A 115,343-nucleotide genomic window follows, 5' to 3' on the forward strand; every position below is an offset into this window, starting at 1 on the left:
TTGGAAACGTAGGATTTCCCGCTGTCCTTTCTTTTTATTTATTACTGCGTGTAGAAAACAATATAAAGCGACTTGAAGAAAAAGTGGAAGAATTAACAACTGACTTAAGAAAGAAGTGAAGAAATGGAAACTCTATATGAGCTTGTAAATAAAGTGAAAGCTGGAGATGAAGAGGCGTCAAGGCGTTTATTAAAAAAGCTGGAACCAAAACTAAATAAAGCTGTTCAAAGCTTTTCGCTGCATGAGAGAGAAGACGTAAAGCAAGATTTAAAGATTAAAATTCTTTCCGCTGTTAAGACGTTTGATTTTTCCAAAACGCCAGGACTTTGGGAATTTTTACGCCATAAATAAAAAAGAGCGCTCGTTGTATCGACGCTCTTTTTTTATTTTTGCTGCAGTTTCACTACTTACCTTACAGTGAAAAATCCAAAAAATAGAAAATGGATAAATATTAAAAAAAAGGTAAAAAGTGATGTGTGCAAATAGAGTTTAGTAGTATACTAACAAGTAGAATTTCTTGTATAAAAGGAAGATAATCACTCTTCATATAGAGAGGATTGTCGGCAACGAATAGAGGATAGAAGAGTTTTATTTAATGAAGGAAAAAATCGTGCTGTTCGATAAATCAAACAGCACGATTTATAAAAAAGCGGCAGTAAATAATATGTAAGCTAAGAAGCCTATTGTTTTTTGTTTTAGCTTTTGGAAAGAGGTGAAGAATAAAGTGAGTCAACTTCTCTTTAATATCACGTTAATTATTTCTTTCATGTTTGCTGCGAGTATAGTTCGAGAGCAAATCATTTATAGAGTAGAAGGAATAAACCGGTACAAAATGTATCGCTTAATTTATTACGGATGTTCTTACGGCCTATTAGGCAGCATTTTAATGATATATACAATTAAAATAGATTCTACTATTATTCTTGACCTTCGCTTTTTAGCGGTGACAATTGTTTGTCTTTATGCAGGAATGGTACCGGCTATCATTGCGGCTTGTATTATAGGGGTAATGCGTCTGCTTTTGTTTGGAATTACGGCAAGCGGAATAATAGGCGCTGCTACAATTATCGTAATGGCTTTACTGTCTGGGTGGACGGTTCGCTTACCTTATCGTCCATTTATTCGTTTTCAATTAATGAATTCTATTAGCTTGCTTTGCGTATTCTTCTCATTGTCCTTTCTTTTTAAAGATATCAAGCACGCTGCTACAATTATCATTTATTTACTGCCTGCTTCTTTTATAGGTGGGTGTTTGGTGTATCTGGTAGGTAGATATATATATGTATCTCGAGTAACGACAAGTCAGCATAAAAAGCTGTCTAAAATGTTTTCGGTTATGGTTCAAAATGCAAAGACAGGTACCATGATTGAAACGCCAGAGCGCGAAGTAGCCGTTATTAATCAAACTTTTTGTGACATGTTTGATATACCCGGACCTCCTAATCAATACGTTGGATTGAAAAGTAATCAGCTGTTTTTATCTCACGCTCCTATGTTGAAAGATCCTGCTAGGTTTTTAAAAACGGTAGAAAGCACCGTTTATTCAAAAGAGTCAATAGTAGATGAAGAAATTACGTTTATTAACGGTAAAATTTATGCGCGGGACTACATTCCAATCTATGAAGGTCATGTGTATATTGGTCACTATTGGGAATATCGAGATATTACGGAGAAAAAGAAGGCTGAGTGTGATCTTCGCAAAGCCAATAAAAAGCTTGAAATGCTGTCTATGAAAGATGGCTTAACAGGTCTGAACAACCGCCGATCTCTTGATAAACAGCTGGAAATTGAGTGGGAATACGCACAGAAAGAAAAAGAGCCGCTTTCTTTTCTCTTATTTGATATTGATTATTTTAAAGCGTATAACGATACCTATGGCCATATTCAAGGAGACGAATGTTTAAAAGAAGTAGCGAATATTGCTAAAAGCGTTGTTTTTGATGAACCGGCTTTTGTCGCAAGATACGGAGGAGAAGAGTTTGGTATATTGCTTCCTAGAGCTAATCAATATGAAGCGATAAAAATGGCAGAAGCTATTAGACAGCAAGTGGAGCAGCGTGGAATTATCCATCAAGCTTCTGACGTGTTTAAGTGTGTCACAATCAGTGTTGGAATAATGACAGTCGTCCCATCCGAAAACATACCCCCGATTTCAATTGTCCATCAAGCAGATCAGGCTTTATATGAAGCAAAGCGTACGGGGCGAAATCGAATTTCAGTATATTCTTACCACAAAGAAGCTGACTCAAACGTTTGAGTCAGCTTTTAAAAGAGATATAAGCCTCTTATTTAGGAGGAGCTTTTTCTTTTTCGTCTTCTTCCATAATTCCTTTTGTAGCGTTTTTAAACTCTTTTAACGTTTTTCCGGCAGCTTTCCCTAATTCCGGAAGTTTCTTTGGGCCAAAAAGCAATAGAGCGACAAATACAATTAAGGCAATTTCTCCAAACCCAAGGTTCATTGTCATCGTCTCCTATTTTTTGAAAGTGTTTACAAGTTTAGTATAGCATGAAAAGAAAGGAAGTAGTACATCATTATCCAGTGATTTTAAGGCCGATTACACCTGCTACAATACAAAAAATAAATAAAATTCGACGCATATCTTTTGCTTCATGAAAGAAAAGCATGCCAATAAGTACGCTTCCGGCAGCTCCTACCCCCGTCCATATACCGTAAGCTGTTCCAAGAGGTATTTCCTTTAATGCTAAGGAGAGAAGATAAAAACTTCCTGCACTGAAAAGGATAAATCCAATCGAAGGAAACAGCCGCTTAAACCCATCTGAAAGTTTTAAAAAAATCACAAATCCCACTTCGCAAAAACCGGCAGCTATTAATGCAATCCAAGCCATGTTACGATTCCTCTCTTTCTGTTTCTTCAGTAGAAATTAACTTTAAACCAACGATTCCAAAGATCATTAATCCTAAAAATAAAATCTTTCCAATATTTGCTCCTTCGTCTAAAACGGTCATTCCAAGGATCGCTGTGCCAGCAGCTCCTATACCAGTGAATACTGCATAAGCTGTTCCGACAGCAATTTTTTTTAAGGCATTTGAAAAGAAATAAAAGCTGATGACAATTGTGACGATTGTAATGATTGTTGGAGTTACTTCAGTAAATCCGTGTGAATATTTTAAGCCGATTGCCCATACAATCTCGAGCAAACCAGCGATAATAAGGTAAATCCAAGCCATTTTAATTCCTCCTTACATAAAATAATAAGCCCTTTTTACAGGGCCTATTTAGCACGTATGCCTTCCCAAAATATCGTCCAAGCATCGTGGATTTTTTGGTCATAATACTCTGGTTCATAATAAAAGCGCTGAATGAACAGTCCGTCGGTTAAACAATAAAAGCTATTGATATACAAATCAATCGGACGTTCAATTATTTCGCCTTCAGCCATTCCCTGTGTAAAAATAGCATGCAGAATTTGATCAGACAATCGTTCGCTTCTTAAGAAAATAGCTTTTACTTCCGACTGTAAATGTTCAGGTGGAAACAAAATAAGACGACGGTACATCTGGCCAAAAGAATCTTTTTCAATCATTGTGCAGAAATCTACAACAAAGCAGTAAAGCTGTTCTTTAGCAGACTTTGTTTTATGCTGTTCGTATATAACAGATAACTTTGTCAAAAATAAATTCATTAAATCATGCACGGTTAGTAAAAATAAGTCGTCTTTGTTCTTAAAATGAGCGTACAGGGAAGGTTTTTTTATGCCTACTTTTGATGAGATATCAGCAAGCGATGTTTCTGTATAGCCTTTTTCTCCAAAGAGCTCCATTGCTGCAGCTCTAATTTTTTCTACAGTTGATAATTCACTCAAGAAAAGCTCCTCCTCAATCTAACTAACGGTCGTTAGGTAAAAGATATCAAATATAAAAAAAAGAAGCAAGGGAATCGCTTCTTTTTAATGTATTTTCACTAAATGACGCTGAGTTAAAAATAAAGAGAAGATAAAAATAAGCTCAAACGTATTTGTTACAGCTGTGCTTGGTATAGGAATTGACACGGCACTTCCTACAATCATCACGGCTACTCCAATCATCATACTGCTCCATCGCGTCTTGCGAAATAAGGAAATTCCAACAAAAAGCAAAATAATCGCCACAATGAGAACCATAAGGGGTGGACCGGATGATCCCACTAATGTATAGCGAACAATGCCATATTCACGTACAACTTCCATACGCTGACTAATCGTCTCGAGTGTTTCATAGCTAATTAAGGCAAACGTAGTTAGCAAAAAAAGAATGCCGGCAACGGGTTTTTTAGCCCATGTAATCGTCGAATATTTCGCTACGCCATACGCAAAGAGCACCAAAGTAGGGGTAAATAAAGCGTGAAACCAAAAGCGAAGCATGCTAAGTGAACGTAAAGTATCGCCTTCACCGATAAATGAACCAATCCCAATCATTATATTATCGTAAATTAGTCCAGCTATTACTAAAGGAAGAAAAAGCATGTAAAACGGCGAAGTGTTTTTTTGCACTACATATATGCTAAAGAAAAACAGGACAATATAGCAAAAAGAAAATAGAAAATAAAGGATTGTATCAACCATTGTTTTCCTCCTTTTGATGATACTTCTTCTTTTTATGATAGCATCATATGCCAAAAAAGTGAGAAATCATGCATTTTTCTAGGAAATCTTAACGGACGAAAGACGCCTTTATCGGTAGAAAGATTCAGAAAATATTGAAATAAAAATAGGAAAAGAGGCCATAGTTAAGAGATTTAGATTTACTGAATTGATTATTAAATAAAGGAAATCTATAAAATAACAACAAAAGAACTAGGAACACATGGAGTCTAAATGCTTATATAATTAGAAAAAAATATTTAATGTCCTTTCTATTTAAGTAAGTTAAATGTAAGCATAAAATGATAAATAAATGTATTTTTCTTACTTTTATATCTATCTATCATCCTTACAGGTACGGTTGTTAGACAAATTCAATTGGTATATCCATAAAAAGGAATTAATGGAATAAATTATTTTTTATCCCACCTTTATATTACAAAACGTTTTCTAAAGTTAAGAAATTTTTAATTACGTAATAATTCCGTGTGTTAATTGTAAGAGTGGTGTATAAAATATTCCTGTTATTATGGTAAAAAAAGGTATCGATGGAATTTTTCTAGGTAAATAAACTTTAGACCTATTCTGTAAATTTCAAATAAAACGATGAGTTTTTAATTCGGTGAATAGACAATCGGAATTGTAAGAATATATAACATTTGAGCTATTGACCACTAATGAGCGCAGATGATAGTTTTAGAGCTGTTGAAATTGGTACTCGAGTCCATTTTTCAAAGCAGGTGTTTTAGCAGCATGCTAGCGCTGTTAATTGATTTAGCTCCCATACATATATATAGGGAGTGAAACTATGAAATCGTATATCTATCATTATGAATCAAAAGCATTCATAACGTATCCAACAGGAGAAGTTTGGAAGGAGAAGAATGAAACATGATCTTAATTATCCTATGCTGCCTATTTTTAGTAGGGTATGGCGTTTGGGAGTATCGCAGACATTTACGCAAGCTGCATTCAATTCCTGTACGAGTGAATGTTAATGGTATTCGCGGAAAATCCACCGTTACACGATTGATTACAGGTATTGTAAAGGAAGCAGGTTACAAAACAGTAGGGAAAACGACAGGAACACAAGCGCGTATGATCTACTGGCATACAAGTGAAGAAGAACCAATTATTCGTCGTAAAGAAGGTCCGAACATTGGAGAACAGCGACGAGTGGTAAATGAAGTTGCCGATATTGGCGCGGAAGCTCTTATTTGTGAATGTATGGCGGTACAGCCTGATTATCAAATCACATTCCAAAATCAGCTGATTCAAGCCAAGGTAGGCGTAATTGTAAACGTACTAGAAGATCACATGGATGTAATGGGTCCAACTCTAGATGAAGTTGCTCAAGCGTTCACTGCTACTATTCCTTACGATGGCCACCTTGTTACAATTGAAGGTCCATATTTGGAATACTATAAAAAAATAGCCGCAGAGCGCAACACAAAAGTTATTGTAGCTGACAATGATAAAGTATCTGAAGAGTATTTACGTGAATTTGATTATATGGTTTTCCCTGATAATGCTTCCATCGGTTTAGCAGTAGCAGAAGCACTTGGTATCGATGCTGAAACAGCGATGAGAGGAATGTTAAATGCTCAGCCTGACCCAGGAGCTATGAGAATTACAACGTTTGGCGATGAAAAAAATCCAGCATTTTTAGTAAATGGATTTGCTGCCAACGACGCTTCTTCCACGCTTCGTATTTGGGAACGTGTAGATTCAATGAACTATAGTGAAAAGCTTCCTATTGTCATTATGAACTGCCGTCCGGACCGTGTAGATCGCACGGAGCAATTTGCTGAAGATGTAATGCCATACATTGAAGCGGACGTAATGATTGCAATTGGTCAGACGACCTCACCAATCGCTGCAGCATATCAAAGAGGCGAATTGCCAACAAAAGAATTCTGGGATATGGAAGGCGCTTCTACAGAAGAAATTTTAGAGCGCATGAAGCCTTATTTAAAAGATCGTATCGTATACGGTGTCGGAAATATCCACGGTTCAGCCGAGCCGCTTGTTGAAGCTATTATTGAAATGAAAAAGATGAGAAAAGCAGTTTAATCTAGGAGGCCATTTCATGTTCGGATCAGATTTATATATCGCCCTTGTGTTAGGGGTTACACTAAGCTTAATTTTTACAGAAAAAACGGGCGTATTGCCAGCCGGTCTTATCGTACCGGGGTATTTAGCTCTTGTATTTGATCAGCCAATTACCATTTTAATGATTTTCTTAATTAGTATTTTAACGTATGTTATCGTCGTGTACGGAATCTCAAAAGTAGTTATTTTATATGGACGTCGCAAATTTACAGCGATGTTAATTACGGGTATTGTGATTAAAGTTGCATTTGATTATTTCTTCCCGATCTTGCCGTTTGAAGTGTTTGAATTACGCGGAATTGGTATCATTGTACCGGGCTTAATTGCAAATACAATGCAAAAGCAAGGTCTTCCTTTAACAGTTGGAACAACGGTTTTATTAAGTGGTGTAACATTTGGAATTATGCAAGTTTATTATTTATTTTAATACACAAACAAACCGCAGCTGGTAAAGGAAGGTGAAAGCGTTGAAAGAGAAAAAATTAAACTTTCAAGAAAAAGTATTGATGTTTATAAAGAAAACAAAGCCTACAACGGGCAAGCAAGCTCTTATCTTAACGCCAATTTTAATCGTAATTTTAGCTCTTTCAGGATGGATGGAGCGTTCGGATGCTCTTGAAAACCCTGAGACGGCTAATCCAGAGGCCAATAATGATTTAACGATGACTATGGTCGGAGACATTATGATGGGTCGCCATGTAAGAGAAGTAACTGAACGCTACGGAGAAGATTTTGTATTCCGCAACGTGGAGCCGTTCTTTAAAAATTCGGATTACGTAAGCGGGAACTACGAAACGCCGATTTTAACAAATGACGTAGATTCATATAAAGCAATGGAAAAAGGTATTCATTTATATAGTAAGCCTGCTGATCTAGCGACTGTTAAAAATGCAGGTTTCGACGTATTAAACTTAGCGAACAACCATTCAATGGACTACAGTGCAAAAGGGTTAGAAGATACGATCTCTACTTTTGAAGCAAACAAATTAGATTTTGTTGGTGCTGGCCGTAACTCTGAAGAAGCAAAGCATATTTCGTATAAAGATGCTGACGGTATCCGCATTGCAACAGTAGGTTTTACAGATGTACATTCAGACGGAATGTCGGCTGGAAAAAACAACCCAGGTATTTTAAAAGCAGATCCGGATCTTATTTTCAGCACGATTCAGCAAGCGAAAGCAAATGCTGATTTAGTTGTAGTAAATGCCCACTGGGGTGAAGAATACGATGCACAGCCAAGTCCTCGTCAAGAAGGACTAGCAAAAGCGATGGTAGACGCTGGTGCGGACATTATCATTGGTCACCATCCGCATGTTTTACAGTCATATGACGTATATAAAGGTTCGGTTATTTTCTATAGCTTAGGAAACTTTATTTTTGACCAAGGGTGGTCAAGTACAAAAAATACAGCAATGGTTCAATATCATTTAAACAAGCAGGGACAAGCTAAAATTGATGTTATTCCAATGGTTATTAAAGCAGGTACACCAACTCCAACAGATAACCCTTGGCGCATGAAGCGTATTTATAACGATTTAAACAAGTTTTCTTCAAACCCTGAACTGTTAGAAAAAGAACGAAACAAGTTTGAATTAAACTTAGATCATTCTCGCATTATAAAACATGCAGAGGAGCGCAAAAAGAACGAAGCGCAAGCTAACTAATAGCCCGTCATACACAGAGGAGGTAAAAGATGATAAATAAACGTAATACAATTATTGTTTCCATTGTCATCTTTTCACTCATAGTAGGTGTATGTGTTTATCAATTTATGTTTCCAAAACAAGAATATGCAGTAAGTACTTCAGATCCTCGCGCCACAAAAGTAGGTATGGAAATTCTTAAACAAGGCGGTACAGCAGTTGATGCAGCTATTGCCATTTCCTACACGCTTGGTGTTGTGGAACCGTACGGATCAGGACTTGGGGGAGGCGGCGGAATGCTGATTGATCCAGCAGATGCCTCTCCAACATTTATTGACTACCGAGAAATTGCACCTAAGAATGATAAAGAAGATGAGATTGGCGTACCAGGGTTCGTCGCTGGTATGGATTATATTCAGCACCACTACGGATCTATGTCGATGAGCAAACTAATCGACCCGGCCATTAACTATGCCGAGAATGGGTACAAAGTGGACAAAGATTTGCACGATAGGCTGGTTTCATACAAAAGTAATGTGAATGAAGATGAAATTCCTAGCTTTTATCCAGATAAGGACGCCATTAACACAGGTGAAATTGTCAAACAGCATGAATTAGCGAACACGCTGCAAAAGATTAAGGAAGAAGGGCCAAATGCTTTTTATAGAGGAAAAATTGCAGACGATATTACAGAAGAAACAAAAGTAAGTCACAAAGACTTGCGAAAGTATGCGCCTGTTGAACGCAAACCTCTATCGACAAATTATAAAGGTCATCAAATTATTTCAGCACCTCCGCCTTTTGCTGGTGCTACGCTTATTCAAATGTTAAAAATGACGGATCAAGAAGATATTTGGAAGCTGAAGGAATCGCATCCTAGTCTTTATTATCATTTTCTTGGTCAAATTTCAAAAGTAGCTTATCAAGACCGCTTGAAAAAAATTGCTGATCCGGCTTTTATAAAAGAAACGCCAAATGATTGGATCGACGATCATTACGTGCATTTACTTCGTAATAAATTAAATAATACTGAAACAGATCATACCAAAGTAAGCGATGTCGAAGAACATGAAAGTACCACTCATTTTGTTGTCATGGACGGTGAAGGAACCGTTGTATCAACAACGAATACGCTGAGTAATTTCTTCGGCAGCGGTGAATATGTAGATGGATTCTTTTTAAATAATACGCTCAATACGTTTGGGGAAGGAATTAATAAGCGTCAACCTGGTAAGCGTCCAAGAACATTTACAGCCCCTACCATTATTCGTGAAGGTGATGAATGGGTAATGTCCATTGGCACACCGGGAGGAAATCGCATTCCTCAAGTGTTAACGCAAGTAATTGGGGATTATTTTGAAGACAAAGATTCCATTAAAAACGCAGTAGAAAACAAGCGTGTCATTTTTGATTCTCATAAGTTTTATTCAGAAGCTAAGCTTAAACAGTCAACTAAAGATGGTTTAAAAACGTACGGCTATGACTTAAAAAACAATGATAACGCGATGTTTTACGGAGGCGTTCAAGCACTTGTGAAAGACTTAAAGAAAAATAAGATTCAAGGTGACGCTGATCCGCGCCGCCACGGTTTATGGGAAAAAAGTACAGACTAACTTAATTGGAGGAATAGAAAATGATCGCAAAACGAATCGTAGGGATTGTAGGACCAATTGCTATTGTAGCAGGAGTAGTAGCAGGACTTGGAGCTTTAAAACATCCGGCTACTCTTTCAACAGATGAACAGCAAAAAATTGAAAATAACGTAAAAATGATTGAACAAACAAAATCTGCTGCTGCAGATGCAGTAAATGATGCTGCAGCAGCGTCTGGGAAATAAAACATATATAGTGATAAAAAGGCATCGTCCGGGGCGATGTCTTTTTTGTGTCCAATGTATTTTATGGATAAAAATGAAAGCGCTTCACAAAATATACATATGAGTAAAAATGGAGGGGAATGTGTGAATAAAAAATTACTGTTATTTAATATTGTTGCTGTTTTGTTGTTAATCGGCGTTATAGCCGTTTTCTTTATGACTCAATCAAGTACAGAATTTAATCCTAAAAAGCTCCTAAAAAAAAATAATGATCATTCTTATGGTGTGAGCTCTTCTAATTCTCTGGCAGCAAATGTAGGGATGGACGTATTAAAAGAAGGGGGGAATGCAGTAGATGCGGCCATTGCTATTTCGTATGCCCTCAATGTAGTCGAACCTTTTGGATCCGGAATTGGTGGAGGTGGAGGTATGCTGATTGCCAAAAAAGATCAGCCTGCTACCTTTATCGATTACCGGGAAACCGCTCCAGCTTCTATGAACGGTAAAAACGGCGTGCCGGGATTTGTCGCTGGTATGGAATATATTCAGCAGAAGTATGGTACAAAATCAATGAATGATTTAATTCAGCCGGCTGTTGAATACGCTGAAAAAGGGTTTGAAGTAGACTCTCTTTTATCTTCTCGATTGTATTACTCTAGAGGAAGGATGGATGTAGACGATCTATCCGCTTTTTATCCGAAGGGAGAAGCAATCGAAGAAGGGGAAACGCTGTCGCAGCCCGTGTTAGCTAAAACGCTAATCAAGATTCAGCGGGAAGGTGCATCTGCATTTTATAAAGGAGACGTGGCACAAGATCTTGCTGATGCAACGCCTATTTCTAAAAAAGACTTATCTTCCTATCAAGTGACAGAAACCAAGCCTGTCGTTTCTGCTTACAATGGAACGGAAGTGATTTCAGCGCCTCCGCCTTTTTCCGGAATTACGCTGATTCAAATGTTAAAAATGGCAGAGAAAGAAAATCTTGAAACAATGCCTGACAAAGAATATTACGAAACGATGAACAGAATTAAAAAAGCAGCTTACTCCGACCGGTTAAAACAAATCGGCGATCCAGATTTTCATAATCAAAACTCAAGTGAATTAGTTAGTGATGATTATATAACAAACTTGGTCAATCACCCGACACGTTCTTCAGGTGAAGGCGGTGAAGAACACGAAAGTACAACACATTTTGTGGTTATTGATTCAGAAGGAACCGTCGTATCTACAACCAATACGTTGAGTAACTTCTTTGGTACAGGCGAACAAGTTGACGGCTTTTTTCTTAATAACAATGCTGATACCTTTGGAAGCAAAGAACCGAATAATCGCGAGCCGGGAAAAAGAGCAAGAACTTTTACGGCTCCAACTATTATAAGAGAAAAAGGTGAGTGGGCGATGGGAATAGGTTCTCCGGGCGGAACGCGGATTCCTCAAATTTTAACTCAGGTACTTTCTAAAAACCTTGAAGGAAATGAACCGCTTCAAGAAGCTGTAAACGAACCGCGATTTATTTTTGACGATTCGATTATTTATGTAGAGCCCGATTTAAATACAAAAAATATTCCTTCTGCGTTTCGAATAGAAACAAAGGAAAGCGACGTCTTTTATGGAGGTATCCAAGCGTTAACCATTAATTTTCAAGATAAACAAATGGAAGGAGCCGGAGACCCTAGAAGAAATGGAGTTTGGAAAACAGGAGATTAACGAAGTAAAGATTCCTTCTCATATGCTTAGGCATAGTGAGAAGGCGTTTGAAAATATCGAATGGAATGAAAATCTTTGTCGCTGGAATGAAAATGTACGTAAATAGGGGAACGATCTAAAGCAGGGTGAGCGTTGAAAAACGTGGCATCACCGTAGCGCAAAGCTTTTAGCAAGTAAGGCATTTCCTGTTTGAAAATAGCATATCGTATGGCTTGAACGGATTTTTCCGTTTGTTCATTTCCAATAAATACGTATACATACAGCGTATCAACACCGTCTTTGTGGAGCCATTCGGCAAAAAGCTCATTTCGCTGCTCATTTAATTGATCAACAGCAAACTTTTCGTCGATCCAAAGAAATAAATCGTCTGTTTGTTCAGAATGTGTGAGCGTATAGCGTCGCCCAATAAAAGGAAAGGTAGGCGTGCTTCCTTGCCGGTATGTGACGCTAAATTGCTGAGGATTAAAAGCAGACAAAGGGCATCTTCCTTTCACGCTTTTAAGTAGTTTATGCATAAAAAAGAGAAATTTCACACATTCGTCAAGAATTTTAAGCTGTTTTTCTTACATGCATACTTATGAAAAAGTTGTTACACTGAAGAAAAGAAATAGTGGGTGATAAAAGATGGAGCCGCTGTATATTGTCTTATCAATTTTTTTAGCAGCGATGCTATCGTATGATATTGCTAAATTTGTTCGAGGGGACCGGCCAGATTGGAAAGAGGGTTTCGTGACGGGCCTTGTGTTCGTGGGCTTTTTAGCAGCCATGCAAATGGCTTTTCACATTGTATAGCGACGAAAGAGGCTGGGACAAACGTAGTTTAGTTGAAGGAAGATCCGAACAATGAATTGTTCGGATCTTTTATGGTTAGGGTGAACGTAGATTCCATTGATTTCGTTATGTCTCAATCTCTTTTTTAAAGATATGCCGGATAAGTTTAGTCCGGCAATACTAAAAAGCCCCGATATCGAATAAGCTGTTGTATACTGCATTTTTGATAAAGGGGCTTTTTACTTGTATCGAAAAAAAACACTGCTTTTGAAGCGAAGTTTAGGAGTAGCTGTGTTTCTTTCTGTTATTGCGCTGGGAGTTTGGATGTTTCAATTTACATTTTTTTCTCCGAGTCATCAAGCCAAATCTGCTGTAAAAGAATTTTATACGCTAGAACAGGAAGGGAACTTTTCGGAATCATGGGATCTTTTTCATTCATCCATGAAAAAGAAGTGGACAAAAGGTGCATACATACAAGATCGAGCACACGTATTTCTCAATCATTTCGGGGTAGACACTTTTACGTATTCCATTGAAGATGTTGAAAAAAGAAAGAGCTGGAAGATGGAAAATGATCGTAAAGCGTTTCCTGTGGTTTACGAAATGACCGTTATCCAAACGTATAAAGGGAAATATGGAAACTTTGATTTGGTGCAGAAAGTGTATGCTGTTCGTGAAAAAGGAGAATGGAAAGTCGTGTGGGATTATAAACAGTAGGAGAGCCTGCTGTTTTTTTATCTTCATAAGAAATGAGCATACCTCAGCTGTTAATAGGCCTCTTTTTTAACAGAAAAAACGTTATGTTTTTTTGCGAGTGGGTAAAATGAAAGAAGGAGGCGAACACAGATGAAATTTAAAACGATTTTATTTGATGCATATGGAACACTGTTTGATGTACATACCGTTATTGAAACGTGTGATAAGCTGTATCCGGAACGAGGAGAAAGTATTAGCCATTTATGGCGTTTGAAGCAAATTGAATATGCAATGCAATATCAGCTGATGGGACGATACGTTGACTTTTATACATTAACAAATCAATCGCTGAAATATGCAGCAGAAGCAAATGATATTGATTTAACGGAACACGAAGAAAAAATGCTGATGAGTGCTTACATGAAGCTGAATGTCTACGATGAGGTCAAAGAGGTGCTCGCCTATTTAAAAGAAAAAGGATATCGTCTGGCTATTTTTACGAATGGTCCTAAGCACATGATTGATCCGCTTGTTTCTTATCACAACATGAATCATTTATTTGAAGACGTTATTTCCGTAGACGAAATCAAACAGTACAAGCCTACGATGGCAAGCTATCACTATGCAAAAAATAAAATGAACGCAAAAAGAGAAGAAGTATTATTTTTGTCATCGAATACATGGGACATTGCCGGTGCTAAAAACTACGGGTTCGCAACGGCTTGGGTCAACCGAAAAGGAAATGTAGCTGAACATAAAGAATTGCAGCCAAACGTAATCATTAAGAGCTTAAATCAGCTTACTAAATAAAAAAAGAACGAGCATTAAGCTCGTCCTTTTTTATTTATTGCTAAATGTATCTTTTGTTTCACCTACTGCTTTTTGAGCATTTCCTTTTGTTTTCTCAGCTTTTCCTTCACGCTGAAGGTCGCGGTTATTCGTTGCATTTCCCACTTGATCTTTTACTTCACCTTTAGCTTTTGATACATTTCCTTTAATTTTATCTCCTAAACCTTTACTCATTTTAATCTTCCTTTCTATTAGTAATTAAGTAGTGTTACTTGTCTGTTCCACCATTAGAAAGAAATTAAACATATTTTCTGATTTTAACTTAAACAGAAGCTAAGCGTACGGTATTCAGGAGTAATGTTTAGGCACTATCATTACTATTGTTCGGAGGGTTTAAGCTCCCAATCATCATAAATCTGAGATTCATAAGGCCATGATAATAAGCTCAAAGATTCCACTGCTTTTAGAACAAGAGGTGAAGCATTATTGATGTTGAGATCTTGCGGTGCAATCCACAATGCTTCCAAAGAATCCTGTCCTTCAAACTGTACGGGGTTGGAAAGAAGCTCACCGCCGGCAATGTCTACGTAATAAAATACGGCAATGTGATGCACGTGAGTAAATTCTTTCCACTTACAGGGATACTGAAAATCTGTTGTACCCGCTTGAGAAACAATGTTAATCTCAAAGCCTGTTTCTTCACTAAACTCTCTTTTCATCGCATTTGTTAAAGTTTCACCGTGCTCTAGCTGTCCGCCTGGCAAATCAAAACGATGAATATACGGACCTCTATTTTTTCGAATAACAAGCATCTTGTTATCTCGCATACAAATTCCATATACGCCAAAGGCGCGATCATAGTTTGGTTCCATCTTTTTTTCACTACTTTCTATAACAGAATGGCTTGATAAAGCATAGTTTGATTTCTTTATCCTACCATACATTTTGCTATAGAACCTTTTTTAATGAGATGCTTTTACAGTAAGCGTGCGGGAAACGGCACTTTCGTTATGCAAACGGTCAACAGAGGTTACAACATATGTGTATGTTTGATTTTTGAGTGCATTTGGATCTACAAACAATTGTTTTTCTCCTGTTTTTCGAACGGTTGTCAGCAGGTTTTCTGCGTCGTTAATGTCGCCTTTTTTATTGCCTTGAGAGCGATAAATGGCATAATAAGCGGAATCATTCTGCTGGTGATCTCGAATTTCAAATGCTGCTTCTTTTGTATGAGGGCCCGCATTTTTTAATTTTGGTGCTTTTGGTGCCGTATTATCAAGCCAAGGCATTGCTGGAATAAGCGCAGGGTGTTTATAAATATCGTTTTGCAGCTTGTCTTTTATTCCTAGCGGGTTTCGGTTCAAATCTTTCAGGCTAAAATGCATGCTTCCCTGTACTTCTGGAAACTGGTGATTTAGAGCAATTTGCCTTGGATACTCATCGGGATCGGACCATGCTTCCACCGCGTTGTTATTAATTTTGTAAGCAGCTTGTCCAATATAAAGGTGGACTGGGTTTCCGCGCACTTCATCTCTCCACCAGTTGAGCAGCGTATCGTAAGCAGCGGGTTCAAATCCGATATTCCAATAAATTTGCGGAGTGATGTAATCAATGTATCCATTTTGAATCCACGTACGCGTATCGGCATACAAATCATCGTAGTTTGTTTGTCCGGCAGTCGTCTCAGAGCCGGTTGGATCATTAGCGATATTTCGCCATACGCCGAACGGACTGATTCCAAACTTCACGTATGATTTTGTTTTTTTAATAGACTTATTTAAATCCTGAACAAGCTGATTCACATTGTCACGCCGCCAGTCTTCAATATTTGAAAACATTTGAGCACCGTAGGTTTGATACGTTTTTTGATCTGGGAACGTTTGACCTGCAATTTTGTAAGGATAAAAATAGTCGTCCATATGAACAGCATCAATATCATAGTTTCTTACGACTTCGAGCACTTCTTCAATAATAAAGTTTTTTACTTCTGGAATACCTGGGTTGTAGTAGAGTTGTTTTCCGTAGGAGACGACCCAATCAGGATGTTGTTTGGCAGGATGATTATCGGCTAGTTTGTTTAAATCAGTATGATTCATTGTAATGCGGTAAGGGTTAAACCATGCGTGGAATTCTAAGTTGCGCTTGTGTGCTTCGTCTACCATAAAGGCCAGAGGATCATAGCCGGGATCTTTTCCTTGTGTACCGGTTAAATATTCTGACCACGGGCCATATTTTGACGGATAAAAGGAATCGGCGGTCGGTTTAATTTGAACGACAACAGCATTCATCCCCATCTTTTTGACTTCATCTAGCAAATAGGTAAACTCTTTTTTCTGCTGTTCAACCGGAAGACCAGGCTGAGAAGGCCAGTCAATATTGTATACGCTTGCAATCCAAGCGGCTCGGAGCTCCCGTTTTTGATATGTGGTAGGTACGTCTGCTTTAGCAGGCAATGTGCTCGAACAAAACAGCAGCAAAAACAAGATGCCTCCAACCCATTTTTTAATATGCATGTTCGTTCCTCCTTCTTTTTTGGTTGAGATAAAATTTCTTTCATAATATAGCATGCGGTCGTTATATTCACAATAGATTTTAATGAAATATTCTGAAAAATAAAATAAAGTTTTAAAAATATCAGAAAAATATTGAAATTAAACTTCAGAAAAAATATAATAATGGTAATTTAAAGAATATTTTAGAAATACGTTACTTAACGATGGAGGAATTCATGCGCCAATTTTCCGTACTTACTTTAATCGATGCACAAATGAATCATTACAGTCCCGCTGAAGGAAGAGTAGCTGATTACGTGCTAGAAAATCCCACGACCACGTTGAACTTAACGACCAAACAGCTAGCTAAGCAGTGTCAGTGCAGCGAAGCTACGATTATTCGCTTTTGTCAGCGTGTAGGCATTAATAGTTTTAAAGAATTAAAGATTGAATTAGCAAAAGATGCTCATAAGGTGAATACCGAACAGCTGCCGAATCTTCCAGTTAATTTTGAAGATGAGACCGATGCTGTGCTTGAAAAAGTCATAAGCAAAAGTATGAGCGCACTGATGAATACAAGTCGATTAGTGAGCACTTCTGCAATTGATGCAGCTGCGGAAGCTATTCATGGAGCGAAACGAGTGTTTTTATACGGAGCAGGAGGATCATCTGTAGTTGCACTAGATGCTCAGTATAAACTGCTTCGAATTGATATTTCGGCTCTGTTTTCATTAGATAGTCATGTTCAAATGGTGATGGCTACGAATATGACAAAAGATGATGTGCTGTTTGTGGTATCCACTTCGGGTCAAACAAAAGAAGTGGTAGAGCTGATGCAAATAGCCAAAGACAAAGGAGCAGCCGTCATTTTGCTAACGCAGCACGGATCATCGCCAGCTTCTAGATTAGCTGATATTTTGCTGACTATTTCGGTAGAAGAACAGCATATTCGAATTGGAACGATGAGCGCTCGTATTGCTCAGTTAGCCATTGTAGATGCGATGTTTATACGGTTATGTATTCAAAAAGGCAATCAAGTGTTTGAACGCATAATCGATACACATAATGTAATTCAAAAAATAAAGAGGTAGGGGGAAACGAGAAAATGAAGGTATTGTTTGTATGTTCTGGAGGAATGTCAAGTGCGATTGTGGTAAAAGCATTAAAAACGGAAGCACAAAAGCACGGAACGGATATGGAAGTGCTGGCAATTGGAACAAATGAAGTGGCAGAGGAAATTCAAAAGGGCTGGGACGTTGTAATGGTTGCACCGCAGATTCGTCACCGGTTTAACGCAGTTAAAGCAGAAGCGGATAAAGCTTCCGTTCCATGCGGACCTATTCCGCCGCAGGCTTATACGCCGCTTGGAGGTCCAACGCTTTTTAAAACGGTTCAACAGCTCGTTAGCTAAGAAAAGCAGGTGTATTCCTGCTTTTTAAATAGATAAGGGGTTTTATTTACACAAGGGGAGAATATAGAGGGGGAAAGGGTATATGAGCAAATTTGTGTCGTTTTTAGAGAACAATTTATCAGGACCTATGGCCAGGTTATCGGAACAGCGGCATCTTCAAGCCATTCGCGATGGTGTAATTTCCGCTTTACCGTTTATCATTATCGGAAGTTTTTTCTTGATTCTAGCATTTCCGCCTGTGCCGCAAGATAGCACAATCGCGAAATGGGCAGCTGATAACAGCGCGAATATTTTAATACCGTATCGCGTAACGATGTTTATTATGTCTTTATATATAGCCTTTGGGATAGGATACAACTTGTCTAAAAGCTATAATCTCGATCCGCTGTCAGGAGCGCAAATTGCAGTAGCTGCACTACTTCTTACGGTGACTCCAAAGCTGATTGAAGAAGAAGGGTTTATGCTGCCAATGACAAACCTTGGAGGTCACGGTTTATTTGTGACGATGATTGTATCGATTTTATCGGTCGAGATTCTCAGGTTTTGTAAAGCAAAAAATGTCACCATTAAAATGCCGGAACAAGTGCCTCCTTCAGTATCACGGTCTTTTGAAGCGCTGATTCCAGTGGCTATTGTTGTTGTACTTATGACAATTATTACGATTGTTTTAGGTATCGACCTTCATCATTTAGTTGATAAACTAGTTGCTCCGCTTGTGGAAGCTGGAGATAGTTTAGCAGGAGTGTTAATACCGGTTTTCTTAATCACGTTTTTCTGGTCATTCGGAATCCACGGCGTCTCTGTTGTTGGAACAGTGGCACGGCCTGTATGGGAAGTGTACTTAGCAAAAAATGCTGAAGCGGTAGCGGACGGAGCTTCCACACTTCCTTATATTGCACCTGAAACGTTCTTTCAGTGGTTTGTTTGGATCGGAGGATCTGGAGCGACGCTAGGTCTTGCCTTAGCGATGCTGTTTTTCTCAAAATCTAAATATTCGAAAGCGCTTTCTAGGACATCTTTTATTCCAGCGGTTTTTAATATTAACGAACCAATTATTTTCGGTTTGCCAATTGTCTTAAATCCTATTTTAATTATTCCATTTATCATTATCCCGATTATTACAACGATCATTTCATACGCAGCAACGGCGACAGGTCTTATTACGCCAACCTACGTAATGGTTCCATGGACGCTCCCGGCGCCGATCGGAGCTTATCTATCAACCGGAGGAGACTGGCGGGCGGTTGTGCTAGTCATTATCAATATTGCTATTTCTGTTGTCATTTATCTTCCGTTCTTTAAAATGTACGACCGAAAGATGGTCGAAATGGAAAAAAGCGATGAAGCAACGGTTGCACCATCCGATAGTTCAGTTCAAATGTAAAGAAAGAGAAGCCAACTTGTTTGGCTTCTATCTCTTTAGTAGGAGTGAGGGTCAATGTTTGTTCGGTTTCGATATAAAACTGTGTTTTTATTTCTGCTAACCATGGTTCTTTGCAACGTTATTTTTACACCTCTGCTGCAGTATGCTGGTTTATCAGCGCAGCATAGTTTATTTGCCATTACAAGTCTATCAGCAGCGCTGCTTACAACATTTATTTCCATTCGGCTTTCAAACGCAGCTTTATCTAAAACCGCCGTTTGTATACGCTTTGTTTTGCTTGGAATAGGGTGCACAGCCGTTACATATTTAGCCGTTTTTTAACAAGGAGGGACAAAAAATGAAAGTAGTGACAATAGGGGGAGGATCAAGCTACACACCGGAATTGGTCGAAGGGTTTATTAAACGATATGATGAGCTTCCAATTCGAGAGCTATGGCTTGTAGATATTGAAGAAGGAAAAGAGAAACTTGAAATTGTAGGAGCACTTGCGAGAAGAATGGTCAAAAAAGCAGGTGTTGATATGGAAATTTGTTTAACGCTTGATCGACAAAAAGCGTTGATAAATGCTGATTTTGTAACGACACAGCTTAGAGTAGGTCAGCTTGATGCGCGTATTCAAGATGAACGCATCCCTCTTAAGTACGGAATGATTGGTCAAGAGACAAACGGGGCGGGAGGATTATTTAAGGGCTTGCGAACGATACCCGTTTTGTTGAAAATTGCCGAGGAAATACACGAAGTTTGTCCAAACGCCTGGCTTATTAATTTTACAAATCCTGCAGGTATGGTAACGGAGGCGCTGCTTCGCTACGGAAAGCATTCTAAAGTAGTAGGAGTCTGTAACCTGCCTGTACATATGACAAACTCCATCGCCAGCTTGCTTCAAATAGAAAAAGAAGATGTTCACATTGAATTTGCAGGGTTAAATCACTTGGTATATGGACTGCATGTGTATGCAAAAGGAAAGGAAGTAACGCAAGAAGTCATTCGGCGATTAAGTGATCCAAAGTCCCAAGTAACAATGAGAAACATAGCTCCTATTCCGTGGCAACCGGACTTTTTGGAAGCTCTTGGCGTGATTTTATGTCCTTATCACCGCTACTACTACAAAACAAACGAAATATTAGCAGAAGAGCTTCTAGCCTTTCAGTCAGGTACTACGCGTGCTGAAGTGGTCAAAGTACTGGAAGGAGAGCTTTTTGAACTCTATAAAAATCCAAATCTAGAAAGTAAGCCTCCGCAGCTGGAAAAACGAGGAGGCGCTTATTACAGCGATGCCGCATGCAATTTAATTTCATCCATTCATAACGATAAAGGCGATATTCAAACATTAAATGTAAAAAACAATGGCGCTATTTCCTCACTCCCAAACGAATCTGCGGTTGAAGTAAACTGTGTAGTAACAAAGCAAGGGCCAGTACCACTCGCTGTCGGTGAACTTCCGGTAGAAGTGAATGGACTTGTGCAGCAAATTAAATCGTTTGAACGAGTAGGGGCAGAAGCTGCGGTTACAGGATCTTATGAAAAAGCACTGGTTGCGCTGAGTATTAATCCGCTTGTTCCAAGTGACGAGCTGGCTAAGTCGGTCTTAGATGAACTGCTTCAAGCTCATCGCGAGTATTTACCTGCTTTTTTTAAGGAAGTGAACGCATAGTATGTATGCTGTTGGACTTATGTCAGGAACGTCGCTTGATGGAATTGATGCAGCTCTTGTTCAAATTGAAGGAAGCGGCTATGAAAGTAAAGTTAAGCTTCTTCATTTCATTACCATGCCTTTTTCACCTCAGTTAAAAAAGGAAATTGAGCAGGCGCTTTCTTTTGAACATTCAAATGTACAGCTGATCTGCAGCTTGAATTTTAAACTTGGCTATGCGTTTGCAGATGCAGTGAAAAAAGTGTGCCAAGAAGCCCGCTTTTCTCTTGAACAAATAGATGTTATTGGATCGCATGGGCAAACCATTTACCATCAGCCTTATGCTTCGGGAAGTACAGCGATGTCTACACTCCAAATTGGAGAGCCGGCTGTTATTGCCTATGAAACCAAAACGAAGGTAGTAGCAAACTTCAGAGTGATGGACATGGCAGCAGGCGGGCAAGGTGCTCCGTTAGTTCCTCACACGGAACGGATTTTGTACAGCCACAATAATTATACAAGGCTGCTTCAAAACATTGGAGGTATTGGAAATGTAACGTTGATTCCTCCAAAACACTCTCCTATACCGGTAGTAGCTTTTGATACGGGGCCGGGAAATATGATGATAGATGAAGCGTGTCAGCAGCTTTTTAATGTTTCATTTGATGAAAATGGGCGTTTAGCAGCTGGAGGAAAGATTATTTCAGAGCTTTTAGAAGACTGTATGAATCATGATTACATGAAGCTTTCTCCTCCTAAATCGACGGGAAGAGAGCTGTTCGGTACACAGTACACAAAGAGACTGCTAGAGAAATATAGCAAACATAAAAAGGAAGATCTGCTAGCTACGATTACTATGTTCACGGCATCATCCATTGTACATCACTATGAAACATGTATTTTTCCTGCCTATTCTATTGACGAAGTGATTATTGGAGGAGGCGGAAGTTATAATAATACGCTGATGAATATGATTAAAGCGCAGCTCGGGAAGCGCTGCAGGGTGTATACACAAGAAGAAATAGGAATGTCTTCAGAAGCAAAAGAAGCCGTAGCATTTGCGGTGCTCGCAAATGAAACACTTTCAGGTTATCCAAGCAATGTACCAAGCGCAACCGGCGCCTTGTCTCCTGTAATATTAGGAAACATTACGCCTGCACCACTATAAAAAAGGGGATGGAAGAAATGACAGAAGCAGCAAATATGGAAAATGAAATTTTTGAACTTATTGCATATGGAGGAAATGCTAGGTCACTTGCATATGAAGCGTTAGAAGCAGCTGAAGACTATGATTTTAATAAAGCTGACGAGCTTTTAAAGCAGTCTCAAGAAGAGCTCAGTCATGCTCATAAAACGCAAACTGCGCTTATTCAACGTGAATTGAACGGAAAAACAATTGAAAAGTCACTGCTTTTAATTCACGCACAAGATCATTTAATGACGGCCATTTCAGAGCAAAAATTAATTGAACATATGATTAAGCTTATTAAAAAATTTAAAAAAGAAGGCGAAAATCAATGAAAAAGCTAGGTATTGCGATTTACCCGGAACATTCGACTGTCGAAAAAGATAAAGCGTATATAGCACTTGCGCATCAATACGGATTTACCCGCATTTTTACATGCTTGCTTTCTGTTGAAGGCGATCAGAAAAAAGTAATGGCAAATTTTAAAGAAATCATTGAGTTTGCCAATGAGCTAGAGATGGAAGTAGTAGTGGATATTGCTCCTCGCGTATTTGGAGCGCTTGGCATTTCTTATGATGACTTATCTTTTTTTCACGAATTAGGGGCTTATGCTATTCGCCTTGATCTAGGGTATACGGGAAATGAAGAGTCCATTATGACTTTTAATCCATACGGCTTAAAAATTGAAATTAATATGAGCAATGCGACGAAGTATGTGGATAATATTTTAAGTTACCAGCCAAACCGAAAACAGCTATTGGGGTCGCATAATTTTTATCCTCATCGATACGCAGGATTGTCGTATGATCACTTTGTAAAGTGTTCAGCATTGTTTAAAGAACATAACCTTGAAACAGCAGCCTTTATTAATTCACCAAGCGCTACGTTTGGACCGTGGCCTGTTACTGAAGGGCTTTGTACGCTTGAAATGCATCGCACGCTTCCGATCGACGTGCAGGCTAAGCATCTTTTTAAAACGGAGTTGATTGATTGTGCAATCATTGCGAATGCTTATGCATCGGAAGAAGAAATGAAGGCGCTGCGTGATGTTGTTCAGCAAGAGCGCTTTACTTTTAATGTGACGCTGTATGATACAATTACCGAGCTTGAGAAAAAAATTGTGCTGGAAGAGTTTCATTTTTACCGCGGAGACGTATCCGATTATTTAATTCGCTCTACGCAAAGCCGAGTAAAATATAAAAAAGAAGAATTCAAGCCTACGCATACTCCTTCCATTCGAAGAGGCGATATTTTAATAGAAAATGAACTCTACGGACAGTACAAAGGAGAGCTGCAAATTGCGCTGTTAGACATGGAGAACTCAGGTAAAACAAACGTAGTAGGACGCATTGTAGAAGAGGAAATATTCTTACTAAATGAACTGCAGCCATGGGACAAATTTGCTTTTTGTGAACGGTGATAAAATGGACTATATTATTGGTATCGACGGGGGCGGAACAAAAACAGAAGCCGTTGCTTACAGCTTAAACGGTCAAGAGCTCGCTGCTTCAAAAAGCGGCTATGGAAATTTGCTCATTAATTACAATACGGCTATTACTCATATTGATGAATGTATTACAGCGTGCAAAACTGCGCTTACTGGTTATACATGTAAAGGCATTTCACTAGGACTTGCTGGAAGTAAAGCATTATCTAAGGAAGAAATAAAAAGATATTTTTATGATCGGTATCAGGTAGAAGTAGGTTTATATGATGACGCCATGATTGCACACGAAGCACTACTGCATGGAAAAGACGGGATTTTAACCATTGCAGGAACTGGAGCCGTCAGCATTGGGAAAAAAGACGGGGTGTACGAATACGGAGGAGGGTGGGGACACCTTCTTGGAGATGAAGGAAGCGGATATTGGATTGGTCTTCAAGCACTGATATTGCTGACGAAAGAGCATGATCAAAGCTGTCCTTACAGCAGCCTTAGTCAGACAATCTTGCAACATGTAAAAGCAGATACCATACACGATATAAAAAAGTTTGTCTATTCATCTCCTAAATCAGAAGTTGCTTCACTCACTCCGCTTGTTGTAAATCAAGCAAGAAATCATAAACAAGAAGCAAGTGACATTCTTCAACAAGCTGGAAAGCACCTTGCAAACATGACTCTTCATTTATATAAGAAACAGCGGTTTGAAGGGAGCTGCTTGCTGGCATGCAAAGGCAGCATTTTAACGGAAGTTCCAGAAGTGTTTGATGTTTATAAAAAAGCATGTGAAAAAGAAATAAAGCATATCCAGTGGGCAACACAGCGAGTATCATCTGCTAAAGGAGCTTATCAGCTGTTCATGAACGAGTATAAATAGAGAAAAAATGATGGTGGAAAAGGCAGGGGATCACAGTGAACTTAAATCATATCTTAACTGAAAAACGCAATCCGCAAACCTTAAACATTGATGAATTATCAAGTCTGGAAATTGTAAAAAAAATTAATGAAGAAGATCATCAAGTGCCTCATGCAATCAATAAGGTGCTGCCTGTTATTGCTTTGTTAGTAGATGAAATTGTCAGTGCTTTTAAACAAGGCGGACGTCTTATTTATATCGGAGCAGGTACAAGCGGGCGGCTAGGTGTGTTAGATGCATCTGAATGTGTACCAACATTCGGTACACCTGCCGAACAAGTAATTGGGATCATAGCCGGGGGAGACAAAGCGCTCCGTCATGCGTTAGAAGGAGCAGAAGATAACAAGAAACAAGCGATAGAAGATTTGAAAGCGATTAATTTATCAAATAAAGATATTCTTGTAGGTATAGCTGCAAGTGGAAGAACTCCTTATACACTCTCAGCGCTTGCGTATGCAAACAGCCTGGGGACAGTAACGGGCTGTGTTGTAAATTCTCCTCAATCACCTATGGAACAAGAAGCAAAATATGCAATAGTAGCAGAATCAGGGCCGGAAGTTGTAACAGGTTCAACAAGAATGAAAGCCGGAACTGCTCAAAAGCTTGTTCTTAATATGCTGACGACCGCTTCTATGGTTCAAATCGGTAAAGTCTACAGCAATCTAATGGTAGACGTACAGCCGACTAACGATAAACTCGTACAGCGTGCTAAAAATATTATTGCGGAACTAACAGGCGTCTCACCAGAGGAGGCAGCGGAAAGTTTACAAACATACAAAACGCCAAAAGCCGCCATTCTTGCGCTTCTTACTTCTATAGAAGCTGATGAGGTGCATCGGTTGCTTGATAAACATGACGGACATTTAAAAAAAGCCATTGGAGAAGCAATGGAACAGCAGATTAAAGATTAACCCTTAAAAGAAGTGCATACAGCACTTCTTTTTTTTGTTGAGCACATTTTTTGCACAATGTATGTGGGTGAATTCGGTCTAATCATTTTGCAAGACCCGTAGTATAGTAAAAGCATAAAACATAGTAAGTATTTCAATTTGTGCACGAATTGGACTGAAGGTGATTCATTTGTTAGACAAACGCAGTACGGCCGTATTGCAAGTTTTGCTTCAAGCCGCAACATTTATATCAGTACAAGAGTTAATGAAGCAGTTTCAAGTGTCAAGACGTACCATCTATTATGATATTGAGAAAATTAACGATTGGCTGTGTCAGCAAGAATTAGAGTTTGTTCAGTACACATATGGAAAAGGCTTTTTTCTAAACGATCAAGCAAAGGACCAAGTTGCTAAACAATTTTCTCATGTTATGCCATCTGCTTACTTATCAGTTGAGGACCGTCAAATATACGTTGCTTTGATGTGTATACTTCGAGGCGGAAAAATTGGAACTCAGCAGCTCATGGATGAAACAGAAGTTAGTCGCAACACTGTATTACAAGATATTAAAGACTTAAAAAACAAGTGGGCAAAGAAAGGCATATCTTTGACATACAGCTATAAAGATGGGTACGAAGTAAAAGGATCTGAAAGCGACATTCGAAATTTGCTTTATATACACATCACAGAATTATTAAGTCAACATCAAGAAGAGTTGTTGAAAAGGGTTATGAAAGCAGATTACGAATATTCACTGATTTATAACTGGCTTGTAGAGTGTGAAGATAAACTGGGAATGGCGTTTACAGACAAGATGCTGACGCAATTAGCCTATATGCTCACGTGCTGTATTCAGCGTATTGGAGGCAAGCGCTATGTAGACGCCTTGATTACTAGAAAAGAAGAATTAGAAAAAACCAGGCAGTACAAAGCGCTGCAAGAAATTGAAAGCGTTTTAAGATTTGATTTTCCACCTCATGAAAAACATTATCTGGCCACGGTTTTACTAAGTGCAAAAGTAAATGTAGTAAATCAAGCAGATAGTGATGATTGGATGAGAACCATTGTAAAAGAAATGGTATCACGGTTTCAAGCATATGCTTGTGTGGTATTTGAAGATCGAAATCGTCTTGAACAAAATTTATATATTCATTTGAAGACGGCTTATTACAGGCTTCTCTATAATATTCACCTCCCTAACCCTATGCTTTCGGCTATTCAAACAAAGTATCAGGATATAGTGGAACTGACAAAAAAAGCGTTGCTTCCTTTGGAAAACAGCCTTCAAACACGTATTAATGAAGACGAAATTTCTTATTTTGCTCTTCATTTCGGAGGGTGGATGAAAAAACAAGAGGGAAGGCAAAAACAAAAGCGTATTGTTATTGTTTGTGCCAATGGAATTGGAACGTCCCGTATGCTTCAGTATCAGCTTGAACAACTGTTAACAGATGCTGAATTGATAGGGCCAATGACGGTAAGAGATTATGAGCAGTTTAAAGAAACCTATGATTTAGTTATTACAACTACGCCATTAAAAAAGCGAATGAACGTGATGCTTGTGAATCCTATTTTAACGGATGATGAAAAGCAGCGGTTAATCGACTTAGTTGAACCAGCTTCTTCTCAGCTAACCACTCAAGCCATCATGGGTATTATTAAGCAGCATGCAAATATTCAAGATGAACCAGCTCTATTAGCTAATTTAAAACTAGTGATACAGCAATCTAAAAAAATGGTAAGGGAGGATAAAAAGCCAATGTTGCATGAAGTATTGCAAGAGCCATTCTTGCAGCTTACAGATTCAGCAGATGATTGGAAATCAGCTGTTAGGCTGGCTGCCAAGCCTTTGTTGAACTATGAATATATTGAACCTTCTTATGTAGAAGCAATGATCAAAAGTGTAGAGCAGTTAGGCCCTTATATTGTTATTGCGCCAAAAGTTGCGCTCCCTCACGCAAGGCCGGAACAAGGTGTAAATCGTGTGGGTATGAGCATGCTTCGTTTGAAGGAGCCGGTCTATTTTTCTACTGAAAAACAGCACGGAGCGCAGCTTATTATCGTACTTGCTGCTACTGATAATGAAACCCACTTAAAAGCACTGTCACAGCTTTCAATGATGCTATCTGAAAACGATAATATTGACAAGCTTATTGCTATGAATACAAAACAAGAAATGCTTGCGTTAATTGAAGCTTACTCAAATTAAAAGGAGAGATAAAAAATGAAAAAGATTTTAGTTGTATGCGGAAACGGTTTAGGAAGCAGTTTTATTGTGGAAATGAATGTAAAGAAAATTTTAGTAGAGCTTGGTGTTGAAGCACAGGTATCTCATACGGATTTAACAACTAGTAAAACGGAGCAGGCAGATATCTATTTAGGATCTGCAGATATTGTAAATCAATTGGATGATGGCACTCGCACGGTCGTGGCACTGCAGAACATTTTAAATCAAGCGGAAATTAAAGGAGCACTGCAAAAATACTTCGTGGAGGCGTAAGCCATGTTTGATTTAATTATGAAAGATATATTAGGAACACCGGCTATTCTAGTAGGGTTGTTTGCGCTCATCGGTTTGTTGCTTCAAAAGAAAAAAAGTGCAGATATTGTATCAGGCACGTTAAAAACAATTATGGGTTTTCTTATATTAGGAGCAGGAGCTAACATATTAATTGCTTCACTTGAAGCGTTTGGGAAAATGTTTAATAAAGCGTTTTCTGTTGAAGGCATCATTCCTAATAATGAAGCAATTGTAGCTGTAGCTCAACAAACGTTTGGTACAGAAACAGCGATGATTATGCTTTTAGGTATGATTGTAAATATCATTATCGCGCGCATCACAAAATTTAAGTATATCTTTTTAACTGGGCATCATACCATGTTTATGGCTTGTTTGATTGCAGCAATTTTATCTACCGGCGGGTTAACGGGAGCACCTTTGGTTTTGATCGGTGCACTATTATTAGGTATTTTAATGGTTTTATTTCCTGCACTGCTTCAACCGTATGTGCGTGAAATTACAGGGTCAAACGATATTGCCGTTGGTCATTTTGGTTCCTTAGGCTATTTAGTAGCAGGGTTTATTGGCAAGCGAGTAGGAAATCGCGAAAAAACAACAGAAGAAATTAAAGTTCCTCAATCCTTAGGATTTCTTCGGGATACATCCGTTTCTGTCTCACTGACCATGACCGTTTTATTTATTGTTGTTGCACTTTTTGCAGGTCCTGCATTTATCGAAACAAAATTAAGCGGGGGTCAAAACTTTATTGTGTACTCGCTAATTCAAGCAATCACCTTTGCAGCAGGAGTATATGTCGTGCTGGCGGGTGTTCGTATGCTTTTAGCAGAAATTGTACCAGCATTTAAAGGAATTGCTGACAAAGCGGTACCAAATGCCATTCCAGCTCTAGATTGTCCAACGGTGTTTCCGTTTGCTCCTAACGCAGTGGTGATTGGATTCTTTTCAAGCTTTATCGCAGGTCTCATTTCAATGTTCTTTTTGCCTCTATTTGGTCTAAGTATTATCGTGCCAGGCCTCGTTCCGCACTTTTTTACGGGAGCAGCTGCTGGAGTATTTGGAAATGCGACGGGGGGAAGAAGAGGAGCAGTGGTCGGGTCATTTGCCAATGGAATCTTAATTAGTTTTTTACCGGCTATTTTACTGCCTGTTCTCGCGTCGTTAGGTTTTAAAGGCACAACATTTGGAGATTCGGACTTTAGTGCGGTAGGTATTCTTCTTAGCATGCTAATTAAATTATTTACGTAAAGATAAAAAACTCATGTTACGCTAGTAGCATGAGTTTTTTTATGATATTGGAAGTGGAGGAGCAATGAATGAAAATTGGGTTAGCGCAAGTGAGATTTCCAAAGTCAGCCGCAGAGGGTGTAGAAACGGTAGAAAATTGTATGAAACAAGCAGCAGAAGAAGGATGTAACCTTGTATGTTTTCCAGAATCAATTGTGCCGGGACTTAGAGGAGTTGGTTTTGAAGTTGAGACATACAATCACGAAATTCAACAAAATACGCTTTATAAAGTTAAGTTGTGTGCCAAACAGTTAAAGCTCAACGTAATTTTACCACTGGAGTGGCGCGACGAACTTGGTATGCATTTAACTGCTTTTGTAATTGATGAAAATGGAAAAGAATTAGGGTATCAAACTAAAAATCAAATTGATCCAGCAGAAGATCAATTTGGTTACAAGCCTGGAAATGGCCGCCAGTTGTTTGAAATAAACGGCGTGAAATTCGGTATTGTTATTTGCCATGAGGGATGGCGCTATCCTGAAACTGTCCGATGGGCTGCTGTAAGAGGAGCAAGCATTGTGTTTCATCCACAGTTTACTGGTGAAGTACCAGATCCGCAATTTTATGATTATGCAATGATTGCAAGAAGTACGGAGAATGGTATTTACTTTGCAAGCGTGAATTATGCCTTAGAGAACCAAAAAAGCACGACTTCTCTTCTTTCTCCAAAGGGTGAATGTTTGATAAAAGCGAAAGCTGAAAAGCAAGAACTGCTAACGTATACGATAGAGCCCGGTGAGGCTAACCGCCTGTTAGCTCAGCGTCTGTTATCAAATTTACTATTGTAAAAAAGTTTATTTTTCTAGTTAAATTAGCATGTGCGCTCTGATAATCCTTTGGTTATTTCTCCTTATGACGATATAAACATCAATATGGTATTATCGAAAGTTAAAGGGGTATTAAAAGGTGTGTGGAAACAATGGATCGAAAAAAAGCCGCATCAGTAGCTGGAGCATTGGTCATTGCCGTAGGAATTTGGCTGTTTCAAAGCGGGAAATTTAAAAGTGAAGCGCAGGCAGATAAGTTTACGAGTACATTTTTGGTCGATCATGAACAAACAGACAATGGATTTGAATTATTTACTTCGGATACCAATCAATATAGGATGTGGTTTCCGCTTCAGTATGTTATTCATAAATCTTCTTATAAAAGCAGTGAAGATGAAAGTGAAGTATGGACAGCATCAACGAAGGAAAATGATTCATACAATGCTGGGAAAATAACGGCTTTATTTTCTAAGAAAAAAAGCAAAGCAGCTCAAAATAAATTGGATGCATTTCAGCCTGATTACATGTTAAAAGGTAAAAATGCAACGATTTATGTGAAAAAACAAACAAGAGATGGAAAGTATAGCATTTATCATGCTTATGTGAATGATGATTATTCAGACAAGTATATTTACTATACGTTTGAACTAAAAAGCAGCGAACAGACAAACAGTACAAAACAGCAGTATTGGGTAGAAAAAATTCTTCTAAATACACAGTTTCAAAAAAACTCAGCTCAATAGTCAGCTGAGTTTTTTCGTAAGAGTTCATAATACTTTTGCTTTTTTATGTAAACGGGTACAATATGAGTAAGGAGGCCTTTGTATGATTGAAAAACAAGCAGTTGGTGAAAAAGCAGCACAATTTGTGGAAGATGGAATGATTGTAGGGCTAGGGACAGGTTCAACAGCTTATTATACAATTGTAAAACTAGGTGAACGAGTAAAAAATGGATTAAACATCAAAGCGGTTCCTACTTCTCAAAAAACAGAAGAGCTGGCAAGGAAACTAGGTATTCCCATTGTTACCTTAGCGGATGTTGAATATATTGATATAGCAATTGACGGAGCGGATGAAGTGGATAGCGAACTTTCTTTAATTAAAGGAGGGGGAGGCGCGCTGCTTCGAGAAAAAATGATTGCGTACGCAGCAAAGCGGTTTATCGTAATTGCGGATTCTAAGAAAATAGTGAAGACGCTAGGAGCTTTTCCTCTTCCTGTTGAAGTTATACGTTTTGGCTGGGAAATGACGGCGAAGCACATTCGCAGTGCAGGTTGTGTACCGCAGCTTAGGCTTTTAGATGATCATACGCCGTTTATCACCGATAACGGAAATTACATTCTAGACTGCCATTTTTCGGAAATTGAAAATCCTGCTGAGTTGGAAAAACAGCTGATAAGGATCCCGGGCGTAGTAGAGAGCGGTTTGTTTGTAGGAATGACGGAGGAAGTCATTACCGTACAAAACCAAGATGTTCATATCATAAAAAAATAGAAGCTTTGGCGTCGGGCCTAGGCTTCTATTTTTTAATTGGAAAGAACGTTCCAATTTTTCTCTAATTGATATATGTATTGAGACGCGTTCAGTACATTTGGATGAACGAAAGTATCAATTGTTTTTTGCGGACAAGCAGATCCGTATAATGAAAAAATGACAAGCTTGCTATGCTCGATTGGTGATACAACGTGAGATAAACAGCGATAAGAAGGATTTATCAAGCTTTTTACCATCTCATGGATATCTTCTTTGTCGTAAAAATCGACTTCAATTTCCGTCTTTACTAAATAACGGCTTTCAATGGCGCTGCTTCGATAATAATTGTAGCGTGCTCCTATGAAGTAGGACGGATCTGATGTTGAAACGTCCAAATTCGTATATGTTTGATCCTGCTTGCTTTTATAAAAAATAGAATCATGAGTATGCTTCATGAATTCTTGATAAGTTGTTCCATCTTCCCACAGAGCTAGAATACAAGCATCTGTTTCATCTTCCACGTTCCAACCCCCTAATTGGCCAATGAAACCATTCACGTGTGCAAGAGCAGCCCAATGCTGTTGCGTATATGAAAAAGATGCTTTTTTATCAGTCGGTATGCTGCATTTCACAATTTTTGTCAACATTCTCCCATCACCTCAATTAATTACTTCGATAAATGAAGAAAAAATCCTTCTAAAAAGAGGAAAATCATAGACATATCCCCCCTTTAAAAGCCATACATTTCAAATAGGACAATGTTAGGGAAAGAAGGGGAAATGAATGAAAGTTTTTCGTGCAAAAGCCTGTCAATCTCCTATGCGAAAAGGCTGGTCAATTATGTTTCAGCATCCGTTTAAAAAAGATGAAAGAGGAAGATCGCACCCGTTTGTTAAACGGTTTATGTATACAGAGCAACACGATGAAATTGACATTCTGGTTGAAGAGATGAATGAACTGCTGAGAGTGCAGGATTTTTGGACAAGTACTGCAAAAGGAAGAGCAAAAGCAAGATATGATGAACGAGTAGTGAATGCTTTTTATAACGATATTGAAAAAAGGACGAGCGAACAAATTGACAGCAAGTATGAGTACATTCATGTAATCGGAGAACAAGGAAGCGGAAAAACAGCCTTAATCCGCCAGCTTCTTGGTATAAAAAAGGAATGTGGCTTTCTAGGAATAGGCAGTAAAGGCGCTTATTCTGCTACGTATAAGGTGAAGGATTCCCAACACTATGAAGCTGCCGTCTCTTTTTTTACGCGAAGTGAAGTGCAAAGGAAATTGGAGAATATCCTACTAAGAAGCGCTGAAGTGTATGCTGAAGGAGGCACGGATTATGACTTGGTCTTTGAGTTGTTACACGGAGATTCCTCTTTCAATCTGCGCGCTCTTTTGGGAGATATCCCATACAAAGCCCGTTATTTTAATGACGATGTTCCTTTAAGAATGAGTGATGAAAATAGTTCATTCAAACAATTTGTAGATGCAATTAAACGAGAAAGTGAAATAGTAAAAGACGCTGTTGATCAAGAAGGAAGAGATTTTGCAGAGGGATGGCACAAGCGGCTTGAATGTAGGGAAATCACCGAGCAAATGCTTCTGGCCATTGAATCCCGGTTGAAAGAATACAAGGAAGGAACATGGGAAATAGGAGAAGACGACTGGCCAATATCCTGCCGTCACACAGCAAAAGAGCTATCTTCCCTTGCTCCGCTAACAAATGAAGAAGAAGAAAATAACGGACGTCTTATTTATCCATTGTTTCGTAGAATTGAAGTTTGCGGCCCTTTTTCTTTTAAAAAAGGAGTAGCGATTTGCGAGCATCCGTGTTTTGAATATACGAGCACCATCCACCATTCTTTTAAAAAAGCAGCTTCTATTTTATACGTACATCATGGGCTTAAAGAATTAGATATTCAATTTCTTCAACAGCTTATCGTACATGGTCACGGCGCTAAAGTAAACGTTTGTGTTACACACGGAGATTTGCTTACCTCTCCAAGCTGCCGTACGGATTATGCTAAAAAACATGCCATGGCTAAAATGATAGATGGTGCGCTTAAAAGCGTTTCACCTCTTATGAAAAAGCAGCTTCACTACTATTTAACAGTAGGGAATACGACTATTTTAGAATGTGTACACGAGGAATTCAAAGAGAGTCATCTTCTGTATAAAGACTTAAAGGCAGCTTTAGTATCAGAAACGAGAAAAAAGCAGCAAGAGCTGCATCCTATTTATTTAAACTTGACTGTCTCTCAGGCTTTTTATGAAGCGATGGAGTCGCTGAACATTCCTTATATGGACAGAGAAACGTGTTTGAACATTTCCTTAGGAGAGCATGAAGGGCCGGTGCCAGTCATTACGTCCGCTTTTATTTTATCTGTCTACGAGCATTTTCTAAGCCAGCCGTCTGGGTGGTCAAGTACCTATCATTCGGTCACCGACCGACAGCAGGTTATTCAAGAATTGGCAGGTGAGTTTGCAACCGTCGTTTATTCCTATTTCAACGAACAGTTGCTTGAAAAATCCCGTAATGACTGGCTCGCTCTTTATAAACAAAAAGAAGACGATCAAGCCTACAAATATAGCAGACTAATAGAAAACGTAATTCCTGCCAAAAATGATATCTATCAGCAGCAAATTCTTATGAGAACGGTTTATCAGCTGATTAAGTATGTCGTAGAAAAGAAAGACGGCGTACTGGTTCATTAAGGGGTCAAGGCGCGATGTAAAAAAGAGGTTTATCAATAAAAAAACAGAGCCTGAAATCAGGCTCTGTTAGCGTTTGGAAATAGCAGTTAAAGTATTAGGTCCGGCAATGCCGTCAGCTGCTAGCTTATTGTCTTTTTGAAAATTACGTACAGCAGCTTCTGTATTGGCACCGAAGATACCGTCCGTACCTTTTGTATTATAGCCAATCGCTGTTAATTTCTTTTGAAGAGCTTGAACATTGCTGCCTTTGCTTCCTTTTTTAAGCGTTTGTTTTGTGTTAATTGTTGTATCTGCTGGTGGATTTGTTGGCTTTGGATTTGTTGGGTTTGTTGGTGTCGTCGGGTTCGTTCCTGAACTTCCTAAAGCTTTATATGTTGATGGGCCAACAATGCCGTCAGCCGTTAAGCCGTGGTCTTTTTGGAACTTACGAACAGCTGAATCTGTATTGGCACCGAACACACCGTCCGTACCTTGTGTATTATAGCCAAGTGAAGTTAGTTTCTGCTGAAGCTCTTTAACTGCATTTCCTTTGCTGCCTTTCTTTAAAACAGTTCCTGTAGAAGGAGCTGGAGTAGAACCTGAGTTTCCAGAAACGTTGTATCCGTTTGCTGCTGCAATGTCGTTAAATGATTTAGAAGAAGTTGTAATCACAACCGGTGTACCGACGGTCACTTTACTAAATAACCATTCTACTTCTTCATCGTACATACGAACGCATCCGCTGCTTACATATTTGCCGATGGAAGCAGGATTATTATTTCCGTGAATAGCATACGTCGTGCCGTATGTACCTCTCGCATTTAGGCCTAGCCAGCGATTGCCAAGGGGATTTCTAGGATCTCCACCAGGAATGTTCCCTTTGTAATAAGGGCGATTGACGATTTTATTTACTACTTTGAAATGGCCTTCTGGTGTAAGAGACTGCGTGCGTCCTGTTCCTACTGAAAACGTTCGGACAAGTGAACCATTTTGGTAATAAGCGAGTTTATTCGTCGCTTTGTTAATGATAATTAAATGAGATGGTGTTGAAGCAGCTTCTGTTTTTGGAACTCCTACAAACAAGCAGGCTAGAGCTAAAATAGCTGCTATGAGTACGATTGCTGTTCTTGATATTCTATTTGCCATGTGCTGCGCCTCCTTAGGCTGCATTAATGAAAAACGTATGATGCTTTGGGCTGTGCTATAAATTCTTCACTAATAAAATAAAAGACGAATAGCTGCATTTTCTATCCCTGTATGTATGCGCTTAATAAGGAAATCATTAAGTAGAAAGACTTTACTAGCGGGAATTTATAATAATAAGAATAACTAAGTTTTTCTTAATTCTTTGTACAACTTTAGGAATATAAGTTTACTAATCTAGCGGATTCACATTTACATAAGCATCACATCCTTTCCAGTTCTTCATTTTTGTGTAAAGAAATGAAAGCGTTATATAGATTGTTTTGTAATCATATTGTAACATATTTGTATTTTTTGTACCATAAAAAGACATAAAATAGTATAAAAATACTTTATATGGGTTTTATGTACAAAAAATCAAAAGTTCAGGAGAACGAAGCTATTATTAGATATACGAAACTGGAAAAGAAGTATGCGTAGTTTTGTGGAAATAGATAAATATTCTTATTCGAATATAGGGAGGGAAAGAGTAAAAAAACTACTTGCAAAGAGACAAGTAGTTTTTAAACCGTTATTTTTGAGCATACATTACAACAAAATTAAAAAATTTATAGATGCAATCCACCGTGCTGAACCCGCTTGCTGTTAACCAATTTAACTGATCGTGCAAAGTTGCCATTTTATCTAACTTCGTACGTTCATGAGCAGCCTCAATTTGCTCATGAGTTAATCCGCTTGCGGCAATTCTTTCGCTCCAGTCTTTTTTATATAACTCTTCAATAATAGAAGAAGGGCCTAATACTTGATCGGCATTAATAAATATTCCTCCTGTATGCAGCAAATCATAAATTTGTTCATACAGCTTTTGTTTTTGTTCGTCTTCTAAATGATGAATAGCAAGTGAGGAAATCACAATGTCAAATGAGTGCTCAAATTTGTAGCTTGTTATATCTGATACGATAAATTCTATATGCTGTTCATTTTTAAAGCGTTCCTTTGCTTTTTCAAGCATTTGATCTGAGACGTCAATCAACGTGAAATGCGCATCTGGGTATTTTTCTTTAACAAAAGAAGAAAACAAGCCTGTACCTGCTCCCATATCAAGTATGCGAAGCGTCTTTTTTGGAAAGTGAAGAAGCGAAACGGGAATAGAATAAAAATCAAAAAAACAAGGAATGAGTTTGCGGCGCTGCTCATCATACTGAGAAGCATGAGCATTAAATTTTTCTTTAACGTTATTTTTCATTTTTACAGCTCCTTTATTTGGTAATATTGAGATACATATATCGTATAGAAGTTTAATAGAAAAGAAAATAAACAAAAATAAGCAGTATTGATTCCAGTTTGTTATGAATAGAAAGAGATGGAGAGAAGAGAATGGAGATCAAATGGTTAAAAACATTCATCATAGCGGCTTCTTATGAAAATTTCAGGCAAGCGTCTGAAGATTTATTTTTAACACAGCCTGCTGTATCAAAGCATATTCAGCGACTGCAGCAAGAATTAGGAGATGAGCTTTTTGAAAAAAAAGGTAAATATATCGTGCTGACTGAGGCAGGACGCTTTTTTTTGCCTCATGCTCAAAAAATGGTGAGAGCATATGAAGAAGGAGTAGGGAATTTTAGGTTATGGAAGCAAGGATATAACCGAAAACTGACTATATCCGCTGCTCCTCAAATAGCAGCATCTGTTTTGCCGAGTCTAATCAAACAATTTGTAGAGAGATATCCCCATATTGAAGTAACGGTTAATATCACAAATTCGTTTCAAGTGGGAAAAGACATCAGCGACAGAAGGTCAGATATTGGATTAACAAGGATGCTTCCGGGTCAGGCAGACGTTTCTTATGAGTTAATTCATAAAGAAAAAGCAGTCTTAGTTGCCCCGTTTTCTGCAGGAGCACGTACGGAACAGGAGCTGTTATCTTCCTACCGCCTCCTTACGAATAATCATCCTGTTTATTGGGAAGATTTACTCCTTCAAATCAAGGCTTGTTATCCTCACATTCAGCTGCTTCCTGTGACGCAAGTAGAAATTACAAAGCGCTTTATTGAAGAAGGCCTAGGCGTATCTTATTTGCCATTTTCTATGGTGAAAAAGGAAGTTGAAAATCAAACGTTAAGCGTAATTTCACAGCAAAAAATTATCCGGCCTTCTTCACATACGTATATCGTAACAAAAGGCGAAACAGAAGAAACAAAGCAGTTTAAGCACTTTGTGGCTGAGACCTTAACAGAAACGAGTTGAAATGATACCATAAAAAGGAAGGAGAGATGACGATGTATATATTGATCATGCTAGTAGCAGCAGCAGTCTTAGTAGATTTTATTTTAAGAAAAGTGCTTGATATACCTCGCAGCAAATTTTGGGGTAAATATGAGTATGAAAGTCTAGCTTTAGGACGATGGGATAAATATGTGACGATAGCTTTTGTTCTTTTTCTAGTACTCGATATGATCTTTATGTTTGTCGAGCCTTATATCGTGTCTTGCCTATTTTTAGTTGCGGCTATTTTGCTGAAAGGTATAGATGAATGGAAATATAAACAAGAAACCAAAGAGTACATAACAAGCTTTGTACAGATGGGATTCTTCCTTACGGCTTTTGTTCTATTAACCAGCGGAATTGTATAGAAAAAAGAGCTTTACCTATGGCAAAGCTCTTTTTATATTATTTAAAAATATGATCAATGTCTTTAATTTCCGAAGAAGTGAGCTGAACATCTAATGTTTTTAAGTTATCAAGTACTTGATCAGCGCGTTTTGCCCCCGGAATTAATACATCAATTGAATCGCGCGTTAAGTACCAAGCCAGAACAAGATGAGCTACTTCTACGCCTTTTGCGCTAGAGATTTGACGAAGACGCTCTACTTTTTCTAGATTTTGCTGAAATGCTTCCCCGATAAAATGAGGCATATCTTCGCGCAAGTCATTAAACTTTGTGTTTTTATCGTATTTCCCAGCAAGTAAACCAGCAGCTAGCGGGAAGTACGGAATAAATGAAATGCGGTTTGCAGCCGTATAAGGTAAAATATCGTTTTCTGCTTCTCTTTGAATTAAGTTATATTGGCCTTGTACCACGTCTACATAACCATCTTTATTTGCTTCTTTTAACTGATCTAACGAGAAGTTTGATACGCCAATAGAACGGATTTTTCCTTCATCTTTTAATTCTTTTAACGCACCGACCGCTTCGTCTTTTGGTGTGTTTTTATCAGGGAAATGAATATAATATAAATCAATATAATCTGTTTGAAGGCGTTTTAAGCTATCTTCAACCGACTGTTTTAAAAACGCAGGAGAGTTGTCTAGCAGTACCTCATCTCCAACAATTTTATGTGCTCCTTTTGTGGCGATAACCGCTTCTTCACGATTTCCACGTTCTTTTAGCACTTCACCAATTAGTTCTTCAGAACGTTTTGGACCATAAATGAACGCTGTATCAAGTAGGTTTATGCCATTATCTAGCGCCTTATGAACAAGGTCCTTGCCGACTTCTTCGTTTAGGTTAGGATATAAGTTATGTCCTCCTACAGCGTTTGTTCCAAGTCCAATAGGATTAACATATAATTCGGATTTTCCAATCTGCACTTTTTCTGCCATGTCTAACGTCCATCTCCTTTTTTATATCTTCTTTTTTACTATAGCAAAATATACCATGAATCAAAAATAGTACGCTCATATCAAAAGCAGCCTTAAAAAAGTATTGGAACTAGAGCTTCATATAAATGACGCTTATATTCTATAGGGCTTCGTCTTCAGCGGCAAAAATAAAAAAAGAACCTCTTTTAAATAAGAGACTCTCTTTTGGTCAGGGTAATATGATAACTTTTTGACAGCTGAAATGTTTCAGCGAGCTGCCTGCGTCCTTGCGCTCCTTGTTCGCGCACATAGTCTAATTCGCTTGGTGTAAGCAGCTTCATGCTAATCAGTTTAATAGATTCATAAGGTAAAGAAAGGCTAGCTGAAACAGAAGGAGACTGAACGCCTAGCAATACACCAATTTCTCCATTTTCATTTACAAAATGAGACGGTACGTCCAAATCAGTAAATTCAATTGAAAGAATATCGTGCTTCATGAATAGTTCTAGCATATTAGGATGAGCGGCAGCATTTTGACTCATTTGATAAAGAAGGTCAAATGCCCAGTGATCCTGGATATCAGATAAAGGTCCGCGCAGAGATTCATCATCGCATTCGATATAGAATTCTAATCCTTTTCCTTGCGTTCGGCTCTTTTCTTCGGGGGATTCAAACGGATCGGACAAGCCGTTGCTTGCGAGAATAACCGTCTCTGTTTTTTGAACACGAATAAATGTTTGACGTCCAGATGGCCAAGCAGGCCCGCCAAAAAACATGGGATTTAACAAATGAGTTAATACGTCTCCGTCTACATGTCCAATTGTGTTCCAGTAGTCTTTTCTTTTTGAGATTGATTCCTCAAGAACACGCTCTGCTTCTTTTTCCTGCTTCTTTTGCTTCCACTTTAAAAATAATGACAAGTATTCCACACCTCTTCACGACTTCATAGTACCCAATATATACCTCATTAAGGGAACTAGTAAACCACTATTTAACAATAGTGTATAAATTATTATATATTTTCTTTCAACTAACCAGCTTAGAACCTTTTAGTCCTTAATTGTTTTAAGTGTACTTATGTCTACTAGAAGGGGTGTTTTGTTATACATAATAAGCGTAACCAACTAGGTTGAAAATTTATATCTTTTTTGTTCTTAATAAAGGTTTACTATTTGTGTTTTGTTCTTTATAATAGAAAAAACTAGTTATTAAGTATTGTGAGCCCGGGTTTAATAGGTTTAAATGACTAGTCAGGGATATCTGTTGAAATTTCGTTCTTTATAATGAACATTATTACGAAGTATGAAAGGAAAGCGAGTAGTGTCACAACTATCTTTTATCCCCTTGTCTAAAGGACATATAAAAATTTAAAAAAGAATGTGTAGAAGCGTGAAATTCATGTGAAACAAATTACTTTTTGTGAAGTGTTTTTCTAGTTACTAGGTTAATAGTTGAGGGGGAAACCTTATCACTTTGCTTCTGAGAGTTGAGGTATAGTAACTTCTTTAATTATCGAGGTCAAGGAGTTAAAAAAGAACCCTCAAATTATTATATATAATCTGAATAATACGACGAATTGAAAGGAGGACTACATTATGAAAATGACAAAAAAACAACCAGGCGTATCACCTAAGCGCCCAATGGTTATGGATCATCAGCCTATTAGATTTGAAACTGCTCAAAGCTGGAATCCTGGACAAGGTAACCAAGACCACCCTGGACATGGTAATGGAGGTGTTAATTTTCCACCAAACAATCCAAATAGACCGTAAAAACGAATATAAAAAGAGACTTTAAACCCATTTGTTAGGCATCTTAACAAGATCTATTATTTTCAAATCAGTGTTAAAGGCTACATATAGATAATTGTAGAGATGCCTAACATTTAATTATTTTTCTCCATTAAAAAGATTGAAGGAGCCTATCATGGAAAAAGTTACAATAAGAATTGGAGAGCATCAAGCTTTAATTGTTTGTCATTCATTTCAGATTTTAAGTTTAATTCAAAAAAACTACGAGCCTTTTTTTGCTGAAATTGAACGTCCAGATATGGTTATAAGAATAGAAGATGGATACGGAGTTCCTTTTGTTGACTATCAAGTAGACGTTGAACAAAAAGCAGATACTATATCTTTTCAAAGAGCTGATTATAGAATTCAAGCAAATTTGAGCAAGGGAGAAGCTCACATTCAAATTTATGATGAATTAGCTTTAAAACATGCGCTTATGAACTTTTATAGTTCTTATATTGTTTATCACAACTGGGGACTACTTATTCATTCCTCATGTGCAACTGAAAAAGGAAAGGCTCATTTATTTGCTGGCCAATCTGGCGCAGGAAAATCAACTTGCGCAAAATTGTCTGCTCCAAGACCCATCCTTTCTGATGAAGCCACACTTCTGAAGGTTGAAAAAAATCAAATTACTGTGTTTAATTCTCCGTTTCGGAGTGAGCTCTCAGCTCCATCTATTAAAGGAACTATTCCATTAGCAAGTATACAGCTGCTGCATCAATCTTTGAACAACGAGAGAACAAAGCTGGGTAAAGCGAGTGCTTTACTTCAAATAATGGATAAAGTCTTTTATTGGAATAAAGACCGCGAAGAAACAAAGAAAATTGTTCAAATGATAAAAGAGGTATTAGATTATGTACCTGTATATGATCTTTATTTTCAAAAAAATAATACGTTTTGGGAGTTGATATCCTAATGAAACAGTTTATTCGAAATCAAGATATGGAGGCCGTTCAACTTGACAGTGAATGGGTAATTTTAAACACGGAAGCATATACGGTAACAAAAATTAACGAATTGGGAGGTTGCTGCTGGTCTTTACTCGAAAACCCTTGTACTATTTCTTCACTTATTAGATCTTTGCAAACGGATTATCGAATAGAGGACGAGCTTTCGTTTGAAGATATGGAAAGCTTTCTCTCTGAGTTGATAAAATATGGATTGATTGATTATGCCAATTAACCAAGAAAGCGTAGTATTGTTGAAGAATGTTATAGAAAAAAAAGGGTATGTCCATTTTCCTTCTGAGGGGTTCAGCATGTACCCTTGCATTCGTCAAAATGACCTTTGCACCTTTGAAAAAGCACCTGTTTTAAAAAAAGGTGATATTGGTCTCTTTCATACGAAAAGCGGGCAATTGATTGCTCATCGATTAATTAAAACAAGATACAAGAACGAGCAGCTGCATTATATATTTAAAGGAGATACTAACCTTTACTGCGATGAGCCTGTAACGAGAGAACAAGTTATTGGGAAATTGACGGCAATCTCCCGAAAAAAACAAAAAAAAGTTTATATGGCTGCTCCTTTTGACTATATATGGTGCTGGTTAATGCTTTTTTTTCCTTTTAGCTCCCGTTTCTTAAAAAAATATATTAATCAAAAAATAGTTAATTAAGCTAATCGCTTATTTTTGGAGTGTTATGATGAAATTAAATCGAGCTGATATAAAGCGGTATTTTGACAAAGAGGAAATGATAAGCGCTTTTTCAATTGTATACCCTTTGCTTAGAAAACATTGGAAAGCTTACGCAGGGCTAATGCTTTTTTTATTGACGGACATTTTAATTACTCTTGCCTCCGCATGGTTTCTTGGAGATCTTTCAGATGCTGCCGTTCAAGGAGACTTTACCCGCGTTAAGCACTTGCTGCCATTTGCTTTTGGTCTAATACTTATAAGCTTTCTTACAATCTATTACGATACATATATTGAAGCGGTTGCAACATCTTCTATTAAACGAGATTTAAAAGAGCAGCTTCTAAGGCAACTGTTACTTTCTCCCGTTCATAAAATTCATACAACCCACTCTGGAGAATTTATTTCTCATTTTACTAATGATATTAATAGTATAGATGGAATGATTGGGCGAAATCTTATTAACCTTATAAAATTGCCGTTATTATTTATTGCGATCTTTCTTTATCTAGCCCATATTAGTCTATTGCTTTCATTTGTGGGCTTATTTATTATACCTATTGCTGTCATTGCAGGTGGTGTTTTTGGCTTTTTATTACGCAACAGCAGCAGGGAAATTCTAAAGTTAAACAGTGAAATGACCAGTAGTTTATCTGAAATCTTTCAAGGGTTTATTGTCATTCGATCTTTTTTATTAGAAAGATCTTTCTTTAGTAAATACCGTCAGCAAAATCAGCAAGCTTTAGCATTGGATTTGTATAATGGAAAAATGAAGGGATTATTTTATGCAGGAGGCGAAGCTATTGCATTAATAGCCTTTCTAGTCACTCTCTGCTTCGGCGCTTTAATCGTTTCAAAAGGGATGTTAACAGTGGGTTCCCTTCTAGCGTTTGTAAGTCTCAGCAACCGGCTGATTTATCCATTGAATGGACTCGCAGGACAGTGGGCTGCATTTCAACGGTCTATATCAGCAGTTGAACGAATAGCTCCTATATTAAAAGCGCAATATGAAACTACTGATTTTCCTGAGTTTTCTCAAAATAAGCCAAAACAAAAAGCTATTTGTTTTCAGAATATGACCTTTAGCTATGACGGAGAAAGGTATATCTTTGAAAATTTTAATTTACAAATACCTGCAGGAAAAAGCATAGCTATCGTAGGAGCGAGCGGTGCAGGAAAATCTACTCTATTCAACTTGTTACAAGGTTTTTATAAGCCTCAAGCAGGAAAAATTTATGTAGATCAAACACCGCTTGATGGTCTTACTGCATCCGAACTGCAGAACTTAATTGCATATGTCCCACAGGAAACTTTTCTTTTTACCGGTACTATAAGAGAAAATCTGCTTTTAGCCAATCCTCAGACAACTGAAGAAGAGCTAGTCACGGCTGCAAGGGCTGCTCATATTCATGATTTTATTTTGTCACTTCCTCATGGGTATGAGACCAAAATAGGCGAAAAAGGGATAACGTTATCGGGAGGACAAAAGCAGAGGATTGCAATTGCTCGAGCTATCTTAAAGGATGCACCTATTTTACTGCTTGATGAAGCAACATCTGCACTAGACAATGAAACAGAATACTTGGTTAAAGAAGCGCTGCGAGGAATTATGAAAAATCGGACAACTATTGTAATTGCTCATCGGTTATCTACCATTCAAAATGTTGATTCTATTGTTGTCATTGATAACGGGAAACTAATTCAATCAGGAAAGCATGAAGAGCTGATTCATCAGCCAGGCTTATATCGAGACCTTGCTCATGTCAACACATCACAGCTTTCTAATAACGAAGAAAGAGCAATCATGCTGTAAAGACAAATAAACTAGGAGGATTTCCATAATGCTCATTGAATTTATTCAATCATTATATGATCAAAGCCGTCCATTGCCAGAAAATCCGGATGATTACACCTCTATATTAGAAGATATCGAATATTTTCACTTATCAGCAACCGTATATTCTCTGTTAAAACAGCAAGGGAGAATCGAGCACACACCGATATACTTTCAAAACCAGCTGCAGAAAGAGTACCAAACTATTTTATACAATAATCTTTATATTAAAAATCAGCTAAAGCTTATTTTAGATACGTTCGAAACTAACGGTATCTCTGCCATTCCATTAAAAGGAATTATGTTTGCTGAAACATATTTCGGTCATTTCAGTGCAAGAAGGACAACGGACATTGATATATTAATCTGCAAAGAGGATATGGAAAGAGCGAAAGTGTGTATTCAGAAGTTAGAGTATAATGTTGAGGGCGATTGGCCATCTTATCACTTTCATCGTACGTTCAGTAAAATGATGCCTCATTCATCTGTTCCATTGACTATTGAGCTTCACAGGGACATTCTCAGAGAGAACAGTTCCTCATTAGAAATTGAGCAATTTTGGAAGCACTCTACTCCGTCAGAAGGTTACAAACATATAAAACAACTGTCTGAAGTACATACCTTTTATATGATTTGTCTTCATGGCTGGAAGCATGGAATGGATTCTTTGAAATATTTTATCGATATTATACAAGCTATACATGTCTTGACTCACAAAATTGATTACGATGCGCTATTTAAAATGGCAAAAAATGATCAAACTTTAAAACGCCTAACAAGTACATTAACAATCGTGTATAATCAATTTCCACATCTCAATCAAATTAATAGCCTTCCTTTTAACAAAAAATCAAAAATATGGTGGGATTATCAAGAAATACGTTATGGAGACAGGCAAAGCGTAAAAGGATTTAAAAATCTTATTCGTGTACATTTGTCTGAATATGACCAGTTTAAGCATTCTATAGTCTTTTTTAAAAGATGGCTTTTTCCAGATAAGTTTGAGATAACTAACCTTTATCCACCTTCAACAAAACATAAAAAGTATAAAATCTTTAGAGGGTATATTAAATTTTATCAAAAAAAGTTTCATACATTATTTCGTGCTTTATTTTATTCGAAAGTTAAAAGTTAGCAAAAATATTAAAAGATTAATATAGTTAAACGTGTTTTTTGGTAATTTTACAAGACATTCAATGATCGTTGATTAAAACTTTAAAGAGGTAGCTATAATAAAGCGTCTTTCTACTTAGAAGGTGCTTTTTTGGTTTAGACAAAAACATCAAAAAGGTCAGGTTACTTTTATGAAGGTGCTTTTAGGTAAAAATTCATTGCAAGGAAAACGTAAATAAAGAATGCTATCTCACAAAACGAGAAGCATTCTTTGTATAAATATATACGGTTGTGAAGCAATAATTATATTGTTTCTTCTGCGTCCTTCCTTAATAAATCAGTTGAAAAATCAAATAAGCCACGTACACGGCCTGTGCGAAAAATAAAAAACCCCAAAAGCGTGCTGAAAGATGGGTCAGCTGCTTTAAACTCGTAGCGTCACCTGCATCGTTTGGATATTTAATGCTTAATACAAAGATAATAAATGCAGAAAATAGAGATTCTACAAGCAACAGTGCACCAACAAACATCATACTGTAGCGCATAAGCTGTGGATCTTGCAGATAATAGATGCCTCCGAGGATCAAACCGATAGAAAAAAGCCACACAATTCCGTATCCGTTACGTACCCAAAGCAGTAAATTAATAACAACAACACTTCCTAACCCGTAAAAAAGCCAGTCGTAGTGATGGTGAACGAGCAGGTAGAAAAACAAATAAGCCATTGCTGAGCTGAACGGGTAGCCGGCTAAAGCAATAATGACGCGCGGCAACCATCCACGGGATCCCGCGTAGGTGGCAGTCACAGCTACACCTTCATTATTGGTATAAAGCTCAATGCGATTGACGCCTTTTCCGACAATAAGCCCCATTAACGCGTGGCCATCTTCATGAAACATCGTATTTAAATTTGAAAAATAACGTCCAATATGCCGAAGCAGTGTATTAATGCTAGGAGCAAGTGAACCTATAAATGGAATACCTCTTGTTAGCACAAAAGCTAATAAAATAAATAAAAAAAGCGTAGTAGATTGTTCCATCGCGATAGTCCTTTTCGTAAAATGATATGTTTCTACTTTACTCGCAAACGTGCTAAAAGGGAAATAAAACGGCTAGTTTCTCTAGGGAAAGGGAAGCTGGGAGATCTACATAATATTAATGTTAACAGACCTGACACATTCATTGACCAGCTTATTCCAAATTTTATATTCTAAACAGATATAAGAAATGAGGAGATGGTTGAATGAAAGATACGTGGAACGCATTTGTAGACAGTGATCTTTACGTACCTCCAACGGGAACGGGAATGTTAAATAACTTGAGTTTTGCGTTAAAAGACGTATTTGATGTACAAGGACATATATCAAGTGCAGGAAATCCGGATTGGCTCGCCACGCACCAGCCTGCAAGCGAACATGCAGACGTAGTAGCTGCTCTTTTAAAAGAAGGAGCTGTACTGAAGGGAGTTACGCACACCGACGAGCTTATGTACGGACTAAATGGTGAAAATGCACATTACGGAACACCTATAAATCCAAAAAGCGCAGATCGAATTCCGGGAGGATCTTCGAGCGGATCAGCGGTTGCTGTGGCAGCGGGAATAACTGATTTTGCAATTGGAACAGATACGGGAGGATCGGTTCGAATTCCTTCAAGCTACTGCGGTATTTTTGGGTATCGTCCTTCTCACGGACGCATTTCTACAAACGGTCTGATTCCACTTGCTCCAAGCTTTGATACAGTTGGTGTAATGGCTAGAGACGGCCAAACTCTGCAAAAAGTAGGAGCGGTTTTATTGAATTCAACGTCGCGTGCTAGTGGATTTACACGGCTGTATGTACCAACAGATGTGATGGAACTTGTGGATGAACAAAGCATGCGAGCTCTTGCGCCGTCTATCAACCACGTAATGGAGTCTTTCTCTACTATAGAAGAGATAGCGATTGCTCCTCAGGGTTTTTCTACATATATGGAAACCTTCCGTCTGCTGCAAGGAAAAGAAATCTGGCAAACGCACGGAGAGTGGATTCAAAAAGAAAATCCAACGTTTGGAGAAGACATCGGAAGCCGCTTTCAATGGGCCAGCACTCTTACATTATTAAATATGAATTATATAGAAGAAAAGCGTCGTGAACTTCGCTATTTTATGTACTCACAGCTTGGGGAAGAAGGAATATTAGTACTTCCTACAGCTCCAGGACCAGCGCCTGTAAAAGATGCAAAAGGGCTGGAGTTAGAAAACAGAAGATTGCGAACACTTCAAATGACGTGTATTGCCGGCCTAAGCGGTCTTCCTCAAGTTACGATACCTGCAGGAGAACTAGACGGTTTGCCAATCGGTTTATCTTTTATTGCAGGATACAACCAAGATGAAAAATTATTAAATTGGGTAAAAGAAAACAGCGATCGTATCATTCAAGCATCGGTAAGGAGCGTATCATGAAGTTAGTAAATATAATAGAGCAAGGGAAAGAACAAGCAGCCATTTTAGACAATGACAGCATTCTGCTTATAGAAGATATCAATACTAAATATTTAACAAACTGGTCTACAACAATTTGGGATCTTATTCAATATAAAGAACTTCGCCACCTTGAAACATGGTATGCCCATAATAAATTTGGTATGAACAGCTCTTTTCCCTTACTGCACTTGCAGGGCAGAAAAACAGCTCCTATCATTAGTAATCCGTCGAAATTATTAGGCATTGGGTTTAATTATGCGGCTTCTGAAGAAAAACTAAAAGACTACGACCGTGCCATTGATCCAGTTAGTTTTTTAAAACCCGCGACCGCCATTATTGGACCAGATGACAGCATTCGTATTCCAAAGCAGTCCTACAAAACAACGGCTGAAGCAGAACTAGCGGTGGTAATCGGCGAAACGTGTAAGGATATAGAGCCAGATGAAGCCATAAACGTAATTGCTGGTTATACGTCAGCAATTGACGTAACCGCAGCTGATATTCATGCGGCGAATCATCGCTACTTAATGCGAGCGAAAAGCTTTGATACATTTTGCAGTATAGGCTCAGAATTTATCACAAAAGAAAGTATATCAAACGTGAAATCACTTCAAGTGCGCACATTGCTAAACGGAAACGTACAGCATGAAAATAAAGTGTCTAATATGATTTACGACATCGCATACTGTGTTTCATTTTTCTCAAAAGTCATGACGCTGCATCCAGGTGATATCATCCTCACCGGAACGCCGGGACCGGCTGTTATTGAAGACGGGGACTGTATTGAATGTCAGATTGAAGGGATGCTTCCATTAAAAAATAAAGTAAAAGATATGAAGAAAGTGCCTCAGCAAATCTAAGAAGAAAACCCGTTGCTTACACGCGCGGGTTTTTAAGTAGAAACGAATATCTTCACACTCAGTTCACAATTAGTAGATATACTAATTAAAAGATAGCATTTGCGTTATCATATACTGAAAAATGAAATATTTACAAATGGAAAAGAAACGGGTACGATATCTGTAGCGACACTTAATAAAAAGGAGCTGACTGACAGTATGATTTTAGTCATCGGAGGAGCAGGCTATATCGGAAGCCACCTAGTAAAAGAATTAGTGAAAACAAATGAAGTTGTGGTACTTGATAATCTATCAACGGGTCATCGCTGGGCAATCGATGAGAAAGCGGTATTCGTAGAAGGAAATCTAGGTAATGAGAAAGATTTAGAAAGCGTATTCACAAATCATAAAATTGATGCTGTCATGCATTTTGCTGCTAATAGTTTAGTAGGGGAGTCAGTAACAGATCCTCTTAAATATTATCAAAACAACGTAGCTGCGACGTTAACCCTTTTACAAACGATGATGAAGCACAATGTGAAAAAGTTTATTTTTTCATCTACTGCTGCTACATATGGGATTCCTTCTGTAGATATCATTACAGAAGATACGGCAACAAATCCAATTAATCCGTACGGACGTTCAAAGTTAATGATTGAACAGATTTTAGCTGACTTTGCAAGTGCTTACGATATGGAATATGTGGTGCTTCGTTACTTCAACGCAGCGGGTGCTTACGAAACAGCAGAAATTGGCGAGTGCCATGATCCTGAAACGCACTTAATTCCAATCATTCTTCAGCACCTGCTTGGTGAACGTGAAAACATCTCTGTATTCGGCTCAGACTACGATACTGAAGACGGAACGTGCATCCGTGACTACATTCACGTAACGGACCTAGCAAATGCTCATATCTCAGCGCTTCAAGCCCTGTTAGATGGCACGAAGAAAACAGCAACGTACAATCTTGGAAACGGCCTTGGCTACTCTGTAAAAGAAGTGATCGAAACGTGTGAAAAAGTAACGGGTAAAAAAGCGAATGTCGTTATGGCAGACCGTCGCGCTGGAGATCCGGCACGCCTAGTTGCATCTTCTGATAAAATTCACGCAGAATTAGGCTGGAAAGCGCAAATTTCATTAGAAAAAATCATCGCATCAGCTTGGAACTGGCATCAAAACAGCGCAAAAGTAACAAAGTAACAAAAAAGCCTCTTTTTTCTTTGAAAGAGGCTTTTTTGTTACGATTAAACTGATTTATGTTCTAAATAATCATTTTGAAAAGCCAGCGGTTTAGCCCATGGACAAGGCTTCTCCTTTTCGGACATTTTCCCTAAACAAGCACGACTTTTGTTCTTTTCCATATGATGTAGGTAAATATACCATTCACAACTATCCCCGTTTATAAAATAGTCCGCAAGGAGGTTATGATATGTATTACTGTGTAAGATGCTCCAAATTTCATGACGAACAGGAAAAAGAAAACATCTTTCAAAATGGTTTTTACATTGATCCCTATTTGCTTCAAAAAGTTCATCTGGGCATGTGCGTACACAAATCCCCGTCAATCAAACAAATGAGAGCCGTAGAACGATTCGAAACGAAAAAGGTGTAGAATTCACATTCACCAATAAGAAGCTAGATCTAATCAGGTCTAGTTTTTTCAGTAAATAACAGCTTTCTTCAGCTATCTTTCATGTAATATTAAGAGAAATTTAAGACAAGCCCGCTATACTAGTTAGTAGACGTATACATAGGATATGGTACGTTAAGAAATTGAAACAGCAGTCCGTTTTATAAACTAGAAAGGATGGCGTCAAATGATTTCTGAAAAACGATCTCTTTTGTTGAAAGAACAAGCAAAGCTTCTCGCATTAAAAGAATATAAAGGCATTGTCAAATCCATATCGCTGAGTAAAATACTCACTCTTCCTATTTATATAGTAGACATCCTTACGTTAAACGGAGAAGAGCATAAAGTAAAAATTAACGCCCAAACCGGCAGTATTTTGAAAGAAAAAACGATTCCTTTAACCAAAAGCCGTGCAAAAGCATACGCGTTAAGACAGCATAAAGGCATTATTGAATCGGTTGTTCTTGCTAACAAACAATACGAAATTGTGATTCTTGGACTTGATGGAAAAACCCACAGCGTGAAGATTGACGCTGAAATTGATGTGCTGGCGCAAGAAGAGCGAACCGTTCAGTAAACGTCTTATATTATGTAATCAACCTCACTTTTTTGAAAGTGGGGTTTTCTTTAGGGGAGAAACCACTAATAATAGAGATTATTAATTAATCATTCGAATTTTTTTGTTGTTATGGTAAACGTAAATTTCATGTATATAAATGCTTCTAGCTATTAATTGGAGGGCAAGGCGAAGACTCCTGGGGGAAAAGCGGAACAGGTGAGACCCCGCAGGAGCATAAGCGACGAGGAGGCTCAGCGGCCGCCCGCGGAAAGCGAAGCCATGCACGGAAATCAACCGCGGTGTCGTCACAAGCAATCTATACTAGTTCCTTTATCCAATTTGTTCGTCTTTAGATGGGGTTGAGTTACTTATGTCTCAATCTCTTTTTTGAAACATCCTTTACAGCCTATCTATCCAAAAGCATAAAAGTCTCTAAAACACTTCTTTGTTGCTATCATAAGCCCCCGGCAAGTCTCAAAATACCTAAATTGTCTAATGGAATATCTTCCTTTTAATGGACAACTAGCTGTTTTTAGGATATATTTTTATAAGTTTAGGTTATGGAAGAAATAGTATATTGAAAACGAAAGGTGATTAAACGAAAGAATGGATGCTCATGTTTTAAAGGAACTGACGTATGAAGACTTTCAGTTTGTATATCAGCCTATTTATGCGTTGAATTCGTGGGAGACGCTGGGCTTTGAGGCTTTGCTGCGCACGGCTTTCGCAAAAGGGCAAATTGAAGAGTTGTTTTCACTGGCAAGACGCCATAATTATTTGTACAAGCTTGATACGATGGCAATTGAAGGAGCGATCAAGCACTTTCCGTTTGATGTGTTGAAATCAGAGGATGTATTTATCAATGTGTTTCCATCTACTCTTCTCCATCCCCATTTTCAACTGTTTTTAACGTATCTGTTGAACACCTATAAAAACGCCAAGCATCGCATTGTATGGGAGTTAAATGAAACGCTTCATGAAAAGATTTTATGGGAATCGCCTGCTCTTTTTGCCCGAGTAATGAGTTTGAAAGAGGCCGGTTTCAAAATTGCGATTGATGATTTTGGAGCAGGGGCTGCAGCGATGAGACAAGTGAGCATGTACGAACCTCACTATATGAAGCTGGATCGAAGCTATGCTGAAGGGCTAGCTGACTGCAAGCAAAAGAAAGATCTGATTGATTTGCTTGTTAACTATTATCCGCATACGAATCTCATTTTAGAAGGCGTTGAACGAGATAAAGATTTAGCCGCAGCGATTTCGTTAAACCTACATGCTGCTCAGGGCTATTTGCTGGGCATGCCGCAGTCGATCTCTTCCTACTTAACTTATAATAAGTACCGCAGTTTATTCAGACGAGAAAGGCTGCTGAACTCTTAAACCATACACTTCACTAAATAGATAATTTATCGTAATATAGGAATAAGTAATTAGACCTATATGCAACGCAGATGTCTTGAATTTTTATAAAATTATGTGATTTTATGCGATTGTTAAAATATTTTAAGGGATAAAGAAGACATGTTGGTTTGGAGTAATGAGTGAATTGCATATCAAAACAAGACGTTTAGTGAAATTCCAAAGGCAGATGGAGGATATTTAGTATGTATAGTGAAGGGGTATTCCAATTTTATTTTATGAATATGCCGCAGCCTGTGATTTTAATTCAGCAAGAAAAACATCAGCTATATTATAAAGAAAGTAACAAAGCAGCTCAGCAATTCTTTGACAAAATGGAAGACAAGATAATCAATAAAGAAGAAAATCTGCTTTTTTACACACTTTGTGAAAAAGCTATTGCCACGAAAGAACCAATTCAATATCAATACATACAGCTTTTCCAGCCCGACCGGCATGCATATGAAGTAACATTTACCCCTCTTTTTAATCAAGCGACAACCCCTTCACATGTCCTTGTCATGGCTCAAGAAATTCATTGTAAAAAAACGCAGGAAGAGAGCACGCGTTTACTCGATGCGTTTCTAGAAAACACGGTAGATGCCATTCTAATTGCTGATTGTGATGAGAAGGTCTTAACAGTCAATGGAGCATTTGAAAAGCTATTTCAGTGGAGAAAAGAAGAAGTTATAGGAAAAAGCCGTCAAGAGATGAACATCGTGTCAAAGAAAGAGGAAAAAGAAAACCTTAAATTAATAGAAGAATTAAAAAGTGGTAAGACGCTGCCTCCTTATGAAACAGTCAGGTACACAAAAAGCGGCGAAAGCGTGTGTGTATCTGTCAGCTGTTCACCGATTTATGACTATCAAAATCAACTGGTCGCCTATTCGGTGATTTACCGAGATATCACAGCTATTAAAAAATTAGAATGGGAGCTCATAAAAAGCAAACAGTGGTACAAATCGCTATTTACAAACCACCACCACGCGGTTTGTATGCTGAATTTGGAAGGCACGATTTTAAATGTCAACAGTGCATTCTTAGAAACGCTGCAGCTTTCTGCAAGCGATGTGCTGCATCAAAATTACCGAGATATTGCTAAAAGACTGGGAGCCTGTAATTACAAACGCTGGAATGTATATGAAGAAATCAGCTATAGCACAGAGCTAACGCTCAGCAGAAATCAAGATTCCACCCAGCACGTGTATATTACAACGATTCCTGTTAAAGTAAATAATCAAACGGTTGGCGTCTATGCCATCTTACACGATATTACGCCTCAAAAAGAAGCAGAAGAACAGCTGGCTTATACGCTGAAAGAACTTGAAAATATAAAATATGCGCTCGATGAATCAGCTAGCGTTATGATTATAAATGCAAGTGGAACTATTACCTATGTAAATGATATGTATGTACAGTATTCAGGTTATGAAAAAGAAGATTTATTGGGGAAGTATTATCGAGATGCAGGGCTTCATCATAACCACGATGAGCTGCTTGAAACAATAAAAAGCGGAAAGGTATGGCGAGGGCAGCTTGAAATGGGGACGAAGCATCATCAGTCATACTGGGTATCGAAAACCATTGTGCCCCTAAAAGATATAGACGGAAATATTACTCATTATGTATCTATTCATAATGATATTACTGAACAAAAAGCGCTAGAAAATAAACTTCATTTTGAAGCCACTCACGATAGTTTAACAGGTCTTCCCAATCGGGCGATGCTGTTAAAAGAGTTAAACAAAGTAATTGAAAAAGGGCAGCGGAAAAGCGATGAGTTTTTTGCGCTTTTGTTTCTCGACTGTGATAATTTTAAACAGATTAACGATGAATATGGCCATCATATAGGCGACGAATTTCTAAAAGCATACACGAAGAGATTAAAAAGCTGTGTACGGAAAGGCGATCGCATTTATCGTTTGGGCGGAGACGAGTTTATCATTATTTTAAACGTAACAAATGGGAGGGAAATTGAACAAATTGCTAGGCGGATTCATGTATCTCTTCAGCAAAGCTGGAATGTACGGGGCTATTGTTTGCGCACAACAACTACCATTGGCGTATCTATTTATCCAGAGGACGGGGAATCGGCTGCTTTATTATTAAAAAATGCAGATGATGCGTTATACAAAGGGAAAAGAGAAGGGAAAAATAATTATATCCTCTATCAAACGTAAAAAAGCCTCACTGGAGGCTTTTTTATTTTATCCATGTTTTTGCCCACTTACTGACGGGCCCTAAGATCATACCAAGCTCTGATCCTTTTTTGGTTAAGATATATTCAATGCGAACGGGACGTTCAGGAATAACGTGCCGGATCACAATTCCTTCTTCTTCTAACTCTTTCATTCGTTCGGTTAACATTCGTTTACTTAAAGAGGGAATGCTGCTGTGAATTTCACTAAAGCGTTTAGGACCGCTCATCAGGACATAAATAATTAACCCGTTCCATCTTTTTCCTATTATATCAAACGTTTTCCACACTTTTGGACATAACTCATCAAATTCATTCATTGATGTCACCTACTTTATCGTATATAGGATATTAAAAGTAACTCTTATAATGTTATTATATACTAGCATTTGGATAATGAAAAGGCTATCTTTTTTTATTTTCAAAACTTTCAGTAGCTTGGAAACGCTGTATTGTAAAGTTTTTAAAAAAAGTCACAGAATCGACATATTATTATTGACGTATCAAGAAAAAAGGTCTAAGATTGGTTACATAAAGTTACCTAGTTAAATAAAAGGTACTTTAAATTTACAATTACATCAAGAGTTTGAGAAAGAAGGTTAGTATCAAATGGATATCCTTTTGGCTATTCTTCCTGCGATTTTCTGGGGAAGTATTGTCCTGTTCAACGTTAAATTGGGCGGAGGTCCTTACAGTCAAACGCTTGGGACTACAATTGGTGCGCTGATCTTTTCAGCCGTTATTTACTTCGTAGTTCATCCAGTGTTGACGCCGCTTATTTTTATTGTCGGAATCGTTTCAGGATTATTTTGGGCAGTTGGGCAAAGTAATCAGTTGAAAACGATTGATTATATTGGTGTTTCAAAAACCATGCCAATTTCAACTGGTATGCAGCTTGTGACGACATCATTGTTTGGTGTTATCGTATTTCACGAGTGGTCAACAACAACAACCGTTATTTTAGGCGTGTTAGCTCTTATCTTTATTGTTATTGGTATTGTGTTAACATCACTAGAAAGCGAAAAAAACCCAGAGCAATCTGGACAATTCAAAAAAGGGATTATTACCCTTATTATTTCAACAATTGGATACTTAGTGTATGTAGTTGTCGCTCGTTTATTTAATGTAGACGGATGGTCGGCGCTATTCCCACAAGCTATTGGTATGTTAATTGGGGGACTTATACTTACTTATAAACACAAACCGTTTAATAAATACGCAATTCGCAACATTATTCCAGGGCTGATTTGGGCAGCTGGCAATATGTTCTTATTTATTTCTCAACCTAAAGTAGGGGTTGCAACAAGCTTCTCATTATCACAAATGGGAATTGTTATTTCAACGCTTGGCGGTATCTTCTTATTAGGAGAAAAGAAAACAAAGCGTCAGCTTATTTCGATTACGATTGGTATTGTGCTCATCATTTTAGGTGGCGTATTCCTCGGAATGGCTAAAAGTTAACGTTTACGTAAAAGTTAATGATAGTATGTATGAATAAATGAAAACACTAGGAGGATTTTATTATGTATACAGATTTAAAAGATAAAGTAGTTGTAATTACAGGTGGATCAACAGGTTTAGGACGCGCTATGGCTGTTCGTTTCGGTCAAGAAGAAGCAAAAGTTGTTATTAACTATTACAACAATGAAGAAGAAGCTTTAGATGCGAAAAAAGAAGTAGAAGAAGCAGGCGGACAAGCAATCATCGTTCAAGGCGACGTAACAAAAGAAGAAGACGTTGTAAATCTTGTTCAAACAGCTATTAAAGAATTCGGTACATTAGACGTTATGATTAACAACGCTGGTGTTGAAAACCCAGTTCCTTCTCATGAGCTATCTTTAGACAACTGGAACAAAGTTATTGATACAAACTTAACAGGTGCATTCTTAGGAAGCCGTGAAGCAATTAAATATTTCGTTGAAAACGACATTAAAGGAAACGTTATTAACATGTCTAGCGTTCACGAAATGATTCCTTGGCCATTATTTGTTCACTACGCAGCAAGTAAAGGCGGTATGAAACTAATGACGGAAACATTAGCTCTTGAATATGCGCCAAAAGGTATCCGCGTAAATAACATTGGACCAGGTGCGATGAACACACCAATTAACGCAGAGAAATTTGCAGATCCTGTACAACGTGCAGACGTAGAAAGCATGATTCCAATGGGTTACATCGGTAAACCAGAAGAAGTAGCAGCAGTTGCAGCATTCTTAGCATCATCACAAGCAAGCTATGTAACAGGTATTACATTATTTGCGGATGGCGGTATGACAAAATATCCTTCTTTCCAAGCAGGAAGAGGCTAATAGTTTTTAATCGATGTAGAAAAAAGAGACATGGCAAAATTGCCATGTCTTTTTTCTATACCTAAGAGAATTTCACCCCCCCTTTCTGGGGTGGTGAAATTCTCCTAGGTAAAACCTTTTAAAAGCTTTTTGTACTTCCCTTATAAGTTTTATTGTATTAGCCAGCCATTTTTTTGTTAGAAGAAGGCTGGTTTTTGTCTTTTAGTTTGCTAAAGATAAAGGCTAGCACTGAGCCTGAGATGTTGTGCCAGACGCTGAAGATGGCGCTTGGGACAGCGGCTAGTGGCGAAAAGTGAGTGGAAGCGATAGTGACGCCGAGCCCTGAGTTTTGCATGCCAACTTCCATTGCCACTGCTTTTTGTTTGGCTAGATCCATTCCGCATAAGCGGGCAAAGAAGAAGCCGATTGTGAAACCAAGAATGTTGTGAAGAACAACTACGGCAAAAATGATACCGCCTGTTTTAGCAAGCTGTGCTTGGCTTCCTGCCACAACGGCGGATACAATCAAGACAATCGCGACTACTGAAACAAGGGGAAGGGCTTTGGAACTTGCTTCTGCAGCTTTTCCAAAAAACTTTTTGATCGTAAATCCAAGAGCAAGCGGAATGATGACAACTTGTATAATGGAAATAATAAGAGACATGATATCAATATCGACCCACTTGCTTGCAAATAATAAAATAAGAAGCGGTGTAACAATCGGTGCTAAAATGGTTGAAACAGAAGCGATAGCAACTGCGAGCGCAACGTTTCCTCGAGCCAAAAAGACCATTACGTTTGATGATGTGCCGCTTGGACAGCAGCCTACTAAAATAACGCCCACTGCTATTTCTTTTGGTAAATCTAAGCCAATCGCCAAACCGAATGCAAGAAGCGGCATAATGATAAAATGTCCCACCACGCCTAGTGCTACTTCTTTCGGTCTTCGAAATACTTCACTGAAATCAGACGCTGACAGCGTTAATCCCATTCCAAACATGACAATTCCTAAGAGCGGAACGATGTACTTTCCAATCCATACAAAGTGCTCTGGGAATGAGTAGGCAATAACGGAAATTAAAATAACCCAAAGCGTAAACGTTTTTCCTGCAAATGTACTGATTTTCTCTATTGTTTTCATCTGTACGATACCTCCTGCGAACTATAAGAAGAAATTATACTATTTATTCAGAAAAATGAAAACAGTATTTTTGTAAAATAGTACAGAATATTTTATCTTTTGGAGATTATTTCAGTTTAAATGCAAGCATTCCTTCATTGAATACACAGAATATGTGGTAATATAAAGAAGTTAGTTTTAGAAAGTCGGAGGAGTTTAGTCATGAAATTTATCTATATTTTGTCTGTCCTTCCGTTCGTAGGCATATTAGGTTTTCTCCCTTTTGTTAATCGAGTGACTCCATTTGTTCTCGGTATGCCGTTCAATATGTTTTGGATGGTGATATGGGTGGTGCTTACGTCCATTATTTTAGGGGTTATGTACAAGCTTGATCCCAGAAATCGGGAAGGGGAAGAAGAATGAATAGTGCACTTATTATTATTTTACTATTTTTAGTGGCAGCTATTTTTCTTGGCATACGATCAACCAAAGGCAAGGATATGAACTTGGAGCAGTGGACGGTAGGCGGACGCGGTTTCGGGGCTGTTTTAGTGTTTGTGCTGATGGCCGGAGAAATCTATACAACGTTTTCGTTTCTAGGCGGAAGCGGATGGGCTTATGGAAAAGGAGCTCCTGCACTTTATGTCTTAATTTATATTAGCTTATCATATGTCTTATCATACTGGCTTCTTCCTGTTATTTGGAAGTATGCAAGAGATCATAAGCTCGTTTCGCAGCCTGATTTTTTTGTAAGCAAATATAAAAGCCCTTATCTTGGTGTGCTTGTAGCTGCTGTAGGAGTGATTGCTGTCATTCCTGTTATTGTTGTGCAGTTAAAAGGATTGGGGATTATTGTATCACAGGCATCATACGGCGCCATTTCAATGCCGGCAGCCATTTGGATGGGAGCTATCAGTTTAACGCTGTATGTTATGATATCCGGTATCCATGGTTCTGCGTGGACGGCCGTTATTAAAGACATTATGATGCTTGCTGTGATTGGATTTTTAGGCATTTATTTACCTTTTCATTATTACGGAGGATACGGTCCGATGTTTGAAGCGGTGAATACAGCGAAGCCAGGGTTTTTAAAGTTTCCTGAGCAAGGATTAAGCGTCACGTGGTTTATTTCGACCGTTATTTTACTAGTACTTGGTTTTTATATGTGGCCGCAGGTGTTTAGTTCAAGCTATACAGCGAAAAATGCAAAGGTATTTCGTAAAAATGCAATCATTAGTCCTCTTTATACGCTGATGCTGCTCTTTGTATTTTTTGTTGGATTTGCAGCTATTTTAAAAGTTCCTGGTTTAAGCGGAGGAGACGTGGATCTTGCGCTATTACGGATCTCAATCCAAACCTTTGATCCTTGGTTTATTGGAATTATAGGAGGAGCGGGTTTACTGACAGCGCTTGTGCCGGGGTCGATGCTGTTAATGAGTGCGTCAACGCTGCTGGCTAAAAACATATACAAACCGTTTGCGCCTCAAGCAAGCGAAGCGCGTATTGCTCGTTTAGCGAAAAGTTTTGTACCGGTTGTGGCTCTCATTTCCGTTTACTTTACGCTAAACGGAGGAACGACGCTGTCAACAATTATTTTAATGGGCTATAGTCTAATGACACAGCTGTTTCCATCTCTGCTTTTCAGCTTGAAGAAAAATAACTTTGTAACGAAACAAGGAGCAGCGTGGGGGATTGTTGCTGGAATTATTGTAGTAGCCTATATTACAATCAGCGGATCTACTATTGGTACGTTATTTCCATCACTGCCTCAGCAAATGAAAGATATCAACGTCGGATTTATTGCGCTGCTTGTCAACTTTATAGTAATGTGGGCAGTCAGTATGCTCACGAAGAAAAACAGCGTTTCTGCATAAGAAGCGCTGTTTTTTTGATCAAACAGCAAAGAGCCAAAGGAATATAATTATCCTTGGGCTCTTTATGTGGCTTTTAACCGATAATTTGCAAAATGTCCTACATCAACTGATTTACGCTAAAGCGGGAACTCGGTCGTTATAGTAAATAACTTCCGATAGGATCTTACACCCTTTAATCTCCTGAAATGTCTTTTTCGCCTCTACCTCTGATTCAAATTCAAACATAGTCGGACTTTGGTTTTTCGAGTAAACGGTAATGATCCACATTGTAAAATAAGCTCCCCCTATAAAATAATAGTTTTCCTTTTTAGTGTAGCTATCAGGTGATGTAATAATAATTGAATAGTTGTGATACAGCCTCACATTTTAAAAGGTACTTCTACTATACAACAAAAATTACAAAATAAAACAAGAAAATCTAAAAAACTACAGAGAATAATGAAAGAGAATAAATAACCGTTTATATATGGGCTATATTTATAAATGGAAGTAGGAATGCAAAAAAATATGGGGAAGAGCGATTGTCTTTTAGATTGCTAAACTATATACTTATGTTCAAAAAGTGCAGGAAGTGAACGATGAAAGTTGATACGGTAGTAAAAAAAGATGTTTTACTCATTCTGGTGATGATAGTCGTTGTGCCGCTAGCAGGAGAGCTTAAATATTATCCTTTTCATGATACGTATAGAGTTAGCTTTGCTGTGCCCATTTTTTTCTTTTCACTGCTGCTTTTAAGAAGAGTTTCTCCTGTTATACCAGGTATTTTAGTTGCTGGTGCTATAGTGGGTTTTCGGATGTGGCTTGATTGGTATAGCTACGAATCATTTGATTTTATTCATTCGTTGCAGATCAGGTGTTCAGCAGGGGTCTATTATCTCGTTTATGCAATTTCTTTTTCGTGGTTTAAAATTAACGATTTTCATTCAAAGCCGTGGATTATTGGCATATGGAGTATCATCATCGAAACGGTTTCAGGCGGAATGGAATTGTTTTTTATGTATGTGATGGTTCATCATCACATTGTGTTTCCGGAGTTCATGCAAATTTTTATTGTAGGCGTCTTTCGAAGTTTCTTTGTTTTATGTCTGTTTAGCATGATCAAACTTTACGAAGGGCAGCTGAGAGAACGACAAATCTCTCAAAAAAATGATCAGCTGCTTGTTGTGCTTTCAAATTTATATGAGGAATCCATTCATTTGAAAAAAACGCTGCAGGACGCTGAGAGAATTACGAAAAAGTCGTATGATTTATATGAAGAATTACACGAAGCGAATATAGAGCAGCTTACTTCGCTGCACGAATTTAGCCAAAAAGCATTACAAATTGCAGGAGAAGTACATGATATTAAAAAAGACAATCAGCGGATATCAGCAGGACTGTCCAAGGTCATTACAAAAGAAGAATTTTCTGAGTATATGGAAATCGAAAGTCTGCTTCAAATCGTCATGCGCAGCAATGAAAAATATGCGGCAATGTTAGCAAAAGATATTCATTTTTCATATTCCATTCTAGGAGAACACTCTCGCTATCACGTGTACTTATTTTTGTCATTAATTAACAACTTAGTAACGAATGCAGTTGAAGCAATTGAAAAAGAAGGGACGATTATTATCGACGTATGCCGAGAAGAAGACCGAATCTTACTGTATGTGAGAGACAGCGGTCCCGGCGTGAAAAAAAGGCATGAACATCTCATTTTTAAAGCGGGATTTACATCCAAATACGCAAAGGACGGGACACCTTCTACGGGTCTTGGGCTTGTCTACGTTAAGCAAATGACCGAGCAGCTGGGAGGGAATATTCAGTTTATTAATCTGTCTCCAAGCCCCGGTGTTCAATTTGCTATAGATTTACCTATTTCTACGTTAATGGGGGATAAGGACTAATATGCGATTTTATATTATAGATGATGACGAAGTCTTTCGTTCAATGTTAGCTGAAATCATTGAAGATAATGATCTAGGGGAGGTTATAGGAGAAGCAGAAGACGGGATTGTGTTAAACGATCAGTTTTCTCTATTGCAACAGATCGATATTTTATTTATCGATTTGTTAATGCCCATTCAAGATGGAATCGAAACCGTGCGCAAAATAAAGGATAGTTTTAAAGGGAAAATTATTATGATGTCACAAGTAGAAACGAAAGATTTGATTGGAAAAGCCTACTCTCTTGGCATTGAATACTATATTACAAAACCGCTCAATCGTATGGAAGTGCTCATGGTCATTCAAAAAGTAATTGAACGAATTCATGTTCAACAATCAATGGAGAAAATTCAAGAATCGTTAAATACCGTACTTAATGTAGGAAATCAGCAAAAAACGCCTTCTTTTGGTAAAAAAGAAAGCGATCCGGCAGAAGCGTGCAGGTTTCTTTTAAGAGAACTTGGTATTTTAGGAGAAAGCGGAAGTAAAGATTTGATTGAAATCATCAATTACTTGCATCAAACGGAAAAAAGCACGATGTATGAACAGCATTTTCCGTCTCTCAAAGAAATATTTGAGAAAATTACTGTGAGAAAGCTTGGTTCATCTTTTTCAGAAGACGTGTTGCAAAAAGAAATGAAAGCAGCCGAGCAGCGAGTAAGAAGAGCCATTTATCAGTCTTTAAATCATTTGACCTCTCTTGGTATGGTTGACTTCTTTAATCCTAAATTTGAAAATTATGCTTCTAAGTTTTTCGATTTTTCAATGGTGCATCAGCGCATGAGAGATATAGAAAAAGGGACGGGAAAAAGCAGTACTCCGAGTCGTATAAACGTAAAAAAATTTATCCAAATGCTCTATTATGAAGTCAAACAAACGCTGTAGTAAAAAAACTACAGCGTTTTCATTTTGTAATTTTCTAAAAACTTTTTGTTAGTTTCAGTAGGTTTTTGTTAGATTTTGTGATGCCTGTGATAATGTAATCTTATGAATAAAAGAACTACTTAATAAACAGTTCTTAATGGAATTGTATCTGTTGAATACATTAAGTGCAAATAAACAGCTTCAAGCTGTTAGAAAAAAGAAGGAAGGTGCAAAGATATGTTCAAAAAGCTTGGATTAGCAGGACAAATTCTAATTGGTTTGATTGCAGGTATTATTGTAGGGGCTATTTTTTACGGAAATCCTAAAGCAGTTGAGGTGCTCCAGCCAATTGGAGACGTATTCATTCATTTAATTAAAATGATCGTGGTGCCGATTGTTATATCTAGTATCATTGTGGGCGTTGCGGGTGTTGGTGATATTAAGAAGCTTGGTAAATTAGGCGGAAAAACAATTCTTTACTTTGAAATCATTACAACGGTTGCCATTGTTGTAGGCTTATTAGCAGCTAACTTGCTTCACCCTGGTACTGGTGTGGACCGCAGCGGTCTTGAAAAATCAGATATCAGCAGCTACACATCAACGGCAGAAGCTACAGAGCAAAAAGGATTTGTAGAAACATTTGTTCACATCGTTCCAACGAATGTATTTGAGTCAATTGCTGCAGGCGATATGCTGCCAATTATTTTCTTCTCGGTCCTATTTGGACTTGGAATTGCATCAATCGGCGAAAAAGGCAAGCCGGTTTTAAGATTCTTTGAAGGCACGGCAGAAGCGATGTTTTGGGTAACGAATTTAGTTATGAAGTTTGCACCGTTTGGCGTATTTGCATTAATCGGTGTAACCGTATCAAAATTTGGACTAGCGTCTCTGATTCCGCTTAGTAAGCTTGTAATTGTTGCTTACGGCACAATGATTTTCTTTGTATTAGTTGTACTAGGACTTGTAGCTAAATGGGCAGGCGTTAACATCTTCCACTTATTAAAAGTGCTAAAAGATGAACTGCTACTGGCATTTTCAACTGCAAGTTCAGAAACAGTATTGCCGCGTATTATTGCGAAAATGGAAAAGTTCGGATGTCCTAAAGCCATTACATCTTTTGTTATTCCGACGGGATATTCGTTTAACTTAGACGGATCTACTCTTTATCAAGCGCTTGCTGCGATTTTTATCGCGCAAATGTACGGTATTGATATGAGCATCACACAGCAAATTTCACTGATATTAATTTTAATGGTTACATCTAAAGGAATTGCAGGAGTTCCGGGCGTATCGTTTGTTGTACTGCTTGCAACGCTTGGATCTGTAGGACTTCCGGTAGAAGGGCTTGCTTTTATCGCTGGAATCGACCGTTTGTTAGATATGGGACGTACAGCGGTAAACGTAATTGGAAACTCACTTGGTGCGATTGTCATTTCGAAGTGGGAAGGTCAATTTAATGATAAAGACAAGGAAGCTTATATTAACGAAGTAACAAAAAAAGTATCGTAACAACAAAGAGTCTGGGACAAAAGCATTGTAGTTGAAGAAAGATCCGAACGATTATTCGTTCGGATTTTTTTCATGGTGATGTAGATTTTATTTGTGCAGTTGCTTCTAGTTGTTGATTGGAGAACAAGGCAAAGACTCCTGCGGAAAGCGAAATCTTGTATGGAAATCAACGGCCGTGCAACAAGTGATCCATACCAGCTCATTTATCCAATTTATTCGGCTTTAGATGGAATTTATTTAGTTATGTCTCAATCTTTTTTCGTTTGAATTTGCTTTGAAAAATTGGGAATAGTAACTAAAGATAAAAAACAAATGATTGATACAAGGAGGTCTCAACATGGGAAGAGCAAATAATCACAAATCATCACATAATAACAAAGGGTCACTGCCTCAAACACCAAAAGAGTTAAAAATTGCTCCGGATCAAGCAAATGAAGAATTTTCACGTGAGTTAGCGCAGCATCACGATGCTAAAGCGAAACAGGACTTAATTTTGAAACAGCAAAAAGAAAAGTAAGAGAAAAAGAGGTTGGACAAAAGTGTTTTAATTGAAGGGAAATCCGAACGATGAATGGAGATTCTTGATGGAGAATCCAACTCGTTCGGATTTTTTTGTGATGATGGTAAACGTAGGTTTCGGGTATGTAGTTGCTTCTAGCGGTTGATTTCGGTATGTCTCAACCTCTTCTATATATACCGCAAGATAAAAATACCTCAGTAACCATTTTGTAACATTATTTAATCATAGCGTAATAGTTTTTGAGGCTTTTTTCATTATAATTAAACCGAACATATTGAAAAATAAGTTCATAGAAACGTAACGTTCGGTTACATAATGGAGGAAAAAAATGAAAAAAGCCATCATTGGGTCTATAACGGCAGCGGCAGTCTTATTTAGCGGAGCCAGTCCGTTTATTGCACCTGCTCAAACAGTAGAAGCAGCGTCATATTCATACAAGGACACGGCTATTGCTACTGGTAAAAAATTAATTGGTGTTCCTTATAAATGGGGAGGTACAACAACAAAAGGTTTTGACTGCTCAGGATTTATTCAATACATTTTCAAAAAGGCTGGAAAAACACTTCCGCGCACAACGGAACAAATGTATCGAGTAGGGACAAGCGTTTCAAAAGCAAAGCTTCAAAAAGGAGATTTGGTTTTCTTTCAAACGTATAAAAAAGGTCCTTCACATGTAGGCGTGTACTTAGGAAATAATCAGTTTCTTCAAGCTTCTACGTCTAAAGGCGTGACGATTACATCTCTTAGCAACAGCTACTGGAAAGCACGTTATATTGGTGCAAAACGGATTTAACCATCCGTCATTTTTTTGAAAAACAACACTACATTATGTAGTGTTGTTTTTGTTTGCATATACATAACATATTGCCGATATTGTTTTTTAACGTTTTATACAAAAAAATCCATATTCTATGAGATAATAACGTTAACACATTTTGTACTTTAACATAAGGAATATCCCACTCTATTCGAAAGTTTGGTGAGCGAAGATGAAGCGCTTAGTATGGAGTTATGGAATAGGTATTGTTGCAATAGTAGCAGTACTCTCATTTTTCTTTATGATGAAAGGTCAAACAGAGAAAGCCGTCGTTAGCGGAAATGTACCAAAAGCTCATGCGCAGGGAGAAAGAGTGAAGCAGCCCATCTCACAGTTCCGAGGAGTACAGCCTCATGAAGCAGATAATGAATTGAAAAATGTAAAAAACAACATGCCTGAAAAAGCGGATCCTCCTCCTTTTTTAGTCTACATTGACCCTGGTCATCAATCCCAGGCTAATCTAGAAAAGGAGCCAATCGGACCGGGATCAGCAGAAACGAAAATAAAAGTTTCCGGAGGCACATCAGGCGTTGTGACCAAGAAGCCGGAATACAAGCTAACGTTGGAAGCTTCTATGATATTAAAACAGCTGCTCGAAGAAAAAGGCATCACCGTAAAGCTTACTCGTAGTTCTGATAATGTAGATATCAGCAACCGGGAACGAGCGGAGCTTGCGAACAATTCAAAAGCTGATCTGCACGTACGTATACATGCAGATGGTTCTGAAAATGCTTCTGTAAAAGGATTTTCTGTGCTTACTCCTGCAGAAGATAATTCGTATACAAAGTCTATTTATCAAAGCAGTCTGCAGGCATCTCAGGCTATTCTGACAGAGGTGAAAAAAGATCAGTTTGTCGAAGCAGACGGCATTCGCTATCGCAGTGATCTTTCAGGATTTAACTGGTCGACTGTACCCGTAACGCTAGTTGAACTGGGGTATATGACGAATCCAGAAGAAGACTGGAACCTGTCTGATCAGTCTTACCTTACAAAGCTGATGAATCATATTGCAGATGGTATAGCGGCATATGAAGAAATGAAAAAATAAAAGGTGAAAAGACCTATAAAAGCGTGTGACTAAATCAATTGATTTATGTCACACGTTTTTTTGTCGTTCATATGATATAAAAAAGCATTTTTTCGACAAAAAAACGGACGAGCAGGAAAGAAAACTAGGTAAAATGCTTTAATTTTTATAGAACTGTGTCGATATAACGAGGGATATTAAAATGCGTTAGACAGTACATGAAAATGGGGGAACAAGATGAGAAAGTTAACGGCATTTGCTTTAGTACTAAGCGTACTGCTGTTTCAATTCACGCCGCTTGCTAGCGTGAAAGCTGAAACGGTAGAACCAGTTGTGTCTGTAAAATTAGTAAACTATTTAGGAGATCAGCATGCAATTACAATTAAGCCGTCTTATTTATACACTATTAAAAACTCGGATTTGGTCTTAAATGCAAATACAGAGTATACGGTAACGGCAACAACTCAAGGTGTCACTCTAAAACAAGGAAGCACTGTCTTAGGTGATTTTACAAGCTTTGAAATTACACCGTCTCTTTATAAAAATCCCATATCTATTAATGGCAGACAGTACTTAGGAGACGTTGCGTTTACAAATGAAAAAGGAACGTACGTCAGACCTGTTAATACGCTGCCGATTGAAGACTATTTAAAAGGCGTTGTGCCAAATGAAGTCTATACATCTTGGAACCTGCAAGCCTTAAAAACTCAGGCAGTAGCAGCGAGAACATACGCAATGAGCTATGCAGGAAAAGTAATCAATGACACGGTAAGCTATCAAGTATACGGTGGCTATACGTGGTACGACAGCACAAACAAAGCAGTAGATGAGACATTTGGACAAGTAGTCACATACAACAATAAATTAATCAACGCCGTTTTCTCATCAAGCAACGGTGGGAGAACCGAATCAAACAGTAATGCTTGGGGAGGAACTCAGCTTTCTTATTTCCCGGTGAAAGAAGATCCATACGATAAGCAGACGCCGTGGACGTTAGCTATTCAAAAAACGCAAATTGATTTAACAGGAAAAGATTTAGCTAACTATAGCGCTTGGTGGAATACGGTTTCTGAAAAAGATAAAACCGTTACGGATAATTTGAAGTCATGGTTAGTAGCCAATAAGCATCCTGGTAAAACCATTAAAATTACGTCTATTCCAAAGGTGAGTTTTTATGCTCCTTCATCAGGAGGCCGTGTGACTAAAGGTGCGATTACAGTGGACTACCTCGTTAAAGGAGATGTAGACAGTTCGCAAAAACTAGTGGTTCATCATTTGGAATTAACAGATTTAACATCGACGAAGCTAAAATCGATGTTAAACAGCCGTGCGATGCTTAGTCTGCTTGTAACGGAAACAAATGAAACAAGCACATCAACAACTTTTAATGGTAAAGGAAATGGACACGGTGTTGGGATGAGTCAATACGGTGCTCAAAAAATGGCAAGCGTAGGAAAAGACTATCGTGAAATTTTAGATTTTTATTATCCAACAACAACTCTTTTAAGTTTTTATACAACTAAATATCCGCGAAAAGAGCAGGAGCAAGAAGCACCGAAAGATACGGTTGCGCCTGATGCACCTTCAGTTAATACACTAGGAGACAACGAAACATCGCTTACGGGCGTGACAGAACCAAATGCTTCTGTTATTGCAAAAGTGGAAAATGAAGTAATTGGAACGGGTCTTGCTGACGAAGCTGGAAAATTTGCAATTACGATTGCCAAGCAGCCAGCAGATACAAAAGTATCGGTAACCTCTAAAGATGCAGCTGAAAATGAAAGCACGGCCACAGTAGTGACCGTAACGGATCAAACGCCGCCTTCTGTTCCAATTGTAGATGAAGTAAGTGACCAAGATACGACCGTAACAGGCGTAACAGAAGCAAACGCCGCCGTGACGGTAAAAGCGGGCGATGCAACGTTCTCTGCAGTAGCGGATGGTAACGGTACATTTACTGTTTCAATTCCAGTACAAATAGGTGGAACAACAATAGCGGTAAGTGCAAAAGATAATGCAGGAAACGAAAGTCAAGCGCCTTCTTTTGCGGTTAAATCTACGTTAAAAGCACCGCTTGCACCAAAAGTAAATGCAGTAAGTGATCAAGACACAATGCTTAAAGGAACGGCTGAAGCAAATGCGACGGTCATCGTTAAAAACGGAAGTCTTCAGCTTGCAGCAGGCAATGCAGATGCTAAAGGAAATTACAGCATCTCAATTGCGAAACAAAAAGCAGGAAGCACGCTGTACGTGACAGCTCAAAATGCAGGTGGAACAAGTTCAGCCACTGCGGTAACCGTACAGGATAAAACGGCCCCAGCTGCGCCAAAAGTAAACGCAGTAAGTGACCAAGATACAAAAGTTACAGGTACAGCAGAAGCAAATGCGACGGTTACTGTAAAAGTGGGAACAACAACTGTGGGAACGGCTAAAGCAGGTGCAAACGGAGCGTTTTCTGTTGCCATTTCTCTGCAAAAAGCGAATACAAAGCTAAGCGTACAAGCAAAAGATGCAGCAGGAAATAACAGCTCTGCATCGACTGTAATCGTTACAGCAAAGCAAAAAGCTCCGGTAAAACCGACAGTTAATGAAGTGAGTGATCGAAGTACAGCTGTTACGGGTACAGCAGAAGCAAATGCGACGGTTATCATTAAAAACGGAAGTCTTCAGCTTGCAGCTGGTAAAGCGGATGCCAAAGGAACATACAGCATCTCGATTGCAAAACAAAAAGCGGGAAGCAAACTGTCTGTAACGGCTGGAAACACAGCGGGGGTAAGTCCAGCTGTAACCGTAACCGTGCAGGATAAAACAGCACCCGTTACACCAAAAGTAAACGCTGTAAGCAATCAAGATACAGTCATAATGGGAAGCACAGAAGCGGGCGCAGAAGTGCATGTGAAAATTGACAAAAAAGTAATTGGTAAAGGAAATGCAAAATCGGATGGAACGTTCAGCATCACCATTCCAAAGCAGCCTGCTTCTACAAAATTAGCTGTTATCGCAAAAGATGCAGCTAATAACTACAGCTCCAACACGTTTGTAACGGTCAGTGCCGCGCAGACAAAACCAGCGCTTCCAACCGTTAATACGCTTACTGAAAAAAGTACAGCCGTAACGGGAACAGGAGAAAAAAATGCGTCTATTTATATTAAAGCAGGCGGAAAGATTATTGCGAGCGGAAAAATTGATGGAAACGGCAAGTTCAGCGTAAAAATTCCTGCTCAAAAAGCAGGAACAGAAGTAACGGCCGTGCTGCAAAATAAAGTAGGATACAGCCCGTATAAAATTGTAAAAGTGCAAGACACAACCCCGCCGGCACCTCCGGCAGTGAATGCCGTTACGTTTTTGTCCACCTTTATCTCTGGAAAAACGGAAGCAAATGCCGTGATTACGATTAAAAGCGGTACAAAGCTGATCGCATCGGGCAAAGCAGATGGCAAAGGACAGTTTAAAGTAACTATCCCAAAACAAAAAGCAGGCGTAAAGCTGGCTGTGACGGCAAAAGATGCCGCTGGAAATACAAGTTCAGCAGTCAATATAAGCGTTAAATAAAAACAAAAAAGAATTCTCTGCGGAGGATTCTTTTTTAGTGATTTTTAAGTGGGATAGAAGGTTACTAAAAAGTTACCTTAGAACTTTGAAGTGCCTAACTTACTTTAAAGTGGGTTCTATCTTTTTCTTTTTTTCTGTTTCATAATAACAAATGTAAAGAAATTAGCAGGGGGTTTTTTATAATGAGTAATCATTTGCAAGATACAGTCACACTTCACAACGGAGTCAAAATGCCTTGGCTTGGACTAGGTGTATTTAAAGTAGAAGAAGGGCCTGAATTAGTGAATGCGGTGAAAACAGCTATCGTCAAAGGCTATCGCAGCATTGATACGGCAGCTATTTATGGAAATGAAGAAGGTGTAGGAGAAGGAATTCGCCAAGGTCTGAAAGAAGCAGGTCTTTCACGCGAAGACATTTTTGTTACATCAAAAGTTTGGAACGCAGATTTAGGCTATGAAGAGACGCTAGCTGCTTATGAAACAAGCTTACAAAAGCTTGGCTTAGAATATTTAGATCTATACTTAATTCACTGGCCGGTAGAAGGTAAGTATAAAGAAGCGTGGAAAGCGTTAGAAACGCTTTATAAAGAAGAAAAAGTAAGAGCTGTGGGCGTAAGTAATTTTCAAATTCATCATTTAGAAGACTTAATGAAAGATGGAGATGTTAAGCCTGTTATTAACCAAGTGGAGTATCATCCTCGTTTGACGCAAAAAGAGCTGCATGCTTTTTGTCAAAAGCATGATATTCAGCTAGAAGCATGGTCTCCGCTTATGCAAGGAGAATTGCTAGATAACGATGTGTTAAAAGGAATTGCTGAAAAGCACGGTAAATCAGTTGCTCAAATTATTCTGCGATGGGATCTGCAAAACGGAGTTGTAACGATTCCAAAATCGACAAAAGAACATCGTATTGTTGAAAATTCATCGTTATTTGATTTTGAATTGGATGCTGAAGACGTAAGTAAAATTAATGAATTAAACCAAAATCACCGAGTAGGTCCAGATCCGGACAACTTTGATTTTTAATAGAAGAACTAAGAGGCTGGGAAAAAAGTATTTTAGCCCAGGTGAAAAACGAACCATTGATCAACTAGTTTGATGAGTGGTTCGTTTTTTTTGTTATGGTGAATACAGCTTCATCTGTTTTGTCCCGGCCTCTTTTTATGCATTATTACATAAATTTAACATTTTCTTCACAGTAAGCTAAAGGACGGGCCGTATGATAAAGAAAGGTCGTGAAAGATAGAGAAATCATTTCATTTTTAAGTGTAAAATAGGCGGTGTAACGATGACAAAACAAGCTTACTCTCACATACAATGTAAAAAAACATCAATGATTGATTTATTGCTGGATGCAGGGGTTTATAAAAAAGGAAACAAGCAGCTATATGAGCTTACGCTTCAAGAACTAGAAACAGAATACGAAGCTATTTCACAACAGCGCATATCCCGATGAAATTTTGATACATTGCTAGAATTTGTTATAATAGAGGAAAGGATAGGAGTTGATTTATATCGAAAAGCACCCGACAGACTCGCAGCCCATCCGTATGGATATCCTCGATTCTATATTTGCTAAAATGGTATTAAATAAGGCTATCCGAGATTTTAGAAGAGATCAAATTTTACGTGAAGTCGATCAAACATTAGAAGAAAGAAACAAAGAAAAATTTTTTCAATTAATTGAAGAATTAAAATCAATTTCGTAGAGGGCGTTCGCGCGATAGAATTTGATTTTATCATTTTAGCATATAAAAACAGGTAAGAAGCGGCATGCTTAGTTACCTGTTTTTTTGTTGTCTTATTGTAAACGAAGGCCTCACATAAGAAATGAACCTTATCACTGAACAGACAAAAAGAGCAAGTCTAATGTACTCACTCTTTTCAGAAAGGTATGGGTGTTACTGAGAAAATGAATGTCACTCTCTAAATGTTGCGTGTGGGGTTTAGAAAGTTCTATGCAACTGCATATTTTCTAATTCATTCGCTCTATGTATTGTTAAAGTAACAATATAACCATATCTTATCACATGAAGGAAATTCGATTCAATATATTTATTGATTTTCTTTTTAAATTGTTCTAAATAATTAGTGAATGTAAAAAAATGTTTTTATTGGGTGAATGTGTATCTATAAAAAACAATAGAAAAATATAGTTGGTTTTTATGAGAGACATTTGTTTGTTTCTGACGGACTGTAAGCTTCAAAAGAGTACAATCCGTCCTGTAAATCAGTATTAAGAAAAAATGAGCTGAACCCAGTAGAACAGGAGGAAAAGAGTAACGATGGTGGTAAGCGGGATAACGATAAGTGATACCTTTAAATAATCTTTCCATTTTACCTTGATATGATTTTCTTTTAAAATATGCATCCAAATAAGAGAAGCCAGTGTTCCAATCGGCAATAAAAGCGAGCCCATATCACTTCCAATAATATTAGCAAGATAAATGGTTTTAAGAGTAATAGGATCGAGCCCCATTTCAGTCAAGGTAATGGTTCCGACCATTAGGGCGGGGTGATTGTTAAACAAGTTAGAAAGAATGGAAACAAGTCCTCCCATGATAAAGCTTGCTTCAAAAAGTCCTCGATTTACAATTGGTTCGCAAACTTTTACAAGTAGCTCCGTCAAGCCTACGTTATGCAGTCCGTAAATAATAACGTACATCGAAAATGCAAAAACAAAAATGTGCCACGGCGTTTTCTTTAAAATATCAATTGGGTTTGTACGTAAGTGATACCATCTCCAAATAAGTAAGATCAGTGAGCCCAGTACAGCAACCAATTCGATTGGTATGCCGAAATAAGAGGCAACAAATAGGAGACAGCGCATAACAAACACAAATAATAAAACTTTCAGCATAAATTGTGTGCGTTTACGTTTTGTTTCAACAGAAATGCTTCCTTTTAAGGGGTGAAACTGTTTCGTAAAGAAACTCTCTTCTATATCTTTTGAAGCATGCGGCAGTTTTTTTGGCAAATGGCGTTTTACGACCGTATACATGAGCCAAGACATAAATAATAAACCAAGTGTCGCCGGTACGAACATCATCGCCGTGTGCATATAAAGCGACATATGAACAATTTTTAAGGCAATCAAATTGACAATATTACTTACACCTATAGGCGCGCTGGAAGCGGTAGCAATAAGCGCTCCACTTAAAAGGTAGGGGATCTGCTGGTGGGGTTTTAGCTGAAGGTTTTTCAAAAGTAGAATTAAAATTGGAGTGGTAATTAAAATACTGCCGTCATTATTAAATAGTAAAGTCATTAGAAAGCAAAGCAGTTGAATGTACCAATATAATCGGTACCCTGAGCCTTTGGATAAACTCACTAGCCGTGCAGCTGCCCAGTGGAAGAATCCGAAACTTTCTAATATGACGGCCATAACAATGGTGGCAATAATGGTGATAGAAGCGCCGCTTATCTTTCCGAAAATATCAACAATGTCTGATTTGGATACAATCCCTGTAAGTAGGATAATGGCTGCTCCTATGGATGCCGGCCATGCTTCGTTGATGCCGTTTGGCCTCCAAAAAATGACGAGCATTGTCATTGTAAACACGAAAATGGCAATTCCAATTTCAATATTCATCAGTATGCTCCTTTCTTCTAAAATTTGTAATGAATATACCCTTGCATGTCCCTTACACTCTATTTATATTCATTTATTACTAGAAGGATTGTGCATAAGACCATTTTTGCTAATATGTTTGTTTATCTTGCCAAGGCACGTATCATCTCGGGAGAGGAGCCTATAAAAAAGAGGCTGGGACATAACTAAACCCATCTAATCTAAAGAGAAATCAATTGGATAAAGGAGCTAGTAGGCATTGCTTTTTATATTGCTGTTGATTTCCATGCCAGCCTTTTCTTTCTGCTTGTCCCGCAGGAGTCTTCGTCTTGCACAGATAAAAGCCACTATATACATGAAACCTACGCTCACCATATCAATAAAAAAATCCGAACCATTCATCGTTCGGATTTTCCTTCAGCTAACATACTTTTGTTCCAGTCTGTTTAAGATTAGCAAGTATAGACTTTTTCGTGTAAAGTTAGCGCTTTTATCTGATCGTGATCAGGTTCGTAGCCGATGCCTGGTGTATCAGGAACGGAAATAATACCGTTGTCGACCGTGATTTCCGGATGAACGATATCACGCGGCCAGTATTTAGATGATGCGGCCGTATCTCCGGGAAGCGTAAAATTAGCAAGTGTGGTAATGGCAATATTATGTGCTCGTCCGATACCTGATTCCAGCATGCCACCGCACCATACGGGCACACCGTGAGTTTGACAAAGGTCATGAATTTTTTTGGCTTCTGTTAGTCCGCCTACTCGTCCAATTTTAATGTTAATAATTTGTGTGCTTCCAAGTTTAATAGCTTTTCGAACGTCTTCAGCTGAATGAATGCTTTCATCTAAGCAAATGGGCGTGCGCATGCGGGCCTGCAGTTCAGCGTGATCAATTAAATCATCATGAGCCAACGGCTGTTCAATCATCATTAAATCAAACTCATCAAGCTGAGCAAGGTGATCAGCATCTGCAAGCGTATAAGCAGAGTTCGCATCAACCATCAGGGGAATAGAAGGGAACTCGTTTCGAACTGCGCGCGTCAAGTTAAGATCCCAGCCCGGCTTAATTTTAATTTTGATCCGCTTATATCCTTCATTCAAGCCGGCTTCAATTTTTCGAAGCGTTTCGTCAATCGTAGGCTGAATGCCAACGCTAAGACCAACTTCAATTTGACTTTTACTGCCTCCTAGCGCCTTAGATAGAGAGAGGTTTTGCCTGCGCGCATACAAATCCCAAACAGCGCCTTCTAACGCCGCTTTTGCCATGTAATTGCCTCGAATATGAGCAAAGCGTTGAGATATTTCGTCAGGGTGCTGAATTTCTTTCTCTTGAAGCAAGGGAATTAAAAAATCCTCCATAATGTGCCAGTTTGTTTTGAGCGTTTCTTCTTTATAAAAAGGATCCGCGCACGCTACGGATTCAGCCCAGCCGGATCGTCCGTCTTCGTCTTGAATTTCTACTAAAATAAAATCTCGATCCACTTCTTTTCCAAGACTTGTGGTAAACGGATGAAGTAAATCCATTTTTAAATGCCGTAAAATGACGTGTTTTATGTTCATTTTTGCACCTCTTTTTTCGTTAAAATATAAAAATGAACGGGTGCGCTGCTCTCTGGATGCTTCATGAAGTCTGTTACTTCAAATCCTTTTGCAAAACACGTTTGAAATACGCGTCTTGTACGCATACGCCAGTCCAATGCAAGAGAAGGAGAAGCTTCTTTCATTTGCTGAAAAGCAGACGGAATAGCTACAGACACGACGTCATGATCCAACCATTTTTCATCCATATCTGTAACAGAAGGAAACCTTTCATCCGTTAACGTCCATTGAATGAGCGATGCGTCCATTATTTGTTCTGGCGTATAAAGAGGCTGAGCTCGTTTTGTATCTTCTGCGGATGCCCATTCTACAACGAATCGATCAGAAGGCAAGTCAGCATTTAACGGATCGTTCATGTCTCCGTAGCAGTTTTCAATATACGTAGAACAAACGGCTCCAAGCTTTCCAATATTTAAATACCCATTGGCGCTTTCTAGAGGATCATACGTCCAGCTAATATATGAATAACCCTTTTTTTTACTTTCTTGTCTCTGCGCATGCTTAAGCTTGGCACCGATACCCATGCTGCGATAGGCAGGGTCAACTGCTAATATATGAGAACATAAGTAGACGCACGTTCCGTCAAACCCGGGAAAACTATATTGAAAGCCAATCAGCTTTTCATTTAGAAACGCACCGAGAACAAGACCTCCATTTTTAACAGCGGTCAAGGTTTGATGGACAGGCGTGGCTTCTTCTTCTCCCCAGACGCGGCTTTCTAATGCGCGTACCTCTTCTAGTTCAGTGGTTGTTGTAAGTGAACGAATCGTTAAGGCTTCAGTCATTTGTTTACTTCCTTTCTATTATCTATTCTAAAAAGATGCCTTGCTCGGCATAGAGTTTTTCCAAGTGTTCTTGTCGTTTTCCAGCCGTTTTTTCATCTCTTTTTTGCATGCTGCTAATTACAACTTGAGATAGGGCAAGAAGCGATAAAATATGTTCGGTTGTTCCGGCTAAAAGCGTGATATCAGCCATTTGGCCTACCGGAGACAAACGGCGGTCTGTAATGGCAATTACTTTCGCTCCTTGTTTTTTAGCCTGCTGAGCTACTTCGAGCGCTTCTTTTGTATAGCGCGGCAGTGAAAATACAACAACAGCAGATTCACTAGTAAGATTGCATAGCGTTTCAAGCAAAAATCCTGTTGGAAAAGATAAAAGAACATGATTGCGAAGCTGATTCATTTTATAATACAGCCAGTAAGCCGCCGTATGAGATTCACGGAAACCTGCAATATACACTTGATCACTTTTGATAAGCGCATCTACAGCTTGAGATAATTCTTTTTCGTCAACAGGGGAAAGCCATTCACTAAAAGGTTTCTTTTCTTCCGCTGCAGAATCAGCTGCAGGCTTGCTAGCTGATTCTTTTGATTCGGCAGAAGAAAGCCATTCTTTTCGCATTAGCTCCTGCAAATCGGAAAAACCATTTAACCCCAGTGCGTAAGCTAGACGAATAACGGTTGTTTCACTGACACCTGCTTCTTTGCCAATTTGCCCAGCCGTGTACAGCGAGCCTTTTTCCGTAAAATTAACGAGAAACTCAGCTACTTTTTTTTGACCGCGAGAAAGGTCAGGGAATTTATGTTTAATTAATTCTTGAAATGATTGCTTCATATAGCCTCCTAAAAAAAAGAAGTTATAACTTCATAAAAATATATTAATGCATTTTTAACTTCATTTCAATTGCTGTTTCAAAATAAAAAGAAACCCTTGTGATATAATAAATTGATTATTCAAAAATAAATGCCGTATTCAAAAACGAATTTTGTTTTATTCAAAAATGAATAGAAAGCGGGGAGCATACATGAATTCAGAATGGAATGAAAATCAGTGGATCCTTCATTCATTAAAAGATGATTTGCTTGTCACGGATGAAAAAGGCATCATTGTCCGAATACATGAAGGAACGGGAAACATTTACGATGTAAAAGCTGAAAAACTGCTGGGAAAGTCTGTTTATGAGCTTGAAAAACAAGGGTTGTTTACGCCAATCGTCACGCCAATTGTGCTTGAAACAAAGAAGAAAATTACGCTTGTACAAACAACTAAACAAGGCAAGCAAGTGCTCGTTACAGGCATTCCTGTCAAAGATGAAAAAGGAGAGATTAAAAGAATCGTCAGCTATTCTCATGATGTGACGGAGCTTATGGAAATGAAAACATATCTTGATGCGATGGAAGGCGAAATGCAGCGTGTAAAGAGCGAGCTTATGCTGCTAAGAAACCAAAACCTATCAACTGAAGGAATTGTATGCAACAGCGAAAAGATGCAGCAGGTTCTTCGTACGGCTGTTCACGTTTCGAATGTAGACGTAAATATTTTACTTTTAGGGCAGTCAGGAGTAGAGAAAACGCACTTAGCTAAGCTGATACATAACAAAAGTACAAGAAGCAAAGGGCCGTTTATTGAAGTGAACTGCGGGGCGATTCCAGATCATTTATTTGAAGCTGAACTGTTTGGCTACGAAGCGGGTGCTTTTACCGGTGCATCTAAAAATGGAAAAGTGGGACTGGTCGAATTAGCAGATGGAGGTACGCTTTTTTTAGATGAAGTCGGAGAACTGTCACCGGCGCATCAAGTAAAAATCTTAAAGCTCATTCAAGAAAAACAGTTTTATTCCGTTGGAGGAAGAAAGCCTAAAACCGTGGACTTTCGCTTAATTGCAGCGACGAACAAAGATTTGGAAAAAGCCGTTGCTGAAAAAGAGTTTCGAGAGGATTTATACTTTCGTTTAAGCGTCGTACCGATTACCATTCCATCTTTGAACGAGCGCCCCGAAGATATTTTTCCGCTGCTCACACATTTTGCCGAGCAGTTTGAAAAGAAATACAACCGAAAAAGAACGTTTGATAACGCGGTTATTCACGCACTGCTTGCACATGAGTGGAAAGGAAACGTACGAGAGTTAATTAATGTGATTGAACACGCCGTGGTTGTGTCTTCACAAACGCTGATTACAATGGAGCATTTGCCGCATTCTCTGCATAGAAAAAAACGGATTCAGCACGTTGAAGAACATGGGGAAATGAAGCTTAATGACGCATTAAACGAGCTGGAAAAAGAGATATTAGTAAAAGCAAAAAAACAGTACAAAACGACAACAGAAATAGGGGAAGCACTTGGAATCAGTCAGCCTTCAGTTGTTAGAAAATTAAAAAAACATTCTGTTTTTTAACGTATTTGGCACGCTCTTTGCATGTAAAACAAGTACAAACACATTACTTGATAGATTGCGAGGAGGAAGTCAGATGACGCAGGCATCACTTACACAGTTAATGAACAGTCTACCGGATTTACTAGCACCAAGCATGGCGAAAGATCACCCTAATTTACCCGTGGTAAAAGCAGAAGGCTGCTACTACTACGGAGCTGACGGAAAAACGTATTTAGATTTTACATCAGGTATTGCAACAGCGAATACAGGTCATCGTCACCCTAAAGTTGTACAAGCGATTAAAGAAAGCGTTGATCACCTTATGCACGGCCCGTCAGGTGTGATTATGTACAAATCCATTTTACAGCTGGCGGAAGAATTAAAAACAGTATTGCCAAGAGGCCTGGACTGCTTTTTCTTTGCCAACAGCGGAACCGAAGCAATTGAAGGAGCGTTAAAACTGGCAAAGTACGTTACGCAAAGACCTTATACGGTTTCGTTTATGGGCTGTTTTCACGGCCGTTCTCTCGGAGCGCTTAGTGTGACAACATCAAAAAGCAAATACCGAAAATTTCTTCAGCCATCAGGCTTAACGTATCAAGTGCCTTATGCAGATGTGACTCAGTGTCCAAAAGGAGAAGATCCGGAAATCTACTGCGTAGAAAAGCTGGAAAGAGATTTTGCCACTTTGTTTAAGCATCAAGTCACGCCGGAAGAAGTAGCGTGCATGATTGTAGAGCCGGTTCTTGGAGAAGGCGGCTACGTGATCCCTCCGAAAGCGTGGCTGCAAAAAATAAGAGAAGTGTGTGACAGACACGGCATTCTGCTTATTTTTGACGAAGTGCAAACAGGATTCGGACGCACCGGCGAGTGGTTTGCAGCTCAAACGTTTGACGTGACGCCTGATATTATGGCAATCGCAAAAGGCATAGCATCAGGACTTCCGTTAAGTGCTACCGTAGCTTCCAAACAGCTAATGGAAAAGTGGCCGATTGGTACACACGGAACCACTTTTGGAGGCAATCCCATTGCTTGTTCAGCAGCGCTTGCGACGTTGGACGTATTAAAAGAAGAAAAGCTGATTGAAAATTCAAAAGCAATGGGGAAATATGCAGCGGATCAGCTTCAGCATTTAAAGGCGAAGCATGAAGTTATCGGAAGCATTCGTTCAGTAGGACTAATGATTGGAATTGAAATTATTAATCCGAAAACAAAGCAAGGTGACGGAAATCTTCTTCTTGAGATTTTAGACAAATGTTTGGAAAAAGGGGTGCTGTTTTACCTTTGCGGAAATAGCGGAGAAGTGATTCGAATGATTCCTCCTTTAACGATTACAAAAGAAGAAATTGACGCCGGGCTTCGCGTGCTAGACGAAGCACTGACAGAAATCACAAGTCTTCACGTGATCTAAAGCTTTTAGGAAGCTCTTTGTTTCACTGAAAGATAGATTGACCCATAATAAGGAGGAATCTGTTATGAACGGACTGGATATGACGGTTATGTTTGTCTATTTTGGCGTATTGGTTGTAGCTGGTATTATTGGCTCGTTAAAAGCAAAGTCATCAGAAGATTTTATTTTAGCCGGACGAAACTTAGGGATGTTTATGTATTTAGGGTGTTTGTCTGCTGTTATTTTAGGCGGAGCGTCGACGATTGGAACGGCTCAGCTTGGCTATGAGCACGGGCTGTCTGGCATTTGGTTTGTGACGATGATTGGACTTGGAATCATTACGCTTGGCACGATTTTTATTAAGCGGATCTCGTCGTTGAAAGTGAAGACTATCAGCGAACTGCTAGGAAAAAGATATAACGCTCAAGCGCAAATTATCAGCGCCGTTGTTGCCGCTATTTATACACTCATGGTATCAGTCACTCAAGTGATTGGAATGGGAACGATCATTCATGCGCTGCTTGGATGGAACATGACGGCCTCGATGTTAATTGGCGGTTCGATTGTTCTGTTCTATACGATTCTAGGCGGAATGTGGAGCGTAACGGTTACTGATATTATTCAATTTGTTGTGATGACGGTGGCGATTTTTGGATTTATGCTTCCAATGAGTGTCTCAGAAGCCGGAGGTTTTAAAGCACTTGCCGGAGATTTGCCATCATCTTATTTTGATTTTTCATCCATTGGATATGGTCAAATCTTTCAGTATTTCCTTCTATATACGCTTGGTATGGCAGTATCTCAAGATATTTGGCAGCGGGTATTCACGGCGCGAACAGAAAAAATTGCGCGAAACGGCTCCATTTTTGCAGGCGTGTACAGTATTGCCTACGCGATTGCCGGAAGTGTAATTGGAATGTGTGCGTATTTGCTGCTGCCAAACGCAGAAAGCAGTCAAAGCATATTTGCGACGCTTGCAGTTCAAATCCTGCCTCAAGGATTATTAGGTCTCGTACTGGCAGGCGTTTGTTCGGCGCTGATGTCAACTGCTTCAGGAACGCTGCTTGCGTCTTCTACGCTGATTAGTAATGATATTATTAAAAAAGTGTGGCTTAAAAATATTTCAGAGAAAAATTATTTAATTTTAACGCGCGTGAATACGCTTATTGTTGGCGTGCTTGCTATTATTTTTGCTCTTTGGATTCAAGACGTGCTTGTCGCTTTAGACGTTGCGTATGCCATTTTATCAGGAGCGATTTTTGTTCCGTTTGTTGTGTCGCTGTTTTGGAAAGACATTCATCCAAAAGCAGGGGTTTCAGCTATTGTTGTCAGTATACTAGTAGTACTTGGAGGTCTATTGATTGAAGGACTTTCTTCTACCACGCCAATCCTATACGGAATTTCAAGCAGCATTATTATAATGGCTGGATTTGCGGTTATGGCTCGAAACAAAGAACTGTCTGACCAAGAGCCGGTAAGCGAAGATGTAAAATAAGAAAAGAAAGGCTTCTCCTTTACGGTGAGAAGCTTTTTATATTCCTGCTTATTATTTTACAGTAATCGTACATACTAATGGATATTGACAAAGAAAAGAGTGTTACAAATGGAACGAACACTGCTAAAAGGGCTAACTGTGTTGTGTACAGTTCTTTTTCCTTTTGTTGTAAAAAAACCGAAATTTAAAGAAATGCTGATTGTCTTTTTTGCAAAAGGGATTTTAGCCACGCTTATTGATGCTTATGCTGTAAACACGAATCGAATCAAATACCCTGTTCGGCCGTATCCTCGCATTTTTTCAACTAATATTTTATACGATCTGCTGTTTTTCCCTTTGCTAAGTATGATTTGGGTTAGACAATCTTATGAAGACAAGCTTCCTGCAATCTTACTAAAAAGCTTAGTGTGGAGTGTGCCGATGAGTATCAGTCAGTGGTATTTAGAGAGAAATAGCAATCTGTTTAAATGGAAAAAGTGGACCATCTTTCATACATTTGCAAGTGTTAGTTTTACATTGCTGACAATCAGGGGGTTAGCTGGTCTTGTCAAAAAAGCAGATGAAAAGCTATAGTTCAGCTTTTTATCTGTTTTTTTATGCACAAATCTAGACAACATCTATCAAGCAGGAGTAAACTAAATGCTCAGATTATAGAGGTAAGGAGATTGTCAAATGAAAAGCAGAACGTCCGTAATGTTTAGTATTGTTCTGGCAATGCTAGTGGCTTCGCTTGATTCAACGATTATGAATACGACGATGCCCGTTATTGCAAAAGAGCTGGGAAGGTTTGATTTGTACGCGTGGTCGTTTGCTTCGTACATGATTGCAAGTACGATTTTATCTCCAGTAGCAGGGAGATTATCGGATTTATTTGGCCGCAAAAAAGTATTTGGGTTTGGAATTATTGCTTTTTTAATTGGTTCGATGCTTTGCGGCGTGGCAAATACGATGATTCAGCTTGTTCTTTTCCGTGCGGTTCAAGGAATAGGAGCCGGGTTTATGGTGGCGTTTCCCGCTATTATTGCCGGAGATTTATTTCCTGTAGAGAAGCGAGGGAAAATTCAGGCGCTGTTTACAACAATGTGGGGATTATCAGCTGTGTTAGCTCCGCTTTTAGGCGCTTTTTTTGTGGATTACTTAACGTGGAGGTGGATTTTCTTTATTAATTTACCGGTATGTATCGTGTCATTTCTTACGTTAATGCCGTACCAAGAAAGCTATGAGCCGAAAAGAGCAAAAGTCGATTACATCGGTGCCATTTTATTTGGAGCGGGTGTTACGTCACTCTTGCTCGTTACGGTAGTGGAACAAAACCGAGTTGTGTATACAGTCGTTGGACTTATTTTACTAGTCATTTTTTATCTGCATGAACGAAAACATGCTTCTCCGATTGTACCGCTGTCTATGTTCCAAAACAAAACGCTGTCATGGATTAATATCAATGCGTTTATTGGGACAGTAGCTTTATTCGGTACGTCGAGCTACATTCCGTTATTTTTACAGCGAGTGGCGCATTTGTCACTGTTTATGAGCGGAGTTGCGCTGTTAGGAACAGCGGTCGGCTGGATGTCTGTGTCCGTTCCTGCAGGTAAATGGATTTTAAAACACGGCTACAGAAAGCTTTTGTTAATTGGGAATGTGCTGCTGGTTGGATCAGGAACGCTGCTGCTGATGCTAAATGAAAGTCATGGTTTCTTCTATGTGTTTTGCGTCATGATTGTACAAGGACTATCGTTTGGACTGCTGTCTACGGTTGGAGTCATTGGTGTGCAGCAATTAGTAGGAGGACATGAAAGAGGTATTTCTACGTCGTTTTTTATGTTTTGCAGAAACATGGGAACAGCAATCGGCGTTACCATTATGGGTGCTTTGCTGACTTCAGGCGGAAGCTTTATGGCAGGCATTCATCACTTGTTTTTATTTGGCTTTGCAGGAAGCATCGTGGCTTTATTAACGTCGTTAAAAATTCAAAACGATACGGAATCAAAGCACAGCCGAGCTGCTAGTTGAGGGAATTTATGCTAAATATGTTTATTTCATAAAAAAACGGGAAAAACCAAATAAGGTCATAGAATTGCCTGAGAAATCGTAGGCATATTCTTCTTCTTCTTTCACTTACTACATGTGGGACGCCGGGCATCGGCGTCTTTTTTTTGTGCTGTAAAGAGACTGATTACATAACTAAAAGCATATACATAAAGGGTTTTGTTCAAATAATGGGACTTTTTACAAAAATAAGTCTTTAAATGGTAAGGATCATTAGGTATAATTTAGTAGTTCTTTAGCATATTTTAGAAATGTTTGGCTAAGTTCGTACGAAAAAGTGAAAGGGGAAATTTTATGTCTTGGCTCACCAAATGGTCGTTTAAAAACAAAGCGGCTATCACCATTATGTCTATTTTAATTTTAGCTTTAGGAGTCATTAGTTATTTTACACTTCCGATGGAATTCCTGCCGACCGCTGATCAGCCTCAAGTGTCAGTAGTGGTTATGGGGCAAGGAACGGATGCAGACTCCATGGAAAAACAAGTTACGTCACCGATTGAAGAAGCGGTAGCCGGTGTTAAAGGAAAAAGCAACGTGTATTCGACGACGGGAGACGGCTATTCCAAAATCGATATTTTATTTGAATCCAAAACGGATATGAAAGAAGCAAAAACAAACGTCCAAGAAGCGCTGTCTTCGGTGCAGCTTCCAGCCAGCGTATCAAAACCTAATGTTATTCAATTAAATACCTCTATGATTCCCATCGCAGATATTTCACTTACATTCAAAGAAGGATTAACAAGAGACAATCTGGATCTTGCAGAGAAAAAACTGATCCCTAAATATAAAGACGTTAAAGGCATTGCGAGTGTTCAAACGTATGGAACAGCGGATTCCTACGTGTCTATTAAAGTTGATAATAAAAAATTGTCACAAAAGAACGTGACCATTGATAAAGTCATCAGCGTGTTAGAAGGAAAAAACACGTCGCTTGCAGTTGGAGAAAAAGTCATTAATAACAAGTCGAGCAACATCAATGTAACAGGTAAAATTGACAGCTTGGACAAAGTGAAAAAGCTGCCGGTTGCACCGAATGTAACACTAGGAGACCTTGCAAAAGTAGAGGTGAAAAAGCCTGAAGGTGTCGTGACGCATATTAATGGAAAAGATGCGCTTTTACTTATTGTCACGAAAGACAGTCACTCAAACGCCGTTAGCATTACAAAAGAAGTAAAAAAACTGTCTGAACAAATCAGCAAAGATTATAAAAATGTAAATGCTTCTGTATTTTTTGCCACAGGAGACAGCGTGCAAAACTCTGTTCATTCAATGATGAAAGAAGTGTTGCTAGGCGCATTTTTTGCGACCGTTGTAATCATGCTGTTTTTACGCAGCGTTCGCTCTACGTTTATCACAATTGTATCCATTCCGCTATCGCTTTGCTTTACGCTTTTTTTATTATCCAAATCAGGCGTCACGCTTAATATTTTAACGCTTGGAGGAGTAGCTGTAGCGATTGGGAGATTGGTAGATGATAGCATCGTTGTTATTGAAAACATCTTTCGAAAAATGCAAAAAGAAGAATTTTCGCTTGGCTTGATTATTGATGCGACAAAAGAAGTAGGCTCTGCTATTACCGCTTCTACGCTAACGACAGTGGCCGTCTTTTTACCAATCGGCCTTGTAAATGGAGGTCTTCAAGACTTTATGCTTCCGTTTGCTCTAACGCTGACGTATTCGCTGCTGTCTTCATTAATTGTGGCGCTTACCGTTGTACCGTTAATGAGCGCCGGATTATTAAAAAATGAAAAACTTCGCAAGCACAAACAGCCGGTTCGTTTTACAAAGGTTATTACGTGGTCGCTTAATCATAAATGGGTTGTGCTGCTGCTTTCGCTGCTTTTATTTGTCGGATCTATTGGTGCCTACACGATGATGCCTAAAGGAGCGGTGGATAACTCTTCATCTGACTTTGTAGGCACGACGTTAAGCTATCCAAATAATACGCCAATTAAAACCGTAGAAGAAAAATCACTGCAGCTTGAACGCTATATTTTAGCTCAAAAAGAAGTGAAAGATGTATATATGCAGCTTGGTAATACAGACGAAGGAGCAAAGTGGGGAGACGTTGGTTCGCCTACTGAAGCTACGTATACGATTATAGTAAAAGACAGTGAAAACATTGATTCGCTGATGAAACGAATTGAAAATCAAAAGAAACTCTATGACGGAGGGGACCTTAGCGTCAGTGCTGCTTCACTAATGGGAGCTTCCACTACTTCCATTACCGTTGATGTGATTGGAAACGACATGAACAAATTAGAAAAAACAGCAAGCAGCATTAAGAAAGAAATTAGCGATATAAAAGGAGTAGACAAAGTTTCTACCAACCAAGATGAAAAGAAAACCATTTACTCTTTAGACGTAGATCCAACAAAAGCGAATACGCAGCAAGTAGCGCAGCAGCTTGGCGTTATGCTGAATAAAACGCCGATTGGGGCGATAGATTTAGAAGGCAAGCAAGCAAACGTACTTCTTGAATCTGTCTTAAATCCAACATCACCAAAAGAGTTAAAAGATATTTCTATTATGACAGAGACAGGACCGTCACCTGTTTCAAAAGTGGCTTCACTAACGCAAGCTGAAAAGCCGACAAATCAGTTTCATAAAAATGGAGACCCGTATATTCAAGTAACAGCGGATGTCAATCCAGAAAAGCTTTCAGAGATTAATAAAGACATTCAAACAACAATTTTTGGAGACGGTAAGAATAAAGGACTGTCCATTTCAAAAGATGTTGACGTTGTAATCGGCGGAGCAAGCACTCAGCAAGGAGAGGATTTCTCTGACTTGTTCATTACAATGCTCGTGTCGATTGGTATTGTGTTCTTAATTATGGTGATTACGTTTAAAACGATCCGCACGCCGTTTGCGATTTTATTTTCACTTCCGCTTGCTGCAATCGGTGCCGTTTTAGGGTTATTAGTTAGCCGCATTCCAGTAGACGTAACGGCTCTACTTGGAGCACTAATGCTGATTGGTATCGTTGTGACCAATGCAATTGTACTTCTAGACCGCGTGAAGCAAAATGAAAAGAAAATGATTATGCGCGATGCGATTGTCGAAGCAGCCGCTACGCGTATGCGTCCAATTGTCATGACGTCTGCCGCTACGATTTGTGCGATGCTGCCGCTGTTATTCAAACAAAGCGAAAGCGGAAGCCTTGTTTCTCAAAGTCTAGCAGTCGTTGTAATCGGAGGATTGGCCGTTGCGACTCTGCTTACACTTGTAGTCATTCCCGTTGTATATGAACTGCTTCATTTCAGAAAATCGAAAAAGCAAAGAATACAGCAAAAACAGCAGGAAGACGTAACGCCGCTATAATGTTTAAAAGAGGTTAGGACATAAGTATGTTAGGTGAAGGAAGATCCGAACGATGAATTGAGATTCTTGAGAAAGAATCCGACTCGTTCGGATTTTTTTATTGGTAGAGTGAACGTAGGTTTCAGATCTGTAGTTGCTTCTAGCTAGGGTTGATTTGGTTATGTCCCATCCTCTTTTTATGAAACCTTTTTACTAGTGAAACGTATAATTAGATAAGGAAATGGAGGGGATAATATGTTTGGAATAAAAGAGCGATGTTCCGTTTGTCAAAAAGAAATTCAGCCGAATGAAGAAGTATGGATGCGAATGAAGTATCCAAGTAAAAGAGGCATGACTGAAATTAAAGCTTTTTTACATCAAGAGGCTCAATTTGTATGTATGGACTGCTTTGAAAAAACAAAAAAATGAGTCAAATGCAGATGTTCTCTTTTCAAAATATTGACATAGTATATTCTATAGTTTAATATTTAGATAATTATCTAAATACTTAAATATGATGGAGATGAACTTCAATTGAATGAAACGTTTAAAGCCCTGGCGGATCCCACTCGCAGGAAGATTTTAGAGCTGTTAAAAGAACGGGATTTAACCGCAGGAGAAATTTCCGAGTATTTTAACATGACCAAACCAAGCATCTCAAATCATTTAAAAATCTTGAAGCAAGCGGACCTCGTTCAAGATGAAAAAAGAGGGCAGTTTGTGATTTATTCGCTAAATACAACCGTTTTTCAAGATTTAATCGGCTGGTTTTTCAGCTTTCAGAAAGGAGAGAGTTAAATGAAAAAGCATTTATTTCCTTTAGGCATTACCCTTTTAACACTGGTTGCATGGCTGATTGCACTGCCGCACCTTCCGGCTACGATGCCCATTCACTGGGGAGCAAATGGAGAAGCAGACGGATTTGCAACAAAGATAAATGCAATGATCTTAACAGTAGGAATCATGGCACTTATTTATTTTATCATCGCAATTGTTCCGCGAATTGACCCGCGTAAAGAAAATTATAAGTACTTTTCAAAAACGTATAATATTCTGTTAAACGCCGTGCTGCTATTATTCTTTTTTGTAAATATGAGTACCATTTTACAAGGGCTTGGCTACAACGTGCCAATGTCGTACATTGCTCCAATTATGGCTGGAATCATTTTTATCATTATCGGAAACTACTTGCAGCGCGTGCGCTCTAACTATTTTATGGGGATTCGTACACCGTGGACGCTAAGCAATGAAACCGTATGGAAAAAGACGCATCGTTTATCTGGAAAGCTCTTTTTTATCGGCGGACTGCTAATTCTTATTAGCGCTTTTTTACCTGATGGATACAAGTCAGTTATCATGTGGGGGAGTATCGTTCTGTGCGTGGCGATTCCTTATCTGTATTCGTACCTGGCGTATAAAAAAGAAATGAATATGTAAGCATACCAAAAAATCCGGTGAATACACCGGATTTTTTTATGGATAACATATCAGCCGTAACGCCACCGTTCGTGTCACGCCGGCTGATGGGAATAAATACAGCATAAAGTATGAAACGCGTTTCAGATCAAGAGCTGCTATGAAAAAACTTACATTTGCTTACGATCGCTTGCTTCAGGCGGCTTTTCAATCCACCCGTTTTTAATCATCACTTCGCTGCAGCGCCCCGCTACTTTTAAGTCTCTTAAAATACACGCTTCACAGTGACCAACAATATCAAGCCTCATACTGGTAGTCATTGCCGTTGCATAATAGGTAATAGCTACTTTAAACATTGCGCCTGCGTGAAACGTCATCAGTTTTTCTGAAAAAGGCGCGTGTGTAGATGTTGTGATTTCATTATCCAAAAGCGGAGGAGTATGAAGGTTTTCTTCGTGCATAATGGAAGAATAAAGCTCAATATGCTTGTGGGCTACATCAAGCCCCGTCTCCATGACTTTCCGTACATCTTTTCGTTTACTTACTTGTTTAAATGCAATTAAAAGAGCTTTGGTTACCATGCTTTTACGTAAATTAAAATAAATATTACTGGCTTCATTTGCGTTTAAAAGACGCTGCTTTCCGACAAAATCAAGAGCGTAAGACAAATCTGTGATCGGCTCTTGTTTTTTCGGAGTTAAAAAATAAGGAGCCGGCACATAAAGATTTTGTGCTAAAAGCAAATCGAGCGACCGATTGTAGATTTCCATCGCATCTAAATTACATTGATGATAATAATCTCGAATATCTCGGCGAATCGACACGCTAAACGAAATGCCGTACCCTGACAAGCCATGAATCGTCATGTCGTGAAGATATTTCAGCCAAAACGAGTCTGTAAAAAGCGGAGGTGCGTGCAAGTCCACATCTTCATCTGTAAATCCGTTCGGCAGCGGAAAATGTTCGGCCCGAAAAATGGCAGTCAGCAGCTCAATATGCTTTTCAGATAACTTTAGCGAAAAGCCAAACAGCGACCGAATCTCGGCATCCGTCACCGTTGCAAGAACGTGTTTCGCGACACAAACCGCCAGCGTATCCTGATGGTACTGCGCGCATAGACTTGTTATTTCAGTTGAAGTCAAACGCTTGCTTTCTGCGTTCAATGAGCTTTCCTCCTATCTATAAAAATGATACGTATTTATAAAAAACAGATAAGTATAGTGTGGGCAAGGGTGTGTTAAGTTATTCCATAGGTCAATTTGGAAAAAGAAAATAACGGCTAGGGTATACGTCTAGAGAAACATTGTTTTTTCGTTTTACTGTTATGAATAGGAACTATCAAAAGAATTTTTCTCAACTCTGTACTCTAACAATTTCCTCTATCTATTTTCCAAAACTACCCAATAAGCTAACATAAAGATAGAACCCCTAAATGGACAAGTGATGGATAAGATGTAAAAGGAGAGTTTCGATGAAGTTTTTTAAGGATGCTTCTAAACGGGAGCATCAAAATTGGAATAAAGCTGTGTCGGCAGGTTTTTATATACTTTTATTGCTGCTGTTTGTGAACATAATAATGTATACCTATAAAGGTGCCGAGTTAGTGTCGTCATCTTCTATGTTTTGGACAGGGATCGTTGTGACGTTTGGCTATCAGTTTATTTTAAATAGAAAAAGTGAGAAAAAATGAATAAACAGCCTTGGCACCGTTCAGAAAAATTTCTGCTGCTGCTGTGCTTTTTTGCACCGCCTATTGGTTATGTAGCGGTGGTGATGAATAAGAAAAATCTAAGCCGAGAACAGTGGCTGAGTAACTTAACGGTAGCTACTATTATAATGTCTATATGGCTGCTGAAGTTTTTACCGCATCAGTGGGGAACCATTATTTTATTAACGGGAGCCGGAATCTACTGGTATCAACGAATAGTGAAGAAGTTTAAAAAGCAGCATAGATAAAGAAAGTTAAAATTTACGCATTGATATTTTGAAAAAAAGAGTTAAAATATTATAGGAATACAAATTTGTTCTATCCGTGTAAATAAAAGTATGTATTTAATATGTTTTATACTAGCTATGAATAGAGCCAACCAAATCGGTTGGTTTTTTGTATGAGTTCATTCTTTTTTTGTGGAAATTAAAGAATAGTATCCGATGTAAATCTAGAGAACATAAACAAGTGTTAAAACTGTCGGATCCGTTCTTTAAACAGGAGGCAGCCAACTAGTGTCGATAAAGAAAAAGTTATCCGTATTCTTTACTTTGCTGGTATTGTGTATTCTACTAGCGAATAATACCTTGCACTACATTCGATCAAAAAATAGATTAATAGAATTTAACAAAAAAGAAATCACGCTGGTAACAGAGGAAATTGCGTACGAAGTCGAAAACTCAAAAAATAGTGCTTCCTATATGGAAAATCGAATGGCACAAGAATTAAGAACGGCTTCGATTGCGATTCAGGATTCTTTGCCTGCTGATTACCATGACGTCAGCAATGACCAGTTAAAGCGACTGGCTAAAAAACTGATGATATCTCACATTACATTATTAGCTCCTGCAGGAGATGATATTATAGGCGTAAAATCTTCTGATCCTAAGGAAATCAATATGTCTACAAAAGAGTGGGGCTATTGGTATACATCTTTTCGGCAGCTGCTTTCTCAGCAGACGATTACTACCAAAAAAGGAGTGACTCTACCTCACTTTTGGAGCGGTCCGATTGAAGTAGCCTCCAGCAACCCTAATCACATTGACAAGTGGGGCTATTATTACGACGGGTCTACTAATTATATTATTGATCCTTATTTCCGTGATCGGCACGTACTGGATTTTGAAAAAAGGTTCGGTCCTACGAACGTGATGAACCGCTTCACAGAAAATCTGGAAGGCGTTCTTGAACTAACCGTTTTTAACCCCAAAAATTTCGGGAAAAGAAATCAAAACGTATACTTAAACGGCAATAAATATATTAAAATAAAAGATCAGCCGATTTGGTACGGAACATACACGTACCGAAATACCGAACGGGATAAAAAATCCATACAAGAGGTCTTAAAAACGGGAAAATCACAAAGCTATCTTGCTGAAATTAACCATAAAAAAGTATTAAAGACATTGGTACCGATTAAAGAAAAAAACACTCCAGCTTATGTAATAGGCGTAGTGTATGACTACGGACTTATTGAAAAAGAACTGCAGCAAGAATTAATTAAACATTTATTATTGTCTCTTCCGTTTATCTTTATTGTCCTTATTATAAGCTTTATCTTCTCTACATCCATTACGCGGCCGATTAAACATATTATGGAGCACGTAAATCAAATCGCTAAAGGTAATTTCGGCAAGGTGCTGAATACAAGAAGAAAAGATGAGCTGGGAGGACTTGTAGCAAACATCAACCACCTTTCTCACTTTTTAAAAACATATGTAGATGATTTAAAGAAAAGTCAGGAAGAAAGTGAGTATCATGCGTACCACGATTTTTTGACAGGATTGCCGAACAGAAGATATTTTAAAGAACAATTAAACAGGCGCTTAATTGAGTCGAAGGAAAAGTCCATTCGTCACGTAGCCGTGTTATTTATGGATATAGACCGGTTTAAAGATATTAATGATACGCTAGGGCATTCAAAAGGAGATCAGCTTATACAGCTGATAGCTAACCGAATTAAAGAATGTCTTCCTTCTGCTAACAGCTTTCTTACAAGGCAAGGAGGAGACGAGTTTGTCATTTTATTCAGTGATTTTACACCGGAAGAAGTTAAAGGTATCACCGAGAAGATCATGGCGTATGTTCAACAGCCCTGCTACATTGACAACGATGAAGTGTTCGTCAGTATAAGCAGCGGGCTAAGCTTCTATCCGGAGCACTCTACGAATTTGGACACGCTTATTACGTATGCAGATGTCGCCATGTATGCTTCAAAAAGACAAGGCGGCAGTAAAGTAAGTATCTATCATGACTCGTTAAATAAAAAACAAGCTGAAAAAGTTCACATCGAAACGCGCTTGCGAAAAGCAATTCAAAAAGGTGACATTGACGTTTACTATCAGCCGAAAATAGAAGCAAAGCGCAATGTAATCACCGGCGTAGAAGCATTAGTTCGCTGGAATGACGCAGAGCTTGGATTTGTTTCTCCAGAAGCGTTTATCCCTATAGCAGAAGAAGCTGGTTTGATTCAATACTTATGGGAAGTTGTGATGAAGAAAGCTTGTTCTCAAGTCAGCGAATGGAATAAGGTCTCAGACGAAAAAATGACACTGGCGGTCAATTTTTCCCCGCGGCAATTTCAAGATCCGGTTGTTTTGGTTAATGAAATTAAACACTTTCTTTCGCTGCATAGATTTGATCCCGCTTGGTTTGAAATGGAAATTACAGAAAGTACACTGCTTATGAACGCGGAAGAAACGATTAAAGCTTTACATCTGTTAAAGAAATATGGTATATCAATTTCTATCGATGATTTTGGAACCGGATATTCTTCGTTGAGTTATTTAAAAAAATTACCAATCGATTGTTTGAAAATCGACCGGTCTTTTATCCAAGATATTCAAGAAGATTACAGCAACAGTGAAATTGCCCAGGCGATTATCAGCTTATCTCAAAGCTTAAAGCTGGAGGTAATCGCAGAAGGTGTAGAAGAAGAATATCAAAAAGCGTTTTTAATGAAAAATGGCTGTGATCACATGCAGGGATACTTGTTTAGCAAGCCTCTTGCTGCAGAAGATTTTGAAGAAGCGTTTTTAAATAGCTGAAGCAAAACCATCATTTAAAAATAAACTTACTAAGAAAAGGGAAGAGGACATAAAAAGATGGCACTAAGTACACAAAATTTAATTGCTCAAAAATTTTTAGAAACACTAGGCACGAATTCAAATGAAATAGATAAAAAAATAGGTCAAGCTGACACATTTATGAATGCGGTGAAAGAGCTGATTGATTTATGCGGAGACAATCCGGAAAGAGACGGCCTTGAAGAGACGCCGTACCGCGTGCTAAAGGCGTTTTTAGAATACACGGAAGGCTACCGAGAAGATCCGAAAGCTCATTTGGAAAAAACATTTGATGTGAATCACAATGAATTGGTGTTAATACGAGACATTGAATTTCACTCAATGTGTGAACATCACTTTGCGCCTTTCTTTGGCGTTGCCCACGTTGGGTATATACCGGATAAAAAAATTACAGGTTTATCTAAAATCGCTCGTACGGTAGAAGGGTATGCAAAGAGATTTCAAGTTCAAGAACGTCTAACAAATGAAATTGCAGATGCAATCGAAGAAGTGTTAGAACCGAAAGGAGTTATGGTGATTATTGAAGCAAAGCATATGTGCATGTGCGGAAGAGGAATTAAAAAATCTTCAGCTTCTACAGCCACTTCATCCGTTCGAGGAACATTTATGGAAAAACCAGAGGTTCGTGGAGAATTTTTATCTCTTTTACAGCGACAAATGTAAAGAAACAAAAAGCCATATAAGCTGAGAAGCAGAAGCGAGGTGAGCTGTATGCAACATGTTGACGTACTGATTATTGGCGGAGGACCCGCTGGTATCTCTGCTGCCGTGTGGTGTAAAAGGCTAGGCGTTGATTGCTTGCTTCTTGAAGAGCAGGCACAGTTAGGCGGACAGCTGTTTACTATTTATAATGAGATTATTGATTATCCCGGAATACAAGCGGAAAATGGAATTGAGATGCAGCGTAAAATGGTTCAGCATTTTATCGATATGGGCTGCTTATATGAAGTGAATACAAAAGTAATTTCCATTGATGAACGTTCTAAAACAGTAAAAGTAAAGCAGCAAGAAACAGAAAAGGAAATTAGCTATACGTATCTTATTTTAGCAACGGGCTCTAGTCAGCGAAAGCTCGGAGTGCCTGGTGAGCAGCAAATGATTGACCGAGGAGAAGTATATTCTGCCTCAGCAGACGGAGAACGGTTAAAAGGTAAAAGGGTTGCTCTCATTGGCGGAGGAGACCGGGCTTTTGAAGGAGCACATCTTTTAGCATCAAAAGCAAAAGAAGTATATCTGATTCATCGTTCTACGCATTTCAAAGCAAGAGAGCAATACGTTGAAAAAGTTCTTTCCGATCCTAGTATTAAGGTGATAACAGATACCGAAGTGACGGCTATCCATGGAAAGCATCATGTCACATCGATCGATTTAAAAAGTAAAAACAGTGAATGCGAGAACTTATCAGTAGACGCAGTGCTGATTAGACTGGGCATAGCGCCCAATGTTGAACTCATTAAAGAAAAAGTCACCACTACACAAAGTGGGCTCATCGTCATTAATGAAGTGCATCAAAGCAGCAACCCGTCTATTTATGCAATTGGAGACGCGTGCACGACTCCCTTGTTTTCTAGTATTAGCTCTTCAGCCGGCCAAGGAGCGGTTGTAGCCAAGCATTTATCAAGTCTCTTAAATATGTAATGTTTTGTTAGATATATCTTACAAAGCGTTGCAGATAAAAAATAAATGACCTATAAAAAGCATCTACCCATGAGGATAGATGCTTTTTAACTTGAAAAGTACAATAAACATAAAAGAAACACGTTCACCGGCATACAAATGGTTTGAAAAAAAGTAATATAGCCTTTGGGATCGGACCCTCGCTTTTTAATAAGAACATATTCAATGATGAGATCAAAGCGGAGAATCGCTAATGACAGCATCACATAGAGCCCTACGTTTTCCCGAAACATCCGCTTTACTGAAAAATACCCATTCATTTATTTACTTATTCTATTTAATTGACCCTTCTTCTTATTGTTATTTGAGGTAAAATTTTTCTTGGTTAAAATGATAAATGCTAATATGCGTGGCCTCGTATATGAAGGGTCAATGCTTTGAGTAACGAGTAAGCTGACTCTTCAAGTGTTGAACCTATTTGTCATAGCGAAGGATCTTAAAAGTAAAGGGTTATGGAATTATTTACATATGGAATGACTAAAATGTTTAAAAAATACATTTTTTACAACTAATTCTCCTGTTGATAAACTCATCTAGGTATGATTAACTATAAAAGTTGAGTAAAAAAATTGAAAAATAGGGCGTAATTTTAATTATTTTTTAATAGTTTAACATATCTATTCCGACAAAAGTCGGCGTAAATAAGGAGGAAACGGTTTAATGGTGCTCAGTGTTATTTTAATCTGTTTGTTTCTAGTCCTTGCTTATGGAGCAAGGGAGCAGATTAAACATCAAAAAAATATTGATTCTATCCCCGTGAGAATTAACATTAATGGAATTCGCGGGAAATCAACAGTTACTAGATTAATAACGGGTATTGTAACGGAGGCTGGATATAAAACTGTAGGAAAAACTACAGGAACGTCAGCCAGAATGATTTATTGGTTTACGGATGAAGAAAAGCCAATTATCAGAAGACCTGAAGGGCCGAATATCGGTGAACAAAGGCGCGTAGTAAAAGAAGCTGCAAGGTTAGAAGCTGAGGCATTGGTAAGTGAATGTATGGCTGTAAACCCAGACTATCAAATTACTTTCCAAGAAAAAATGATTCAAGCTAATATCGGTGTCATTGTAAATGTATTAGAGGATCATATGGATGTTATGGGTCCGACATTAGACGAGGTAGCTGAAGCATTTCTAGCAACGATTCCTTATAAAGGACATTTAATTACAATCGATGGTCCTTACCTTGAATATTTTAAAACAGTTGCTGCAAAGAGAAGAACGAAAGTGATTGTGGCTGATAATTCAAGGATTACAGATGAGTTCTTAAGAAAATTCGATTATATGGTATTCCCAGATAACGCATCCCTTGCTTTAGCCGTAGCGGAAGCATTAGATATTCCGGAAGAAATTGCTTTTAGAGGAATGTTGAATGCTCATCCAGATCCTGGTGCAATGAGAATTACCAAGTTTGGTAACCCTAAGGCGCCTGCATTCTTAGTAAACGGATTTGCTGCAAATGATGCCGCTTCCACATTGCGTATTTGGGAGAGGGTAGGGGAGATTGGTTATTCAGTAGATTCACCTATCGTTATTATGAATTGCCGTCCTGATCGTGTAGATCGTACAGAGCAATTCGCGAGAGATGTTCTACCATATATTAAAACTGATATTTTAGTGTTGATTGGAGAAACAACAAGCCCTATCATGGATACCTACAATGAAGGAAAGATTCCAGCAAAAGAAATTTGGGATTTAGAAGGTCATAGTACAGAAGAGATATTTAATAAGTTAAGACCTGAATTACATAATCGAATGATTTACGGAGTAGGAAATATACATGGTGCTGCTGAACCACTAATTGAAGTAATGAAGGAATATGAACATATCGAGGAAGTTGTCTAGGAGGAAATTGAATGTTTGGCTCAGATTTATACGTAGCATTAGTTTTAGGAGTTATTTTAAGTTTAATTTTTACAGAAAAAACAGGAATTATTCCTGCAGGGTTGGTTGTTCCAGGTTATATTGGTTTGATTTTCGATCAGCCGGTTTTCTTAGTCATGGTATTAATTATTAGTCTATTAACCTACGTTATCGTAAAACATGGTATTGGAAGATTTGTGATTTTATATGGCCGTCGTAAATTCGCTGCGATGTTAGTGGTGGGAATTTCGCTGAAGCTAATATTTGACTATTTTTATCCCGTTATGCCTTTTGAAATTTACGAGTTTCGCGGAATTGGCGTCATTGTCCCTGGATTAATTGCGAACACGATTCAAAAGCAGGGGCTGGCAATGACGATGGGAAGCACGCTATTAATAAGCGGTGCTACATTCAGCTTAATGTTTGTATATAACTTTTTTATTTAGGGTGATTTGATGGATAGAAAATTGGATTTTAAAGAAAAGTTATTGAAATTTATAAAAGTAACGAAGAAGAAAACGGATAAACATGTATGGATTACTTTATTTATCCTTGTGATTTTTATGTACGGAACCATTTTGCTAAGCAAACCAAGTGAAGCGATTGAAAATAACACAACAGATGATACATTGCTTAATGCAACAATGGTTGGAGATATCATGTTTGGACGTAATGTAGAAAAAGTGGCTAACCGTTATGGACAAGATAATTTATTTCGATACGTGAAGCCTTATTTTGAAAAAGCGGACTATTCAACAGGGAATTTTGAACATCCAGTTACGCTTAGCAAAAAGTACGCAGAGCAGGAAAAGTATATTCACTTGCAAACCGACGCACAATCCGTGAAAACTCTGAAGAATCTTAATCTGTCTGTTTTGAATGTAGCAAATAATCACTCGATGGATTATTTGGAAAACGGATTAAACGATACAATAAAGACGTTTAATAAGTCAGACTTGGACTTTGTAGGAATTGGAAAAAACATTAAAGACGCTAGTAAAATTAACTATCAAACAGTTAACGGAGTTAAGATAGCTACACTTGGTTTCACGGATGCATATGTTGCTGATTCAGCAGCTAATCAAAATAATCCAGGCATACTTCCTGCTAAACCGGAAATTTTTATTCCACTAATTGAAGAAGCAAAAGAGAATGCTGATTTAGTTGTGGTGCATGCGCACTGGGGGCAAGAGTATGACACGACTCCTTCTCCTAGACAAGAAGGATTAGCCAAAGCAATGGCAGATTCAGGGGCCGATATCATTCTTGGCCACCATCCTCATGTTTTGCAATCTGTTGATGTCTATAAAAATACCGTTATCTTTTACAGCTTAGGGAATTTTGTCTTCGACCAAGGATGGTCAGCATCAAGGGAGAGCGCACTTGTTCAGTATAAGTTAAAGAAAGACGGAACAGCCCGTTTTGAAATTACACCTGTACTTATAAAAGAAGCTACGCCGACTCCGTTAGGAAAGTGGGATACGTACTATAAAGAAAAAATCTTCAAACGACTGACTAAAAGTTCTTCAAAATCACTTGCAATCAAAGAAGAAAATAATAAGTTAGTATTTACAGTCGACCACTCTCGGGTAGTAAAAAAGGGGTTAACTGAATAAATGAAAAGAAAATGGATGTACTCGCTGATCTTTCTTGCAGTTCTGTTAGTTAGCGGTTACGCGATTGTACAGCAGTTTAATAGTGAAACAGATAACAAGTTTTATAAAAAAATTAATAAATTTGAGTCTAGTAGGGAGATTAATCATTCTTCCGGAGGATACGGTGTAAGCTCTTCAAATCCGATAGCTGTTGAAGTTGGAATGGATGTGTTAGAAGAAGGCGGAAATGCCGTGGATGCTGCTGTTGCAGTTTCTTATGCTTTAGGTGTTGTAGAACCTTATGGGTCTGGTATTGGCGGAGGAGGAGGAATGCTTATCCTTCCAGGTGACCAATCGGACAAGCCGACTTTTTTTGATTACCGAGAAAACAGTCCTACTTCAAGTGAAGATTCCGAAGAAGGGATAGGTGTGCCTGGATTTGTAAAAGGGATGGAAACGGTCCATGAAAAATACGGAAGCAAAAAAATGGATGAATTAATAGAGCCAGCTATTAAATTAGCTGATGATGGTTTTCCAGTCGGACAGCAGCTTGCAGAGCGTCTAAAAGGAGCACAATATCGTCTATCAGAAGATGAGATTCCTAACTTCTTTCCAGGCAACCAACCTATTGAGGAAGGCGAAAAACTCAAACAGCCTGAGCTGGGAGAGACGCTTGAGCTAATTAAAGAAAAAGGTTCAGATGTGTTTTACAAAGGGAAACTCGCAGAGGAAATAGCGGATGAAGTTCCAGGAATACAGAAATCAGATTTAAAAGAGTATTCTGTTGAAGAAAGAGAACCCGTTCAAGGAGAGTTTGCTGGTTACGATGTGATTTCTGCACCTCCTCCGTTTGCAGGAATTACGTTAATACAATCTCTGCAAATGGCTGAAATGTTACACATTGAAAAGACAGAAGAAGATACGGCACTTTTTACGCATGTAACTTCTGAAATAACGAACCGGGCAAATAGTGATCGCGTTAAGCATATTGGAGATCCTGCTTTCTCTGAAATAGATGAGAAAGAGTTAACGGACAAAGAATATTCTAGAGAATTAGCACAAGATGTTTCTCTGAATAGGCTGTCTGAAAAGTATCAGCTTAAAGGAAACGATCTTGAAGAAGAGCATATTAGTACGACTCACTTTGTTGTAACAGACAAAGATGGAACGGTTGTATCTGTTACAAATACATTAAGCAACTTTTTTGGATCGGGAGAAAATGTAGAAGGATTTTTCCTTAATAATAATCTAAATAATTTCAATAACATAAAGAGTTCTCTTAACTATTATGAGCCTGGAAAACGTTCACGAACGTTTACAGCACCTACCATTCTTCGAAAAGATAACGAGGTTATTGGAATAGGTACACCAGGAGGAAGCAGAATACCTATGATGCTTACAGAAGTTTTAGTGCGCCATCTTTTATTTAAAGACTCTTTACAGGACGCGATTGATGCACCTAGATTCTCGATAGAAAACAATCATCTTTATACCGAGTTCCAATACCCTACAAGTGTAAGAGAGGAATTAGAGGAAATGGGCTATGACGTAGAAGAGAAGAGCTCTTCTATCTATTATGGAGGCGTACAAGCTATCGTTATTGATCAAAAAGACAATGTTATCTATGGAGGGGCTGACCCTAGAAGACAAGGAACATGGAAAGTCAAATAAACACTTATTTTAAAGGAGAGTACAATGACTGTCGTAAGAAATCTTATTAAAATAATAGTCCCAATTATTATCGTCGCAGGATTCTTTTTTATCATGTCTAACTTCAAACATACACAAACATTGAGTCTGGCAGAAGAAAAAAGAATAAAAGAATATGCTAGCTTAATGCAGCAAGCAAAGGCAAAAGAAGAAGATAAGACTCAAATTCTATCACTCAGCAGTGTTGCAGCTTTAGGCAAAGGATCAGCAGGAGAAGAAGTCAAAGTTGTTCAAAAATCTTTGGGTCTTAATCCAGACGGCTTCTTCGGTCTACAAACGGAACAGGCAGTAAAAGAGTTTCAAGTGAAAAACGGCTATACAGCAGACGGTGTTGTAGGTCCCAAGACGTGGGAAGCTTTAGTAAATACGGGCAAGAATGCAGAAGGAACAGCTGAATCTACTAGCAATAGCTTATAATAGTTTGTATAGAAAAAGTTAAATAAAAGCGGGCTTTCCTAGGAAAGCCCGCTTTTCTATTAACGTAATAACTGAAGGACGTTTTGTGGCTGTTGATTAGCTTGAGATAGCATAGCTTGAGAAGCTTGAGATAGAATTGAATTCTTCGTTTGTTCCATCATTTCTTTTGCCATATCTACATCACGAATACGTGATTCAGATGCTGTTAGGTTTTCAGATGAAGCATTTAAGTTGTTAATAGTATGCTCTAAACGATTTTGTTTAGCGCCAAGCTGAGCGCGTTCATCAGATACCTTTTTGATTGCGCCATCGATTGTTTCGATTGCAGTAGAAGAAGTACTCGCATCTGTTCCTAAGTCAAGGCCATCGATCCCTAAGTCACTAGCTTTCATACTAGCAAATGTCACATCGATAGTTTGATTTCTGTTTGCACCAATTTGAAACGTAAATGTTCCGCTGGTTCCGCCTTCACCATTTAACAGTTTTTGAGTGTTAAATTCTGTATCACCAGAAATTCTATCTACTTCGCTTACTAAATCATTTACTTCTTTTTGAATTTCCGCTCTGTCATCTGCTGTATTAGTATCACTACTTGATTGGACAGCTAACTCACGAACACGTTGTAAAATAGAATGTGTTTCGTTTAATGCACCTTCACCAGTTTGGATCATGGAAACACCATCTTGCGCATTACGAGAAGCTTGGTCTAACCCACGAATTTGCCCACGCATCTTCTCAGAAATAGCTAGTCCAGCTGCATCATCAGCTGCATTGTTAATACGCTGACCAGAAGATAATTTCTCCATAGATTTTGCTTGTGCATTATTAGCTGTGTTGTACTGACGGTACGTGTTTAAAGCTGTAATGTTGTGATTAATTCTCATTTTCCTTACCTCCGTATAATAGTTTTACTTCTTGGTTTACATCCTTGTATGCAAGAAGTGTCCCGCTTTGAGAAGGGATAAAAGCAATCGAACATCTTTGGAAAATATGTTCATACTATATATCGACTGAGAGGTGAGGTTGTTTATACTTTCCATTAATTTATTAAATAAAAAATTTGTGCGTATATAAAAAGAAAAACCAGTTCTCTATATGAACTGGTCTTTAGCATTAATGAGTAGCTCCGCCTGAAACTAAAATATCATCTTCCGTTACAATTGTGGTTTTTGCGATGGAAAGCAACCCTTGCACAATCAAATCCAGCGACATACTCGCTTTCCCTGGATGATTCACGGCTTGTTCAGGAAGGTAAGGGATATGAACAAATCCACCTTTAATCGAACAGTTTTGAATCATGTTCATGAGTCCGTAAAATACGTGGTTACAGACAAATGTTCCAGCGGTTTGAGAGACGCTGCTTGGAATGCCTGCTTGGCGCAGATTTTCGACAGCTGCTTTGATGGGCAGTGTCGAAAAGTATGCGGCAGGACCGTTTTCGATAATAGAGCGATCAATGGGCTGCTGGCCAATGTTGTCAGGGATTCGCGCGTCGTCTACGTTAATCGCAATGCGTTCGACGGTAATTCCTTCTCGGCCCCCTGCTTGTCCAACGCAAATGACGATGGAAGGGCTAATTTCTTCTATATACGTATGAAGCTTTGCGATTGATTCGCCAAACACAGTAGGAAGAGGCTTAGCAATAATGTGATAGTCTTCAACAGCTACACCGTCTAAAGCTTTGACAGCTTCTAAGGACGGGTTAATGCTTTCACCTTCAAATGGTTCAAAGCCGGTTAGTAATACAGTTGTCATTCTATTAGTCTCCTTTAAAAATGATATACAAGGTAGTACATCAATAACGTATTAACAACAAAAACGGATAAAGCAATTGGCACTTGAGCTTTAATCACGGCGTTTTTGTCTTTTAATTCAAGCAGCATAGCTGGTACGACGTTAAAGTTGGCTGCCATTGGCGTAAGGAGCGTTCCGCAGTAGCCAGCAAACATGCCAAGAGCCGCCATAATCGCTGGATTTCCTCCGTGCATGTGTACAATCAACGGAAGTCCAATGCCTCCAGTAATAACGGCAAACGCCGCAAATGCATTTCCCATTACAATCGTAAATAACAGCATCCCCAAGCAGTATGCAAGTACAGCAACAAATGCATAGTTAGTCGGCAGTACATCACTTACAATATCCGAGACTACTGTTCCAACGCCTGATTTTGAAAAGATACCGCCAAGTGCTGCCAGCATTTGCGGTAAAATAACTGCCCAGCCGACTGCTTGAAGCAAGCGGCTTCCTTCTTTAACAGGCACGTCCATTTTCGCTTTTGTGACGCTCATTGAAGCGATAAAAGCAATGACAGCAGCGATTGCCAGTGAAATTAACGTGACCTTTTCTGGATCAATTAACGCCCAGTTTCCAAATTTAATTTTGCCAAAGAGAAGGGTACCGATAATCGTAAAAATAGGAATAAATAAAGCTGGTAAAAAGATTTTATTCTTTAATCTTTGTGCGTGAGCCACTCGTTCTTCAGCAGGTGTTTCCGCTTCATTGGATTTAGTCACGCGGTTAAACGAAGCAAGCAGCACCATGATAATAACTAAGCACCCTACATAAAAAGGCGGAATCACGTTGCCAAATAAAAACGTAATGGAAAACAGCGCCCAGAATAGGGAAGATCCTAAACGGTTAGGATGGTTAGGGTCACGTGCAATTCGAATCGCGATAAAAGCGACAATAATACCGAGTAAGTAGTAAATCGTATCAAGTGTCAGGATGCTTTTCATTTAACTCGCCTCCGTCTTTGAAGATGATGTTGGTTTGTGCTTCGTCATTTTTTTGTGAATACGTCGGTCTAATTGACGGAAACGAATAGCGCTGATTACTAGAGCTGATATTGCAGTGGGAATACCCCAAAGCGCCATATCCCAGACGTCTACGTGAATGCCTACTGAGTCAAAGAAACCTTTCATTAAGAGAATTCCACCCGTTGCAATAAAGATATCTTCTCCGAAAAACCAGCCTGTATTTTCAGCTGCCGCTGCGTGGGCGCGAATATCTTCTTTTACTTTAGGAGGAAGCTCTCCGTATTTTGCACGAGCTGCCCCTTCAGACATAGGTGCAACTAACGGACGCACGGATTGAGCGTGTCCGCCGATATTTAAGCCGACTGCGGCTGAGATTTCACGGATGAAAAGGTATATAAGTAAAACATTTCCAGAAGAAGCGTTTTTGGCTTTTTTGATCAGCACTTCTGCTTGTTCTTTTAACCCGTATTTTTCTAACACGCCGAAGATAGGAAGAGTAAGTAAAATAGCCATCGACATATAGCGGTTATCTACAAAGAACTGTCCGAACATCGTAATTACTTCATGCAGCGACAAGCCTGATACAAGGCCTGTCACGATGCCCGCAACAGTCACCACAAGCAGTGTATTTAGACGAAATAAAAATCCCACTGCCACTAACAAAACCCCAATTAATTTCAACATAAAAAAATCCCCCCTGAGTATGTATAAATCGTGCTGTAAATTCACCTCCATTGCTTTTCTAAAAAAACAAAGATGTTTTGAGTATAAACAATTCTGAAAATTAAAACAAGATAGTTAAGACATAAAATAGTTATATTGGTGAACTAAAAGCATAAAAAGAAGGTTTATACACAACATGCATGTAGAAATAAAAGAGAGAATTTTGCCAAGAAGTTTGGGCAGAAACTTTTTAAGCTGATCTGCTGAAAACACCTCTCCTGAAATACCAAAAATGGTGTATAATGCTAAAAGGTAAGAATATAGAATTATATAGATTACATATAGGTAAAACTATATGACTATATTTTAAACAATTTATTGAAGGGGGAAGGAGCATTTGAATTGTTCACATTGCGGCCATCTTAATGATGGAGGGAAGTTTTGCGTGAAATGCGGTCATAAATTACAAGAAGAGGCAGCTGTAAGCCAGACGGCAGCAGCATCCGAATATCAGTCTCAATCTCAGCCGCAAACAGCGTATGTGCCTCAACAGCCTAATCAGCGTGTTCGTCAGGCGAAAAAAGTGTCAAAATCATTTTTTAGTTATTTTACAGAAGGAATTAAAAATCCAACAGCTACAGCGCACGCAGCAGGTGAAAGTCAATTCGTTAATGCTCTTATCACGGTCATTCTTTATGCTCTTAGTATACCTATTATGCTGTATGTAGGCTGGAAGCTATTATTGATTCAATTTGTTCGAAGCATGTTCAAACTTCCTATTATCAGTGAAGAGCTGGCTCCATCCGACATGGAGGATTTTAATACGGGCACTGATTTAATAAAAGCCACAGATATCAATAGCATTATTCATTTTAATTTTACCGATTTTGTCTTTAAGCAAGGGATTTTCATTTTTATCGGACTCGCGGTTATTATTGGAGCAACATATGTTGCAGCAAAGTTTGGAAAAGTAGACGTTTCCTTTAAAGAATTTTTCTCACGCTTTGGCACGTTTATGATTATTCCAACAGCGCTTCTTCTAATTGGACTTGTGCTTGCATTTCTCCATGTTGAATACTTCTCTTATTTTATGAATTTTGGTTTGCTGAGTATTTTCCTTGTGGTTCCATTCACGATTGCCAGCTTCAAGCAAAGCGGAACAAGTGGGTTAGATCGTATCTATAGCACTCTTATTGTGTATGTAGTAATTACGATTGTGCTGACGTTTATTGCGAATGGTTTAGGAGAAGAAGCCAAAACCATTATTACGAGAATGGGAAACAGCAATGAATTAAATGATCTATTTTAAGCCGACAGAAAGCATCGTGCACAGCGGTGCTTTTTCATAACACTATAAAAAGGAGTGTAGAAATTGGGATATTGTAAAGAGTGTGGCCATCAGTTAGCAAATGAGCATGAATTCTGTCCAGAGTGTGGACATCCCGTCGAAAGAAAGGAGACTTCTAGCCAAGGAGCACAATCACAGCGTTACGTAGAATCCGCATCACCTTCAGTAGAGGAAGGGAGAGAATCGGTAAAACCTCCAAATAAAAAAACAAAGGTTATTGCGATTTCAGTTATAGCAGCAGCTGCTATACTTGGCGGCGCTTATTACGGAATAGATAAAACAATGATGGCGCCTAAAGCCGTGTCAGAAAAATTTATTGCTTCAGTAAAAGGCAATGATGTTGATAAAGTAAAACAATATGTAAATGATGGTCAAATTCAACTAGAAGCCAACGATGAGCAAACAAAATCCTTTATTACATATTTGCATGAAAATCCGGATGTAATGAAATCAATCTCTGAAGGGTTAGCGGCAGATAGCAGAGCGCTTGAAGCAGGAGTTCCAAGCGAAGATCACTCTTCATATGCTAAGTTAGAACAAGACGGAAAGAAATGGGGAATCTTTGATCATTACACGGTACAAGTAAACCCTGTATATGCAAAAATTCAGTCTACGGAAGATGCAACGGCAGTATATATCGACGGTCAAAAAGCTGGAACGGTAAGCAGTGACTCCTCTAAAAAAATTGGACCATTTTTACCTGGGACCCATACGGTAAAAGGTGAAGTTCAAAATGATTATGGAAAAGTTGAAAACGAACAAGAGATTGAAGCCACCAACGGAGAAGATGTGAACGTGGAATTTGATTGGTCAGATCATGCGGTATACGTTTCTTCAGATTATGATGACGCGACGCTGTACGTTAATGGCAAAGATACAAAAACAGAAATTGGCGATATTGATTATCTAGGTCCACTGCCAATGGATGGTTCTGTAAAAGTATATGCAAAACGTAAATTTGATTCTGGAGAAAAGAAAACGGAAGAAATATCAATCAAAAAAGGAATAGAAGATATTGCGCTTAATTTTGACGAAGAAAATACGGCAGAAGCATTAGCCCCTTCTAAGGAAGAACAGTCGGATGACCAAGATTCAAAAGCTGATTCTGAAGTATCTACTAGCGAAGTTTCTAGTTTTATTGAACAATATATGTACGCTACAATTTCATCAATCAACAGTGGAGACTTCTCTATTGCAGAGCCTTATATCGATTCTAACGGACCGAAATACAAGGAGCAAAAAGACTATACAGCTTACTTAATCAAAAAGGGAATAACAGAAAATTTATTAAGCTTTAACGTAAATAGAGTAACAAAAATTGATGATTCTATCTATAAAGTATATACAACAGAAGAGTATGATATTTCGTACGGAGACGGATCTGTTAAATACAAAAAATTTAACAGTATTCATAAAGTAAAAGAGTTATCTGATGGAAGTCTAGGGGTTTATCAACTTATTAGTTCAACTGAAGTAAAGTAAAAGCTACTAAATGAACCCTGAAACAGCAAAACACATAGTGTAGTAAGGAAAAACAAATAAAAAAGACGTCTTCTATGAGGAGACGTCTTTTTTATGTATTAAACCCAATACCTGGGATACTGCCGATCTTGAAATAAATTGTTATACACGGTAGAAATCAGTACAATCACACACGCACAAATCATAATAACCCCTAAAAATCCCCAGCCGGCCCCTGTGTTAATCGCTACAATTGCGCTAGCTGCAGCGGGAGGGTGAACGGTTTTGGTAAGAATCATTAAAATAAGAACAAACGCAAGTACAATCGCAATCGTAATGAGGCTCCGATGAAATAAACTCCAAATAATAAGTGCTGAAATCGTTGCGAGCAAATGCCCTCCAAGTACGTGGCGCGGCTGTGACAAGGGACCTTTATGAGCGCCAAAGATAAGCACGCAGCTTGCGCCAATCGGAGCAAGGGCCATTGGATATCCAAGCGCGAGTGCAATCGAGCTGCTGATGATAATCGCAATTAAGCCTCCTAAAGAAGAAACGACTGCATCTCTGTAATTAATTTTCGGTTCTTCTTTCAGTTCTCCTTTCATCTTTTTCATATAAGAGCTTAAGTAAGACAGAAAGGGGCTTTTGCTTTGAGAAAAACTCTTTTCAATTTCCATTTCTTATTTCCTTTCTCTTTTGTAAGTAAAAGTTGTTTGTCAAGTTGTATGTCAGAACATCTGCTATATTAAGTTAGTTTATAAGAAAAAAAAGATTACTGGAAGAGGAAAAACGTCTTTTTTTATTGGAAATACTTTTTATGACCGAACAAAGGTGGGATAGGCGGAGAAAAGGGTCTCTATGTGCAGGGAAGGCAAGAGAAATGTATAATAAACCTAGAGGTGACTAAATTATGTATCTAGTAGACTATCATCATCACACGAACAATTCATTTGACTCACAGGCAGTCATGAAAGAAGTGTGCGAACAGGCTATAAAAAACGGCATAAACGAAATATGTTTTACCGAGCACTTTTCATTAAATCCATTAGCGCCAACGTATGGTCATATGGATTTTGATAAATATGAACGAGAACTAGCGGAATGCAGAGATCAGTTTCAAGGTCAGCTAGTGATTAAAAAAGGAATTGAAATTTGTGAGCCGCACTATTTAAAAGATGAGTATCAAAAAACAATGAAGCAGGAGAACTTTGATTTTATTTTAGGCTCGGTTCACAACATTAATAATATCAAGCTTCGCAAGCATTTGGAGCTAAATGATAAAGAAGCGATTTACCGCGCTTATTTTAACGAAATGTATAAGTTAGTAAGCGACGCAGATATTGATGTGTTGGCTCATTTAGATTTAATGAAGCGCTATGCGTTTGAGCAATACGGCATTTACGACTTTCATCAATTCAAAGACATTTTAGCGGATATTTTGAAAAAAGCAATCGAGCGCAATATCGGAATTGAAATCAACACTTCAGGTATAAGAGGGAAGCTGGGCGAAGCATTGCCGGCGCTTGAAGTTGTTTGGCTGTACCGCGATTTAGGCGGAGAAATCTTAACGATTGGATCGGATTCACACTTTGCGGAAACAGTAGGAGCACATATGAAAGAAGCTGTTGAAATGGCGAAACAGTGCGGATTTACGGAGATTTATACGTTTGATCAACGTGAGGCAAAAGGAATTCGCATTTGAAAGGTAAAATTGGAAAAAGCATGCTCAAACCAGAGCATGCTTTTTATATTCAATTACGCTTGAATTCCGATAAAAATTTCCGGACCTCTTCCACGGTCAGCCCTAGTGTACGAGCTTCTTGCATCAGGTTAACCCATTCATGATCAATTGACAGTATATTTTCCTTCTTCATTACGGTTCATCCACCCTTTGCCAGGGAACTCAGCCATCATAGCCATAAGCGGCCTTAGACCTGAAGCTTTGCGTCACTATTTTTCAATAGTTTTGCCCTTATCTGGAGAATTTGTAATAGTTATCATATTTGTAACTTAGGGCTATTGTATAACATACTATTAATAAAAAATGTCGAAATAGGTCGATGTTCATAACGGAATTAAAAAATTAGTAAATTTCAGTCAATTTGTGTGGTCATTCATTTTACGGAACTTTAAATAACATTGAAATTCCACAAACTCTTCTTTGGTCATGCCGTCTTTAATTGCTTGCTCAATTAAGTAAAGCCATTCTTTGTTAATAAATGGTTTTGAAGATGATACAGGATGACTAATTTCAGCTTCAATTAATTCATCAACCGTTGTATTAAGAGAAGACGCAATTTTATTTAGCATGTGAAGAGAAGGGTTATTGTTTAGCCCTTTTTCTAAATGAGATAAATATGATTTTGAAATTTTGGCCTTTTCAGCTAGTCGTGTAATGGAATATCCTTTTTTTAATCTCAAACTTTTAATTTTGGCTCCTACCACATTCAGCCCGTCCTTTTCGTATGTCTTTTGTTCATTATAATGCATATACACTTATTCAGTACGTGTTTCTACTAAAAAATGTTCTTTATCAAAAAAATATTTTTAACTTTAAAATCATTTTGATACAAAGGTCTCTGGTGAAATTCATATCTAGTTCATATAAACCGTTCACAATGCTAATAGATAAACACAAGACAGGAGAGATGAACGGGACGTGGAACAACGAATGGGACAAATGGATTAATCATAATGAATTACAAAGTGAATTAAAAAAACAAATGAATGACATGACGGAACGTGAACGAGAAGATGCGTTTTATAAACAGCTGGAATTTGGAACAGGAGGCATGAGAGGCGAGCTTGGCGCGGGACCGAACCGCATGAATATCTACAGTATTCGAAAAGTCACAACTGGACTTGCAAAATATATTGAAAGAAACGGAATTGAACCAAAAAGACGAGGAGTAGTGATTGCGTATGATTCCCGCCATCAATCATCAGAATTTGCCTTAGAAGCTGCCAAAACATTAGGGGTGCACGATATTAAGACATATGTATTCCAAGAGCTGCGGCCAACACCAGAGCTTTCATTTGCCGTTCGTTACCTTCGGGCTTACGCAGGCATTATGATTACAGCAAGCCACAACCCGGCAGAATACAACGGCTACAAGGTATACGGAGAAGACGGAGCACAGCTTCCTCCTGCAGCGGCTGATGTCATCGTCAAGCATATGAACGAGATACAAAACGAACTGCTGCTGAAAGTAAAAGAAGAACGTGAACTGATGAGACAAAATCTGCTAAGCTATATCGGAGAAAATTTGGATCATCTGTACCTCGACTATGTGAAAAGCCCGCAGCTAAATGAAGACGCAGCAAAAGCAAAAGTACATATTGTCTACACACCGCTGCATGGTACGGGACATAAGCTCGTGCCGCAAGCACTTCAAGCTTTTGGCTTTGAAAATATGAGGATTGTGAAAGAACAAGCGAAGCCAGATCCCAACTTCTCAACAGTTTCTTCGCCCAATCCAGAAGAAGCGCAGGCTTTTGAGTTAGCCATAAAATATGGAGAGAAAACAGGAGCGGACCTTTTACTAGCCACAGATCCAGATGCTGATCGCCTAGGGGTGGCTGTGAAAAATAACAGCGGTGACTACGTACTGCTTACAGGAAATCAAACAGGCGCTTTGCTGCTGTATTATATGCTGTTACAGAAAAAAGAAAAAGGCATGCTTGCAGACAACAGCGTGATACTTAAAACAATTGTTACATCAGAGTTAGGACGGGCAATCGCAGAAGATTACGGTGTGCAAACAATAGATACACTCACAGGTTTTAAATACATTGCCGAAAAAATCGAAGAGTATAATCAAGAAGAAACGAAAACCTTTCAATTTGGCTACGAAGAAAGCTATGGTTATTTAATTGGTGACTTTGTACGTGATAAAGATGCTGTACAGGCAGCGGTAATGATTGCTGAAGCAGCAGCTTATTACAAGCAGCAAGGAATGACGCTTTATGACGGGTTAATTCAACTGTATGAAACATACGGGTACTACAAAGAGGCTCTCACGTCTTTCACGCTAAAAGGAAAAGATGGAGCCGAACAAATCAGCCGCATTGTGAGCCAATTCCGCGAGCATCCTCCGGCAGGAATAGCAGGCACAGCGGTCGGGAAAATCGAAGACTACCAAAGCGGGAAGAGCATCAACTTACTCACCGCGCAGCAGGAAATGATGGACTTGCCTTCATCAAATGTGCTCAAATTTTGGCTGCAAGACGGCTCATGGTTTGCGATTCGCCCTTCAGGTACAGAGCCGAAAGTGAAGTTTTATTTTGGGGTGAAGCAACCTACGGAGAATGGAAGTGAGAAGCGGTTACAGAAAATCCAAGCAAACGTAATGAGTGTAGCAGAAAATATTATATACAAATAAAAAAGCATAGGGCTAGTGTCTCATGCTTTTTTATTTGTATATCTATTCTTCCGCCAACCCCTATGAATCTATCGTGTCGAAGACTTTCTCATTTTATACAAGATAAATAACATTAAAGCTGCTCCGAACGAATCAATCAACACATCAACAATCCGGCCATCCCGGCCAATAATAAAAGCCTGATGAACTTCATCTAAGAAGGCAAATGCTGCGAGACAAAACCATGCCTTCACATAACGATATCTTTGTTCCTTTAAATTCCAGTAAAAAAGCAGCCCCAGCATGCCAAAAAAAGAAAGATGGGCAATTTTTCGGAGGATAAACTCTACATCAAACCCGTACGTATACGACGTATAAAATTCACTGCCAGGACGTAAATTGGACCAAAGCGTCGCATTATGATCCCAAACAGGAGAATTTGTCCATGTAGAAGGATTAGTTACTAATAGATGGGGGGTATGAGAGAATTTGCAGATAGATATAAGTAAAATAATTAATAAAACACGTTTAGTCATAATAATACCTTCTATTATAATTAAATTTAAGATAAATAAGTCAAATTCTAATGTTTAATTTAAACATGTCTTAATACATCATTTATTCGCTAATATAAATTGATTTCAGAAAATATATTTACTATGAAAAAAGATTAGCATATTTTTAATTCTGATACAAAACTTTTTTTTATTATTGTAATAATTGTATAAAGGAAGAGATTTAAGGCTTGAAGTTAAGTTCTATTTCATAATGGTAAAAAATCGAATTTTTCACAAAAAAGAAAAAATACCAAATATATTTTGGTTGGAATAATATGTTGTTATAGGTGAAAAAGGTACTACTTTTTTTATTTTAAAAGCACACCTAGATGACAAAGGTAACAAAATAAATACTTTAAATAAAAAATTGGACTATAAATTTGTTGATTCAACGGGTGATGGAGTAGTGGACGATGCCCCTTTTATTCAATCCATAGTTGCTGCAGCAGGAATGAATCAGGAGGTTTATTTTCCTAAGCCACAGGTTGCATATAGAATTCAAACGCCTATCACTCTGAGACAAGGACAAATATTAGAATTCGCAAAATATACAAAAATATATGATTATACAAATGATTATTGTTTTAAAATCATAGGCGGAACAGGATTTGCGGTTGATGCAAAGACACATGTCACAATCAAAAATGCTGAGATTATTGGTTCTGCAACTGCTTTAGGAGACATTAACTTGGTGAATTTAGAAGATTTAAAGATTACAAGTTATTTTAATGTCAGCGCTAAAGCCAGTTACATTGAAGATTTCTTTCAGATAAATTTAAAAACAGCTCAAGTCAATGCGACTGTTAATGAACATGGTGTTTATGTAAATGCAGTAATAGGAAACAGTGGTCAATTAAACTTATATAATACTATTGTCCAAAGGAATAGAATTGGCATCGAATTGATTGGACTGGGAAATATTATAGATGGTGTCAATATGTACGGTGAAGCTATAGGCAATGACTATGGAACGGGTATGAAGAGAGGTAAAAACGTTTATAATGTTATGTTTATAGGTTCTCATATCAAAAATCATGATATAGTTACTTACTCTGGGGATACAGCTATTGACATGGTTCTTAGTGATGATACAGTTGCAGAAGGTATTACATTTTTTAATTGCTTATTTGAAAATAATAAGTATGCTATTAAATCCAACAACACCAAGCGTGTATCTCTAATTGGTTGTCAATTTAGTGGTAATAACATTAGTGGAGCTGTTGCTATATTACAAGGAGCTGGTGATGCCTGATGGTTCTTCGCCCCTAACTTCTTTGAAGGGAATTTAACAGATATCGCTTCAGCCGGTACTAATTATGTTGATTTAAGTAGGGTAGCAATAAATTCAACAGGTGTTTTTTCCACAAAGAGCAGGGGCGGGTATATATGCTGAAAATTAAATTCTGGAAGGGAATGTAACCGCAAATCAAGGCAGTTTATATCTGTGTAATAACGGTGTAGAAGCTTCAACTTATTATGTAAAAACGACTGGTATAAGCAATACAGGGTGGAAAGGTATTAAGTCTGTAACGTCAGGAATAACAGCACAACGCCCTATTACAGTTCCAACAGGTTTTAGTATTTTGATGCAAATTTAAATAAACCAATTTGGCGGAATGGCTCAGTGTGGAAGGGTTCAACAGGGAGAACAGTATAGAAAGTAAAAATACTTTTTTGAAATCATGGAAGTATTAGTAAAGTAAATAAGATACTTTTTCTAAAAGGAGAGAAAGTATGGAAATAATTTTTTATGGGAGGATTATTGTGGCTTCTTTTTCAGCAGGTCCTCTATGGATAATGAAAAAGGAAGAAATTAAACAAAAAAATAAGCGGTAATTTGCAACTTATAAAAACACCTTCCTATTAAAAGTAAGAAATGGTAAAATCAAAAAATCAAAGAAAAAATTAATAGAAAGGTGTTTTTTAGTTTGTACTCATTAACTCAAAGAAAAATACCATTAATCTCATTAACGATATTAATAGGCATAGTTTTAGGGATAGGGGTTGCCATTAATCCTGTAGTACTGTTAGCGGTTATCTTATTGCCTGCTTTAATGGTTTTAACATATCTAAAGCCTTATCCTGTATTCATAGGTACACTTATTTATTTGCCATTAGAGCGATTCTGTTTAGCGTGGCTGCCTATAAATATTGATAACATTTTGGGTGCAGGTCCTGAGGCTCTCTTTATACTAATCATTGCTTTTATGATTATAAAAAACAACTTCAAACTTCCTAAGCTTAACATTGTAGACTATTGTCTATTCATAGTAGTGTTATGGGCAATTTCAACATCGATTATTCATGAATCCGAATTTTTTAATGTAGCTGCTGGGTTTAGATTGTTTTTTCGCGGGTTATTGATTTATTGGATCATTCGATTAAATACTTCAAATGTAATTGTAGTATTTAAAAACTTATCTAAAATGTTAGTTATAATGACCATTTTTCAAGGTGTGTTAGGAATTTTACAAATTGTAGGTAAGAAAATCGCTCCTTCGTACTGGAATTCATTTGGAGCAAATGGTATCATGAAAGATTCACTTTTTGGTGTACAAGGTACATTTGGACGTTATGATCAATACGGAATGTTCCTTAGTTTTGCTGCAATAGTTCTACTTGCTAAATATATTTACGATCAGAAAGATAAATTCACTTTTATAGCTGTTAGCCTCTCTGTCGTTGGGATTTTTATTTCAACTTCGCGGCAAGCTTTAGTGCTTTTTATTATAGGTGCTTTAATTCTCTTGTTTGCTTCACTGAAAAGAGCTTTAAATTTAAAATTCACTTTTATAGTAATGTATGTAGTAATTATGCTCTCACTTCTTGCATATTGGTTTATGCCTAATTTAAATCTAGAGGTAAATGGTCGTAACCCTTTTGAACTTTTCACTTCATTATTTGATCCGGCAACATATAATGCTCAACAAAATGTTAACTTTAGAATGTACTACCTTCTGAATGTTGGCCCGTGGTTAATGCAGAATCATTTTTGGGGTATGGGATTAGGGACATTTGGTGCAATGTTCTCTTTAGATGAATATACAACTCTATATTATTCTCTAGGACTAAAAGATAATTTTTTAAATTATATAGCAGATGTGAACTGGGTATCTGTAATAGGACAACTAGGAGTACCAGGAATGATATTAATTTTGGTTTTATGGTTTTCACTAGCTATTAGCGCATTTATTAAAGGTACTTTGTCAGGTAAATATAAAACAATATTTCTAACAACAACTGCCATTACAATCTGTTTTGCCTTGTCAGGTCTTTTTGGTCCTAACTTTGAGATTAAAACTAATGCAATGTTTTTTTGGTTGCTTCTAGGTCTATTTTCAAAAATTATTAATGAAAAAATAGAAAAAAATGATTCAAAGCAGGATTAAACTTGTCGAAGCCGCTTAGTGGATAAGGGAGGTCATAATGAAGAAGAATATTGCTATTATTGTTCTTAGTATAACGGTAATTTGCTTAGCTGTTAGTCTTCTATTACATACTAATCAACCTAACACTGCATTAGTTAAGCTCAATAAAAATAACCTCTTATCTCCTTATAAGAATAATGAACAAGAAGAAAATACTAAGTTAAATGAGCTAGCTATCAATGTGAAAAATTCTCCCTTTAACGCTAAAGGGGATGGAAAGCAAGATGACACTAAAGCCATCCAAGGTGCCATAAATCATGCTTCTGAAATGGGTGGTGGATCTGTACTATTGCCTTTATCAACATATAAAATAACAAGTACTTTATATGTACCTGATAACATAGCATTAATAGGCTTAAGTCATGGCAAAAAAGGTAGTATCATTCAAAATGAAGGAAATGGATTTGCAATTCAAACAACTGGTGGACATAAAAGAGTTAATGTTGAAAATGTACGAATTGAGTTAAACGGAAGGAATAACGGTATACATTTGGGGAATGTGAAATCTAAGCTCACAAATGATTCTATTCCAGGAGAAATGGGCCTTAGACATATAACTGTAGCAGGCATTGGTAAAGGGAAGATAGGTATTAAAATATCCAATGCTTCCCATGTTAACATGGTAGATGTACGAGCTGGATATGGTGCAGTAGATAATCCTGGTGGTCATGGCTTATTTATTTACGCAGATAAATATAATAGCGGTGTAATAGTAGCTTACGACTGTACATTTGGAAGAGTAGATGCTTCAACGGTAGGTTTAGAAATAGATGGTAAAGTAAATCTCGATACATTTAATTTTAATGGATGTTACTTTGGTGGAGAGCTCCCAATTAGAATAGG

At 38.3% G+C, this 115,343-nt stretch carries 115 protein-coding genes and 1 riboswitch (2 of these 116 running past the window's edge); of the genes, 84 read left to right on the top strand and 31 right to left on the bottom strand.

The window, feature by feature from the left end; all coding sequences use genetic code 11:
- The 3 genes from ACFX4N_RS19030 to ACFX4N_RS19040 form a co-directional block, all read left to right on the top strand.
- Nucleotides 1-119, top strand: partial view of a YvrJ family protein gene (locus ACFX4N_RS19030; protein ID WP_013055696.1) — the 3' portion only. Its footprint begins 28 nt before the window's first position; the window shows 119 of its 147 coding nt (coding positions 29-147); its start codon lies off the left edge, out of view; its stop codon occupies nt 117-119.
- A gap of 4 nt (nt 120-123) precedes the next feature.
- A complete protein-coding gene (locus ACFX4N_RS19035) occupies nt 124-351 on the top strand; it encodes a helix-turn-helix domain-containing protein (RefSeq protein WP_013055697.1) in 228 nt (75 codons plus the stop codon).
- 373 nt (nt 352-724) lie between these two features.
- Entirely contained in the window at nt 725-2,257 is a 1,533-nt protein-coding gene (locus ACFX4N_RS19040; protein ID WP_328127617.1) for a diguanylate cyclase domain-containing protein, read from the top strand.
- Between the two features lie 28 nt (nt 2,258-2,285).
- On the opposite strand, the gene ACFX4N_RS19045 is transcribed toward ACFX4N_RS19040, so the two are convergent.
- From ACFX4N_RS19045 to ACFX4N_RS19065, 5 genes are all read right to left on the bottom strand, one after another.
- Nucleotides 2,286-2,459 carry a twin-arginine translocase TatA/TatE family subunit gene (locus tag ACFX4N_RS19045; protein ID WP_013055701.1) on the bottom strand — a complete coding sequence of 58 codons (174 nt, stop codon included), beginning with the start codon at nt 2,457-2,459 and terminating at the stop codon, nt 2,286-2,288.
- 73 nt (nt 2,460-2,532) lie between these two features.
- Nucleotides 2,533-2,847: a DMT family transporter gene (locus ACFX4N_RS19050; RefSeq protein ID WP_057274416.1), complete on the bottom strand. Its 315-nt coding sequence runs from the start codon at nt 2,845-2,847 to the stop codon at nt 2,533-2,535.
- 1 nt (nt 2,848) lies between these two features.
- The gene (gene sugE / locus ACFX4N_RS19055; RefSeq protein WP_043980074.1) at nt 2,849-3,190 is read right to left on the bottom strand and encodes a quaternary ammonium compound efflux SMR transporter SugE; all 342 of its coding nucleotides are present in this window, start codon (nt 3,188-3,190) and stop codon (nt 2,849-2,851) included.
- 44 nt (nt 3,191-3,234) lie between these two features.
- Nucleotides 3,235-3,825: a TetR/AcrR family transcriptional regulator gene (locus ACFX4N_RS19060; protein WP_013055704.1), complete on the bottom strand. Its 591-nt coding sequence runs from the start codon at nt 3,823-3,825 to the stop codon at nt 3,235-3,237.
- A gap of 84 nt (nt 3,826-3,909) precedes the next feature.
- Nucleotides 3,910-4,563, bottom strand: a complete 654-nt coding sequence (locus tag ACFX4N_RS19065) for a hypothetical protein (protein WP_057274417.1) — start codon at nt 4,561-4,563, stop codon at nt 3,910-3,912.
- Between the two features lie 909 nt (nt 4,564-5,472).
- Here ACFX4N_RS19065 and pgsB (ACFX4N_RS19070) point away from each other — a divergent pair.
- The 6 genes from pgsB (ACFX4N_RS19070) to ACFX4N_RS19095 all read left to right on the top strand — a co-directional run bounded on the left by pgsB (ACFX4N_RS19070) (nt 5,473) and on the right by ACFX4N_RS19095 (nt 11,859).
- Nucleotides 5,473-6,654: a poly-gamma-glutamate synthase PgsB gene (pgsB, locus tag ACFX4N_RS19070; RefSeq protein WP_013055706.1), complete on the top strand. Its 1,182-nt coding sequence runs from the start codon at nt 5,473-5,475 to the stop codon at nt 6,652-6,654.
- Between the two features lie 16 nt (nt 6,655-6,670).
- Complete coding sequence (pgsC, locus tag ACFX4N_RS19075; RefSeq protein ID WP_013055707.1) at nt 6,671-7,120, top strand: poly-gamma-glutamate biosynthesis protein PgsC; 450 nt, start codon at nt 6,671-6,673, stop codon at nt 7,118-7,120.
- A gap of 40 nt (nt 7,121-7,160) precedes the next feature.
- Entirely contained in the window at nt 7,161-8,357 is a 1,197-nt protein-coding gene (locus tag ACFX4N_RS19080; protein WP_013082012.1) for a CapA family protein, read from the top strand.
- Between the two features lie 29 nt (nt 8,358-8,386).
- Nucleotides 8,387-9,949, top strand: coding sequence for a gamma-glutamyltransferase family protein (locus ACFX4N_RS19085; protein WP_029324923.1), 1,563 nt, complete (start codon nt 8,387-8,389; stop codon nt 9,947-9,949).
- Nucleotides 9,950-9,969: 20 nt separating this feature from the next.
- Nucleotides 9,970-10,173, top strand: a complete 204-nt coding sequence (locus ACFX4N_RS19090) for a CapE family protein (protein ID WP_013055710.1) — start codon at nt 9,970-9,972, stop codon at nt 10,171-10,173.
- Nucleotides 10,174-10,296: 123 nt separating this feature from the next.
- On the top strand, nt 10,297-11,859 hold the full coding sequence (locus ACFX4N_RS19095; protein WP_340643112.1) for a gamma-glutamyltransferase family protein: 1,563 nt from the start codon (nt 10,297-10,299) through the stop codon (nt 11,857-11,859).
- Nucleotides 11,860-11,885: 26 nt separating this feature from the next.
- Here the strand turns inward: ACFX4N_RS19095 and ACFX4N_RS19100 are convergent, their stop codons facing one another.
- Complete coding sequence (locus tag ACFX4N_RS19100) at nt 11,886-12,335, bottom strand: staygreen family protein (protein ID WP_028407691.1); 450 nt, start codon at nt 12,333-12,335, stop codon at nt 11,886-11,888.
- Nucleotides 12,336-12,483: 148 nt separating this feature from the next.
- On the opposite strand from ACFX4N_RS19100, the gene ACFX4N_RS19105 reads away from it, so the two are divergent.
- The 3 genes from ACFX4N_RS19105 to ACFX4N_RS19115 all read left to right on the top strand — a co-directional run bounded on the left by ACFX4N_RS19105 (nt 12,484) and on the right by ACFX4N_RS19115 (nt 14,136).
- Nucleotides 12,484-12,651 (top strand): hypothetical protein, encoded by a 168-nt coding sequence (locus ACFX4N_RS19105; protein ID WP_170959558.1) that lies wholly within the window; start codon nt 12,484-12,486, stop codon nt 12,649-12,651.
- Between the two features lie 222 nt (nt 12,652-12,873).
- Entirely contained in the window at nt 12,874-13,347 is a 474-nt protein-coding gene (locus tag ACFX4N_RS19110; RefSeq protein WP_013082017.1) for a hypothetical protein, read from the top strand.
- Between the two features lie 129 nt (nt 13,348-13,476).
- The gene (locus ACFX4N_RS19115; protein WP_029324926.1) at nt 13,477-14,136 is read left to right on the top strand and encodes a haloacid dehalogenase type II; all 660 of its coding nucleotides are present in this window, start codon (nt 13,477-13,479) and stop codon (nt 14,134-14,136) included.
- A 30-nt stretch (nt 14,137-14,166) separates the two neighbouring features.
- On the opposite strand, the gene ACFX4N_RS19120 is transcribed toward ACFX4N_RS19115, so the two are convergent.
- The 3 genes from ACFX4N_RS19120 to ACFX4N_RS19130 form a co-directional block, all read right to left on the bottom strand.
- Complete coding sequence (locus ACFX4N_RS19120) at nt 14,167-14,349, bottom strand: CsbD family protein (protein WP_013055716.1); 183 nt, start codon at nt 14,347-14,349, stop codon at nt 14,167-14,169.
- A 143-nt stretch (nt 14,350-14,492) separates the two neighbouring features.
- Nucleotides 14,493-14,987, bottom strand: a complete 495-nt coding sequence (locus tag ACFX4N_RS19125; RefSeq protein WP_192100539.1) for an NUDIX hydrolase — start codon at nt 14,985-14,987, stop codon at nt 14,493-14,495.
- Between the two features lie 90 nt (nt 14,988-15,077).
- Nucleotides 15,078-16,628 carry a glycoside hydrolase family 10-like protein gene (locus ACFX4N_RS19130; RefSeq protein ID WP_057274420.1) on the bottom strand — a complete coding sequence of 517 codons (1,551 nt, stop codon included), beginning with the start codon at nt 16,626-16,628 and terminating at the stop codon, nt 15,078-15,080.
- Between the two features lie 215 nt (nt 16,629-16,843).
- Between ACFX4N_RS19130 and ACFX4N_RS19135 the strand changes: the two genes are divergently transcribed.
- From ACFX4N_RS19135 to rpiA, 16 genes are all read left to right on the top strand, one after another.
- A complete protein-coding gene (locus tag ACFX4N_RS19135; protein WP_057274421.1) occupies nt 16,844-17,698 on the top strand; it encodes a MurR/RpiR family transcriptional regulator in 855 nt (284 codons plus the stop codon).
- A 14-nt stretch (nt 17,699-17,712) separates the two neighbouring features.
- Entirely contained in the window at nt 17,713-18,018 is a 306-nt protein-coding gene (locus tag ACFX4N_RS19140; protein ID WP_013055720.1) for a PTS sugar transporter subunit IIB, read from the top strand.
- Between the two features lie 82 nt (nt 18,019-18,100).
- Complete coding sequence (locus tag ACFX4N_RS19145; protein ID WP_057274422.1) at nt 18,101-19,402, top strand: PTS sugar transporter subunit IIC; 1,302 nt, start codon at nt 18,101-18,103, stop codon at nt 19,400-19,402.
- 54 nt (nt 19,403-19,456) lie between these two features.
- Entirely contained in the window at nt 19,457-19,723 is a 267-nt protein-coding gene (locus ACFX4N_RS19150; RefSeq protein WP_013082025.1) for a hypothetical protein, read from the top strand.
- 16 nt (nt 19,724-19,739) lie between these two features.
- Entirely contained in the window at nt 19,740-21,056 is a 1,317-nt protein-coding gene (locus ACFX4N_RS19155) for a 6-phospho-beta-glucosidase (protein WP_057274423.1), read from the top strand.
- Between the two features lies 1 nt (nt 21,057).
- Nucleotides 21,058-22,203, top strand: coding sequence for an anhydro-N-acetylmuramic acid kinase AnmK (anmK, locus tag ACFX4N_RS19160; RefSeq protein ID WP_057274424.1), 1,146 nt, complete (start codon nt 21,058-21,060; stop codon nt 22,201-22,203).
- 17 nt (nt 22,204-22,220) lie between these two features.
- Complete coding sequence (locus tag ACFX4N_RS19165; RefSeq protein ID WP_013055725.1) at nt 22,221-22,556, top strand: PTS lactose/cellobiose transporter subunit IIA; 336 nt, start codon at nt 22,221-22,223, stop codon at nt 22,554-22,556.
- On the top strand, nt 22,553-23,641 hold the full coding sequence (locus tag ACFX4N_RS19170; RefSeq protein ID WP_192100540.1) for a DUF871 domain-containing protein: 1,089 nt from the start codon (nt 22,553-22,555) through the stop codon (nt 23,639-23,641). Before ACFX4N_RS19165 ends, ACFX4N_RS19170 begins: the two co-directional genes overlap by 4 nt.
- Nucleotides 23,642-23,645: 4 nt before the next feature.
- Nucleotides 23,646-24,539, top strand: coding sequence for a BadF/BadG/BcrA/BcrD ATPase family protein (locus tag ACFX4N_RS19175; protein ID WP_057274928.1), 894 nt, complete (start codon nt 23,646-23,648; stop codon nt 24,537-24,539).
- A 35-nt stretch (nt 24,540-24,574) separates the two neighbouring features.
- Nucleotides 24,575-25,489, top strand: coding sequence for an N-acetylmuramic acid 6-phosphate etherase (murQ, locus tag ACFX4N_RS19180; RefSeq protein WP_192100541.1), 915 nt, complete (start codon nt 24,575-24,577; stop codon nt 25,487-25,489).
- A gap of 160 nt (nt 25,490-25,649) precedes the next feature.
- Nucleotides 25,650-27,677, top strand: a complete 2,028-nt coding sequence (locus tag ACFX4N_RS19185) for a BglG family transcription antiterminator (RefSeq protein ID WP_235567386.1) — start codon at nt 25,650-25,652, stop codon at nt 27,675-27,677.
- Nucleotides 27,678-27,692: 15 nt separating this feature from the next.
- Nucleotides 27,693-27,968 (top strand): PTS sugar transporter subunit IIB, encoded by a 276-nt coding sequence (locus tag ACFX4N_RS19190; protein ID WP_013055730.1) that lies wholly within the window; start codon nt 27,693-27,695, stop codon nt 27,966-27,968.
- 3 nt (nt 27,969-27,971) lie between these two features.
- Nucleotides 27,972-29,234: a PTS ascorbate transporter subunit IIC gene (locus ACFX4N_RS19195; RefSeq protein ID WP_013055731.1), complete on the top strand. Its 1,263-nt coding sequence runs from the start codon at nt 27,972-27,974 to the stop codon at nt 29,232-29,234.
- Between the two features lie 68 nt (nt 29,235-29,302).
- Nucleotides 29,303-30,061 (top strand): carbon-nitrogen hydrolase family protein, encoded by a 759-nt coding sequence (locus tag ACFX4N_RS19200; protein WP_098900857.1) that lies wholly within the window; start codon nt 29,303-29,305, stop codon nt 30,059-30,061.
- A gap of 131 nt (nt 30,062-30,192) precedes the next feature.
- On the top strand, nt 30,193-30,783 hold the full coding sequence (locus ACFX4N_RS19205) for a hypothetical protein (RefSeq protein WP_013055733.1): 591 nt from the start codon (nt 30,193-30,195) through the stop codon (nt 30,781-30,783).
- 82 nt (nt 30,784-30,865) lie between these two features.
- Entirely contained in the window at nt 30,866-31,534 is a 669-nt protein-coding gene (rpiA, locus tag ACFX4N_RS19210) for a ribose-5-phosphate isomerase RpiA (RefSeq protein WP_013055734.1), read from the top strand.
- Nucleotides 31,535-31,566: 32 nt separating this feature from the next.
- Here the strand turns inward: rpiA and ACFX4N_RS19215 are convergent, their stop codons facing one another.
- Nucleotides 31,567-32,160 carry a YdbC family protein gene (locus ACFX4N_RS19215; protein ID WP_013055735.1) on the bottom strand — a complete coding sequence of 198 codons (594 nt, stop codon included), beginning with the start codon at nt 32,158-32,160 and terminating at the stop codon, nt 31,567-31,569.
- Between the two features lie 136 nt (nt 32,161-32,296).
- Between ACFX4N_RS19215 and ACFX4N_RS19220 the strand changes: the two genes are divergently transcribed.
- A complete protein-coding gene (locus tag ACFX4N_RS19220) occupies nt 32,297-34,228 on the top strand; it encodes a hypothetical protein (RefSeq protein WP_301264177.1) in 1,932 nt (643 codons plus the stop codon).
- Nucleotides 34,229-34,294: 66 nt separating this feature from the next.
- Here ACFX4N_RS19220 and ACFX4N_RS19225 read toward each other — a convergent pair whose 3' ends face one another.
- Nucleotides 34,295-35,353, bottom strand: a complete 1,059-nt coding sequence (locus ACFX4N_RS19225; RefSeq protein WP_035439385.1) for a L,D-transpeptidase family protein — start codon at nt 35,351-35,353, stop codon at nt 34,295-34,297.
- A gap of 568 nt (nt 35,354-35,921) precedes the next feature.
- Complete coding sequence (locus tag ACFX4N_RS19230) at nt 35,922-36,596, bottom strand: class I SAM-dependent methyltransferase (RefSeq protein ID WP_013055738.1); 675 nt, start codon at nt 36,594-36,596, stop codon at nt 35,922-35,924.
- A gap of 131 nt (nt 36,597-36,727) precedes the next feature.
- Between ACFX4N_RS19230 and ACFX4N_RS19235 the strand changes: the two genes are divergently transcribed.
- Nucleotides 36,728-37,597: a LysR family transcriptional regulator gene (locus ACFX4N_RS19235; protein ID WP_013055739.1), complete on the top strand. Its 870-nt coding sequence runs from the start codon at nt 36,728-36,730 to the stop codon at nt 37,595-37,597.
- 32 nt (nt 37,598-37,629) lie between these two features.
- Nucleotides 37,630-37,983, top strand: coding sequence for a DUF4181 domain-containing protein (locus ACFX4N_RS19240; protein WP_013055740.1), 354 nt, complete (start codon nt 37,630-37,632; stop codon nt 37,981-37,983).
- A gap of 37 nt (nt 37,984-38,020) precedes the next feature.
- On the opposite strand, the gene ACFX4N_RS19245 is transcribed toward ACFX4N_RS19240, so the two are convergent.
- Nucleotides 38,021-38,953 carry an aldo/keto reductase gene (locus ACFX4N_RS19245; RefSeq protein ID WP_013055741.1) on the bottom strand — a complete coding sequence of 311 codons (933 nt, stop codon included), beginning with the start codon at nt 38,951-38,953 and terminating at the stop codon, nt 38,021-38,023.
- 185 nt (nt 38,954-39,138) lie between these two features.
- A complete protein-coding gene (locus tag ACFX4N_RS19250; RefSeq protein ID WP_192100543.1) occupies nt 39,139-39,852 on the bottom strand; it encodes a suppressor of fused domain protein in 714 nt (237 codons plus the stop codon).
- A 675-nt stretch (nt 39,853-40,527) separates the two neighbouring features.
- Here ACFX4N_RS19250 and ACFX4N_RS19255 point away from each other — a divergent pair.
- From ACFX4N_RS19255 to ACFX4N_RS19280, 6 genes are all read left to right on the top strand, one after another.
- Complete coding sequence (locus ACFX4N_RS19255) at nt 40,528-40,704, top strand: hypothetical protein (RefSeq protein ID WP_180234812.1); 177 nt, start codon at nt 40,528-40,530, stop codon at nt 40,702-40,704.
- A 154-nt stretch (nt 40,705-40,858) separates the two neighbouring features.
- The gene (locus ACFX4N_RS19260; RefSeq protein ID WP_098197020.1) at nt 40,859-41,641 is read left to right on the top strand and encodes a hypothetical protein; all 783 of its coding nucleotides are present in this window, start codon (nt 40,859-40,861) and stop codon (nt 41,639-41,641) included.
- Complete coding sequence (locus tag ACFX4N_RS19265) at nt 41,641-41,907, top strand: PqqD family protein (protein WP_377262090.1); 267 nt, start codon at nt 41,641-41,643, stop codon at nt 41,905-41,907. The genes ACFX4N_RS19260 and ACFX4N_RS19265 overlap by 1 nt, the downstream gene beginning before the upstream one ends.
- Nucleotides 41,891-42,343: a S24/S26 family peptidase gene (locus ACFX4N_RS19270; RefSeq protein WP_161515040.1), complete on the top strand. Its 453-nt coding sequence runs from the start codon at nt 41,891-41,893 to the stop codon at nt 42,341-42,343. The genes ACFX4N_RS19265 and ACFX4N_RS19270 overlap by 17 nt, the downstream gene beginning before the upstream one ends.
- A 28-nt stretch (nt 42,344-42,371) precedes the next feature.
- Complete coding sequence (locus ACFX4N_RS19275; RefSeq protein ID WP_192100544.1) at nt 42,372-44,174, top strand: ABC transporter ATP-binding protein; 1,803 nt, start codon at nt 42,372-42,374, stop codon at nt 44,172-44,174.
- A 28-nt stretch (nt 44,175-44,202) separates the two neighbouring features.
- On the top strand, nt 44,203-45,330 hold the full coding sequence (locus ACFX4N_RS19280) for a nucleotidyltransferase family protein (protein ID WP_377262094.1): 1,128 nt from the start codon (nt 44,203-44,205) through the stop codon (nt 45,328-45,330).
- 307 nt (nt 45,331-45,637) lie between these two features.
- Here ACFX4N_RS19280 and ACFX4N_RS19285 read toward each other — a convergent pair whose 3' ends face one another.
- Nucleotides 45,638-46,348, bottom strand: coding sequence for a M50 family metallopeptidase (locus ACFX4N_RS19285; protein ID WP_192100546.1), 711 nt, complete (start codon nt 46,346-46,348; stop codon nt 45,638-45,640).
- A 203-nt stretch (nt 46,349-46,551) separates the two neighbouring features.
- Here ACFX4N_RS19285 and ACFX4N_RS19290 point away from each other — a divergent pair, with 203 nt between their 5' ends.
- From ACFX4N_RS19290 to ACFX4N_RS19320, 7 genes are all read left to right on the top strand, one after another.
- A complete protein-coding gene (locus ACFX4N_RS19290; protein ID WP_192100547.1) occupies nt 46,552-47,751 on the top strand; it encodes an amidase in 1,200 nt (399 codons plus the stop codon).
- Complete coding sequence (locus ACFX4N_RS19295; protein WP_192100548.1) at nt 47,748-48,632, top strand: fumarylacetoacetate hydrolase family protein; 885 nt, start codon at nt 47,748-47,750, stop codon at nt 48,630-48,632. The genes ACFX4N_RS19290 and ACFX4N_RS19295 overlap by 4 nt, the downstream gene beginning before the upstream one ends.
- A gap of 198 nt (nt 48,633-48,830) precedes the next feature.
- Nucleotides 48,831-49,811 carry a UDP-glucose 4-epimerase GalE gene (galE, locus tag ACFX4N_RS19300; RefSeq protein ID WP_057274435.1) on the top strand — a complete coding sequence of 327 codons (981 nt, stop codon included), beginning with the start codon at nt 48,831-48,833 and terminating at the stop codon, nt 49,809-49,811.
- Between the two features lie 229 nt (nt 49,812-50,040).
- Complete coding sequence (locus tag ACFX4N_RS19305; RefSeq protein WP_057274436.1) at nt 50,041-50,223, top strand: DUF3973 domain-containing protein; 183 nt, start codon at nt 50,041-50,043, stop codon at nt 50,221-50,223.
- 205 nt (nt 50,224-50,428) lie between these two features.
- A complete protein-coding gene (locus tag ACFX4N_RS19310; RefSeq protein WP_029324945.1) occupies nt 50,429-50,818 on the top strand; it encodes a PepSY domain-containing protein in 390 nt (129 codons plus the stop codon).
- Nucleotides 50,819-51,406: 588 nt separating this feature from the next.
- Nucleotides 51,407-52,180: an EAL domain-containing protein gene (locus ACFX4N_RS19315; protein WP_057274437.1), complete on the top strand. Its 774-nt coding sequence runs from the start codon at nt 51,407-51,409 to the stop codon at nt 52,178-52,180.
- A 224-nt stretch (nt 52,181-52,404) separates the two neighbouring features.
- Nucleotides 52,405-54,378 (top strand): PAS domain S-box protein, encoded by a 1,974-nt coding sequence (locus ACFX4N_RS19320; RefSeq protein WP_377262101.1) that lies wholly within the window; start codon nt 52,405-52,407, stop codon nt 54,376-54,378.
- A 22-nt stretch (nt 54,379-54,400) separates the two neighbouring features.
- Here the strand turns inward: ACFX4N_RS19320 and ACFX4N_RS19325 are convergent, their stop codons facing one another.
- Nucleotides 54,401-54,715, bottom strand: coding sequence for a winged helix-turn-helix transcriptional regulator (locus tag ACFX4N_RS19325; RefSeq protein ID WP_013055757.1), 315 nt, complete (start codon nt 54,713-54,715; stop codon nt 54,401-54,403).
- A gap of 289 nt (nt 54,716-55,004) precedes the next feature.
- Here ACFX4N_RS19325 and ACFX4N_RS19330 point away from each other — a divergent pair, with 289 nt between their 5' ends.
- Nucleotides 55,005-55,856, top strand: a complete 852-nt coding sequence (locus tag ACFX4N_RS19330) for a GRP family sugar transporter (protein WP_014461263.1) — start codon at nt 55,005-55,007, stop codon at nt 55,854-55,856.
- Nucleotides 55,857-55,918: 62 nt separating this feature from the next.
- A complete protein-coding gene (gene gdh, locus ACFX4N_RS19335) occupies nt 55,919-56,704 on the top strand; it encodes a glucose 1-dehydrogenase (RefSeq protein WP_013055759.1) in 786 nt (261 codons plus the stop codon).
- A 157-nt stretch (nt 56,705-56,861) separates the two neighbouring features.
- On the opposite strand, the gene ACFX4N_RS19340 is transcribed toward gdh, so the two are convergent.
- A complete protein-coding gene (locus tag ACFX4N_RS19340) occupies nt 56,862-57,824 on the bottom strand; it encodes a bile acid:sodium symporter family protein (RefSeq protein ID WP_013055760.1) in 963 nt (320 codons plus the stop codon).
- 201 nt (nt 57,825-58,025) lie between these two features.
- Between ACFX4N_RS19340 and ACFX4N_RS19345 the strand changes: the two genes are divergently transcribed.
- Together ACFX4N_RS19345 and ACFX4N_RS19350 are read left to right on the top strand one after the other, a co-directional pair.
- Nucleotides 58,026-58,226 carry a DUF3311 domain-containing protein gene (locus ACFX4N_RS19345; protein ID WP_013055761.1) on the top strand — a complete coding sequence of 67 codons (201 nt, stop codon included), beginning with the start codon at nt 58,026-58,028 and terminating at the stop codon, nt 58,224-58,226.
- A complete protein-coding gene (locus tag ACFX4N_RS19350; RefSeq protein WP_013055762.1) occupies nt 58,223-59,677 on the top strand; it encodes a sodium:solute symporter family protein in 1,455 nt (484 codons plus the stop codon). The genes ACFX4N_RS19345 and ACFX4N_RS19350 overlap by 4 nt, the downstream gene beginning before the upstream one ends.
- Nucleotides 59,678-59,788: 111 nt before the next feature.
- Here the strand turns inward: ACFX4N_RS19350 and ACFX4N_RS19355 are convergent, their stop codons facing one another.
- Nucleotides 59,789-60,040: a hypothetical protein gene (locus ACFX4N_RS19355; protein ID WP_141425878.1), complete on the bottom strand. Its 252-nt coding sequence runs from the start codon at nt 60,038-60,040 to the stop codon at nt 59,789-59,791.
- A 215-nt stretch (nt 60,041-60,255) separates the two neighbouring features.
- Between ACFX4N_RS19355 and ACFX4N_RS19360 the strand changes: the two genes are divergently transcribed.
- The 10 genes from ACFX4N_RS19360 to ACFX4N_RS19405 all read left to right on the top strand — a co-directional run bounded on the left by ACFX4N_RS19360 (nt 60,256) and on the right by ACFX4N_RS19405 (nt 71,600).
- Nucleotides 60,256-61,563 carry an ATP-binding protein gene (locus tag ACFX4N_RS19360; RefSeq protein ID WP_335440206.1) on the top strand — a complete coding sequence of 436 codons (1,308 nt, stop codon included), beginning with the start codon at nt 60,256-60,258 and terminating at the stop codon, nt 61,561-61,563.
- A 1-nt stretch (nt 61,564) separates the two neighbouring features.
- Entirely contained in the window at nt 61,565-62,488 is a 924-nt protein-coding gene (locus ACFX4N_RS19365; RefSeq protein ID WP_025749615.1) for a response regulator, read from the top strand.
- A gap of 216 nt (nt 62,489-62,704) precedes the next feature.
- On the top strand, nt 62,705-63,976 hold the full coding sequence (locus tag ACFX4N_RS19370; protein WP_028407730.1) for a cation:dicarboxylate symporter family transporter: 1,272 nt from the start codon (nt 62,705-62,707) through the stop codon (nt 63,974-63,976).
- Nucleotides 63,977-64,313: 337 nt separating this feature from the next.
- Entirely contained in the window at nt 64,314-64,493 is a 180-nt protein-coding gene (locus tag ACFX4N_RS19375) for a YfhD family protein (RefSeq protein ID WP_013055768.1), read from the top strand.
- Between the two features lie 331 nt (nt 64,494-64,824).
- Complete coding sequence (locus ACFX4N_RS19380; protein WP_013055770.1) at nt 64,825-65,289, top strand: C40 family peptidase; 465 nt, start codon at nt 64,825-64,827, stop codon at nt 65,287-65,289.
- 196 nt (nt 65,290-65,485) lie between these two features.
- Nucleotides 65,486-66,361: an N-acetylmuramoyl-L-alanine amidase family protein gene (locus tag ACFX4N_RS19385; protein WP_328126124.1), complete on the top strand. Its 876-nt coding sequence runs from the start codon at nt 65,486-65,488 to the stop codon at nt 66,359-66,361.
- A gap of 216 nt (nt 66,362-66,577) precedes the next feature.
- The gene (locus ACFX4N_RS19390) at nt 66,578-69,892 is read left to right on the top strand and encodes an Ig-like domain-containing protein (RefSeq protein WP_328126126.1); all 3,315 of its coding nucleotides are present in this window, start codon (nt 66,578-66,580) and stop codon (nt 69,890-69,892) included.
- A 182-nt stretch (nt 69,893-70,074) separates the two neighbouring features.
- On the top strand, nt 70,075-70,917 hold the full coding sequence (locus tag ACFX4N_RS19395) for an aldo/keto reductase (protein ID WP_274588836.1): 843 nt from the start codon (nt 70,075-70,077) through the stop codon (nt 70,915-70,917).
- 262 nt (nt 70,918-71,179) lie between these two features.
- Complete coding sequence (locus tag ACFX4N_RS19400) at nt 71,180-71,347, top strand: Fur-regulated basic protein FbpA (protein ID WP_013055774.1); 168 nt, start codon at nt 71,180-71,182, stop codon at nt 71,345-71,347.
- A 49-nt stretch (nt 71,348-71,396) separates the two neighbouring features.
- Nucleotides 71,397-71,600, top strand: coding sequence for an IDEAL domain-containing protein (locus ACFX4N_RS19405; protein ID WP_016766443.1), 204 nt, complete (start codon nt 71,397-71,399; stop codon nt 71,598-71,600).
- Between the two features lie 527 nt (nt 71,601-72,127).
- Here ACFX4N_RS19405 and ACFX4N_RS19410 read toward each other — a convergent pair.
- The 4 genes from ACFX4N_RS19410 to ACFX4N_RS19425 form a co-directional block, all read right to left on the bottom strand.
- A complete protein-coding gene (locus ACFX4N_RS19410; RefSeq protein WP_013055776.1) occupies nt 72,128-73,483 on the bottom strand; it encodes an arsenic transporter in 1,356 nt (451 codons plus the stop codon).
- Nucleotides 73,484-73,914: 431 nt separating this feature from the next.
- Nucleotides 73,915-75,024 (bottom strand): o-succinylbenzoate synthase, encoded by a 1,110-nt coding sequence (gene menC, locus ACFX4N_RS19415; RefSeq protein WP_328126128.1) that lies wholly within the window; start codon nt 75,022-75,024, stop codon nt 73,915-73,917.
- Nucleotides 75,021-75,848, bottom strand: a complete 828-nt coding sequence (locus ACFX4N_RS19420) for a GNAT family N-acetyltransferase (RefSeq protein WP_192100551.1) — start codon at nt 75,846-75,848, stop codon at nt 75,021-75,023. The genes menC and ACFX4N_RS19420 overlap by 4 nt, the downstream gene beginning before the upstream one ends.
- 22 nt (nt 75,849-75,870) lie before the next feature.
- Nucleotides 75,871-76,677, bottom strand: a complete 807-nt coding sequence (locus ACFX4N_RS19425; protein ID WP_328126130.1) for a MurR/RpiR family transcriptional regulator — start codon at nt 76,675-76,677, stop codon at nt 75,871-75,873.
- Between the two features lie 190 nt (nt 76,678-76,867).
- On the opposite strand from ACFX4N_RS19425, the gene ACFX4N_RS19430 reads away from it, so the two are divergent.
- The 9 genes from ACFX4N_RS19430 to ACFX4N_RS19470 all read left to right on the top strand — a co-directional run bounded on the left by ACFX4N_RS19430 (nt 76,868) and on the right by ACFX4N_RS19470 (nt 87,888).
- On the top strand, nt 76,868-78,238 hold the full coding sequence (locus tag ACFX4N_RS19430) for a sigma-54 interaction domain-containing protein (protein ID WP_377262114.1): 1,371 nt from the start codon (nt 76,868-76,870) through the stop codon (nt 78,236-78,238).
- A gap of 73 nt (nt 78,239-78,311) precedes the next feature.
- Nucleotides 78,312-79,628, top strand: coding sequence for an aspartate aminotransferase family protein (locus ACFX4N_RS19435; RefSeq protein WP_057274446.1), 1,317 nt, complete (start codon nt 78,312-78,314; stop codon nt 79,626-79,628).
- A gap of 64 nt (nt 79,629-79,692) precedes the next feature.
- Nucleotides 79,693-81,102: a sodium:solute symporter family protein gene (locus ACFX4N_RS19440; protein WP_192100553.1), complete on the top strand. Its 1,410-nt coding sequence runs from the start codon at nt 79,693-79,695 to the stop codon at nt 81,100-81,102.
- Nucleotides 81,103-81,210: 108 nt separating this feature from the next.
- The gene (locus ACFX4N_RS19445) at nt 81,211-81,675 is read left to right on the top strand and encodes a CBO0543 family protein (protein ID WP_377262117.1); all 465 of its coding nucleotides are present in this window, start codon (nt 81,211-81,213) and stop codon (nt 81,673-81,675) included.
- Nucleotides 81,676-81,774: 99 nt separating this feature from the next.
- Nucleotides 81,775-83,112: an MFS transporter gene (locus tag ACFX4N_RS19450; protein ID WP_377262120.1), complete on the top strand. Its 1,338-nt coding sequence runs from the start codon at nt 81,775-81,777 to the stop codon at nt 83,110-83,112.
- 330 nt (nt 83,113-83,442) lie between these two features.
- Entirely contained in the window at nt 83,443-86,472 is a 3,030-nt protein-coding gene (locus ACFX4N_RS19455) for an efflux RND transporter permease subunit (RefSeq protein WP_377262123.1), read from the top strand.
- 234 nt (nt 86,473-86,706) lie between these two features.
- Nucleotides 86,707-86,880 carry a hypothetical protein gene (locus tag ACFX4N_RS19460; RefSeq protein ID WP_029324973.1) on the top strand — a complete coding sequence of 58 codons (174 nt, stop codon included), beginning with the start codon at nt 86,707-86,709 and terminating at the stop codon, nt 86,878-86,880.
- A gap of 105 nt (nt 86,881-86,985) precedes the next feature.
- Complete coding sequence (locus ACFX4N_RS19465) at nt 86,986-87,249, top strand: autorepressor SdpR family transcription factor (protein ID WP_013082079.1); 264 nt, start codon at nt 86,986-86,988, stop codon at nt 87,247-87,249.
- Nucleotides 87,250-87,888, top strand: coding sequence for an SdpI family protein (locus ACFX4N_RS19470; RefSeq protein WP_377262126.1), 639 nt, complete (start codon nt 87,250-87,252; stop codon nt 87,886-87,888).
- Nucleotides 87,889-88,037: 149 nt separating this feature from the next.
- On the opposite strand, the gene ACFX4N_RS19475 is transcribed toward ACFX4N_RS19470, so the two are convergent.
- The gene (locus tag ACFX4N_RS19475; RefSeq protein ID WP_377262129.1) at nt 88,038-89,030 is read right to left on the bottom strand and encodes a DUF3231 family protein; all 993 of its coding nucleotides are present in this window, start codon (nt 89,028-89,030) and stop codon (nt 88,038-88,040) included.
- A gap of 308 nt (nt 89,031-89,338) precedes the next feature.
- On the opposite strand from ACFX4N_RS19475, the gene ACFX4N_RS19480 reads away from it, so the two are divergent.
- The 10 genes from ACFX4N_RS19480 to ACFX4N_RS19525 all read left to right on the top strand — a co-directional run bounded on the left by ACFX4N_RS19480 (nt 89,339) and on the right by ACFX4N_RS19525 (nt 99,926).
- On the top strand, nt 89,339-89,557 hold the full coding sequence (locus ACFX4N_RS19480; protein WP_041816506.1) for a hypothetical protein: 219 nt from the start codon (nt 89,339-89,341) through the stop codon (nt 89,555-89,557).
- Entirely contained in the window at nt 89,554-89,823 is a 270-nt protein-coding gene (locus ACFX4N_RS19485) for a hypothetical protein (protein WP_053486930.1), read from the top strand. The genes ACFX4N_RS19480 and ACFX4N_RS19485 overlap by 4 nt, the downstream gene beginning before the upstream one ends.
- A 267-nt stretch (nt 89,824-90,090) precedes the next feature.
- Complete coding sequence (locus tag ACFX4N_RS19490; RefSeq protein ID WP_013055792.1) at nt 90,091-92,622, top strand: EAL domain-containing protein; 2,532 nt, start codon at nt 90,091-90,093, stop codon at nt 92,620-92,622.
- Between the two features lie 57 nt (nt 92,623-92,679).
- Entirely contained in the window at nt 92,680-93,324 is a 645-nt protein-coding gene (gene folE / locus ACFX4N_RS19495; protein WP_377262134.1) for a GTP cyclohydrolase I FolE, read from the top strand.
- 48 nt (nt 93,325-93,372) lie between these two features.
- Nucleotides 93,373-94,299, top strand: a complete 927-nt coding sequence (locus tag ACFX4N_RS19500) for an NAD(P)/FAD-dependent oxidoreductase (protein ID WP_377262137.1) — start codon at nt 93,373-93,375, stop codon at nt 94,297-94,299.
- A gap of 699 nt (nt 94,300-94,998) precedes the next feature.
- The gene (gene pgsB / locus ACFX4N_RS19505) at nt 94,999-96,186 is read left to right on the top strand and encodes a poly-gamma-glutamate synthase PgsB (protein WP_098792504.1); all 1,188 of its coding nucleotides are present in this window, start codon (nt 94,999-95,001) and stop codon (nt 96,184-96,186) included.
- Nucleotides 96,187-96,197: 11 nt separating this feature from the next.
- Complete coding sequence (gene pgsC / locus ACFX4N_RS19510) at nt 96,198-96,650, top strand: poly-gamma-glutamate biosynthesis protein PgsC (protein WP_098534743.1); 453 nt, start codon at nt 96,198-96,200, stop codon at nt 96,648-96,650.
- 9 nt (nt 96,651-96,659) lie between these two features.
- Entirely contained in the window at nt 96,660-97,820 is a 1,161-nt protein-coding gene (locus ACFX4N_RS19515; RefSeq protein WP_098534744.1) for a CapA family protein, read from the top strand.
- The gene (gene ggt, locus ACFX4N_RS19520; protein WP_098998041.1) at nt 97,821-99,470 is read left to right on the top strand and encodes a gamma-glutamyltransferase; all 1,650 of its coding nucleotides are present in this window, start codon (nt 97,821-97,823) and stop codon (nt 99,468-99,470) included.
- A gap of 24 nt (nt 99,471-99,494) precedes the next feature.
- Nucleotides 99,495-99,926 (top strand): peptidoglycan-binding domain-containing protein, encoded by a 432-nt coding sequence (locus ACFX4N_RS19525; protein ID WP_098792501.1) that lies wholly within the window; start codon nt 99,495-99,497, stop codon nt 99,924-99,926.
- Between the two features lie 59 nt (nt 99,927-99,985).
- Here ACFX4N_RS19525 and hag read toward each other — a convergent pair whose 3' ends face one another.
- The 4 genes from hag to ACFX4N_RS19545 form a co-directional block, all read right to left on the bottom strand.
- Entirely contained in the window at nt 99,986-100,810 is an 825-nt protein-coding gene (hag, locus tag ACFX4N_RS19530; RefSeq protein WP_107917819.1) for a flagellin Hag, read from the bottom strand.
- Nucleotides 100,811-101,039: 229 nt separating this feature from the next.
- On the bottom strand, nt 101,040-101,681 hold the full coding sequence (gene pcp, locus ACFX4N_RS19535) for a pyroglutamyl-peptidase I (RefSeq protein WP_377262144.1): 642 nt from the start codon (nt 101,679-101,681) through the stop codon (nt 101,040-101,042).
- Between the two features lie 14 nt (nt 101,682-101,695).
- Nucleotides 101,696-102,661, bottom strand: a complete 966-nt coding sequence (locus ACFX4N_RS19540) for a DUF979 domain-containing protein (protein WP_328242948.1) — start codon at nt 102,659-102,661, stop codon at nt 101,696-101,698.
- Nucleotides 102,662-103,366, bottom strand: coding sequence for a DUF969 domain-containing protein (locus ACFX4N_RS19545; protein ID WP_013055804.1), 705 nt, complete (start codon nt 103,364-103,366; stop codon nt 102,662-102,664).
- Nucleotides 103,367-103,742: 376 nt separating this feature from the next.
- On the opposite strand from ACFX4N_RS19545, the gene ACFX4N_RS19550 reads away from it, so the two are divergent.
- Nucleotides 103,743-104,654, top strand: a complete 912-nt coding sequence (locus ACFX4N_RS19550) for a zinc ribbon domain-containing protein (protein WP_377262148.1) — start codon at nt 103,743-103,745, stop codon at nt 104,652-104,654.
- Nucleotides 104,655-104,717: 63 nt separating this feature from the next.
- The gene (locus ACFX4N_RS19555; RefSeq protein WP_377262151.1) at nt 104,718-106,175 is read left to right on the top strand and encodes a zinc ribbon domain-containing protein; all 1,458 of its coding nucleotides are present in this window, start codon (nt 104,718-104,720) and stop codon (nt 106,173-106,175) included.
- Nucleotides 106,176-106,273: 98 nt separating this feature from the next.
- On the opposite strand, the gene ACFX4N_RS19560 is transcribed toward ACFX4N_RS19555, so the two are convergent.
- A complete protein-coding gene (locus ACFX4N_RS19560) occupies nt 106,274-106,768 on the bottom strand; it encodes an HPP family protein (RefSeq protein ID WP_377262154.1) in 495 nt (164 codons plus the stop codon).
- 296 nt (nt 106,769-107,064) lie between these two features.
- On the opposite strand from ACFX4N_RS19560, the gene ACFX4N_RS19565 reads away from it, so the two are divergent.
- Nucleotides 107,065-107,856 (top strand): histidinol-phosphatase HisJ family protein, encoded by a 792-nt coding sequence (locus ACFX4N_RS19565; RefSeq protein WP_377262157.1) that lies wholly within the window; start codon nt 107,065-107,067, stop codon nt 107,854-107,856.
- A 49-nt stretch (nt 107,857-107,905) separates the two neighbouring features.
- On the opposite strand, the gene ACFX4N_RS19570 is transcribed toward ACFX4N_RS19565, so the two are convergent.
- Nucleotides 107,906-108,028 carry an anti-repressor SinI family protein gene (locus tag ACFX4N_RS19570; protein WP_098792494.1) on the bottom strand — a complete coding sequence of 41 codons (123 nt, stop codon included), beginning with the start codon at nt 108,026-108,028 and terminating at the stop codon, nt 107,906-107,908.
- A gap of 20 nt (nt 108,029-108,048) precedes the next feature.
- Nucleotides 108,049-108,135: riboswitch (cyclic di-GMP riboswitch) on the bottom strand.
- A 116-nt stretch (nt 108,136-108,251) separates the two neighbouring features.
- On the bottom strand, nt 108,252-108,599 hold the full coding sequence (locus ACFX4N_RS19575) for a helix-turn-helix domain-containing protein (RefSeq protein WP_377262160.1): 348 nt from the start codon (nt 108,597-108,599) through the stop codon (nt 108,252-108,254).
- A gap of 203 nt (nt 108,600-108,802) precedes the next feature.
- Here ACFX4N_RS19575 and ACFX4N_RS19580 point away from each other — a divergent pair, with 203 nt between their 5' ends.
- Nucleotides 108,803-110,536: a phospho-sugar mutase gene (locus tag ACFX4N_RS19580; protein WP_377262163.1), complete on the top strand. Its 1,734-nt coding sequence runs from the start codon at nt 108,803-108,805 to the stop codon at nt 110,534-110,536.
- A 68-nt stretch (nt 110,537-110,604) separates the two neighbouring features.
- Here ACFX4N_RS19580 and ACFX4N_RS19585 read toward each other — a convergent pair whose 3' ends face one another.
- Nucleotides 110,605-111,051 carry a VanZ family protein gene (locus tag ACFX4N_RS19585; RefSeq protein ID WP_098900824.1) on the bottom strand — a complete coding sequence of 149 codons (447 nt, stop codon included), beginning with the start codon at nt 111,049-111,051 and terminating at the stop codon, nt 110,605-110,607.
- Between the two features lie 427 nt (nt 111,052-111,478).
- Between ACFX4N_RS19585 and ACFX4N_RS19590 the strand changes: the two genes are divergently transcribed.
- From ACFX4N_RS19590 to ACFX4N_RS19600, 3 genes are all read left to right on the top strand, one after another.
- On the top strand, nt 111,479-112,324 hold the full coding sequence (locus ACFX4N_RS19590) for a hypothetical protein (RefSeq protein ID WP_377262167.1): 846 nt from the start codon (nt 111,479-111,481) through the stop codon (nt 112,322-112,324).
- 676 nt (nt 112,325-113,000) lie between these two features.
- On the top strand, nt 113,001-114,461 hold the full coding sequence (locus ACFX4N_RS19595) for an O-antigen ligase family protein (RefSeq protein ID WP_377262170.1): 1,461 nt from the start codon (nt 113,001-113,003) through the stop codon (nt 114,459-114,461).
- Between the two features lie 37 nt (nt 114,462-114,498).
- Nucleotides 114,499-115,343: the 5' portion of a glycosyl hydrolase family 28-related protein gene (locus tag ACFX4N_RS19600; protein WP_377262173.1), read on the top strand. Its footprint extends 349 nt past the window's final position; the window shows 845 of its 1,194 coding nt (coding positions 1-845); its start codon is at nt 114,499-114,501; the stop codon falls past the right edge of the window.

The sequence above is a fragment of the Priestia sp. YIM B13551 genome (assembly GCF_042787905.1).
In the GTDB taxonomy this organism is placed as follows: Bacteria; Bacillota; Bacilli; order Bacillales; family Bacillaceae_H; genus Priestia.

Coding starts and splice junctions, on each gene's coding strand:
- ACFX4N_RS19035 (WP_013055697.1), top strand. CDS start 124: ATGGAAACTCTATATGAGCTTGTAAATAAAGTGAAAGCTGGAGATGAA.
- ACFX4N_RS19045 (WP_013055701.1), bottom strand. CDS start 2,459: ATGAACCTTGGGTTTGGAGAAATTGCCTTAATTGTATTTGTCGCTCTA.
- ACFX4N_RS19050 (WP_057274416.1), bottom strand. CDS start 2,847: ATGGCTTGGATTGCATTAATAGCTGCCGGTTTTTGCGAAGTGGGATTT.
- sugE (WP_043980074.1), bottom strand. CDS start 3,190: ATGGCTTGGATTTACCTTATTATCGCTGGTTTGCTCGAGATTGTATGG.
- ACFX4N_RS19065 (WP_057274417.1), bottom strand. CDS start 4,563: ATGGTTGATACAATCCTTTATTTTCTATTTTCTTTTTGCTATATTGTC.
- pgsB (WP_013055706.1), top strand. CDS start 5,473: ATGATCTTAATTATCCTATGCTGCCTATTTTTAGTAGGGTATGGCGTT.
- pgsC (WP_013055707.1), top strand. CDS start 6,671: ATGTTCGGATCAGATTTATATATCGCCCTTGTGTTAGGGGTTACACTA.
- ACFX4N_RS19085 (WP_029324923.1), top strand. CDS start 8,387: ATGATAAATAAACGTAATACAATTATTGTTTCCATTGTCATCTTTTCA.
- ACFX4N_RS19090 (WP_013055710.1), top strand. CDS start 9,970: ATGATCGCAAAACGAATCGTAGGGATTGTAGGACCAATTGCTATTGTA.
- ACFX4N_RS19105 (WP_170959558.1), top strand. CDS start 12,484: ATGGAGCCGCTGTATATTGTCTTATCAATTTTTTTAGCAGCGATGCTA.
- ACFX4N_RS19115 (WP_029324926.1), top strand. CDS start 13,477: ATGAAATTTAAAACGATTTTATTTGATGCATATGGAACACTGTTTGAT.
- ACFX4N_RS19120 (WP_013055716.1), bottom strand. CDS start 14,349: ATGAGTAAAGGTTTAGGAGATAAAATTAAAGGAAATGTATCAAAAGCT.
- ACFX4N_RS19125 (WP_192100539.1), bottom strand. CDS start 14,987: ATGGAACCAAACTATGATCGCGCCTTTGGCGTATATGGAATTTGTATG.
- ACFX4N_RS19130 (WP_057274420.1), bottom strand. CDS start 16,628: ATGCATATTAAAAAATGGGTTGGAGGCATCTTGTTTTTGCTGCTGTTT.
- ACFX4N_RS19135 (WP_057274421.1), top strand. CDS start 16,844: ATGCGCCAATTTTCCGTACTTACTTTAATCGATGCACAAATGAATCAT.
- ACFX4N_RS19140 (WP_013055720.1), top strand. CDS start 17,713: ATGAAGGTATTGTTTGTATGTTCTGGAGGAATGTCAAGTGCGATTGTG.
- ACFX4N_RS19145 (WP_057274422.1), top strand. CDS start 18,101: ATGAGCAAATTTGTGTCGTTTTTAGAGAACAATTTATCAGGACCTATG.
- ACFX4N_RS19150 (WP_013082025.1), top strand. CDS start 19,457: ATGTTTGTTCGGTTTCGATATAAAACTGTGTTTTTATTTCTGCTAACC.
- ACFX4N_RS19155 (WP_057274423.1), top strand. CDS start 19,740: ATGAAAGTAGTGACAATAGGGGGAGGATCAAGCTACACACCGGAATTG.
- anmK (WP_057274424.1), top strand. CDS start 21,058: ATGTATGCTGTTGGACTTATGTCAGGAACGTCGCTTGATGGAATTGAT.
- ACFX4N_RS19165 (WP_013055725.1), top strand. CDS start 22,221: ATGACAGAAGCAGCAAATATGGAAAATGAAATTTTTGAACTTATTGCA.
- ACFX4N_RS19170 (WP_192100540.1), top strand. CDS start 22,553: ATGAAAAAGCTAGGTATTGCGATTTACCCGGAACATTCGACTGTCGAA.
- ACFX4N_RS19175 (WP_057274928.1), top strand. CDS start 23,646: ATGGACTATATTATTGGTATCGACGGGGGCGGAACAAAAACAGAAGCC.
- ACFX4N_RS19190 (WP_013055730.1), top strand. CDS start 27,693: ATGAAAAAGATTTTAGTTGTATGCGGAAACGGTTTAGGAAGCAGTTTT.
- ACFX4N_RS19195 (WP_013055731.1), top strand. CDS start 27,972: ATGTTTGATTTAATTATGAAAGATATATTAGGAACACCGGCTATTCTA.
- ACFX4N_RS19200 (WP_098900857.1), top strand. CDS start 29,303: ATGAAAATTGGGTTAGCGCAAGTGAGATTTCCAAAGTCAGCCGCAGAG.
- ACFX4N_RS19205 (WP_013055733.1), top strand. CDS start 30,193: ATGGATCGAAAAAAAGCCGCATCAGTAGCTGGAGCATTGGTCATTGCC.
- rpiA (WP_013055734.1), top strand. CDS start 30,866: ATGATTGAAAAACAAGCAGTTGGTGAAAAAGCAGCACAATTTGTGGAA.
- ACFX4N_RS19215 (WP_013055735.1), bottom strand. CDS start 32,160: ATGTTGACAAAAATTGTGAAATGCAGCATACCGACTGATAAAAAAGCA.
- ACFX4N_RS19220 (WP_301264177.1), top strand. CDS start 32,297: ATGAAAGTTTTTCGTGCAAAAGCCTGTCAATCTCCTATGCGAAAAGGC.
- ACFX4N_RS19225 (WP_035439385.1), bottom strand. CDS start 35,353: ATGGCAAATAGAATATCAAGAACAGCAATCGTACTCATAGCAGCTATT.
- ACFX4N_RS19230 (WP_013055738.1), bottom strand. CDS start 36,596: ATGAAAAATAACGTTAAAGAAAAATTTAATGCTCATGCTTCTCAGTAT.
- ACFX4N_RS19235 (WP_013055739.1), top strand. CDS start 36,728: ATGGAGATCAAATGGTTAAAAACATTCATCATAGCGGCTTCTTATGAA.
- ACFX4N_RS19240 (WP_013055740.1), top strand. CDS start 37,630: ATGTATATATTGATCATGCTAGTAGCAGCAGCAGTCTTAGTAGATTTT.
- ACFX4N_RS19245 (WP_013055741.1), bottom strand. CDS start 38,953: ATGGCAGAAAAAGTGCAGATTGGAAAATCCGAATTATATGTTAATCCT.
- ACFX4N_RS19255 (WP_180234812.1), top strand. CDS start 40,528: ATGAAAATGACAAAAAAACAACCAGGCGTATCACCTAAGCGCCCAATG.
- ACFX4N_RS19260 (WP_098197020.1), top strand. CDS start 40,859: ATGGAAAAAGTTACAATAAGAATTGGAGAGCATCAAGCTTTAATTGTT.
- ACFX4N_RS19265 (WP_377262090.1), top strand. CDS start 41,641: ATGAAACAGTTTATTCGAAATCAAGATATGGAGGCCGTTCAACTTGAC.
- ACFX4N_RS19275 (WP_192100544.1), top strand. CDS start 42,372: ATGAAATTAAATCGAGCTGATATAAAGCGGTATTTTGACAAAGAGGAA.
- ACFX4N_RS19280 (WP_377262094.1), top strand. CDS start 44,203: ATGCTCATTGAATTTATTCAATCATTATATGATCAAAGCCGTCCATTG.
- ACFX4N_RS19285 (WP_192100546.1), bottom strand. CDS start 46,348: ATGGAACAATCTACTACGCTTTTTTTATTTATTTTATTAGCTTTTGTG.
- ACFX4N_RS19290 (WP_192100547.1), top strand. CDS start 46,552: ATGAAAGATACGTGGAACGCATTTGTAGACAGTGATCTTTACGTACCT.
- ACFX4N_RS19295 (WP_192100548.1), top strand. CDS start 47,748: ATGAAGTTAGTAAATATAATAGAGCAAGGGAAAGAACAAGCAGCCATT.
- galE (WP_057274435.1), top strand. CDS start 48,831: ATGATTTTAGTCATCGGAGGAGCAGGCTATATCGGAAGCCACCTAGTA.
- ACFX4N_RS19305 (WP_057274436.1), top strand. CDS start 50,041: ATGTATTACTGTGTAAGATGCTCCAAATTTCATGACGAACAGGAAAAA.
- ACFX4N_RS19310 (WP_029324945.1), top strand. CDS start 50,429: ATGATTTCTGAAAAACGATCTCTTTTGTTGAAAGAACAAGCAAAGCTT.
- ACFX4N_RS19315 (WP_057274437.1), top strand. CDS start 51,407: ATGGATGCTCATGTTTTAAAGGAACTGACGTATGAAGACTTTCAGTTT.
- ACFX4N_RS19320 (WP_377262101.1), top strand. CDS start 52,405: ATGTATAGTGAAGGGGTATTCCAATTTTATTTTATGAATATGCCGCAG.
- ACFX4N_RS19325 (WP_013055757.1), bottom strand. CDS start 54,715: ATGAATGAATTTGATGAGTTATGTCCAAAAGTGTGGAAAACGTTTGAT.
- ACFX4N_RS19330 (WP_014461263.1), top strand. CDS start 55,005: ATGGATATCCTTTTGGCTATTCTTCCTGCGATTTTCTGGGGAAGTATT.
- gdh (WP_013055759.1), top strand. CDS start 55,919: ATGTATACAGATTTAAAAGATAAAGTAGTTGTAATTACAGGTGGATCA.
- ACFX4N_RS19340 (WP_013055760.1), bottom strand. CDS start 57,824: ATGAAAACAATAGAGAAAATCAGTACATTTGCAGGAAAAACGTTTACG.
- ACFX4N_RS19345 (WP_013055761.1), top strand. CDS start 58,026: ATGAAATTTATCTATATTTTGTCTGTCCTTCCGTTCGTAGGCATATTA.
- ACFX4N_RS19350 (WP_013055762.1), top strand. CDS start 58,223: ATGAATAGTGCACTTATTATTATTTTACTATTTTTAGTGGCAGCTATT.
- ACFX4N_RS19360 (WP_335440206.1), top strand. CDS start 60,256: ATGAAAGTTGATACGGTAGTAAAAAAAGATGTTTTACTCATTCTGGTG.
- ACFX4N_RS19365 (WP_025749615.1), top strand. CDS start 61,565: ATGCGATTTTATATTATAGATGATGACGAAGTCTTTCGTTCAATGTTA.
- ACFX4N_RS19370 (WP_028407730.1), top strand. CDS start 62,705: ATGTTCAAAAAGCTTGGATTAGCAGGACAAATTCTAATTGGTTTGATT.
- ACFX4N_RS19375 (WP_013055768.1), top strand. CDS start 64,314: ATGGGAAGAGCAAATAATCACAAATCATCACATAATAACAAAGGGTCA.
- ACFX4N_RS19380 (WP_013055770.1), top strand. CDS start 64,825: ATGAAAAAAGCCATCATTGGGTCTATAACGGCAGCGGCAGTCTTATTT.
- ACFX4N_RS19385 (WP_328126124.1), top strand. CDS start 65,486: ATGAAGCGCTTAGTATGGAGTTATGGAATAGGTATTGTTGCAATAGTA.
- ACFX4N_RS19390 (WP_328126126.1), top strand. CDS start 66,578: ATGAGAAAGTTAACGGCATTTGCTTTAGTACTAAGCGTACTGCTGTTT.
- ACFX4N_RS19395 (WP_274588836.1), top strand. CDS start 70,075: ATGAGTAATCATTTGCAAGATACAGTCACACTTCACAACGGAGTCAAA.
- ACFX4N_RS19400 (WP_013055774.1), top strand. CDS start 71,180: ATGACAAAACAAGCTTACTCTCACATACAATGTAAAAAAACATCAATG.
- ACFX4N_RS19410 (WP_013055776.1), bottom strand. CDS start 73,483: ATGAATATTGAAATTGGAATTGCCATTTTCGTGTTTACAATGACAATG.
- menC (WP_328126128.1), bottom strand. CDS start 75,024: ATGAACATAAAACACGTCATTTTACGGCATTTAAAAATGGATTTACTT.
- ACFX4N_RS19420 (WP_192100551.1), bottom strand. CDS start 75,848: ATGACTGAAGCCTTAACGATTCGTTCACTTACAACAACCACTGAACTA.
- ACFX4N_RS19425 (WP_328126130.1), bottom strand. CDS start 76,677: ATGAAGCAATCATTTCAAGAATTAATTAAACATAAATTCCCTGACCTT.
- ACFX4N_RS19430 (WP_377262114.1), top strand. CDS start 76,868: ATGAATTCAGAATGGAATGAAAATCAGTGGATCCTTCATTCATTAAAA.
- ACFX4N_RS19435 (WP_057274446.1), top strand. CDS start 78,312: ATGACGCAGGCATCACTTACACAGTTAATGAACAGTCTACCGGATTTA.
- ACFX4N_RS19440 (WP_192100553.1), top strand. CDS start 79,693: ATGAACGGACTGGATATGACGGTTATGTTTGTCTATTTTGGCGTATTG.
- ACFX4N_RS19445 (WP_377262117.1), top strand. CDS start 81,211: ATGGAACGAACACTGCTAAAAGGGCTAACTGTGTTGTGTACAGTTCTT.
- ACFX4N_RS19450 (WP_377262120.1), top strand. CDS start 81,775: ATGAAAAGCAGAACGTCCGTAATGTTTAGTATTGTTCTGGCAATGCTA.
- ACFX4N_RS19455 (WP_377262123.1), top strand. CDS start 83,443: ATGTCTTGGCTCACCAAATGGTCGTTTAAAAACAAAGCGGCTATCACC.
- ACFX4N_RS19460 (WP_029324973.1), top strand. CDS start 86,707: ATGTTTGGAATAAAAGAGCGATGTTCCGTTTGTCAAAAAGAAATTCAG.
- ACFX4N_RS19470 (WP_377262126.1), top strand. CDS start 87,250: ATGAAAAAGCATTTATTTCCTTTAGGCATTACCCTTTTAACACTGGTT.
- ACFX4N_RS19480 (WP_041816506.1), top strand. CDS start 89,339: ATGAAGTTTTTTAAGGATGCTTCTAAACGGGAGCATCAAAATTGGAAT.
- ACFX4N_RS19485 (WP_053486930.1), top strand. CDS start 89,554: ATGAATAAACAGCCTTGGCACCGTTCAGAAAAATTTCTGCTGCTGCTG.
- folE (WP_377262134.1), top strand. CDS start 92,680: ATGGCACTAAGTACACAAAATTTAATTGCTCAAAAATTTTTAGAAACA.
- ACFX4N_RS19500 (WP_377262137.1), top strand. CDS start 93,373: ATGCAACATGTTGACGTACTGATTATTGGCGGAGGACCCGCTGGTATC.
- pgsB (WP_098792504.1), top strand. CDS start 94,999: ATGGTGCTCAGTGTTATTTTAATCTGTTTGTTTCTAGTCCTTGCTTAT.
- pgsC (WP_098534743.1), top strand. CDS start 96,198: ATGTTTGGCTCAGATTTATACGTAGCATTAGTTTTAGGAGTTATTTTA.
- ACFX4N_RS19515 (WP_098534744.1), top strand. CDS start 96,660: ATGGATAGAAAATTGGATTTTAAAGAAAAGTTATTGAAATTTATAAAA.
- ggt (WP_098998041.1), top strand. CDS start 97,821: ATGAAAAGAAAATGGATGTACTCGCTGATCTTTCTTGCAGTTCTGTTA.
- ACFX4N_RS19525 (WP_098792501.1), top strand. CDS start 99,495: ATGACTGTCGTAAGAAATCTTATTAAAATAATAGTCCCAATTATTATC.
- hag (WP_107917819.1), bottom strand. CDS start 100,810: ATGAGAATTAATCACAACATTACAGCTTTAAACACGTACCGTCAGTAC.
- pcp (WP_377262144.1), bottom strand. CDS start 101,681: ATGACAACTGTATTACTAACCGGCTTTGAACCATTTGAAGGTGAAAGC.
- ACFX4N_RS19540 (WP_328242948.1), bottom strand. CDS start 102,661: ATGAAAAGCATCCTGACACTTGATACGATTTACTACTTACTCGGTATT.
- ACFX4N_RS19545 (WP_013055804.1), bottom strand. CDS start 103,366: ATGTTGAAATTAATTGGGGTTTTGTTAGTGGCAGTGGGATTTTTATTT.
- ACFX4N_RS19560 (WP_377262154.1), bottom strand. CDS start 106,768: ATGAAAAAGATGAAAGGAGAACTGAAAGAAGAACCGAAAATTAATTAC.
- ACFX4N_RS19565 (WP_377262157.1), top strand. CDS start 107,065: ATGTATCTAGTAGACTATCATCATCACACGAACAATTCATTTGACTCA.
- ACFX4N_RS19570 (WP_098792494.1), bottom strand. CDS start 108,028: ATGAAGAAGGAAAATATACTGTCAATTGATCATGAATGGGTTAACCTG.
- ACFX4N_RS19580 (WP_377262163.1), top strand. CDS start 108,803: ATGAACGGGACGTGGAACAACGAATGGGACAAATGGATTAATCATAAT.
- ACFX4N_RS19585 (WP_098900824.1), bottom strand. CDS start 111,051: ATGACTAAACGTGTTTTATTAATTATTTTACTTATATCTATCTGCAAA.